The sequence below is a fragment of the Methylosarcina fibrata AML-C10 genome (assembly GCF_000372865.1).
GTDB classification, from domain to species: domain Bacteria; phylum Pseudomonadota; class Gammaproteobacteria; order Methylococcales; family Methylomonadaceae; genus Methylosarcina; species Methylosarcina fibrata.
Map to the genome: position 1 here is coordinate 2632949 of NZ_KB889965.1, position 115343 is coordinate 2748291.

Annotated in this window: 103 protein-coding genes (2 of these 103 running past the window's edge); 40 read left to right on the forward strand and 63 right to left on the reverse strand. The window is 54.9% G+C overall.

The window, feature by feature from the left end; genetic code table 11:
- A protein-coding gene (gene ribA, locus A3OW_RS0112415) for a GTP cyclohydrolase II (RefSeq protein WP_020563762.1) crosses the window boundary here: on the forward strand, positions 1 to 532 show its 3' portion. Its footprint begins 83 nt before the window's first position; only the last 532 of its 615 coding nucleotides appear in the window; the start codon falls outside the window, past its left edge; it ends in the stop codon at positions 530 to 532.
- A gap of 54 nt (positions 533 to 586) precedes the next feature.
- Here the strand turns inward: ribA and A3OW_RS0112420 are convergent, their stop codons facing one another.
- Positions 587 to 1429, reverse strand: a complete 843-nt coding sequence (locus A3OW_RS0112420) for an endonuclease/exonuclease/phosphatase family protein (RefSeq protein ID WP_020563763.1) — start codon at positions 1427 to 1429, stop codon at positions 587 to 589.
- 124 nt (positions 1430 to 1553) lie between these two features.
- Entirely contained in the window at positions 1554 to 2732 is a 1179-nt protein-coding gene (locus tag A3OW_RS0112425; RefSeq protein ID WP_020563764.1) for a M20 aminoacylase family protein, read from the reverse strand.
- A gap of 256 nt (positions 2733 to 2988) precedes the next feature.
- Here A3OW_RS0112425 and A3OW_RS0112430 point away from each other — a divergent pair, with 256 nt between their 5' ends.
- Positions 2989 to 3348 (forward strand): SirB2 family protein, encoded by a 360-nt coding sequence (locus tag A3OW_RS0112430; protein ID WP_020563765.1) that lies wholly within the window; start codon positions 2989 to 2991, stop codon positions 3346 to 3348.
- Between the two features lie 14 nt (positions 3349 to 3362).
- Here the strand turns inward: A3OW_RS0112430 and A3OW_RS0112435 are convergent, their stop codons facing one another.
- Together A3OW_RS0112435 and A3OW_RS0112440 are read right to left on the reverse strand one after the other, a co-directional pair.
- Positions 3363 to 4250: a nucleoside phosphorylase-I family protein gene (locus A3OW_RS0112435; RefSeq protein WP_020563766.1), complete on the reverse strand. Its 888-nt coding sequence runs from the start codon at positions 4248 to 4250 to the stop codon at positions 3363 to 3365.
- Complete coding sequence (locus tag A3OW_RS0112440; RefSeq protein ID WP_232422379.1) at positions 4243 to 4794, reverse strand: alpha-ketoglutarate-dependent dioxygenase AlkB family protein; 552 nt, start codon at positions 4792 to 4794, stop codon at positions 4243 to 4245. The genes A3OW_RS0112435 and A3OW_RS0112440 overlap by 8 nt, the downstream gene beginning before the upstream one ends.
- Positions 4795 to 5070: 276 nt before the next feature.
- Between A3OW_RS0112440 and A3OW_RS0112450 the strand changes: the two genes are divergently transcribed.
- Positions 5071 to 5574 carry a hypothetical protein gene (locus tag A3OW_RS0112450; RefSeq protein WP_020563769.1) on the forward strand — a complete coding sequence of 168 codons (504 nt, stop codon included), beginning with the start codon at positions 5071 to 5073 and terminating at the stop codon, positions 5572 to 5574.
- Positions 5575 to 5653: 79 nt separating this feature from the next.
- Here A3OW_RS0112450 and putA read toward each other — a convergent pair whose 3' ends face one another.
- The 8 genes from putA to A3OW_RS26000 form a co-directional block, all read right to left on the reverse strand.
- Positions 5654 to 8767, reverse strand: coding sequence for a bifunctional proline dehydrogenase/L-glutamate gamma-semialdehyde dehydrogenase PutA (gene putA / locus A3OW_RS0112455; RefSeq protein ID WP_020563770.1), 3114 nt, complete (start codon positions 8765 to 8767; stop codon positions 5654 to 5656).
- Positions 8768 to 8906: 139 nt separating this feature from the next.
- Positions 8907 to 9677, reverse strand: coding sequence for a DUF3313 family protein (locus tag A3OW_RS0112465; RefSeq protein WP_020563772.1), 771 nt, complete (start codon positions 9675 to 9677; stop codon positions 8907 to 8909).
- A gap of 31 nt (positions 9678 to 9708) precedes the next feature.
- Entirely contained in the window at positions 9709 to 12138 is a 2430-nt protein-coding gene (locus A3OW_RS0112470; protein WP_051091855.1) for an arylsulfatase, read from the reverse strand.
- Positions 12139 to 12307: 169 nt separating this feature from the next.
- Positions 12308 to 13354, reverse strand: a complete 1047-nt coding sequence (locus tag A3OW_RS26470) for a SphA family protein (RefSeq protein ID WP_157385886.1) — start codon at positions 13352 to 13354, stop codon at positions 12308 to 12310.
- 122 nt (positions 13355 to 13476) lie between these two features.
- Positions 13477 to 14202 carry a DUF3313 domain-containing protein gene (locus A3OW_RS0112485; protein WP_020563776.1) on the reverse strand — a complete coding sequence of 242 codons (726 nt, stop codon included), beginning with the start codon at positions 14200 to 14202 and terminating at the stop codon, positions 13477 to 13479.
- Positions 14199 to 14621: a putative quinol monooxygenase gene (locus A3OW_RS0112490; RefSeq protein ID WP_020563777.1), complete on the reverse strand. Its 423-nt coding sequence runs from the start codon at positions 14619 to 14621 to the stop codon at positions 14199 to 14201. The genes A3OW_RS0112485 and A3OW_RS0112490 overlap by 4 nt, the downstream gene beginning before the upstream one ends.
- A gap of 159 nt (positions 14622 to 14780) precedes the next feature.
- Entirely contained in the window at positions 14781 to 16748 is a 1968-nt protein-coding gene (locus tag A3OW_RS26475) for a sigma-54-dependent Fis family transcriptional regulator (protein ID WP_020563778.1), read from the reverse strand.
- 294 nt (positions 16749 to 17042) lie between these two features.
- Complete coding sequence (locus A3OW_RS26000; RefSeq protein ID WP_020563779.1) at positions 17043 to 17969, reverse strand: ABC transporter transmembrane domain-containing protein; 927 nt, start codon at positions 17967 to 17969, stop codon at positions 17043 to 17045.
- Positions 17970 to 18415: 446 nt separating this feature from the next.
- Here A3OW_RS26000 and A3OW_RS27160 point away from each other — a divergent pair.
- From A3OW_RS27160 to A3OW_RS26480, 6 genes are all read left to right on the forward strand, one after another.
- Positions 18416 to 19529, forward strand: a protein-coding gene (locus A3OW_RS27160) for an IS630 family transposase (RefSeq protein WP_085984322.1) whose coding sequence is annotated in 2 segments (ribosomal slippage) — positions 18416 to 18843 and positions 18842 to 19529 — 1116 coding nt in all. Because the reading frame shifts where the segments join, the coding sequence is not laid out codon by codon here.
- 377 nt (positions 19530 to 19906) lie between these two features.
- The gene (locus A3OW_RS0112515) at positions 19907 to 20209 is read left to right on the forward strand and encodes a hypothetical protein (protein ID WP_020563780.1); all 303 of its coding nucleotides are present in this window, start codon (positions 19907 to 19909) and stop codon (positions 20207 to 20209) included.
- Between the two features lie 284 nt (positions 20210 to 20493).
- Positions 20494 to 20736, forward strand: coding sequence for a DUF2442 domain-containing protein (locus A3OW_RS0112520; RefSeq protein ID WP_020563781.1), 243 nt, complete (start codon positions 20494 to 20496; stop codon positions 20734 to 20736).
- A gap of 68 nt (positions 20737 to 20804) precedes the next feature.
- Positions 20805 to 21113, forward strand: a complete 309-nt coding sequence (locus tag A3OW_RS0112525; protein WP_026223552.1) for a hypothetical protein — start codon at positions 20805 to 20807, stop codon at positions 21111 to 21113.
- Between the two features lie 262 nt (positions 21114 to 21375).
- Positions 21376 to 23304: an ATP-dependent DNA helicase gene (locus tag A3OW_RS0112530; protein ID WP_020563783.1), complete on the forward strand. Its 1929-nt coding sequence runs from the start codon at positions 21376 to 21378 to the stop codon at positions 23302 to 23304.
- Positions 23305 to 23767: 463 nt separating this feature from the next.
- The gene (locus A3OW_RS26480) at positions 23768 to 25411 is read left to right on the forward strand and encodes a fibronectin type III domain-containing protein (RefSeq protein ID WP_020563785.1); all 1644 of its coding nucleotides are present in this window, start codon (positions 23768 to 23770) and stop codon (positions 25409 to 25411) included.
- Positions 25412 to 25610: 199 nt separating this feature from the next.
- Here A3OW_RS26480 and A3OW_RS0112550 read toward each other — a convergent pair whose 3' ends face one another.
- From A3OW_RS0112550 to rpsB, 9 genes are all read right to left on the reverse strand, one after another.
- Positions 25611 to 26336, reverse strand: coding sequence for a DsbC family protein (locus A3OW_RS0112550; RefSeq protein WP_033411733.1), 726 nt, complete (start codon positions 26334 to 26336; stop codon positions 25611 to 25613).
- 400 nt (positions 26337 to 26736) lie between these two features.
- Positions 26737 to 28110 carry an RIP metalloprotease RseP gene (gene rseP / locus A3OW_RS0112555; protein ID WP_033412533.1) on the reverse strand — a complete coding sequence of 458 codons (1374 nt, stop codon included), beginning with the start codon at positions 28108 to 28110 and terminating at the stop codon, positions 26737 to 26739.
- An 8-nt stretch (positions 28111 to 28118) separates the two neighbouring features.
- Positions 28119 to 29303, reverse strand: coding sequence for a 1-deoxy-D-xylulose-5-phosphate reductoisomerase (ispC, locus tag A3OW_RS0112560; protein ID WP_020563789.1), 1185 nt, complete (start codon positions 29301 to 29303; stop codon positions 28119 to 28121).
- Complete coding sequence (locus A3OW_RS0112565) at positions 29300 to 30196, reverse strand: phosphatidate cytidylyltransferase (protein ID WP_020563790.1); 897 nt, start codon at positions 30194 to 30196, stop codon at positions 29300 to 29302. Before A3OW_RS0112565 ends, ispC begins: the two co-directional genes overlap by 4 nt.
- 18 nt (positions 30197 to 30214) lie before the next feature.
- Positions 30215 to 30988 (reverse strand): isoprenyl transferase, encoded by a 774-nt coding sequence (locus A3OW_RS0112570; protein ID WP_020563791.1) that lies wholly within the window; start codon positions 30986 to 30988, stop codon positions 30215 to 30217.
- 9 nt (positions 30989 to 30997) lie between these two features.
- Positions 30998 to 31555 carry a ribosome recycling factor gene (gene frr, locus A3OW_RS0112575; RefSeq protein WP_020563792.1) on the reverse strand — a complete coding sequence of 186 codons (558 nt, stop codon included), beginning with the start codon at positions 31553 to 31555 and terminating at the stop codon, positions 30998 to 31000.
- Positions 31545 to 32279: a UMP kinase gene (gene pyrH / locus A3OW_RS0112580; RefSeq protein WP_026223555.1), complete on the reverse strand. Its 735-nt coding sequence runs from the start codon at positions 32277 to 32279 to the stop codon at positions 31545 to 31547. The genes frr and pyrH overlap by 11 nt, the downstream gene beginning before the upstream one ends.
- A gap of 92 nt (positions 32280 to 32371) precedes the next feature.
- Entirely contained in the window at positions 32372 to 33253 is an 882-nt protein-coding gene (gene tsf / locus A3OW_RS0112585; protein ID WP_026223556.1) for a translation elongation factor Ts, read from the reverse strand.
- Positions 33254 to 33387: 134 nt separating this feature from the next.
- Positions 33388 to 34131, reverse strand: coding sequence for a 30S ribosomal protein S2 (rpsB, locus tag A3OW_RS0112590; protein ID WP_026223557.1), 744 nt, complete (start codon positions 34129 to 34131; stop codon positions 33388 to 33390).
- Between the two features lie 292 nt (positions 34132 to 34423).
- On the opposite strand from rpsB, the gene map reads away from it, so the two are divergent.
- Positions 34424 to 35197 carry a type I methionyl aminopeptidase gene (gene map / locus A3OW_RS0112595; RefSeq protein WP_020563796.1) on the forward strand — a complete coding sequence of 258 codons (774 nt, stop codon included), beginning with the start codon at positions 34424 to 34426 and terminating at the stop codon, positions 35195 to 35197.
- Entirely contained in the window at positions 35194 to 37830 is a 2637-nt protein-coding gene (gene glnD, locus A3OW_RS0112600; RefSeq protein WP_020563797.1) for a [protein-PII] uridylyltransferase, read from the forward strand. Before map ends, glnD begins: the two co-directional genes overlap by 4 nt.
- Before the next feature lie 369 nt (positions 37831 to 38199).
- Here the strand turns inward: glnD and A3OW_RS0112605 are convergent, their stop codons facing one another.
- From A3OW_RS0112605 to A3OW_RS0112625, 5 genes are all read right to left on the reverse strand, one after another.
- Positions 38200 to 38613 carry a hypothetical protein gene (locus A3OW_RS0112605; protein WP_020563798.1) on the reverse strand — a complete coding sequence of 138 codons (414 nt, stop codon included), beginning with the start codon at positions 38611 to 38613 and terminating at the stop codon, positions 38200 to 38202.
- 142 nt (positions 38614 to 38755) lie between these two features.
- Entirely contained in the window at positions 38756 to 39259 is a 504-nt protein-coding gene (locus A3OW_RS0112610) for a CinA family protein (protein WP_020563799.1), read from the reverse strand.
- A gap of 71 nt (positions 39260 to 39330) precedes the next feature.
- The gene (lpxA, locus tag A3OW_RS0112615) at positions 39331 to 40104 is read right to left on the reverse strand and encodes an acyl-ACP--UDP-N-acetylglucosamine O-acyltransferase (RefSeq protein WP_020563800.1); all 774 of its coding nucleotides are present in this window, start codon (positions 40102 to 40104) and stop codon (positions 39331 to 39333) included.
- Between the two features lie 5 nt (positions 40105 to 40109).
- Positions 40110 to 40994 (reverse strand): site-specific tyrosine recombinase XerD, encoded by an 885-nt coding sequence (xerD, locus tag A3OW_RS0112620; RefSeq protein WP_020563801.1) that lies wholly within the window; start codon positions 40992 to 40994, stop codon positions 40110 to 40112.
- Positions 40991 to 41488: a methylated-DNA--[protein]-cysteine S-methyltransferase gene (locus tag A3OW_RS0112625; RefSeq protein ID WP_020563802.1), complete on the reverse strand. Its 498-nt coding sequence runs from the start codon at positions 41486 to 41488 to the stop codon at positions 40991 to 40993. The genes xerD and A3OW_RS0112625 overlap by 4 nt, the downstream gene beginning before the upstream one ends.
- 561 nt (positions 41489 to 42049) lie before the next feature.
- On the opposite strand from A3OW_RS0112625, the gene A3OW_RS0112630 reads away from it, so the two are divergent.
- The gene (locus tag A3OW_RS0112630; RefSeq protein ID WP_157385888.1) at positions 42050 to 44608 is read left to right on the forward strand and encodes a hypothetical protein; all 2559 of its coding nucleotides are present in this window, start codon (positions 42050 to 42052) and stop codon (positions 44606 to 44608) included.
- Positions 44609 to 44877: 269 nt separating this feature from the next.
- A complete protein-coding gene (locus A3OW_RS0112635; protein ID WP_020563804.1) occupies positions 44878 to 46752 on the forward strand; it encodes a GMC family oxidoreductase in 1875 nt (624 codons plus the stop codon).
- A 111-nt stretch (positions 46753 to 46863) separates the two neighbouring features.
- Here A3OW_RS0112635 and icd read toward each other — a convergent pair whose 3' ends face one another.
- From icd to A3OW_RS0112655, 4 genes are all read right to left on the reverse strand, one after another.
- Entirely contained in the window at positions 46864 to 48162 is a 1299-nt protein-coding gene (gene icd / locus A3OW_RS0112640) for an NADP-dependent isocitrate dehydrogenase (RefSeq protein WP_020563805.1), read from the reverse strand.
- Positions 48163 to 48434: 272 nt separating this feature from the next.
- Positions 48435 to 48713 carry an acylphosphatase gene (locus A3OW_RS0112645; RefSeq protein WP_020563806.1) on the reverse strand — a complete coding sequence of 93 codons (279 nt, stop codon included), beginning with the start codon at positions 48711 to 48713 and terminating at the stop codon, positions 48435 to 48437.
- Positions 48698 to 50911, reverse strand: coding sequence for a bifunctional 23S rRNA (guanine(2069)-N(7))-methyltransferase RlmK/23S rRNA (guanine(2445)-N(2))-methyltransferase RlmL (rlmKL, locus tag A3OW_RS0112650; RefSeq protein WP_020563807.1), 2214 nt, complete (start codon positions 50909 to 50911; stop codon positions 48698 to 48700). Before rlmKL ends, A3OW_RS0112645 begins: the two co-directional genes overlap by 16 nt.
- A gap of 254 nt (positions 50912 to 51165) precedes the next feature.
- Positions 51166 to 51645 (reverse strand): FKBP-type peptidyl-prolyl cis-trans isomerase, encoded by a 480-nt coding sequence (locus A3OW_RS0112655; protein ID WP_020563808.1) that lies wholly within the window; start codon positions 51643 to 51645, stop codon positions 51166 to 51168.
- An 82-nt stretch (positions 51646 to 51727) separates the two neighbouring features.
- Here A3OW_RS0112655 and A3OW_RS0112660 point away from each other — a divergent pair, with 82 nt between their 5' ends.
- A complete protein-coding gene (locus A3OW_RS0112660; RefSeq protein ID WP_157385889.1) occupies positions 51728 to 51976 on the forward strand; it encodes a hypothetical protein in 249 nt (82 codons plus the stop codon).
- 132 nt (positions 51977 to 52108) lie between these two features.
- Positions 52109 to 52741 carry a PilZ domain-containing protein gene (locus tag A3OW_RS0112665; RefSeq protein WP_020563810.1) on the forward strand — a complete coding sequence of 211 codons (633 nt, stop codon included), beginning with the start codon at positions 52109 to 52111 and terminating at the stop codon, positions 52739 to 52741.
- Positions 52742 to 52840: 99 nt separating this feature from the next.
- On the opposite strand, the gene dnaE is transcribed toward A3OW_RS0112665, so the two are convergent.
- From dnaE to lgt, 4 genes are all read right to left on the reverse strand, one after another.
- Entirely contained in the window at positions 52841 to 56323 is a 3483-nt protein-coding gene (dnaE, locus tag A3OW_RS0112670; protein WP_020563811.1) for a DNA polymerase III subunit alpha, read from the reverse strand.
- A 52-nt stretch (positions 56324 to 56375) separates the two neighbouring features.
- Positions 56376 to 57002: an inorganic pyrophosphatase gene (locus tag A3OW_RS0112675; protein WP_020563812.1), complete on the reverse strand. Its 627-nt coding sequence runs from the start codon at positions 57000 to 57002 to the stop codon at positions 56376 to 56378.
- Positions 57003 to 57126: 124 nt separating this feature from the next.
- Positions 57127 to 57960, reverse strand: a complete 834-nt coding sequence (gene thyA / locus A3OW_RS0112680) for a thymidylate synthase (protein WP_020563813.1) — start codon at positions 57958 to 57960, stop codon at positions 57127 to 57129.
- The gene (lgt, locus tag A3OW_RS0112685) at positions 57957 to 58739 is read right to left on the reverse strand and encodes a prolipoprotein diacylglyceryl transferase (RefSeq protein WP_026223562.1); all 783 of its coding nucleotides are present in this window, start codon (positions 58737 to 58739) and stop codon (positions 57957 to 57959) included. The genes thyA and lgt overlap by 4 nt, the downstream gene beginning before the upstream one ends.
- A 179-nt stretch (positions 58740 to 58918) precedes the next feature.
- Here lgt and A3OW_RS0112690 point away from each other — a divergent pair, with 179 nt between their 5' ends.
- Both A3OW_RS0112690 and A3OW_RS0112695 read left to right on the forward strand, forming a co-directional pair.
- Positions 58919 to 60637, forward strand: a complete 1719-nt coding sequence (locus A3OW_RS0112690; protein ID WP_020563815.1) for an ABC transporter ATP-binding protein/permease — start codon at positions 58919 to 58921, stop codon at positions 60635 to 60637.
- 24 nt (positions 60638 to 60661) lie between these two features.
- A complete protein-coding gene (locus A3OW_RS0112695) occupies positions 60662 to 61783 on the forward strand; it encodes a glycoside hydrolase family 5 protein (protein ID WP_020563816.1) in 1122 nt (373 codons plus the stop codon).
- Between the two features lie 127 nt (positions 61784 to 61910).
- On the opposite strand, the gene A3OW_RS28865 is transcribed toward A3OW_RS0112695, so the two are convergent.
- A complete protein-coding gene (locus A3OW_RS28865; protein WP_020563817.1) occupies positions 61911 to 62033 on the reverse strand; it encodes a hypothetical protein in 123 nt (40 codons plus the stop codon).
- A 42-nt stretch (positions 62034 to 62075) separates the two neighbouring features.
- Here A3OW_RS28865 and A3OW_RS0112705 point away from each other — a divergent pair, with 42 nt between their 5' ends.
- The 3 genes from A3OW_RS0112705 to A3OW_RS0112715 are packed head-to-tail and all read left to right on the forward strand — an operon-like array spanning position 62076 to position 64034.
- Entirely contained in the window at positions 62076 to 62687 is a 612-nt protein-coding gene (locus A3OW_RS0112705) for a LemA family protein (protein WP_020563818.1), read from the forward strand.
- A 16-nt stretch (positions 62688 to 62703) separates the two neighbouring features.
- On the forward strand, positions 62704 to 63534 hold the full coding sequence (locus A3OW_RS0112710) for a TPM domain-containing protein (protein WP_020563819.1): 831 nt from the start codon (positions 62704 to 62706) through the stop codon (positions 63532 to 63534).
- On the forward strand, positions 63528 to 64034 hold the full coding sequence (locus tag A3OW_RS0112715; RefSeq protein WP_020563820.1) for a TPM domain-containing protein: 507 nt from the start codon (positions 63528 to 63530) through the stop codon (positions 64032 to 64034). Before A3OW_RS0112710 ends, A3OW_RS0112715 begins: the two co-directional genes overlap by 7 nt.
- 134 nt (positions 64035 to 64168) lie before the next feature.
- On the opposite strand, the gene A3OW_RS0112720 is transcribed toward A3OW_RS0112715, so the two are convergent.
- Positions 64169 to 65008: an HDOD domain-containing protein gene (locus A3OW_RS0112720; protein WP_020563821.1), complete on the reverse strand. Its 840-nt coding sequence runs from the start codon at positions 65006 to 65008 to the stop codon at positions 64169 to 64171.
- Positions 65009 to 65648: 640 nt separating this feature from the next.
- Here A3OW_RS0112720 and A3OW_RS24930 point away from each other — a divergent pair.
- A complete protein-coding gene (locus A3OW_RS24930; protein WP_033411734.1) occupies positions 65649 to 66650 on the forward strand; it encodes a L,D-transpeptidase family protein in 1002 nt (333 codons plus the stop codon).
- A 25-nt stretch (positions 66651 to 66675) separates the two neighbouring features.
- Here the strand turns inward: A3OW_RS24930 and sufT are convergent, their stop codons facing one another.
- The 5 genes from sufT to A3OW_RS0112750 form a co-directional block, all read right to left on the reverse strand.
- Complete coding sequence (sufT, locus tag A3OW_RS0112730) at positions 66676 to 67224, reverse strand: putative Fe-S cluster assembly protein SufT (RefSeq protein WP_026223563.1); 549 nt, start codon at positions 67222 to 67224, stop codon at positions 66676 to 66678.
- Between the two features lie 10 nt (positions 67225 to 67234).
- Entirely contained in the window at positions 67235 to 67963 is a 729-nt protein-coding gene (locus tag A3OW_RS0112735; RefSeq protein ID WP_020563824.1) for an SDR family NAD(P)-dependent oxidoreductase, read from the reverse strand.
- Positions 67954 to 68634, reverse strand: a complete 681-nt coding sequence (locus tag A3OW_RS0112740) for an HAD family hydrolase (protein ID WP_020563825.1) — start codon at positions 68632 to 68634, stop codon at positions 67954 to 67956. Before A3OW_RS0112740 ends, A3OW_RS0112735 begins: the two co-directional genes overlap by 10 nt.
- An 8-nt stretch (positions 68635 to 68642) precedes the next feature.
- Entirely contained in the window at positions 68643 to 69350 is a 708-nt protein-coding gene (ubiG, locus tag A3OW_RS0112745) for a bifunctional 2-polyprenyl-6-hydroxyphenol methylase/3-demethylubiquinol 3-O-methyltransferase UbiG (RefSeq protein ID WP_020563826.1), read from the reverse strand.
- A 104-nt stretch (positions 69351 to 69454) separates the two neighbouring features.
- Positions 69455 to 70771, reverse strand: coding sequence for a TRZ/ATZ family hydrolase (locus A3OW_RS0112750; protein WP_020563827.1), 1317 nt, complete (start codon positions 70769 to 70771; stop codon positions 69455 to 69457).
- A 60-nt stretch (positions 70772 to 70831) separates the two neighbouring features.
- Here A3OW_RS0112750 and mtnA point away from each other — a divergent pair, with 60 nt between their 5' ends.
- The 5 genes from mtnA (at position 70832) to rpiA (ending at position 75177) form a co-directional block, all read left to right on the forward strand.
- Positions 70832 to 71866, forward strand: coding sequence for an S-methyl-5-thioribose-1-phosphate isomerase (gene mtnA, locus A3OW_RS0112755; RefSeq protein ID WP_026223564.1), 1035 nt, complete (start codon positions 70832 to 70834; stop codon positions 71864 to 71866).
- 92 nt (positions 71867 to 71958) lie between these two features.
- Positions 71959 to 72681, forward strand: a complete 723-nt coding sequence (gene cysZ, locus A3OW_RS0112760) for a sulfate transporter CysZ (protein WP_020563829.1) — start codon at positions 71959 to 71961, stop codon at positions 72679 to 72681.
- A gap of 67 nt (positions 72682 to 72748) precedes the next feature.
- Positions 72749 to 73807 carry a UDP-glucose 4-epimerase GalE gene (gene galE, locus A3OW_RS0112765; RefSeq protein ID WP_020563830.1) on the forward strand — a complete coding sequence of 353 codons (1059 nt, stop codon included), beginning with the start codon at positions 72749 to 72751 and terminating at the stop codon, positions 73805 to 73807.
- Between the two features lie 121 nt (positions 73808 to 73928).
- On the forward strand, positions 73929 to 74387 hold the full coding sequence (locus A3OW_RS0112770; RefSeq protein WP_020563831.1) for an EVE domain-containing protein: 459 nt from the start codon (positions 73929 to 73931) through the stop codon (positions 74385 to 74387).
- A gap of 136 nt (positions 74388 to 74523) precedes the next feature.
- Positions 74524 to 75177, forward strand: coding sequence for a ribose-5-phosphate isomerase RpiA (gene rpiA, locus A3OW_RS0112775; protein ID WP_020563832.1), 654 nt, complete (start codon positions 74524 to 74526; stop codon positions 75175 to 75177).
- Positions 75178 to 75406: 229 nt separating this feature from the next.
- Here rpiA and A3OW_RS0112780 read toward each other — a convergent pair whose 3' ends face one another.
- The 3 genes from A3OW_RS0112780 to apbC all read right to left on the reverse strand — a co-directional run bounded on the left by A3OW_RS0112780 (position 75407) and on the right by apbC (position 78670).
- Positions 75407 to 76054 carry a hypothetical protein gene (locus A3OW_RS0112780; protein WP_020563833.1) on the reverse strand — a complete coding sequence of 216 codons (648 nt, stop codon included), beginning with the start codon at positions 76052 to 76054 and terminating at the stop codon, positions 75407 to 75409.
- Between the two features lie 499 nt (positions 76055 to 76553).
- The gene (locus A3OW_RS26485) at positions 76554 to 77468 is read right to left on the reverse strand and encodes a toll/interleukin-1 receptor domain-containing protein (protein WP_020563834.1); all 915 of its coding nucleotides are present in this window, start codon (positions 77466 to 77468) and stop codon (positions 76554 to 76556) included.
- Positions 77469 to 77578: 110 nt separating this feature from the next.
- Positions 77579 to 78670 carry an iron-sulfur cluster carrier protein ApbC gene (apbC, locus tag A3OW_RS0112790; RefSeq protein ID WP_020563835.1) on the reverse strand — a complete coding sequence of 364 codons (1092 nt, stop codon included), beginning with the start codon at positions 78668 to 78670 and terminating at the stop codon, positions 77579 to 77581.
- Between the two features lie 255 nt (positions 78671 to 78925).
- Here apbC and metG point away from each other — a divergent pair, with 255 nt between their 5' ends.
- From metG to A3OW_RS0112810, 3 genes are all read left to right on the forward strand, one after another.
- Entirely contained in the window at positions 78926 to 80947 is a 2022-nt protein-coding gene (metG, locus tag A3OW_RS0112795) for a methionine--tRNA ligase (RefSeq protein WP_020563836.1), read from the forward strand.
- Between the two features lie 242 nt (positions 80948 to 81189).
- Complete coding sequence (locus A3OW_RS0112805) at positions 81190 to 81630, forward strand: antitoxin Xre/MbcA/ParS toxin-binding domain-containing protein (RefSeq protein ID WP_198291317.1); 441 nt, start codon at positions 81190 to 81192, stop codon at positions 81628 to 81630.
- Positions 81630 to 82088 (forward strand): RES family NAD+ phosphorylase, encoded by a 459-nt coding sequence (locus A3OW_RS0112810; RefSeq protein WP_020563839.1) that lies wholly within the window; start codon positions 81630 to 81632, stop codon positions 82086 to 82088. Before A3OW_RS0112805 ends, A3OW_RS0112810 begins: the two co-directional genes overlap by 1 nt.
- Positions 82089 to 82136: 48 nt before the next feature.
- On the opposite strand, the gene A3OW_RS0112815 is transcribed toward A3OW_RS0112810, so the two are convergent.
- On the reverse strand, positions 82137 to 82931 hold the full coding sequence (locus A3OW_RS0112815; protein WP_020563840.1) for an inositol monophosphatase family protein: 795 nt from the start codon (positions 82929 to 82931) through the stop codon (positions 82137 to 82139).
- Positions 82932 to 83019: 88 nt separating this feature from the next.
- Here A3OW_RS0112815 and A3OW_RS0112820 point away from each other — a divergent pair, with 88 nt between their 5' ends.
- Complete coding sequence (locus tag A3OW_RS0112820; protein ID WP_020563841.1) at positions 83020 to 83745, forward strand: RNA methyltransferase; 726 nt, start codon at positions 83020 to 83022, stop codon at positions 83743 to 83745.
- Positions 83746 to 83822: 77 nt separating this feature from the next.
- Positions 83823 to 84602 (forward strand): serine O-acetyltransferase, encoded by a 780-nt coding sequence (gene cysE, locus A3OW_RS0112825; RefSeq protein WP_020563842.1) that lies wholly within the window; start codon positions 83823 to 83825, stop codon positions 84600 to 84602.
- Positions 84603 to 84922: 320 nt separating this feature from the next.
- Here the strand turns inward: cysE and A3OW_RS0112830 are convergent, their stop codons facing one another.
- The 3 genes from A3OW_RS0112830 to A3OW_RS0112840 form a co-directional block, all read right to left on the reverse strand.
- The gene (locus A3OW_RS0112830) at positions 84923 to 85726 is read right to left on the reverse strand and encodes a hypothetical protein (RefSeq protein WP_026223565.1); all 804 of its coding nucleotides are present in this window, start codon (positions 85724 to 85726) and stop codon (positions 84923 to 84925) included.
- A 301-nt stretch (positions 85727 to 86027) separates the two neighbouring features.
- Positions 86028 to 88193 carry a zeta toxin family protein gene (locus A3OW_RS0112835; protein ID WP_020563843.1) on the reverse strand — a complete coding sequence of 722 codons (2166 nt, stop codon included), beginning with the start codon at positions 88191 to 88193 and terminating at the stop codon, positions 86028 to 86030.
- A 107-nt stretch (positions 88194 to 88300) separates the two neighbouring features.
- The gene (locus tag A3OW_RS0112840; protein WP_026223566.1) at positions 88301 to 88531 is read right to left on the reverse strand and encodes a sulfurtransferase TusA family protein; all 231 of its coding nucleotides are present in this window, start codon (positions 88529 to 88531) and stop codon (positions 88301 to 88303) included.
- Positions 88532 to 88612: 81 nt separating this feature from the next.
- Between A3OW_RS0112840 and cysG the strand changes: the two genes are divergently transcribed.
- Both cysG and A3OW_RS0112850 read left to right on the forward strand, forming a co-directional pair.
- Positions 88613 to 90013, forward strand: a complete 1401-nt coding sequence (cysG, locus tag A3OW_RS0112845; RefSeq protein WP_020563845.1) for a siroheme synthase CysG — start codon at positions 88613 to 88615, stop codon at positions 90011 to 90013.
- 315 nt (positions 90014 to 90328) lie between these two features.
- The gene (locus A3OW_RS0112850) at positions 90329 to 90667 is read left to right on the forward strand and encodes a cytochrome c (protein ID WP_026223567.1); all 339 of its coding nucleotides are present in this window, start codon (positions 90329 to 90331) and stop codon (positions 90665 to 90667) included.
- A 173-nt stretch (positions 90668 to 90840) separates the two neighbouring features.
- On the opposite strand, the gene A3OW_RS0112855 is transcribed toward A3OW_RS0112850, so the two are convergent.
- The 9 genes from A3OW_RS0112855 to nudE all read right to left on the reverse strand — a co-directional run bounded on the left by A3OW_RS0112855 (position 90841) and on the right by nudE (position 100053).
- Positions 90841 to 91440: a hypothetical protein gene (locus A3OW_RS0112855; RefSeq protein WP_026223568.1), complete on the reverse strand. Its 600-nt coding sequence runs from the start codon at positions 91438 to 91440 to the stop codon at positions 90841 to 90843.
- A 423-nt stretch (positions 91441 to 91863) separates the two neighbouring features.
- On the reverse strand, positions 91864 to 93078 hold the full coding sequence (locus A3OW_RS0112860) for an argininosuccinate synthase (RefSeq protein ID WP_020563848.1): 1215 nt from the start codon (positions 93076 to 93078) through the stop codon (positions 91864 to 91866).
- 400 nt (positions 93079 to 93478) lie between these two features.
- On the reverse strand, positions 93479 to 94612 hold the full coding sequence (locus A3OW_RS24940) for a hypothetical protein (RefSeq protein ID WP_020563850.1): 1134 nt from the start codon (positions 94610 to 94612) through the stop codon (positions 93479 to 93481).
- A 436-nt stretch (positions 94613 to 95048) separates the two neighbouring features.
- The gene (gene rsmA / locus A3OW_RS0112875) at positions 95049 to 95855 is read right to left on the reverse strand and encodes a 16S rRNA (adenine(1518)-N(6)/adenine(1519)-N(6))-dimethyltransferase RsmA (RefSeq protein ID WP_033411735.1); all 807 of its coding nucleotides are present in this window, start codon (positions 95853 to 95855) and stop codon (positions 95049 to 95051) included.
- 1 nt (position 95856) lies between these two features.
- Positions 95857 to 96855, reverse strand: coding sequence for a 4-hydroxythreonine-4-phosphate dehydrogenase PdxA (gene pdxA / locus A3OW_RS0112880; RefSeq protein ID WP_026223569.1), 999 nt, complete (start codon positions 96853 to 96855; stop codon positions 95857 to 95859).
- Between the two features lie 187 nt (positions 96856 to 97042).
- Positions 97043 to 97396 carry a ribosome silencing factor gene (gene rsfS, locus A3OW_RS0112885; protein ID WP_020563853.1) on the reverse strand — a complete coding sequence of 118 codons (354 nt, stop codon included), beginning with the start codon at positions 97394 to 97396 and terminating at the stop codon, positions 97043 to 97045.
- A 28-nt stretch (positions 97397 to 97424) separates the two neighbouring features.
- Positions 97425 to 98045: a nicotinate-nucleotide adenylyltransferase gene (gene nadD / locus A3OW_RS0112890; protein WP_020563854.1), complete on the reverse strand. Its 621-nt coding sequence runs from the start codon at positions 98043 to 98045 to the stop codon at positions 97425 to 97427.
- A complete protein-coding gene (locus tag A3OW_RS0112895; RefSeq protein WP_198291376.1) occupies positions 98046 to 99284 on the reverse strand; it encodes a glutamate-5-semialdehyde dehydrogenase in 1239 nt (412 codons plus the stop codon).
- Between the two features lie 211 nt (positions 99285 to 99495).
- Positions 99496 to 100053, reverse strand: coding sequence for an ADP compounds hydrolase NudE (gene nudE / locus A3OW_RS0112905; RefSeq protein ID WP_020563857.1), 558 nt, complete (start codon positions 100051 to 100053; stop codon positions 99496 to 99498).
- Positions 100054 to 100191: 138 nt separating this feature from the next.
- On the opposite strand from nudE, the gene yrfG reads away from it, so the two are divergent.
- Entirely contained in the window at positions 100192 to 100848 is a 657-nt protein-coding gene (gene yrfG / locus A3OW_RS0112910) for a GMP/IMP nucleotidase (RefSeq protein WP_026223570.1), read from the forward strand.
- On the opposite strand, the gene A3OW_RS0112915 is transcribed toward yrfG, so the two are convergent.
- Positions 100811 to 102160: a DEAD/DEAH box helicase gene (locus tag A3OW_RS0112915; RefSeq protein ID WP_020563859.1), complete on the reverse strand. Its 1350-nt coding sequence runs from the start codon at positions 102158 to 102160 to the stop codon at positions 100811 to 100813. The two genes, yrfG and A3OW_RS0112915, sit on opposite strands and share 38 nt — an antisense overlap.
- 115 nt (positions 102161 to 102275) lie before the next feature.
- Between A3OW_RS0112915 and trxA the strand changes: the two genes are divergently transcribed.
- The 3 genes from trxA to A3OW_RS0112930 all read left to right on the forward strand — a co-directional run bounded on the left by trxA (position 102276) and on the right by A3OW_RS0112930 (position 104937).
- Complete coding sequence (trxA, locus tag A3OW_RS0112920) at positions 102276 to 102602, forward strand: thioredoxin TrxA (protein WP_026223571.1); 327 nt, start codon at positions 102276 to 102278, stop codon at positions 102600 to 102602.
- Between the two features lie 188 nt (positions 102603 to 102790).
- Positions 102791 to 104047, forward strand: a complete 1257-nt coding sequence (gene rho, locus A3OW_RS0112925; protein ID WP_026223572.1) for a transcription termination factor Rho — start codon at positions 102791 to 102793, stop codon at positions 104045 to 104047.
- A gap of 62 nt (positions 104048 to 104109) precedes the next feature.
- The gene (locus tag A3OW_RS0112930) at positions 104110 to 104937 is read left to right on the forward strand and encodes an undecaprenyl-diphosphate phosphatase (protein ID WP_020563862.1); all 828 of its coding nucleotides are present in this window, start codon (positions 104110 to 104112) and stop codon (positions 104935 to 104937) included.
- 35 nt (positions 104938 to 104972) lie between these two features.
- On the opposite strand, the gene amrS is transcribed toward A3OW_RS0112930, so the two are convergent.
- Positions 104973 to 106058 carry an AmmeMemoRadiSam system radical SAM enzyme gene (gene amrS, locus A3OW_RS0112935; RefSeq protein WP_020563863.1) on the reverse strand — a complete coding sequence of 362 codons (1086 nt, stop codon included), beginning with the start codon at positions 106056 to 106058 and terminating at the stop codon, positions 104973 to 104975.
- A 129-nt stretch (positions 106059 to 106187) separates the two neighbouring features.
- Here amrS and amrB point away from each other — a divergent pair, with 129 nt between their 5' ends.
- The 3 genes from amrB (at position 106188) to A3OW_RS0112950 (ending at position 109361) form a co-directional block, all read left to right on the forward strand.
- The gene (gene amrB / locus A3OW_RS0112940; protein ID WP_020563864.1) at positions 106188 to 106967 is read left to right on the forward strand and encodes an AmmeMemoRadiSam system protein B; all 780 of its coding nucleotides are present in this window, start codon (positions 106188 to 106190) and stop codon (positions 106965 to 106967) included.
- Positions 106945 to 107517, forward strand: a complete 573-nt coding sequence (amrA, locus tag A3OW_RS0112945) for an AmmeMemoRadiSam system protein A (RefSeq protein WP_020563865.1) — start codon at positions 106945 to 106947, stop codon at positions 107515 to 107517. Before amrB ends, amrA begins: the two co-directional genes overlap by 23 nt.
- A gap of 299 nt (positions 107518 to 107816) precedes the next feature.
- Entirely contained in the window at positions 107817 to 109361 is a 1545-nt protein-coding gene (locus A3OW_RS0112950; RefSeq protein ID WP_020563866.1) for an alkaline phosphatase PhoX, read from the forward strand.
- Positions 109362 to 109496: 135 nt separating this feature from the next.
- On the opposite strand, the gene A3OW_RS0112955 is transcribed toward A3OW_RS0112950, so the two are convergent.
- From A3OW_RS0112955 to A3OW_RS0112975, 4 genes are all read right to left on the reverse strand, one after another.
- Positions 109497 to 111020, reverse strand: coding sequence for a choice-of-anchor I domain-containing protein (locus A3OW_RS0112955; protein ID WP_020563867.1), 1524 nt, complete (start codon positions 111018 to 111020; stop codon positions 109497 to 109499).
- Positions 111021 to 111168: 148 nt separating this feature from the next.
- The gene (locus A3OW_RS0112960; RefSeq protein ID WP_020563868.1) at positions 111169 to 112641 is read right to left on the reverse strand and encodes an OprO/OprP family phosphate-selective porin; all 1473 of its coding nucleotides are present in this window, start codon (positions 112639 to 112641) and stop codon (positions 111169 to 111171) included.
- Between the two features lie 240 nt (positions 112642 to 112881).
- A complete protein-coding gene (locus tag A3OW_RS0112970; protein WP_020563870.1) occupies positions 112882 to 114204 on the reverse strand; it encodes a lipopolysaccharide biosynthesis protein in 1323 nt (440 codons plus the stop codon).
- 139 nt (positions 114205 to 114343) lie between these two features.
- Positions 114344 to 115343 carry the 3' portion of a coiled-coil domain-containing protein gene (locus tag A3OW_RS0112975; RefSeq protein ID WP_020563871.1) on the reverse strand. It continues 233 nt past the right edge of the window, so 1000 of the gene's 1233 nt are visible here — the last part of the coding sequence; its start codon lies beyond the right edge, outside the window — the gene reads right to left on this strand; the stop codon is at positions 114344 to 114346.

The window sequence follows — 115343 nt, forward strand, 5'->3', positions numbered from 1 at the left end:
CAGCAACAATCTGGATAAAAAAGAACACGTTGCGCTGGTTATGGGTCAGGTGGAAGGACGCGATCGGGTGCCTGTGCGCATCCATTCGGAATGCTTTACCGGCGACGTGCTGGGCTCCAGACGCTGCGATTGCGGCGAACAACTGGACATGGCGATGCAAATGATCAAGGATTCGGGATTCGGCGTGCTGATTTATCTTCGCCAGGAAGGCCGCGGCATCGGTTTGCTCAAAAAACTGCAGGCCTACAATCTTCAGGATGCCGGCATGGACACGGTCGACGCCAACATTCACCTCGGACATCTTGCCGACGAACGGGAATACGACATCGCCGCGCTGATTCTGGAAAACCTGAAAGTCAAATCGGTCAGACTGATCACCAACAATCCCAAAAAAATCGATGGATTGAAAAAGCTCGGCGTCGACGTCGTGGACCGGATTCCGATTGTTGCCGCCGCTCATAACGACAACCTGGATTACCTGAAAACCAAAGCCAAAAAAATGGCGCACATGCTGTTCGAGCGGAAAAAATAAGCGGCCGAGAGATTAAAGACTTGACAGGTCGCGGTGGGCGGGAGCCCGACCGGTTTAATAAAGCCGGTATCTCGCCAGATAGCCGAAATGATCGGAGACGGTAGGATAAAAACAGTCGTTAAAGACGACGTCCATGGATTGAATCCTCATCGGGTGGCCGTTGCGCTTGAAAATGTAATCGATCCGGCTGGGTGGGTAATTTCTCCAGCCGTCGATTTGACCACGATAACTGGGTTCGTAAAAGCGGTGCGGGTGCAGTTCGTGGAATTGATCCACGTATTCGCCGTGGCCCACGACGTGATGATAGGCCTGCTCGCCGGCCGGCGCATTGAAATCGCCGGCGATGATGTCGCCCCGGACGCCGAACTGCAAGCGCGAGTGGATCAAGCGTTTCAAATTCTCGAATTCTTCGTAAAAACCGTGATGCGCCCAGCTCAGATGCACGTTCGCGACATGCAGCAAACCGAACCTTGGCACGTCGATGCAGGAAACGGTGACGTTCCTGGACATGTAATTGTCTTTCCGGTGATCATGAGACACATAGGCCGAATAATTGTGCCGCATCGGATACCGGCTGAGGATCGCCGTGCCTTCCCGCCAGCGGTAAAAACCGACATGGCTCCAGTCCTGATGGACATGATACCAAAGCCCCCAATGGCGTAACTGCCGGCAAATCCGGAAAGCCATGTTCGACGGCGATTCGCCGTAAGGCAGAGTGACCGGATCGTGCAGGTATTCGCCGACTTCCTGGAAACACACGACGTCGATTTTCAAATGCGCGATCGCTTCGGCGATGATCTGCACTTCGCGCTCGTGCCGATGCATTGTCTCAAAGGGGCAATGACAAGGATGCTGTTGATAGGTGTGTAAATTCAGCGTGAGCAGAGACAGTTCCATAGACTCTGTAAGGAAAGCTTTTTCGGCCCGGATCAAGTTATCGACAGGATGTAGAATAATCCGGCAATATGAAAACTTTATGAAAAAAGAGCATTCGTTGCCGTCGAATCCGGGCTAAAGCCTCTCAAGCCTTACCCAGCACCAGTTCCACCAGCTTGACCCAATAGGCGACGCCCACCGGCAGAATGTCGTCGTTGAAATCGTAGTGAGGGTTATGCAGCAAACAGTTGTTATTCGAGGCGCCGTTGCCGATCCAGAGATAGCAGCCGGGTTTTTCCTGCAACATGAACGCAAAATCCTCCGATCCCATGCAGGGCGCAGGAGCGCGGTTGACGCCCTCGGCTCCGGCCACGGCCAAGGCGGCTTTCAACGCCAGCTCCGTTTCCGCTTCGCTGTTGAAAGTCACGGGATAACCCGGATTTTCCGGATTGAAAACGATTTCCGAGGTGACGCCCAGGCCTTCGCCGATCCCTTTGATCAGAACGCGCAGCTTCTCGCTAATCGCCTCTTGCACCGAGCTTTTGAAACAACGGAAAGTGCCCCGGATTACCGCCTCGTCGGGAATCGCATTCCAGGTGTTGCCGGCATGGATCTGGGTCACGCTGACCACCGCCGAATCGACCGGATCGACCGTACGGCTGACGATGGTTTGCAAGGCATTGACCATTTGCGCCGCAGCGACGATGACGTCATTGCCCAGATGAGGCATCGCAGCATGGGTCGCGCAGCCTTGCACGCGGATTTCAAAACAGTCGAACGCCGCCATCATGGGTCCCGGTCTGACCGCAAACTGCCCTGCCGGGACGTCCGGAAAATTGTGCAAGCCGAACACGCAGTCTGTGGGAAATAACTCGAACAGGCCGTCCTCGATCATCTGCCGGGCGCCGGCGCGGCCTTCTTCGGCGGGCTGAAAAATGAAATGGACGGTGCCGTTAAAGTTGCGGTGATCGGCGAGGTATTTCGCGGCGCCCAACAGCATGGCCGAATGCCCGTCATGGCCGCAGGCGTGCATCTTGCCGGCATGGCGGGATTTATAAGGGAGATCGTTCCGCTCTTCGATGAACAGCGCATCCATATCGGCGCGCAAAACGATCTTTTTACCGCCCTCCCCCACTTTCAAACTGGCGACCACGCCGGTTTTACCCAGCCCTCGATGAGGTTCCAGCCCGAACCCGGCCAGTTTATCGGCAATGAATTGAGCGGTGCCGGTCTCCTCGAAAGCGGTTTCCGGAAACCGGTGCAAATGCCTGCGCCATTGCCGCATGTCCTCATGCAGCCGGAGTATTTCAGTGCTTATTTTCATATTTCGAACCTGGTTAATAAAATCGTCATGCTATCGCCCGAAGCCGGTGGGATCCAATAATTCTAATTTATTCGAAAACGTTCGACCGGCAGCGACTCCTCCGGGGTTCAATTTCTCTCGCATCGGAAGCCTTTGGACGGAATCGGAAACTTGCCCTGACTGCCTCATGGGCGATTCTCTTCGCTCCAAGCTTCGGCAATGGCATTATAATGATGATCCTCAACGCTGCCCGGCTCCATTTCATCCAAGATTCCACATGCTCAAAATTCTTCACCTTAGCTTCGTATTGCTGGCCGTGTCCGGTTTTATCGTCCGAGTGATCCTGAGCGAAACCCATCCCCATCTCCTTAAACTCAAAACGGCCAGAATCGCGCCTCATATCATCGATACGCTGTTACTGATCAGCGGCCTCGTCCTGGTGTTTCACGGCCACTGGTTGTCGAGGCCCTACGGTTGGCTCATCGCCAAACTGATCGGCTTGTTCGGCTATATCGGCTTCGGCGCGATTACCATGCGCCGGCAAGGTCCGATGAAATGGCTGGCTTTTGCCGGCGCTCTCGGTTGTCTGGCGTATATTGGCCGCGTCGCCGTCACCAAACAGATCGGCCTCTTTTAATTTTTGCCTTTGCGTTACAAGCGGAATTCCAGATTGTCGATCCGTTGGCGCAGGCGTTGCAGCACGTCTTTTCCTTTCGTCAAGCCGCTCCAGTCGATATCGAGAGCCTGGCCGCCGGTCAGGCAAGCCCATCGCTGCAACTGTTTTCTAAGCTGGATCCGCTCATTCGCAGTAAAATGGTAGCGGCTCGTCAATTCGGCCATTAGCCGGGACTCGGGGAAAGTAATCGACGCGGCCAATCGGAGCAACTTTGCCGATACCGTTTCAATTGCGCCGAGATGAGCGGCGATCAGAGCGGAAACGGCTTGCGGCGTGATCCGGTCGGAGGGATGCGAGCGATTGTCGGAAATAATCTTCAGGCATTGCACCAGTTCGGCTGAAGTAAACCGTATCGCCGTCTCGTAAAATGCGGCCGCTTCCATGTCGCAAAGATCCGCATGATCGTAGGCCAGTTGGGGTTTCGGCGCCGTTCGAATCGAGCCGGTAGCGCACGGCGGCGAAAACGCCAGAGGCGGATAAAAACATCGGCCGCTGCCGGCATCGAGAATCTTGTCGATCAAAAACAGGCTGCCCACGGCATGATGTTGATGCCCGGCGATGCCGACGTTGATCAGGACGGGATTTTCAGCCCCTCCGTATAAAGCTTGCGAATAGGCGACTCCGGCCGCCATCGCGCAAGGTCCGAGTCCCGTCACCGTCAGACAGACGGGCGGGCGCACATGGACGTCGAACGGCTTGACCGCCGTTTCTTTCCGAAGCTTGAAATGTTCGGTCAGAGGCTTGGCTTCACAAGGCAGCGCCGCGTAGATAAAAAGCCGGTAACAGTCGTCGTGCCTGGTTTCAGGCAAAGATGGAAAGGATTCGGCAAGGGCGGGCAAGCGTCCGTTCTTGAAACTACGCAACGATTATTTTCCGGAAAGTCAGGTTGATTCTGGGGCCGGTCGCTTGCGCGGTTTTCGGCAGCGAATGCAGCCAATGATGCTGCAACACGCCCGCCATCAACAGCAAGTCGCCGTGACCGAGACGGATCGCCAGCATTTCCTTGCGTTTCTGATGCCGCAGTTTGAACAGGCGCTCTTCGCCGAGGCTCAAGGAAGCAATCACCGGATTTTGCCCCAGTTCCTTTTCATTGTCCGCATGAAAGCCCATCGAGTCTTTGCCGTCGCGATACAAATTGGCGAGAACGCTATTGAAACGCCATGAGACCGCGCTTTCTATTTCCTGCTTGATCGCCAGAAGATCTTCCGTCCACGGATTCGGCCGGTGATCGACGCCCGAGTAACGGTAATGCGCGTCCGGATCGCCGTACCAGCATGTCAGCCTGGGCACTTTGCAGCATTTCCCGAAAATCCATAGGGTTTCTTCCTGCCACGGCAAAGTCGTTTTCAGCCTTTCGAACCACCGGTCGGACTCGGGCGGCCGGTAAAACTGTTTGATTAAGTACAACTCGCCATCGAAGGGAGCCAGATTATTCTGAGAATTCGGCAGAAGCACGACAAAACCGGGGATTGAACCGAGACAGGCCTATTGTACCGCAAGAACAGACATTCGGGCGATGGCGGACACCCCCTTTCCGACCGATCTTCTTGTTACTCTGCCAAGCCAATTTAAACCAATTTCATTTTAAAGTGTCTCATATTGAAATTTTCAAGCCTGCTTTCAAGACCATCGAAATCATTTTTTTGCCGCTCATTCAGCAGGCTTTCCGAAAAGGAGCACATCATGAAAAGAATTTATTTTTTGGTTCCCGACATTGAGACCACCCGTAAAATTGTCGACGAACTTCGTAAGGAAGGCATGGAAGACCGCCATATTCACATACTCGCCCAAAGAGACACGCCGATGGAAGATATTCCGGAAGCCGGAGTATCGATAAAAACCGATTTTCTTCCGGCGCTCGAACGAGGGGCTGCGCTGGGCGGCACGTCCGGATTACTGGCGGGCATGGTGGCTTTGCGGTTTGCCGGGTTTGCTCTGGGCGGCGGCCCGCTTTTAGGCGTAATCATGGCCGGGGCAACGATCGGCTCCCTGATGGGCGGATTGATCGGCATGAATGCCGGCAATACCCGGCTGAAAAAATTCGAAGATGCGATCGAACAGGGTGAAATCCTGATACTCCTGGATGTTGCCAAAGAAAAGATCGAATCGGTCAAGAAATCGATCATCAAGCATCATCCGGAAGTGACCTTTGAAGGGATTGAACCTCTGTTGCCTCCTTCCTATTGACGAAGCGCCTTCCGGGTTTCTTGAGCCTGCCGGTCAAAACCGGCTCGAACAAAAACAGAGGCGCAAACCGCCGATTAAATCAGCGCAAATCCTGAGCAAGCAGACCGGCATTACCGCCGACAGCCGCGGTATTGGTCGCCACGGTTTGCTCGACGGCGAAGCGCCGAAGATAATCGGGGCCGCCGGCCTTGGGTCCCGTGCCGGACAATCCCATGCCACCGAACGGCTGGACGCCGACGACGGCGCCGATCATGTTCCGGTTGACGTAAATATTGCCGACTCTGACTCCCTGTCTGATCGCCCGGACAGTGGCCTCGATCCGGCTGTGAATGCCCAGCGTCAGGCCGTAACCGGTCTCGTTAATCGCGGCAATGACCCGGTCCAGTTCCGGGCCCCGATAGCGGATCACGTGCAGGATCGGCCCGAAAACTTCATGGGTCAACTGCGACAACGAGGCTATTTCAATTAAGGTAGGCGGAAAAAAACTGCCGTAGCTTAACGCCTCCGTCAACGGCAATTGATACAGCATCCTCGCCTGCTCCCGCATTTTCTCCACATGCTCCGCCAGGGGCTTCAGGGCGGCACGGTCTATCACCGGACCGACGTCGGTCGCATACCGGCCGGGATCGCCGAGCGCAAGCTCCTGCATCGCGCCGATCAGCATGCCGATTATTTTATCGGCAATGTCCTGCTGCACGAACAGAACCCGCAAGGCGGAACAGCGCTGACCGGCGCTGTTGAATGTCGAGGCGACGACGTCCTGCACCAATTGCTCCGGCAAGGCCGAGCTGTCGGCGATCATTACATTCTGGCCGCCGGTTTCCGCGATCAAAGGAATCAACATCGGATGCTGCTGCGCCAGCCGCCGATGGATCCATTGCGCGGTATCCGTCGAACCGGTAAAGGCGATGCCGGCCACTCGTGGGTCGGCCACCAGCAGATCGCCGCTCAGGCGGCCTTCGGCCGGTACAAACTGTAAAACCGGTTCGGGGATGCCGGCCTGGTGCAGCAGCCTGACGCAGAGCATCGCGGTCAATACGGTCTGGCTGGCCGGCTTGGCGATCACCGTATTGCCGGCGGCCAATGCCGCGGTCATCTGGCCGATGAAAATGGCGATGGGAAAGTTCCACGGGCTGATGCAAACAAAAACGCCTCTGCCGTAGTAATAAAGCCGGTTTTCCTCCCCGGTCGGTCCCGGCAATAGCATGGGTTCGGCGAAGAGCTCCTCGGCGGATTGCGCATAATAGCGGCAATAATCGACCGCCTCCCGGACTTCCGCCAGAGCGTCGCGAAGGGTGCGTCCGCCTTCGCGGCAGCATAACGAAACCAGCTCCGACCGATGCTGCTCCAGAAGATCGCCGGCCCTGCGCAAACAGCCGGCGCGGGTTGCGGCGGAAGAAAGCCGCCAGTCGTTGAAAGCATGAGATGCTTTCTCCAACGCCCGTTCGACATCGGCCGGCTCGGCCATGCCTACGCTGCCGACGGTCAGGCGGTTATCGCAGGGATTGACGACCGGCCGTCCTGCTCCGGCTTGCAGCGGCTTCCTTCCGCTCGGCATCGCGGTCCATTGTGTCCCGGCCAGGGCATCGAGCTCTTGTTGCAACTGTCGCAACTGAAACGGATCGGCCAGATTGACCCCATGGGAATTCGGCCGCCGCTCTCCGTACAAATCCTTCGGCAGGACGATTTGCGGCGTCTTCGGCAGGCTTTTGACCGTTTCGACCGGATCACGGACCAATTCGGCCACGCTCCATTCGGGATGGTCGATCTGATTGATGAACGACGTGTTCGCGCCGTTTTCCAGCAAGCGCCGAACCAGATAAGGCAACAACTCCCGGTAATCGCCGACCGGCGCGTAAACGCGGCAGGGAATCTTCCGCTCGCTTACGGCCATGACTTCGCGGTAAAGACGCTCGCCCATGCCGTGCAGCCGCTGAAACTCGTAGCCCGGATGATGCTTGCCGGCTTGCAGGATCGCCGCCACGGTATGCGCATTGTGGGTCGCGAACTGGGGATAAAACTCCGAGGTTTTCGACAACAAGTAATGCGCGCACGCCAGATAGGAAACGTCGGTCATCGATTTATGAGTAAAAACGGGATAGCCTGCCAGGCCGTTTTCCTGAGCCCGCTTGATTTCGCTGTCCCAATAGGCGCCTTTGACCAGCCGCACCGGCACCCGGCATCGGTGCGATGCGGCCAGAGCGGCCAGCCAGCGGAGAACCGGCAAGGCTCTTTTTTGATAGGCCTGAACCGCCAGACCCAGCCCCGGCCAACCTTTTAGATCGGGGTGGGAAAAAACGGCGGCAAAAACGTCGAGCGACATGTCCAGCCGCTCCGATTCCTCCGCGTCGACGGTCATCGGTATTCCGGCGGCTCGGGCTTCCCTGGCCAGCGCCCGCAATTTTTCGGATAGTTCCCCGACAGCCCGTCGGTGCTGCAACGGCTCGTAGCGCGGGCACAACGCCGATAATTTAATCGAAATTCCCGGATTCAGTTGAGGATCGGCCAAGTTCTCCCGTTCCGCCAGCGTTCTTACGGCATGACGATAGGCCTGATAATAACGCTCGGCATCGGCCGCGGTGACCGCCGCTTCGCCCAGCATATCGAAGGAAAAACGCTCCTCCGGAAACTCTTCGCTGATCTGTAAAGCTTCGGGCATCGCATCCGCAAAGACAAACTGCTGCGCCAGATAGCGCATGGCCTGCTTGACCGCGGTACGGATCAACGGGGCGCCCAGGCGCGACAACGCTTCTTCGAAAACCGGCAGCCAGTGCTCCTTCGACAACAGGCGATGTTCGAATTCGCTGGTGAACGACAGGGCCTTATTGGTGAAATGCACCAGCAACGAATCGCTCTGCAGCAGGTGCCTGTTCCAGTCGGCGCCGGTCAGTTTTTCCTGCAGAAACAAATCCTGGGTCCGGCTGTCCGGAATACGCAGTAGGGCTTCGGCGATGCCCATCAAAACCACGCCTTCCCGGGAGTTGAGCTGATATTCGTGCAGAAACGCTTCGATGGCGGTGTTCCGGTGGCTTTTCGCCCGGACCGCCGTCACCAGCGTTCCGGCCAGCTCGCCGGCCCCGAGCGGATCGTAAGTCCCGATGTTCCGCAATAATTCATTGACGATGACTTTTTCGTCGGTTAAGTAAGACCGGTTGATTGCGGCCCGTAAATCGGCAACGGCAAGTTGATTCATAGTTGACAAAAATCCTCTGAATGACGACCCTTCTCACGATGGAGTGTCGGGCTGAAGCCAAGTTCCTTATTATAAGGATTTCAGCCGCCATAAAACTTGCCGTCAGAAAGATTTTTATATAAACATCCGGACAGCTCGGCTAGAAAGGTTTCAGCGTGAATGGCACGGGATCGTTCACCGCTTCGCCCGGATCGCGGTTGGCGATCTGCACGAACTGTTCCGCCCACCGGTCCAGGATGCCCTTGGCGGGCCCATACCAGGTAAGGCGGGTCAGATCGAGCGGACCGGCATCCGCCATGTCGCGGTCGGCAAAGGTGGCAATGATTTCTCGGGTTTGCAGATCGCGCAAACGGCCTTCGAAAGCGGCCCGGCGTTGATTGATCATCCCCGCGGCGGTGCCGGTTCCGGGAGGACCGGCCCAACTCAATGCATGCAGAACCGGCTGCGACGGGTCGATTTCGATCAGCGCCAATTCCAGACGCACGGCCGGCCCCACCGGTTGCCCGGAGACCTCGACGACCTGAAAGCGATGATGCGGGTCTTCCTTGAAATTTTTAATCACCTGGCCTCGAAAGTATTGCGCCAGCTCTGCAATATCTTCCTTGACGTCGCTGAGGACGTTCACCGAGCTCATCTTGTGCAGCCAATCCATTTCCATCATATAGTGCGTATCAACCGGCGCGACTACCAGCGCCCGGTAAGCGCTCAGACTGGAGCCGGGCTTGATCCAGACTTTTTGAAACGGCAGATCCGAATGCTTGCTCTGGCGTTCGGGATGTTCGATAAAACCGGCATCGGGCGCCGGATCGACCGCCATCGATTTGAATTCGTCCGAGCCCGACTGAACGGCGGAGCAAGACGCCAATAAGGCGCTTACAAGGCAGAAAGGCAGTATTCGGTAAGTTTTCATGGTTTTTTCCTCTTGTTAAATGTTTTCTCGCTTATTTCTTCAAGCTGGCATCTTTTAAAGCCTGCCGGGGAGGAGCCACGCTCTGCGACGGCTTGGTTTCAATCGTTATCTTGACGATTTTTCCGGTAAACGTGTTGTCATCCTGCTGGTAGTCCTCGGTCACCGGCGTATCCCGATCCATGCCGACGTCGGCGCCCTCGTCGGCCGAAAAGATGAACGGCGTTGTGCGCGGGACAGGCGCTTGTGCGACCTTTTGTCCGTTGACCGAAAGCGTCGCGAATCCGCCTTTTCCAAGACCGCCTCCTTCATAAGCGAAGTCGAGCGCAATCGTCGCCCTGCCCGCCGGGAGAGACTGCGCCGAAGCGATAGTGGTACGTTCCCTGCCGACCAGGTTGTACGCATAGGCGGGCTTGCCGTTCTTCATATACAAGGACCAGCCACCGAAACGGCCGCCTTGCGCCAGAATGGCCCCGTTCGCGCCGCCTTCCGGTATTTCGAGCTCGGCGGTAACGGTCATCGAACGGTTTTTGACGTCGATGAAAGCATTTTCCATCATGCCGGTCATGCCTTCGTACAGCGTCAATGAAGTGCGTCCGGCCATCAGGTCGGGCCGCCCGGCCACCGACGGCACGAGGCGCTCGATGCTGCGGTCGTCCAGAGGCAGCACGTTGTATTTGACCGCTTCCTTCAGGAACAGCGCCTGCAAGGACTTCAGCCTGGCCGGCTGCCCGGCCGCCAGATCGGTGGCCAGGCTGAAGTCGCTGCGGGTATCGAACAGCTCCCATTTGTCCTGTTCCAGCGGAGCACGCGGCTGCCGCTCCCACGGCCCGCGGTGCACGGTGCGTGCCAGCCAGCCGTCCTGATAGATGGCCCGGTTGCCGGCAATTTCGAAGTACTGCGTACGATGCCGGCTTGGGGCTTTGGCGTCGTTCAGCGTATAAGCAAGACTGACGCCCTCGAACGGATGCTGAACGATGCCGTTGACGCTTTTCGGCGCCGGCAGGCCGGCCAGTTCGAGCACCGTCGGCGCGATGTCGACGACGTGGTGCCACTGCGTACGCAGTTCGCCTTTGGTTCGGATGCCTTGGGGCCAATGCACCACCATGCCGTTTTGGGTGCCGCCGTAATCGGCCGCCATCTGTTTAGTCCAGGCAAACGGCGCATTGCCCGCGACCGCCCAACCGGCGGCGAAATGCGGATAAGATTCCGGTCCGCCCCATTTGTCGATCAGCGGCAACTGCTCGGCAACCGTCGCCGGCATGCCGTTGAAAAAAAACATTTCGTTGAATATGCCGGTCATGCCGCCTTCGGCGCTGGCGCCGTTGTCGCCGGCGATATAGACGAACACGGTATTGTCCATCGCGCCGATGGCTTCGAGCGTCTGCGCCAAACGTCCGATTTCGTGGTCGGCATATTCGGCATAACCGGCGAACACTTCCATCTGCCGGGCATACAGCCGTTTTTCTTCCGCACCCAGATTGGCCCAGTCCTTGATCGCCGCCGGTTTCGGAGCCAACCGGGTCCCCGGCGGCACGACGCCGAGGCGGATTTGCCGGGCCAGCGTCTCTTCGCGGTATCGGTCCCAACCGCTGTCGAACTTGCCTTTGTACTTGTCGGCCCATGCCTTCGGCACGTGGTGCGGCGCATGCGTCGCTCCCGGCGCGAAATAAACGAAGAACGGCTTGTCCGGCGTCAGCGAATGTTGAGCGCGCACCCAGGCTATGGCCCGGTCGGTCATGTCGGTCATAAAATTGTAATTGGGATCGTGCGGCAATTCGACCCGCGCGGTGCCGTCGAAAATATACGGCGACCATTGGTTGGTCTCGCCGCCCAGAAAGCCGTAAAACTTTTCGAAACCGGAACCGGTCGGCCAAAGATCGAACGGTCCGGAAACGCTGGTTTCCCATAACGGCGTCAGATGCCACTTGCCGAACGCGGCGGTGTTGTAGCCGTTGAGGCGCAGCATCTCGGCGAGCGGCGCCACGCTGTTCGGCCGAACGCCGGTATTGCCGGGAAATGCCGTGGCGACGTCCTGGACTGCGCCGGTATTGTTGCTGTGATGGTTGCGTCCGGTGAGCAGAGCCGCCCGGGTCGGCGAACACAACGCGGTGACGTGCATGTTGTTGTAGCGCAAACCGCCGGCCGCCAGCCGATCCAGCGTCGGCATCGTAATGCCGCCGCCGAAAGTACTCGGCTGCCCGAAGCCCATGTCGTCAATGAGCACGAGCACGACGTTGGGCGCGCCTTGCGGGGCTTTGACCTCGAAACGTGCCGGCGCCCTGGCTTTGCGCACGTCGATTTCCTTGATGGCAACCTGCTTTGGTTCGGGAATGGGCAAGACCGTACGGTCTAATGTGTGCAACGGCTTCGAGGCTTTGAGCGTCCGCGCCTCCGAAACCGTCCCTTCTAAAACGCTCAACGCGGCTAACGCAAGCGTGAAAATACTTAAGCTGAGTTTCATCAGTTTATTTCCTGTTCCTGGGTTTTTAACCATGATCGTTTCAATTTGAGATCGGCTTGCGCTGGAATCCTGATCATGAAACCGGACAATGCCGCAATGAAGGATGTTTTTGGCCATATACCGGATTCATAATCATCTTCTCTAAATTAAAACCATGGAATTCATGGCGCTAGAATTTGACGGCCGCGGTAAATCCCGCATAATCGCCCTGAAATCGGGATTTGGCATCGAATTCGGTAAAATAATGGAAGGTGAACTGCGCTTCGGCCTTTGGAATAGCCAATCCGATTTGCCCGCCTACCGCATGCACCTGATTGGGCGAATTCAAAAACGACGGCTGATCGGTGCCGTGATTATCCTGCACCTGCCATTGGCTATACCCGGCCGGGCCGACCTCCAGCAGCAGATGTTCGGTAACGGGTAAAAACTGGCTGAGCCCCCAATTCAAGGTGAAATGACCGCCCTGAGTAAAATTCTTGCCTTGCGTTTCATGATTGATTTCGTAAGTTCCGGCCAACATCAATGCCGTCCCTTTGTTGTCGAAAGGGTAATAGGCGCCCGCCAGTTGGAATTGATGACCCCAGAATCCCAGGCCGGTATTCGCGACATCGTCCGTGCTGTATTTACCGCTGGGTGCGTAGAAACCATAATTGGCGGAAAGGTCGTAATGTTTTCCGTGCCAACCCAGCATGACAGGCTGGACAAAAATATCGGAGATTTCGAAAGCGCTGTCGCTTACCGAAAGTTGTTTCTTCAGCGATACCGCCTGATCGGCGAGACGGATATCGGTCAACGCGTCGAGAGCGGCGCCGACGGTGGTATTGGCGAAAGGCAGAGAGATCAGCATCGCATAGTCGGCGCCGAGAAATTTATAGCCGGTATTCCAGACGAAGGTAGGGGCGATGAGGTACATGTCGACGTTAGTGTCGAGATTGGCAGTAATTCGGGCTCCCGCCGGCACGCCCGGCCCCAGGCTTGTGCCGGCTTGAAACGTTGCCGTATCGATCGTATTGCCGTGATTGTCCTTCAACTTGGAAGTCGAGTAGTTGCCCAGGTAAAGTGCGGCATAGACGCCTTCCTTTTCAGGCACTAAAAAATCCCGGATATTCATCATGCCGGGTAAAAAATGGCTCACTCCCGCAACGCCGGCGATGGACCAAGTGAGCATAGCCGAGGCTAAAACCACTCGGCAAAGATCGGATTTTCTAAAGTTCATGTCGGTCCGGCTTTTGTTTCGTCTGATTATCTGAAGAAGCTGCGGGAGCCGGCTAAAAAGCCCGCATCCGCCGGAAACTTCGTTCTTGTTTATTGCCATTCCAGAATTCTAAGGATTGGACATCACGGAGTTGCCGTGCCCGACGTCCAGGACGATAAACGCTCCGCAAGCATCTCACACCACTTGTCGATTGCGTTTTCCGCATCGCCCCACTGCCACTGGAAGCCGGTGGTAAAGTTTCCGCCGCCGATCCGATTGTCGGCCGCCGCCGTCAGCAATTCCCCCGATACCGAATCGGTAATTTTTGCCTCACCCTGCGCCCCGCCGACGAAAGGAAAAGTACCGGTAGCCAGATATTTCAAATTGCTGAGCATGTGAGCCTGGGGCGATATCATCGAGATACTGCGCAATACCGGCGTGGCCGTTTCGGCGTCGGTCATCGCCACGGTAATTTTCATTACGCCCGGACCCGGCTGCTCTACGATGGGGAACTTCTTCCCGAGTTGCTCTTTAAGCTGTTGGGAAAAATAATTCACCAGGGATTGCTGATCGGCTGCGGAAACCGACGTGGAATTCCCGCCCCAGAAAGTCACCGGATCGATCAATATCTTGTTGTACCGGGTCCACTGCGCGGACGGATTGAAATAACGCAGACTCGCCTGATCCTTTTCCCCTGGTGTGAGTTTGCCGCATTCGTCGGCAAGCAATCCGCAATGCAGGGACGTCTGATCGATAGACGCCTTTTGCGTCGTGGTACACGCCGTCAACAGCAGAACGCTCAGGCTCGCCACTGCAACGGAAGCCCGATTTGTAGCGCGCCGCTCGGCAACGATTACATGATCTGTCATGGTTTGTTCTCCTCATTCGTATAATTGAAGTCATTGTCTGAAAAAATCATGCCGACAGAAGGCCGTCGACCCGGCGCCAATCGCTGTTCGGCCGCCCGGTGGGCCCTTACCTGCGCAGCTAATTCCAGTCCATAGGTTTGCTCGATAATCCGAAACTCGCACGCGGGCGCTTTACTCGCACATTCCATCAAGGCAATCAATTGGCTGAAATGCCGCGACCGGATCATTTGCCGCAATTCGGCTTCCGACTTCCACGTCTCGACATAGCAAAGGCAACCCGGATCGGAAGCCGCCACGAACAGTTCGACGGAAATGCAGCCATGCTCTGCACGCGCCCATTTCGCGAGGGATTGGAAAGCCGCGAGCACAGTGCGTTTTTGACGCCTTGGCAAGTGGATGAGCAAATGCAGTTCGATCATGCCCGAATCTTGTGCAGATGGCATGCCAGCCGCGACCGCGGCCGGAATTTTCAGACCCGTATCTTATAAATCAATGAGTTCCAGTCGAAAAACAGCAGAGAATGGAAGTGAAGCCGCGCCATGGCCACGAAATATCGTGGATAACCCGTTATGACGGACTCACTTCGAAGTAGGACGGCGGATGCCCAGCTTGGCCATCCGGCTTTCGAGAGTGCTGGGCTTAAGGCCGAGAAGCTCCGCAGCGCCGGCCGGGCCGCGAATCCGCCAGCCGGTGGCGTCGAGAATACGGAGAATGTGGTTACGCTCGACGTCCGTCAGCAAAGCCAGGCCTGACTCAGAAGACGGCGGCGAAGCAGACAAAGCGGACGGCAGTTCGATCCTGAGAGAAGGACTTTGCGAAAGGATCACCGCGCGTTCGATCACGTTGCGCAGTTCCCGGATATTGCCCGGCCAGCCATAGTCGAGCAGGGCTTTAAGGCTGGCTTTGGCAATGCTGTCGATGGGTTTGCCCATCGTTTCGGCGAACTCCTGGACGAAGGATTCGACCAGTCGCGGCAGATCCTCCCGCCGTTCCCGAAGCGGAGGCAGATGAATCGGAAACACGTTCAGGCGGTAGAAGAGATCTTCGCGGAATCGCCCGTTGGCGACTTCCTGGCGCAGGTCCCGATTGGTAGCGGCAATCACCCGCACGTCCACTTTGATCGGACGGGGATTGCCCAAGCGCTCGATTTCTTTTTCCTGCAACGCCCTCAGCAGCTTGGCCTGAGCCTCCATCGGCAACTCGCCGATTTCGTCGAGAAACAGCGTCGAACCGTTCGCCAGCTCGAAGCGGCCGAGTTGCCTGGCAAGAGCGCCGGTATAAGCGCCCTTCTCGCGGCCAAAGAGTTCGCTTTCGATCAAGGCTGCCGGAATGGCGGCGCAGTTGACCCGAATCATGGTTCTGTCGCGCCGGGAACTCAATTCGTGGATGGCGGTGGCCAGTAATTCCTTGCCGGTCCCGGTTTCCCCGGTGATCAGCACGGAGGCCGGGGTCGGCGCGACCTGTTCGACCTGGCGCAAAGTGCGCTGCATGACTTCGCTGCGGCTCACGATGCTGCTCAAGCCTTGGTGCCCTTCGATCTCGCGCCGCAAATAAACGTTTTCCTGCTGAAGCCGATCCTTCAGCATGCGGATTTCCTCCATTGCCTGACGAAGGTTATCCTCCGCCTGCTTGCGATCGGTAATATCCACCGCCGCGCCCATCATTCGCTCCGGACGGCCTGCATTATCGAACTGGCAATGCCCGGCTGCGTAGAGCCAGCGAATCCGGCCGTCAAGATGCAGTACCCGGTACTCTTCCTGGTATTCCCCGCCTTCCTGCAGCGTCTTTCGAATCGCTTCCTCAATCCGCATACGATCTTCCGGAAGGAGAATATCGAGAAACCGCCGCAATCTCAGCGTCTCGGCGTCCGGGATTCCGTAGATGGCCCGCGCCCGGCCGGTGGACCAGATGACGTCGTTTCGAATATCCCAAACCCACAACCCGACGTTCGACGCTTCGGCAGCCAGCCGCATCTGCGCTTCGCTTTCCTTCAGCGCCTGGTCGGCGCGTTTGCGCGCCAGGACGTTGGCGAACACATCCGCGATAAGCCGCAATCCACGGACCACCGCGTCCGGCCAGTCGCGGGCCCGGATCGACGAGAAAGCCAGTCCGCCCCGGACACGTCCGCTCACCAACAGCGGAAAAACCAGGTCGGCCCGAGAACCGTAGCGAAGAAAGTTGTCGCGATCCGTCTGCGCTAAATCGTCCACATTACGTACTATCAGCGTTTCTCCGGCCCGAAGGCTTGCCATGACCAAAGGGACGTCGCTCATGACCGATTGCACCATATTCGGAGGGATGCCGGCTTTGTTGTAGCAATGGGTGGCATAACCATCCCGGCCATCCGGAGTGAGTTCGCCCAGCGTCGCCCGGTCCAGGTCCAGAGTCTCGGCGATGCGCCGCAGACTTTCGCTGATGACGTCGTCAACGTCTTCTATCGGCAAATTAATGAACTGCGCGGAAAGTTCGGCCAATAACGATTGAAACCGCAACAGGTTTTCCAATTCGATCAACAGATTCTTATTATTGTTATCGTCGCGGGTCATGCACAATCGGGAAGATGCAGTCAGGCCGGGTTGCCGGAGATTGTAACAGACCCGATATTTCGGGGAAATGGATAAGGCTCATCCCATACTATAAATCACAACCATGAAACGGTGCTGTCCTTATCGAAGGTCGAATTGAAAAGTCGATGAACTCCTCCACCTGCGCCGCTCGAGACCTCGTAGAAACGCAGCAGCAACAGAAAGAGAGTGGCCTTCCCAGCGCCGGAAGGCCCGACCAGCGCAACGCTCTCCCGGTAAAATGTCGAGCGTAATGTCGTCGAGTGCGTCCGTTTGCTATCGGGAAGAATAGCGGAAACCGACCTGTTCGAACCGTATCGCCGCATTTCCTGGATGCGGCAGCGGTTCGGGCGTACCGGTTTCGACGATCGAGGGCTGAGCCCGGAGCAGTTCCGACAAACGTCCGGTCGACCCTGCCGCCCGTACGCAGGTGCGCCGAACGTCCATCCCGAAACCGATCTCCGCGCGGCCGGCGAAGCGTTCGGTTTCCCGCCGTTCCTGCGTGTAGGCCTGAACCGTCGTTACCGCGTTTAAAATCTCGCCGGCCAGCGCCGAGGCATCGGCCATTTTGTCCTGCGATTCGCGCGAAAGTTTTTTCACGTGCCGGCCGATGACGAAAATGGGCAGCATCAGTAAGGCCATCAGGCCCAGACTCAGGGAAAACAGATAATAACTGGTCAACGCCAGCATGATCATGCCGCCGATCAATTGGAGCAGGCTGCGCAGGCCCATCGAAACGGAGCTGCCGATGACAGTCTGGACCAATGTGGTGTCGCCGCTCAGGCGGGACAATACTTCTCCGGTTTGCAAGGTCTCGAAAAATTCCGGGGACTGTATGAGCATTCGCGCATACACGGCGCTGCGTAAATCCGCCGTCACCCGCTCGCCTATCCAGCTCACGGTGTAATAACGCGCCGCCACGATCAGCGCCCACAGGCTTGCCAAACCGAACAATACTGCGAAACGCGCGTTCAAATTCAGCGAATCCCACAGGCCGCCTTGGCCGTTTTGCCGTTGCCCGAAACCCAGATCGATCAGATCGCGGAACGCCAACGGAACCACCAGGATCGTCGCCGAGCCGAGGCACAACAAAACAAAAGCCAGAACGATCCGCAGCCGGTAAGGGCGCATGAAAGGCCAGAGGTCCTTCAGAAAGGACAAGCGCCGAGAGGAATCGGATTGAATCGGTTTCGAGTTGGACATCCGCAGTCGTGTTTGTCGAATGGCGTGGGAAGTTTCCGATAGAGCGGGCTGAGCGCCATCCTTGTTTGGAATTAAGCCGCTTCAGGAGCTCTCACTACAAAAATCAGCTCTGACTTATCTTGCATGGATAGGACAAATTCGACCTAGAAGCGGCGTTTAATAGGAATCTTTCACGTCAGTCTAACAGCCGTAAGCAGTTAATGTTAAGATAAAAAGAAACTGAATCTCTTCCAATATGGGATGATATACAGAAACTATTTAATATCTTGTTAGTCATTTCGCTACTTTAATCGCATATAGACTGATGCCTGTTTTAATTTAATTGAAAAAAAATGGAGTAAAAATGCCAATAACGACTACTAGTCAGTCAATTTAAATCAAAAGGATATATTGGGCTTGTAAGTCACTCTATAGTGGCATTGATGGTTACTGATTGAGGTCAAGCAATGCCAGCTCTTAAATACAAAGTCAATCTGACTGAAGACGAAAAGCGTGGCTTGGAAGCCATGATCAACAAAGGAAAAGCCGCGGCACGCCATCTGACACGCGCGCGAATTTTATTAAAAGCGGCAGCGGGTATTCAGGATAAAGACATTATCCAAGCTTTGGGTGTCTCGGAATCAATGGTGTTGACGACGCGCCAACGGTGTGTGGAAGAAGGCCCGGAAGCCGCCCTGAAAGAACGCCCCCGTCCAGGACGTGCCCCAAAACTGACGGAGAAGCAGGCCGCCCATATTATCGCCTTGGCTTGTAGTGAGGCGCCGACAGGGCATGATCACTGGACCTTGCGGTTGTTGGCGGACAAAGTGGTGGAATTAGCGTATGCCGACCGTTGCAGCTATGAAACCATCCGTCAGCTTTTAAAAAAACACTCTCAAACCCTGGCAGAAGCAAGAGTGGTGCATTCCCGAGGTGAGTGCTGAATTTGTCGCGGCGATGGAAGACGTGCTGGACCTTTATGAAGAACCCTACGATCCGTTGCGCCCGGTTGTGTGTTTCGACGAAAGTCCGAAGCAACTCATTGCGGAAGTCCGCCAACCTCTCCCGCCTGAGCCCGGTCAACCGGCCCGCTATGACACCGGCTATGAACGGAAAGGCGTCTGCGATTTGATGATGATCTGCGAACCTAAACGCGGTTTTCGGCAGGTGGACATCACCGCGCGGCGGACCAAAATCGAATTCGCGCACAGCATGAAGCATATCGCTGAACTTTATCCGGACGCGGCGGTGATCCGGGTGGTGCTGGACAATCTGAATACCCATAAAATGGCGTCTTTGTATGAAGCCTTTCCAGCAGAGCAAGCCCGTGAATTGGCGCGACGGCTGGAGTTCCACTACACGCCCAAGCATGGCAGTTGGCTAAACATCGCTGAGATCGAACTGGCCGTCTTGTCGAACATGTGTTTATCACAGCGGATACCGGACACAGAGAGCCTCCGGCGTGAGGTCGAAGCCAATATCCTACCGCGCAACACCAAGGCGACGCCCGTCAATTGGCGATTTACGACGCAACAGGCACGACGTAAACTGGCTCGCCTGTATCCTTGTGTTTCTTCGTGACTGACTACTACATGCGGTTCACCTGATCGAGCTACAGAATTTGCATACTGTGGAACGGTCGATGAAGGGATCACTCTTATATTTAGATCAGGAGATGTGAGTATCGGAGCTTCCTTTCTATCAGCAATTCGAAATGAATATCAAGGTCGTCGAGTTGCTGGAGGTTTTAACATGAACAATCCTCCGGCCGATGGATTCGGAGCATGGGTTCAAACCAATTCGCGAACACTAAATGATGGCCAGGTTCTCACCCCGCGCCATGCCTCGTTCATTGCAGCTATATTGCGTGATGCAGGTTGGTTGAATTGTCAGCTTGATGGTCTAAGTGTTATGCTCAACTTCATACCTGGTTAACCAATAAACTCTGAGGCAAGCTAATGTTCAATACAAAAATTATATCTATCATTTTTTTTATTTGGCTGACCATAATCATAAACGAAGTAAATGCGTCAGAAGCAACAAATGGTGTTAGTAAGGATGAATTTAAAAGAACTGTTGGTATGACCAAACAAGAAGTCAAAAATAAATTTGGGCCACCAGATAATACGGCAGATGGGGTTATAGGTAAGATGTGGGTTTATTTTGATCTATATGATCCTGAAACTGAAAAATCTAATCATTACAACGATTGCTCGTTATTTTTTGGTCCTAACGACACTGTCGATCATGTCACTTGTTAACTCAACCCGTAACCCGTGTGGCGGAACGCACTAGCGGTTCCGCCGTATGATGAGCTACAAACTTTGCCTAACGAATAAGGTTAGATTGTGTGAGCGAAGTCGCGTAGGTTGGGTTAACAGCTTTACCGTTAACCCAACATATCGATGCTTCAAATGTTGGGTTACAAAAAGCGTAACCCAACCTACGCGACTGAATTACATCAGGAAGATATGCATGATTGGGATTTGGTTATGAAAGGCGAGGAACCTTTCAAAATCAACCCTTTACAATAAGAGGAGGAGTTATGTACCCATCAGTAATAACTGTTATTCCCCGGGATGATTACTTGCTTGATATAAGCTTTAGTAACGGCGAAAGCGGCGTATTGGATATGAAGCCTTATTTGGATTTTGGAGTTTTTAACAGAATTAAAGATTACCGCTCTTTTGAAAAGGTTTCAGTTGCCTTTGATACGATTGAATGGGAGTCTGGAGTCGACCTGGATCCTGAGTTTGTTTATGACAAATGTAAGAAGGCATTGGCCTAACCCAACGCTCCAGCGGACTCCGTTAACGCCCAGCCTCTGAGCTTAGCGTTTGGGAAAAAATTGCATTTATGGCGACCGTTGAACCAAGAATCTACAGAATCGTGCTGCATATGGATGATTCAAAACCGTGGAGCATGCAGCAGTTATGCAAAGATCTATCTGTTACGGCTGAACAACAAGAGCCCATTCAGGAAGACGAATGGGGCACAAGAGGAGTACTTGAACTATGGTTCCAGGAAATTGAAGGTAGCAATATAACCATCCATATTCAGAAGAAACATTCGTCTCACAAAAAGAAATATCTTAAGGAACTAGAAGAATTTTTCTCCGATTTGGACAATATCGATTACCTAAAGGACTACGAAGAGATCGGTTAGGCAAGTTAAAAATTTAAACGCATTGCTGAATCAATCGGATCGAGCCTGATTTTTACATGATCGATGATCGACCGAAGAACAGCTCATTTAAATAACCGTTTCATTGCCGCCGGAAACCGCACCGTCAATTCCGTTTGCCTCAAGCCCAACCCCGGCTTTTACTTTAAAATAGCCTTCCGACTTGAAACGAACCTGAAGTGTTGCGTACACTAGCCCTTTTTGGATTCCTATCCGCTTTTCTTCAGGCGGAATCTTTTCTCAATTGACAGAACTAGAATCATTTTTCGGCAGCGACGGCCCTCTCGCCCAAGTCATTCCGGGGTATCAGCCCCGCGAATCCCAACTGGAAATGGCCAGGGCCATTATCGAGGCCATCCGGACCGAGCGGAATTTAATCGCAGAAGCGGGCACCGGCACGGGCAAGACCTTTGCCTATCTGGCTCCGGCCATACTCTCGGGCAAAAAAGTCATTATTTCGACCGGCACCAAGAATCTGCAGGACCAGCTTTTTTTAAAGGATTTGCCGGTGATCCGGAAAGCGATCAAAGTGCCGTTTATTGCCGCCTTGCTGAAAGGCCGCAGCAATTATTTATGCACGCTGCGCCTTCATAATTCGTTGAATTCGGCTTTCGGCTTCAGCAAGGAAGAGGCGGATGCGCTGGCAAAAATCGCCTCCTGGGCGAAGCGCACCCACACCGGCGACATTGCCGAAATGTCCGAAGTCGCGGAAGCCGATCCGGTCTGGCATCAGGCCACCTCGACCCTGGACAACTGCCTCGGGCAGGATTGCCCCGACTATGCCGGCTGTTTTCTGGTCAAGGCGCGCAAGAAAGCGCAGGAAGCCGAGATTCTGGTCGTCAACCATCATCTTTTGTGCGCCGACTGGTCCATCCGGGACAGCGGCTTCGGCGAGCTGCTTCCCGATGCCGAGGTCGTCATCATCGACGAAGCCCATCAATTGTCCGACACCGCTTCGAACTTCCTCGGAGATACCGTCGGCAGCCGGCAACTCGGCGATCTGGCCAAGGACGCCCTGATCGAATATTTCAAGGACGCCACCGATATGCCGGCCCTTCGCACCGCCTGTGAAGACCTGGAACACGAAGTCAAAGACTTGCGTCTGGCGTTCGGTATCGAGCTGAAACGGGGCGATTGGCGGGACATCGAAAACAATCCGAAAATTAACGCCGGTCTGGCCGCCGTCAAGGATCAACTGCAGCGGCTGAGCGATCAACTGGAACTGGCTTCGGTAAAATCCAAGGGACTGGAGCTGTGCCATAAACGGTCCGAGGATCTGCTGCAGCAGCTTAAAACGATCACCGAAGACTCGGGCGGCAAATGGATAAGGTGGTATGAAACGCACCGGAAAACCGTCACCTTGAGCCGGACGCCGCTGGATATCGCGGCCGAGTTTCAAAGCTTCATGCGCCAGCATCCGGCGATCTGGATTTTTACCTCGGCCACGCTGAGCGTAGCTCATCGATTCGACCATTTCGCCCGCAACCTGGGTTTGAGCGACATTGACAGCGCCAGTTGGGAAAGTCCTTTCGATTACGCCCGAATGTCCTTGTTCTACCATCCCAAAGGCCTGCCCCAGCCCGAGCATCCCGATTTCATACCGCGCATCGTCGACTTCGTCGTGCCGGTTTTACAGGCCAGCCGGGGCCGGGCGTTTTTTCTTTTTACCAGCCACCGGGCTCTGAAGCAGGCGGCGGAAATACTGGACGGTAAAATCGATTATCCGCTGCTGATCCAGGGCAGCCGCCCGAAAGCCCAGTTGATCGAGCGTTTCAAGAAAGCCGGCAATGCCGTCTTATTGGGGACATCGAGTTTTTGGGAGGGCGTCGACGTTCGCGGCGACGCCTTGTCTTGCGTCATCATCGACAAACTGCCTTTCTCCTCGCCGGGCGATCCGGTGTTGAAAGCCCGGCTGGACGCGATGAGCCGACAAGGGCGCAATCCGTTTTTCGAACATCAATTGCCGTCCGCCGTGATTGCGCTGCGTCAAGGCATCGGCCGGCTGATCCGGGACGTGACCGACCGCGGCGTATTGATGGTTTGCGATCCCAGACTGTTGAAAAGGTCTTACGGCCAGATGTTTCTCGACAGCGTGCCCGCGATGAGACGCACCCGCGATATCGAAGAAGTGCGTGCCTTCTTCCTGCAAGAAAAGAAAGAATTAAGGACCTGAATCAATTTCGTCTTGCAACAAACATCATCCCGAAAAACTCCGACATTTTCCTTTGACGAAAAGAATTCCTTTTTCATTTGGACAGAGTCCAGCCCAGTCTAATCCGTTTCTGAACAGGCAACTCAATCCGATCAGTTGATTCCGTTCATCGTCCGATCAAGCGTTCCCGAGCATAGAAGAAGCATTTATTCAGAGCCTCCTTCAGAGCAATGAAAAACGCCTGAAACCTAGAGTCGATGGAAACCGGCTTTGCAAATTTGAGAAATCGCCAGCAATCTACGTTTCTCCACGATTGCCAACTTCTTAAAAATGAAGATCCGTTCGCAGAATTGACCGGGCCCTCTCATCATAATTACTCCCAACGGCCAATCTGAACGCCGCCGGCGCTCAGACGCCTTCAAGGCCTGGACCGGAGCGCCGGGCCGCTTGAATTTCCAAAGCATTTAAATACCGGGAGTCCGTTATGAAGTTTTCTTGCCCTCGCGCGTTAAGCCGTCCTCATGCCCTCGAACACCGTCGCACGGCCTCGGCGGGCCTGCTGTGCCTGGGATTGGTGCTGAGCGCCGCCCAGATCGAGTCCGCTCACGCCGCCTGGCGGCCGAGCCGGGACACCTCCGCCCCCAGCGTTCCCGGCGGCGTTTCCGCCACCGCCGCCTCGACCTCGGCGATCAACCTGGCCTGGACCGCGGCCACCGACAACGTCGGCGTCAAAGGCTACAAGATTTACCGCGGCGGCAGTCAGATCGCCACCGTCACCGGCACCTCGTTCTCGAACACCGGCCTGACCTCCGGCAAGAGCTACAGCTATACCGTGGCCGCTTACGATGCCGCCGGCAATAGCTCGAAGCAGTCGTCCTCCGTCTCGGCCACAACCTCCTCGGCCGACACCACGGCCCCGACCGTTCCGGGAGGGCTCGCCGCGACCGCGGTCTCGTCCTCGTCCATCAGCCTGAGCTGGAACGCCTCGACCGATGCGGTCGGCGTCCAAGGCTATACGGTGTATCGCAACGGCGTCGAGCTCGCCTCGGTGGCCGGCACCACCTTCAGCGACAGCGGCCTGAGCCCGAACACCACTTACCAATACACGGTCTCGGCTTACGATGCCGCCGGCAACCGCTCGGCGCAGTCGGCCTCGTCCAGCGCCACCACCGACAGCTCCGGCGGCGGCAGCGGTGGTGGCGGTGGCGGCAGCGCCGGCGGGGTGCCGGCCGGCATCTATTCGATCGATACCGTAGTCGACAAGCCCTTCGTCGACGGCGTGCTGATCCGTGTGTACTGGAGCCAGGTCGAAAAAACCGAAGGCAAGTACGATTTCAGCAAGGTAGCCTCGGTGATCAAGCAGGCGCAGGCTCTGGGTCAGGGTGTTTCGATCGCCAACATGGTGGTGGCCGAGCCCAGTTGGCTTCTGAACAAGACCGAAACGTTCAGCGATCCCCAATTCGGCGTGATCACCGCGCCCTGGGACACCACGATGCTGGACGCGCTGGAAAAATACATCACCGCTTTCAGTAATTATCAGGTGGACGGCATCGCAATCAAGGATCACCCCACCGTCCGGCAGGTGGATGCGGCCATCGGCGGCATCCAGTCGATCCGGATGATGCAGCCGCCTTCCGGCTACACCGCGCAAAAACTGGAAGACGGGGTGCTCCGCTCGGTCCGCGCCTGGGTTAATGCTTTCCCCAACAAGCACATCTATGCCGGCCTGTTCGGTGTCAACGACGGCGCCAAGAATCCTTCGACGGTGGAAGCCATCCGCGACGACTTGATGGCCGAGTTCGACGGCGTCAGCAAGCCGAAGCTTAATTTCTTCCAGGAAGTGCTGACCGGCATGGCGCCGACGCTAAATTCGCCGCTGGCGACAATAGTCAGCGACGTCAAGAACGAAACCAGCATCATGTACCAGGCCTGCGGCGAATGGAAGAACCAGAGCGCCTGGTCCTGGTGCTACTGGGCCAACAACGACAGTCCGGACGCCGGCTTCAGTTTCGCCTACAACAACTTCAATACCACCTATTTCGAGATTTATCAGACAGACCTTATGAACGACGCTTACGCCAGCCAGTTCCAGAAATGGCACGACACGCTGAAACCTTATCTGCCTTAAGTCTCATCCATCATCCCAGCAATAGCGCGCTCTTTCGGGAGCGCGCTTTTCCTTTTTCCTTCATCTCCGTCTTCCTCTCCATAGCAAACAGTGTGGGTAGGATTAGATCCTTCTTCGAAGGGCTCAATTCAAATTGATGTCGAACAGAAAGAGAAAGATCGTCCGGAGTCTCTCCCTTCCTGCTCATCGATGTTGCTTATTAAGGATTCGAGCTTTTCTCGCTTTCCAGCGCTTCCGCCAGTTGTTTCGCAGGCAAATAGCCGGGATAGGCATTACCGCTTTCGGTAATGATCATCGGCGTTCCTTTTACGTCAAAATCCGCGCCCAACTGCATGTGTTCATCAACAGGATTGTCACAGGTCTTTGCAGGAGGCGTCTTGCCTTTTTTCGCTTCGGTCAGAGCCGCGTTGCGGTCTTTCGCGCACCAGACCGAAACAGCCTTATCGTAGGATTCGGATCCTTTTCCCGCTCTCGGAAAAAACAGATATTGAACGGTAATTCCTTGAGCAAGATACTGATCGATTTCCGAATGCAGTTTCCGGCAATAACCGCAATCGATGTCGGTAAAAACCCAGACCTTGTGGCGAGCGATTTTCGGCTTGAACACGATCATGTTGTCCTGTCCGATTTTTTCAAGTTCCGACTTGCGCACTTCGCTCAACTTCTCTTCGGTTAAATCGGTGCGGGCTTCGACGTCGACCAATCGCCCCTGAAGCAAATACTTGCCGTCATCGGATACATATAAAATATTGGCTCCGACTCTCACTTCAAACAACCCTTTGACTACGGAAGGTTTGATCGAATCGATTTTGATGGTCGGCATCGATTTCGACAAGGACTGTCTGACGGCATTCTCATCCGCTTTAACGGAGAACAAAGCCGATGCCATTAGACTGAATGCGGCAATATTGATTAATCTATTCATTGTTAACTCGTGTTGATTTTAATTAATTTCGATCATCGGTACGATTTCGATTGTGTAGAGAGGACAATGCCGGCTCAGCATTCACCCATGCCGATATTCTTCTGCAATAGGGATAAAACAGTAACGATGCATGGGAAAAAACGAAGGCCAAATCGCCGCCACCTTAACACCTATCAGTTTTTCCAATCCGTCGTTCCGGCATGGACTGCCGGAACCCAGAGGTCAGGGATGACAAGGTTTCAGCACTTCCCTGTGGACTGGATACCGGCATTCCCTGCCGGTATGACGAATTAATTGAGCAAAATGATAAGTGTTGAGTCGCTGCCACTAATAACCCAACCAACGGCTGTGTTTTAGGGTAGGTTCCTCGATATCCCTCATGGCCTTCGATCTGATTCTCTTAATGAAACAGTCTTTGAATATCCAGGACCATCACCAGGGCCATCAACGATATGAGTATAGCCATGCCGATTTGCTGAAACAACAATTGCATGTTTTCGGAAACGGGGCTGCCCTTGAGAGCTTCGATGCCGTAAAACAATAAATGACCGCCGTCCAATACCGGAATCGGCAATAAATTCAATATCCCCAGACTGACGCTGACCAAGGCGATGAATTTGATGAAGTGCACCAGCCCGATACTGGCCGATTGCCCGGCGTATTGGGCGATACTGATGGGACCGCTCAAGTTTTTTACCGAAGCCTGACCCACTACCATTTTAGCCATCATGACCAAAGTCGAGTAGGAATACGAGTAGGTTTTTTTAATGGCGGCGGGAATGGCGGCCAGCGGCGGCAACGAGTATTCGGCCCGCAAGTAGTTCTTCACGTCCTCCGGAATCAGTACGGCGGCGCCTATTTTACCTTCGGCCTTGGCCTCTTTTCCCTGAGCGTTTTCATCGGACGGGACGCTTTTCGGAGTAATCGATATCGGCAGGCGCGAGCCTTCCCGCTCGACGATCAAATGGATTTCCACTCCGGGATGACTTTTTACCATATTGACCCATTGCATCCACTCCTCGATCGCCACGCCATCGGCGCTGATGATGCGATCGCCTTTCTTTAAACCGGCAACCAGGGCGGCGCTTTCCGGAAGAATATCGCCGATCACCGGCTTCAATTTCGGCATCCAGGGTTTAAATCCCAGACGTTTGTAGAAAACCTCCGGATCCTGAGCTTCATCCTCGGCTATTTTTACTATCTTTTGATATTGTTGGCCGTCGAAGTTTTTTACCTGGACTTCGATCTCGCGGTCTCCCGACATCGCCTCCTCGACCAGTACGTTCAAGGCTTCCGACCAGGTTGGCGTCGATTTCGAATCAATCGAAACAATTTCGTCGCCTTCGGCGAATCCTGACTCTTGAGCTATCGTGCCCGGCTCGATAACACCGAGTATCGGCTTGATTCCGGTTTCGCCAATCACCAGCACGGCCCAGAACAAGGCTACGGCAAGCCCCAGATTAAACAAAGGTCCGGCAGCGACTATCGCGGTTCTGGCCCATAACGACTGCCGGTTGAAGGCAAAAGGAAGATCTTCCCTTTTTACTTCGCCTTCTCGTTCATCGACCATTTTGACATAGCCACCCAGAGGGATGGCGGAAACTACGTACTCGGTGGATTCTGGGGATTTTTGATAAGACCACAAAACTTTGCCGAAGCCGATGGAAAACCGCAAGACTTTTACACCGGCTCGGCGGGCGACCCAAAAATGTCCAAATTCATGAAAAGAAACCAGAATCCCTATGGTAAGAATGAAATAGAAAAGTGTACTCATCCAGCCCTTCAATTAGAAAGCTCAGCAATTATCTCTTTAGACAAGATTCTGGCATTTTTATCCACGTCTAGAATAATTTCCAGGCTTTCAGCTTTTTTGACTTCCGTCGAATCCATACAGCGTTCGATCACGACCGGAATATCGGTGAAACGGATCCGCTCATTTAAAAAGGCGTCGACCGCGATTTCATTGGCGGCATTCAATACGGTCGGCAATGTGCCGCCTGCCGCGATCGCCTTATAAGCCAGGCGGAGACAAGGAAAGCGCTCAAGATTCGGTTCCTCGAAATCCATCTGCCGCACATTGAAGATATTGAGCGGTTCCGCTCCCGAATCGAAGCGTTCGGGCCATGCCAGGGCATGAGCGATGGGTATGCGCATGTCCGGATTGCCCATTTGCGCCAATACCGTACCGTCGACGTAGTCCACCATCGAATGAATGACGCTTTGCGGGTGGATAACGACCTGTATCTGTTCCGGCTTCATGTTAAACAGGATACAGGCCTCGATCATTTCCAGGCCCTTGTTCATCATGGTCGCCGAATCCACGGAGATTTTTTTGCCCATGTCCCAGTTCGGATGGGCGACCGCCTGGGCCGGCGTCACATGAGTCATGTCGGCAATCGGCATGCGCCGGAAAGGTCCGCCCGACGCCGTTAACAGTATCCGCCGGGCCTGCTCTGCGGTATCGCCGGCAATATAGCCTCCGGGCATGCATTGAAAGATGGCATTGTGCTCGCTGTCTATCGGCAACAGTTGCGCACCGGATTGTTTGACCGCCTGCATGAAGATATCGCCGGACATGACCAGGGCTTCCTTGTTGGCCAGCAATACGGTTTTTCCGGCCTTGGCCGCGGCCAGACTCGGCAGCAAACCGGCCGCTCCGACGATCGCGGCCATCACCGAATCCACCTGATCGAGAATGGACACTTGCTCAAGCGCTGCATGACCCGACAGGACGGTGATATCGGAGACCGGCGAATTGCTTATTTTCTCTCTGAAAGAAAGCGCCTTGCCTTCATCCACGACCACGGCAAATTCCGGCCGGTGCTGAAGACACTGTTCGAACAAGAGGTCGATGTTATTGTTGGCCGTCAATGCGACCACTTTATAGAGATGGGGGTGGCGTGCCACCACATCCAGCGTGCTGACGCCGATCGAGCCGGTGGCTCCCAGTATGCAGATACCTTTCATGACACCAACCCGTAAATCAAGTAGACACCGCCGTAAAAAATGGGTATTGCGGCAATCAGGCTGTCGATGCGATCGAGAATTCCGCCATGGCCCGGAAGAATCGAGCCGCTGTCTTTCACTCCGCGCCGTCTCTTTACGAGACTGAAAAACAGGTCTCCATAAATGGAAATCAGCACGGTTATCACGGACAAAAAGACAAAATCAGCCGCAATGATGAACGCCGAATTGTAGACCTTGAAAATCAGGTCCAATGCAATTCCGCAAAGAACCGCTGCAATTAATGCCCCGTACACGCCTTCCACCGTTTTACCGGGGCTTATTTCCGGCGCCAGTTGGGTTTTTCCCCATTTCTTGCCGGTAAAATAAGCCGCGATATCAGCTGCCCAAATCAGCACCAGCAAATACATGGCCAGTTCCGTTCCATACAGCGCTCTTAAGCGCGACAAAAACATCCAGGCCGCCAGCAGGACAAACCAGCCGATCAGCGCCTGGTAACATAATTTCATGTCCAGCCTCAGCAGGGAAGACGGCAGCTTCCGGATCAGCACCATGGCCAGTATCCAGAACAGGATCGGTGGAATGACCAGCCATTCCAACACACCGGAATAGTATCTGACGTCCGGCAACCCCAGATTCAATTTCTCAAATCCGAAAAACAGCAGTTGCAAAAATTGCGTCCAGAAATGTATCCCCAGCATCGGCACGATCAAAGCCAGAAAAAATAGACTCCGCTGGAGAGCAGAGTCCATCCCTATCAGTTTTGTCCATTCCCAGGCGCCCAGCAAGGCGATCAGGGCCAGAACCAGAGAAAAGTAGTCTGCGGGCAACAAAAAAACCGCCAGACCAATCAGCGCGGCCAGTACGATGGCCGTTATAACTCGTTGTAATAGCATTTTTATAATTATTTATTATTAAAAATTAAATTTAACCGATCTGCTGAGCACCTGTTCCCCCGTATGTCCGAATCGTCTTTGCCTGCCCTTGAAGCTTTTAATCGCGTCTTCGAGCGACTCCCGGTCAAAGTCGGGCCAGAGCGTATCGGTAAAATACATTTCGGTATAGGCTAATTGCCATAACAGGAAATTGCTGACGCGCTGTTCGCCACCGGTCCGAATGAACAAATCGGGCTCGGGCAAACCTGCGGTGGATAAGTACCGATTGATCAACTGCTCGTTAATGTCCTCTTTGCTTAACTCTCCAGCCAGTATTTTTTCGGTTATTTTCCGGAACGCCTGGCACAAATCCCATTGTCCGCCGTAGTTAACGGCTATGATCAAGGTTAAGGCGGTATTATTCCTGGTTAAGGCTTCCCCTTCGGCCATCATGTTCTGCAAGGATTCGGAGAAAGCGCTTCTGTCTCCGATAAAGCGCAAGCGGATATTATTGTTTTTCAGCTTTTCGATTTCACGCTGCAACGTTCCCATGAACAAGTTCATCAATAACGACACTTCTTCTTGAGGGCGCCGCCAGTTTTCGCTGCTGAAAGCGAATAAGGTGAGCACTTCTATGTCCTGCTGCGCGCAATACTCGACAATCTCCCTGACCGCTTTGACGCCCGACTGATGGCCCATGGCCCTGGGCATAAATCTTTTCTGCGCCCAACGGCCATTGCCATCCATGATAATGGCAATATGGCGCGGATTGTTATGTTCTGATTCCAAACCGGTTTGTCCTTCGTCTGACATTCATCGCCTCTAGAGAGACAGCAGATCGGCCTCTTTCGCTTCCAGTAACTTTTCCACTTCCTTGATGTACTGGTCGGTCAATTTTTGTATTTTTTCCTCGGCGGCGCGCGCCTCGTCTTCGGAAATCAATTTTTCTTTCAACGCGTCCTTGATTTCATTGTTGGCGTCCCGCCGTATGTTTCTGATGGCCACGCGGCCGTTTTCGGCTTCATGCTTGACGACCTTGACCAGATCCCGGCGGCGCTGTTCGGTCAAAGGCGGCAGCGGAATTCGGATCACCATGCCGTTGGTCGCAGGATTCAAGCCCAGATCGGACTTCAAAATCGCTTTTTCAATGACCTGCACCATGTTTTTTTCCCACGGCGTGATGGTCAGGGTACGGGCGTCTTCAACCGCAATGTTGGCAACCTGCGATAATGACGATTCCGTACCGTAATAGGAAACGCTGATTTGGTCCAGGAGACTGGGATGCGCCCTGCCTGTTCTGATTTTTGAAAACTCATGTTTTAACGCCTCGATGCTTTTGCCCATCCGGGTGGAGGCATCCTGGTGTATATCACTGATCATTGCGTGTTCCTCGTTCAATTAGAGAGCCGATTTCCTCTCCCATCATCAGCTTCATTATCGCGCCTTTTTCGAAGACGTTCATTACCCGCATCGGAATATTGTTGTCCCTGCATAAAACCAGGGCGGTCGTATCCATGACGTTCAACCGTTGGTCAAGCGCTTCATCGTAGGTTAATCGGGGATAAAACTTGGCATCTTTCACTTTTTCGGGATCGGCCGAATAAACGCCTTTGACCTTAGTGGCCTTGATCATCAATTCGGCATTGATTTCTATCGCCCGGAGGCTGGCAGCCGAATCGGTGGTAAAAAAAGGATTGCCGGTGCCGGCCGCGAAAATGACCACTCGGCCTTTTTCCAAATGCCTGACCGCCCGCCTGCGGATATAGTCCTCACAGACCTGATTGATTTTCAGGGCGGACATGACTCTGGCCTGCTGTCCGAGATGCTCCAGCGCGTCCTGCATGGCCAGGGCATTGATTACCGTAGCCAACATGCCCATTTGATCGCTGGTAACCCGGTCCAGTCCTTCGGAGGCCTTATCGGCTCCTCTCAAGATATTACCGCCGCCGATAACCAAACCCACCTGAATCCCTTGATCGGATAAATCTTTAATTTCAGAAGCCAGACGCTTGATAATATCGGCATCGATGCTGCCGCCCGCCTCGCTCATCAATGCTTCACCGCTTAACTTAAGTAAAATTCTCTGGCAAATCATCTTAGTCATCGTATTGTCGGGTTACACATTTTAAAGACCGGGATCGCCTTTCACCCGCTAATGGGCTTCAAGGCAAACCCGGTCCATATCTTGCCCGGGTATTAGACGGCCCTTACCTGAGCCATAACCTCTTCGGCAAAATTTTCTTCTTTCTTTTCGATTCCTTCACCGACTTCCAGTCGAGCAAAGCGAACCACACGATTGCCCTTTGACGCGACCAGTTTGCCGACGGAAATTTTATCGTCCTTGATAAAAAGTTGCCCAAGCAACGTGACTTCGGCAAAAAATTTGCTTATCCGGCCGGCCACCATTTTTTCGATGATCTCCGCCGGCTTGCCGCTCTCGGCCGCCTGAGCCTTGAAAATTTCCTTTTCCTTTTCAATCGTTTCCTGAGGCACTTGCTCTTCGGAAACACACAGAGGCCTGCTTGCCGCGATGTGCATGGCGATGTCCTTGCCCAGCTCTTTATCGGCCTTTTCCAGCTCCACCAGCACGCCGATCTTGCTGCCGTGCAGATAACAAGCGGTACCGCCGTTTGCCGTGTGGAATTTCTCAAAACGCCGGACCGTGATATTCTCGCCCAGTTTCGCTATCAAACCGCGCCGTGTTTCGTCCACGCTCACGCCGTCGGCCAACGGCATCGCCAACAGTTGTTCTTCCGAATGAATGTCGGAAACCAGTAACGCTTCCGCCACGCTATTGACGAAATTGACGAAATCAGGCGATTTGGCAACGAAATCGGTTTCACAGTTGATGTCGACAATGGTCCCCGTTTTTTCGTCGGCGCTGATTTTGACTCCGATCATGCCTTCCGCCGCGATGCGTCCTGATTTTTTATCGGCCTTGGCCAAACCGGATTTGCGCATATTTTCGATGGCCAGCTCCATATCGCCATTGGCTTCGACCAATGCCTTCTTGCACTCCATCATGCCGGAACCCGTCCTTTCACGCAGTTCCTTCACCATACCCGCAGTAATATTCATTCTATCTTTGTCCTCAAACATTCGTCACTATAAAAACGCCCCCATACGGAGGCGTTAGTTGGCCTGATTAAATTTTGTTTTCTCTGGAAAACAATTGACTCCGCATACAACCCATGCACGCGCGAATCAGGGATTTATTGATTAGCCGCCGATTCTTCAACAAAATCATCGGCTTTTGCCGACATGCCCAAAACGGCCGTTTTGGCTTCCGTTACGGCGACGGAAGCGCATTCACAATAGAGTTTAACCGCCCGGATGGAATCGTCGTTTCCGGGAATAACATAATCGACTCCTTCCGGCGAATTGTTCGAATCGACCACGCCGACGACCGGAATGCCGAGTTTTTTGGCTTCGCTGATCGCATTCTTTTCATAGCCGACGTCCAGAACGAAGATCACATCCGGAATACCTTTCATGTCTTTTATTCCGCCCAGGCTGCGCTCCAGCTTCTGCAGCTCGCGCTCCATGCCCAGCGCTTCCTTTTTGCCGAACCGCTGATACAGGGTTCCGTCGGCTTTCATCGCTTCCAGCTCTTTCAGACGGTTGATCGATTTTTTGATGGTTTTGAAATTGGTCAGCATACCGCCCAGCCAACGATGATTGACATAAGGCATGCCGCAGCGGGTGGCTTCTTCCGCAACCACTTTGCGCGCCGCTTTTTTTGTACCGACGAACAGGATCGTGCCTTTGTTCGCCGCCATCTGCCCCAGGTAATTCATAGCATCGTTAAACAGCGGGAGCGTTTTTTCAAGATCGATAATATGAATCTTGTTGCGGGCGCCGAACAGATAAGACGCCATTTTGGGATTCCAGTAACGCGTTTGATGACCGAAATGGACACCCGCTTCTAACATTTGACGCATGGAAACTGCAGCCATTAAATTTTCTCCTTACAATTGAAATTCGGAACGCTGTTCCGAGTTGGGTTGCGCCTCCGCCTATCCCGCCTGGTAACCGGCAAACACAAGATTGCAAGGCACCCTACCAGACGTGACGATAAACGTGAGTATTAATTACAAAAAGTTAAACGTATCTTTATACCATATTTCGATTTTTCCAACAAGCCGATATCTGATAAAATAGCTTAAGGCACAATGCGGGAATTTTATCGTTCAAGATTCGTTCTTGCATATCGCACCCAAAAATCAACATCCACCTTAATCCTTGCGCATGAGCATCATCATCAAAACCGACAGTGAAATCGAAAAAATGCGTGTCGCCGGAAAACTGGCAGCCGAAGTTTTAGAAATGATCGAGCCTTACGTCGTGCCCGGCATTACCACCAACGAGCTCGATCAAATCTGCCACGATTTCATCGTCGACGTCCAGCAGGCCGTTCCCGCGCCGCTCAATTACCGCGGCTTCCCCAAGTCGATCTGCACGTCGGTCAATCATCAGGTATGCCATGGCATTCCCAGCGATAAAAAGCTGAAATCCGGCGATATCGTCAATATCGATATTACCGTCATAAAGGATCAATACCACGGCGACACGAGCAAAATGTTCTGCGTCGGCGACGTCAGTCCTCACGCCAAACGTCTGATCAAAGTCACTCAGGAATCGATGTACCGTGGCATCGAGCAAGTCAGGCCCGGCGCCACGCTGGGCGATATCGGCCATGCCATACAGAAACACGCCGAATCCAACCGCTATTCCGTGGTCAGAGAATTTTGCGGGCACGGCATCGGCAAACGCTTTCATGAAGATCCACAAGTTCTGCACTATGGCAAAGCCGGCACGGGCGAAGTCTTGACAGCCGGCATGATCATCACCATAGAGCCCATGATCAATCTTGGCAAACGTCACATCAAAGTCTTGTCCGACGGCTGGACCGCCGTCACCAAAGACCACAGCCTTTCCGCCCAATGGGAGCATACCGTTCTCGTCACTCCCGACGGCTATGAAATTCTCACTTTACGTCAAGAAGAGATCAAGTCACATTGAACGCAATCATTAAACCCTCGCTTTTTCTCGAGCAGGACCGGCTGCAATCGTTTAAACAATTGCTTAAACAAAAAGATGCGGAACTCAGGCAAAAATTCGACCCGCAAAGCTCGGTTTCGGATCTTTTACGGGAAAAATCCGATTTCATCGACGACATCTTAAGCAGTTGCTGGCAATATTTTCTGAAGGACCATGCGCCCCGGCTCGGTTTGATTGCCGTCGGGGGATACGGCAGAAGAGAGCTGTTTCCTTATTCCGATGTCGACATTCTGGTTCTGCTCGATTCCGACGACACCAGCAACTACCAGGAAGCGTTGGCTCACTTTTTTACCTTTCTCTGGGATATCGGCCTCAAACCGGGTCAGAGCGTACGTACCATAGAAGAAACCATCCAGGCCGCCGAAGGCGATCAGACGATCATGACCAGCCTGATGGAAATCCGTTTGATCGACGGCAGCGAGTTTCTCTTCGAAACGCTCAAATCACGCATAACCCCGGATAAAATCTGGCCTTCGGACCAGTTTTTCGCGGCCAAGATGCAGGAGCAGCGGCAGCGTTATGCAAAATATCACGATACCGCCTACAACCTCGAACCCAACATCAAGGAAGGTCCCGGCGGGTTACGCGACCGCCAGGTAATCGCCTGGGTTTTCAAACGGCATTACAATTCCTCGACGCTGAAGGAATTGATCAAATACGGTTTTCTGCCGGAGTCGGAGTATGCGGAACTGGTCGCCGCCGTCGAGGTTCTCTGGCGCATTCGCTACGCCCTGCACCTTCTGACCAACCGGTGCGAGGACCGGCTTATTTTCGATTATCAGCGCGAACTGGCCGCGCAGTTCGGTTTCGGTACGGAAAACCAGCAATACAATCAGGACGTCGAGAGATTCATGCAGTTTTATTTTAAAACGGTATTAGGACTCGAGCGCCTGAACGAAATGCTGCTACAGTTGTTCAACGAGCGCTTCATCGCCGGCGAAAGCTCGCCCAAGCCCGTACCGATCAACGACAACTTCGTCTCGATCAACGGCTACCTGGAAGCGACGGACGAATCCGTTTTCGAACGGCATCCGCTGGCTTTGCTGGAAGTCTTTTTGATTCTTCAGCAAAATTCCGGCCTTAAAGGCATCAGAGCCACGACCATCCGCCTGATCAGGAAAAATCTGCACCGGATCGACGACGAGTTTCGGAAAAATAAATCCGCCAATCTGCTGTTTATCGAAATTTTCCGTCAGCCGAGGGGGCTTACCACTCAATTAAGGCGCATGAACCGGTACGGCATTTTAGGAGCTTATCTTCCCTGCTTCGCCAATATCGTGGCGCGCATGCAGTATGACCTCTTCCACATTTATACGGTGGACGAGCACACTCTGTTCGTAATCCGCAACTTGCGGCGATTTGCTCTGGAAATCCACAGAAACGAGCTGCCGTTCTGCAACGATATTTTTTTATTGATTCCCAAACCCGAAATACTCTATCTTTCCGCGTTATTTCACGACATCGCCAAGGGCCGAAACGGAGATCATTCCACCATCGGTGCAGAGATCGCCAGGGATTTCTGTAGTCAGCACGACTTTTCTTCGCATGACACCAAACTGCTCGCCTGGCTGGTGCGCCATCATCTGATCATGTCGATGACGGCACAGCGCAAAGACATCAGCGATCCGGACGTCATTCACGATTTTGCCCGAAAAGTCGGCAGCACCGAATATCTCAATTATCTTTACCTGCTGACCGTCGCCGACATCCGCGCCACCAACCCCGAGCTGTGGAATTCCTGGAAGGATGCCTTACTGAAAGAGCTTTACTCAGCCACTCATACCGCCTTGCGGCACGGCTTGCCCAACCCGGTCGGACTGGAGGAACGGATCCAGGAAACCAGGAAAGAAGCCAAAGACGAGCTGATCAAGCTGGGTCTGCCCGAGCCGGTGATCGAGCAAGCGTGGCAACATGCCAGCGAGGATTATTTCTTAAGATATTCGGCCGATGAAATTGCCTGGCATACCATCGCCATCGCGTCCTCCACCGAAAAAGACCTGCCGTTGGTATTGCTGCGTCCGCAGACTCTGCGCGGCAGCGCGGAAGTCTTTGTGTACACGCAAAACAAAGGTCCCATTTTTTCGATAAGCACCGCCACGCTCGACCAACTCGGCTTGACCATCCTCGATGCCCGCATCATGACCACGCTCGACAATTATGCGCTCAACAGTTTTCAAGTCCTTGAACAGTCCGGCGAATCGATTAACGACTTACTGCGCGAAATCCATATCTGTTCCGTATTGCGCAATAATCTGCAGCTCGGAAAGGTAAAAGAACATAAAAACCTGCACAGGGAATCAAGACAGGCCAAGCATTTTCCGATTCCCACCAGCGTCCAGTTTCATGCCGATCCTTTGCACCGGCATACCATCATCGAACTCGTTACCACCGATCATGCCGGCCTCTTGTCCAAAATCGGACGGGCATTCGTCAAGCAAAACATTCATCTGCAGAACGCCAAAATTACCACGATCGGCGGGAGAGCCGAGGATATGTTCTATGTCACCGATCAGCAATTGCGCCCGATCAGCGACAAATCCAGGCAGGAAAAAATCAAGGAAGAGATAATCAGGGTTCTGGAAGATAAAAGATAGAGAAGAGCAAGAAGCGCTCTGCGGCAATTGAAAAAGGCCCTGCTTGCTTCCTTGCAAACAGGAGCCTCAAATTCAGCACCCCTTCCCCGAATGCTGTACCTCACGCATCCCTGCCGTCAATCATTGCTTTCATCCTTTTAAGCAAAGCTTTCCCCCGGCAACTGCTCCAGACCTACGCTCGCTGTCCTGCTCAACCGCTTCACCTACATCCTGTCAAGGCGAAGCTTCCTCTTTGGGGTTGCCGTTTGAAAACCTGTTTCATTGGCAGCCGTCATTTCACCCCGATCAATTCGCGCCCCGCATTCGGATGAAAATTCACTAACCAACGATACTTGTTTTGCCGCGTTTCAAAATTTATAACTTACTCACCTAAGCACAGACGTTGGAAGGCGACGCTTCCGCGCTAAACAACGCGGTATTACTGAGAAATTGAAACAGCCGGTCCTGGCTGTCGTTTTCGAAACCGATATAACGCATGCCGATGACGCATTTTTCTTTGGATAGCCTGCGGGAATAAGAAATGTGACAACGCGCTACCAGAGGCGACAAACGCCCTTCTTCGTCCGGCAGATCCAGAGAAATGGACAGTTCTACCGGTCTTCCATTACGAATAAAGCTTCCTCGCGGCGTAAGAAGATCTCGTTGAGCAAGATTGCAGAGTATGCTGACACCATCCACTGCGGTATCGATGGTCACCACCTTCACCTGTAAACCATCCTCATTGGAAACGGTCGCTGAAAGTTGCTTTGTAATCTTGCCGAAATACTTTTTCTTCACGACCATCCGTCCATACAGTCCATCCATGTACAACTGTAGTGCAAAATAAAAATTTTTCTAGTTCAAATCCGCCATTCAACATCTGAGATGGGCCGGATTTTTTGAAAAATGAATACCCGCGCCAGGAACCCATGATGCAGTCAGAAACTTAAGGCGATTTCGCAGCCGCATCGAACTCATCCAGCAGGCATCGAAGCGCTTTATGCACGGTCTGATAGCGAACTTGTTGGCGGCCGCCTTCGAATCGTTGCTCGATGCAACGGCAGTCGGAGCTTTTCTTCTGCCACGCCAGATACACCAAGCCGACCGGTTTTTCGGGAGTGCCGCCGTCCGGGCCGGCGATGCCCGTCACGGCGAGAGCGATGTCCGCATCGCTATGGCGCAGAGCGCCGGCGGCCATGTTCCTTGCTGTTTCCGCACTGACCGCTCCGAAAGTCTGCAAGGTGCTCTCGTCGACGCCGAGCATCTCGATCTTCGCCGCATTGCTGTAGGTCACGAAGCCACGGTCGAACCATTTCGAGCTGCCGGGAATTCCGGTAATGCATTGACATATCCAGCCGCCGGTGCAGGATTCGGCCAAAGCCAGCTTGTAACCGTGCCCGCATAAGATATTCCCCAACTGCGCCGCCATCGATAACAATTCATCGTGCATGATCTGCCTTCCCCATTCCTGTCGATCGAACACAACCGCCTTACGCCAAATAAGAAGCCGGCCGATTGCCGCTAGGCCGACACGTCGATGAAACCGTGCAGGCCGCGTTTCGACTTGACGGCCAGCCATTCTTTCAACAGCTTGAGCTCTTCGGTTTCTTCGAGCGAATCCAGGCTCTTTTTGTTCTTCAATAAACGAAAGGCCGCCGACAGCACATTGTAACGTTCGCCGGTAATGCCCGCCCGCCGCAAGCCGACCGTATTCAGTTTGTAATGACGCGCCGGCCGGCCGCCGATCAGCATAAAGGGGATCACGTCCATATTCAAACCGGTGGTACCCTGAACAATGGCGTAAGCTCCGATCCGGCAAAACTGATGGACCACGACGCCACCGCCCATAAAAACATGGCTGCCGATCTCTACGTGCCCACCAATAGCCACATTATTGGCGAAGATGGTCTTGTCGCCGATTCGGCAATCGTGGGCCACGTGACTGTTGTTCATGAAATAGCAGCCGGAATCGATCCGGGTTTCGCCGTTTTCCTTGGTGGCCCGGTGAGCGGTAAATCCTTCCCTGAAAACATTGTTGTCTCCGATGACGAGCCAGCTCACCGTCTCCGGTTTGAAACCGACATCCTGGGGCAATCCTCCCAATACGGCATGAGGATGCAAAATATTGCCTTCGCCCATTTTGACGTAAGGCAGGACTACCGCGTGAGCACCTACCTCGCAGCCGGACCCTATAACGACATTATTTTCAATTACGGCAAAAGGCCCTACGGTGACCTGGTCCCCCAATACTGCATTTTCTGCGATATACGCGGTCGGGTGAATGTTCTGCGTCATCTTGACTATCCTCGTGGATGATATTTGGAATGTAAATCTTTTAAACGTTCCCGCGCGATGTGGGTATAGATCTGGGTGGTCGACAAATCGGAATGCCCCAGCAACAATTGCACCACCCGCAAATCGGCACCATGATTCAGCAAATGGGTGGCAAAAGCATGTCTTAAGGTATGCGGCGATAATTCTTTAGTGATCCCGGCCTTCTTGGCATGGCGTTTTATAATATGCCAAAACGCTTGCCGAGTCATGGATTCGGCCCGATTGGTGACGAACAGATAGTCGCAAGGTCTCTCCCCCAGCAACAATTGTCTGGGCTGAGCGATGTACCTTTCCAGCCAGCTCATCGCCACTTCCCCGACCGGCACCAGCCGTTCCTTGCTGCCTTTGCCGAGAATGCGGACTACGCCCTGCCTGAAACTGACCTGCTCGAACTTCAAATTCACCAGTTCGGAGACTCTCAAGCCCGTGGCATACAGCGTCTCCAGCATCGTTTTATCCCTAAAACCGAGGGAATGGCTGATTTCCGGCGCTTCGAGCAGCAATTCGACATCCTTTTCGGAAAGAGAGCCGGGCAAAGGCCTTCCCAAACGGGGCGATTCAATCAAAGCGGTAGGATCGGCGCCGATAGCGTTTTCCCGGATATAGTATCCGTAAAAACGCCTGAGACTGGACAAAATGCGGGCCGTGGAACGGTTGCCGATGCCTTCGTCGAAGCGACTGGCCAGAAATTCCGAAATCCGGCTGCCGTCAACTTCCAGCATCGGCTTTTTTCCCAGCCATTTGGCGAATATTCTCAAATCGCTGCCGTACGCGGAAAGAGTGTTCTCACTCAAGCCTTGTTCGACCCAAAGCGCATCGAGAAACTGTTCAATCAGACTTTCCGCATTCATACTTTGCCGGACGCTTCAAACTGGAGCAATTTGATTTTGATGGCCATAGAATCACCCATCGTTTGACCGGAATAACCGCCCAGGCCATCCCGCGCCACCACCCGATGGCACGGCACGATCAGAGGGTACGGATTATCGCGGCAGGCGTTTCCGACCGCCCGCGCCGCCGAATCAATCTTTTGCGCCAAAGCCGAATAACTGATCGTCGAGCCAAAAGGAATACGGCACAGCTCAGTCCAGACTTTGTTCCGGTAGGCGCTGCCTTGCCTTAATAACTTAACCGGAACAACCGCCTCGGCATCGGCCCAGAATCGATCCAATTCCTTTTGCAACGGATGCTCGTCAAGCTGCGCGTTTTTCTCGTCAGGTTCCCAGTCAATGCCGACAATGACTTCTCCCCGCAACGAAAACGCCAAAGTCGAGATAGGGGTTTTTATCCTGACAACTTGCTCGGGGCCTTCGGCTTTTTCAACCCATTGAATGGCAAACGACATAATTTATAATCCGATCGGAAAACTCAATAACTAAACGACAGATTATAACGCGAGGCCTTTCCTGGAATCTAAACTCTTCAAAAACGCATCGCTCTTCCGAAAACTCATTCCGGACGACATTCGGGAAAAGAGTCAGGCTTGAATTTTCTCTCGGCGCGTGATTATCAGAACTAGGATCCGAATCGCATTCGGCCGTACGAAACTGTACCCGCGCCACTTTACCCTGTTTGATTTTGATTAGTGCGGCCGGTCCTCGCTGAACTCGTAGCCAAATATAAAAAATTAAGTTAAATAAATAATATTTCTTGAATTTTGATCTATTCTTATAGATTGTCCAACCGGGTTTCGGCACTCATGGGTTTTGTTCATTGCTTCCTTGCGGTTTTATCAAAAAGCAACGAAGAACCTGCGGCACGGGTCGTTTCCTGATTTTGCCCATTAGATCTCAGGCTTGAATGAAATTAAGCCGGCGCTTCATTTCGGGAGGTAAACACGACACACATATTAACGAATGATCCACGTCACACCAGCAAATGATTCTAAAACCAAGGGGTGCAAAGAATGAAAATAAAAATATCAGCCATCTCTCTTGCTCTAATGGGAGCAGGATTCATCGGACTCTCCGGTTACAGCAGTAGCAGTTGGGCCCTTTTCAACAAAAATCCCTGCAATTTGGGCAAGGCCGGCAAAGTTCTGGACGAAGCCAAATGCGCCGGAAGAACCGCCGAGAGCATCAAAGGCGCGGATGAAGACTATTTCCGGGACATGGATAACGGCGTTACCAAGGATCCCGCCAAAGTCGCCGCCGCACTGGCGCCGTTCGTTCCCGGCATTACTCCCGAGCAGGCCGTCAGGCACGCGGCCATCGGACGCAACAACTGGATCGTATGGACCGCCGGCAACGACCGCTTCTGGGATCATTTGGGCTATCAAAGCCGCGGCAATCTGGATTTTCTGAAAACGATTTCCAACCATCCCAGCCTCAAATTCAGCCGCAGCAATCGCTGGAACTATCTGGGGCTGGTCAACGAACCCTGTTTCAAAAAACCCACCGAAGCCCGAAAAGACCGCTACGGCCTATGGCTGGACGTCCGCTCTCCGGACTGTCCTGCGGACCCGTTTGAAAATGAAGAAAAATACCCCGGCGTGAAAATCGGCGCCCGCGGCAAAAACATTCCGGTCGGCTCCTATTACGGCTACGCGACCGGTATCGTCGGCGTGCGCCTGTTTCCCAACCCCGATTTCGACGAAAAAGCACAAAAGCGCTGGGATCCGGAACGCTATTACACCGACCCCAGCTATTACAACGATGAAAAACTGGTCCGCCCCTACCGCGTCGGCATGTCCTGTGGTTTCTGCCACGTCGGTCCGAACCCGACCAATCCGCCCGCCGATCCGGAAAATCCGAAATGGGAGAATCTGAACTCCAATCCCGGAGCGCAGTATTTCTGGATCAACCGCATCTTTACCTGGGACGCGGACCCCACCAGCTTTCCGTATCAACTCTTCACCACCTCGCGCCCCGGCGCTCTCGATACCTCCCTCGTATCGAGCGATTACATCAATAATCCACGGACGATGAACGCGGTTTACAGCCTCGCGGCCCGGTTGCAGAATGCGCAAAAGTTCGGCATGGAAAAACTGGGCGGCGGCAGTTTGAACAACAAACAATTGAACGATTACGTTCCCGCCAACTCGCCCTTGACCCAATTCTTCAAGGCGCCCGATACGGTATTCACCCCGCGCGTGTTGAAAGACGGCGCCGATTCGGTCGGCGCGCTCGGCGCATTGAACCGGGTCTTCATCAACATCGGCCTGTTCAGCGAAGAATGGCTGCTCCATTTCAATCCCTTGATCGGCGGCAAGCCCATTACGCCGATCCCGATCAAAACCTCTCGCCAAAACTCGGTCTACTGGCAAGCCAATGAAATGCAAACTCCGGATCTGGCGTTGTTTTTCCTCGCGACCGCTCAGCCCGATCTGCTGAAAAACGCACCCGGCGGCGACAAACACCTGACGACCGAAGCCACCGTGCTGACCCGCGGCAAGGAAGTGTTCGGCGAACGCTGCGCGCGCTGCCATTCCAGCAAATTGCCGGAAAAGGCTTACAGCTTTTTCCCGAACGGCGGCGTCGGCAAGGATTACCTGAAATACTGGGGCAATTACTGGCGCTGGACGCAAACCGACGAGTTTAAAAAGGCAATGGACGAAATCGTCAAAAAAGACGACTTCCTGAAAGACAATTTCCTGTCCACCGATCTTCGGGTGCCGGTCACGCTGCTCGAAACCAACGCTTGCAGCCCGTTGGCGACCAATGCGATCGAAGGCAACATCTGGAACGACTTTTCGTCCCAGTCCTATAAAAATCTGCCGTCGGTCGGAAAATTCACCGTGCACGACCCCTTTACCGGCAAGCCCAGTGAATTCGACATGCCCGGCGGCGGCCGCGGTTTCACCCGTCCTGCTTCGCTGATCAGCCTGTGGTCGACCGCACCGTTCCTGCTCAACAACGCCGTCGGCGAGTTCAACCCGAGCCCCGCCGTCGAGGACCGGATGCAGTCGTTCAACAACTCGATCGAACAAATGCTGTGGCCGGAAAAACGCAAAGGCAATATCCAGTATCAGACCGCCAACGGCAAAATGCTGCCGGGCTGGGTCGACAAAACGTTCGAAACCAGCTATCTGAGAGTGCCGTCCGGCTATCTGCCCAAACTGCTCAATGAACTCATTGACCGGATCGAAGGGGGCAAATTCGCCGGCGAAATGGGTCTGGAACTCGGTCCGATTCCCAAAGGCACGCCGGTCAACCTGTTGACCAACATCGATCTGGACAAGCGGGACGGCATTATCGATCGCGTCAAGCACGACCTTCAGTTGCTGAAGCTGTTCAAACAAATCAAGAAGGACTTGAAGGCGTTACCCAAGAATGCCACCGACGAGCAAGCCGTGCAAGTCTTTAAAAACCTGATCGATCCTTTGATCAAGAACAGCAAATGTCCGGACTACATCGTCAACCGAGGCCATTATTTCGGCACCGATTACTTCGTTGAAGCCGATAAGGAACCGGGTCTGAGCGATGCCGACAAGAAAGCCTTGATCGAATTCCTGAAGACTCTGTAGAAAACGTTCGGGATTGGGGAGAAGATTTATCTCACGGTAGTTTTCTCCCCGACCTCGAAATACCCATTCAAGGTGCCTTTAACCTTCACAATTTTCTCCGCAAGAAAGTTCGTATTGAGCAAATTCAATTGAACTTTCCACCTCTGACGGTCGAATTTTTTTAGGAAAAAAGTTTTGCGTTTCAGGCATCCGTTCCGATAACAAAACGGAAGCGTTCTTTCGACGACCCTTCCGATGACTCACCCGATTCGAGCTTGGAGACAAGAAAAATGACAAATTCTAACAATGCGGAATACGAGTATATTGTAGTAGGCTCAGGGGCCGGCGGCGGTACCGTCGCCGCGCGCCTGGCCGAACGCGGCAAAAAAGTGCTGGTCCTGGAAGCCGGCGGCGACCCGAAGCAACTTCAGGGCGACAATCTCGCCTTCCCCGGCGAAAAACGGCTGCCCGACGATTACGATGTTCCCGTTTTTCATCCGTTTTCGACCGAAAACGAGGCGATGCGCTGGGATTTTTTCGTACGCCATTATGAAACCGAATCGATTCAGGCCCAGGATCCTAAATACACTCCCGCCGAGAAAGGCGTGCTGTACCCGCGCGCCGGCTGCCTCGGCGGCTGCACCGCGCACAACGCGATGATCACGGTCTATCCGCACAACGCCGACTGGGACGAAGTGGCCGACATCACCGGCGACGCATCCTGGAAAGCCGACAACATGCGCAAATATTTCGAATTGATGGAAAATTGCGAACACCGTCCGAAACTTCGCAAGCTGGCGACCTGGCTCGGCATCAATCCGTCGCGCCACGGCTTCAAAGGCTGGTTTCAGACCGAAGCCGCGCTACCGCTCGAAGCGTTGGCAAAGGACAAAAAACTGGTCTTGGCGATCCTCGATTCCGCGGTCAAAGCCGCCGGCAAATTGCCAAGCTTTTTTGACCGGCTTAAATGGCAAATCCAGGGGCTGGCCGATCCGAACGATTGGCGCTTAGTCAAGGATAACGCCATAGGTCTGCATTATCCGCCACTTGCAACCACGAAAGGTAAACGTCACAGCACTCGCGAACGCCTGCTCGAAGTGCAGCAGAAACATCCGGGCAATTTGACGATCGAACTGGATGCCCTGGTCACCCGGGTCATCCTGGACGACAATAACCGCGCCGTCGGCGTCGAATACCTGAAAGGAGCAAAGCTCTACAAGGCGCACGCGAATCCGAGCAACAAACCCGGCGAACTGCGCGAAGCCTATGCCGCGAAGGAAGTGATCCTGTCCGGCGGCGCCTACAATACGCCGCAACTATTGATGCTGTCCGGCATAGGCCCGAAAGAAGAACTGCAAAAGCACGGCATTGCGGTCAAGCATCACCTGCCCGGCATCGGCGCCAACCTGCAGGACCGCTACGAAGTCGGCGTCACAAACAGAATGAACCAGGATTGGGAGGTTTTGAAAGGCGCCAAGTATTCGCCCGGCGACCCCGAGTATAACGACTGGCTAAACGGCAAAGGCGTCTATACGACCAACGGCGCGGTACTGGCGGTGATCAAGCGTTCCGTCGAAGAACGACCGTTGCCCGACCTGTTTTGCTTTGCCCTGCTTGGCAACTTCAGAGGTTATTTCCCGGGTTATTCGAAACTGATCAAAGACAACCTGAACTACCTGACCTGGGCCGTGCTAAAAGCGCACACGGTCAATCGCGCCGGCGAAGTCAGACTGGTCTCCGCCGATCCGCGCGACCGCCCCTATATCAACTTCCGTTATTTCGAAGAAGGCACCGATACTACAGGCCAGGATCTTGATTCGGTCGTCGAAGGCATCAAGTTCGTGCGCAGCATTGCCAAGCCGCTGTTCGACCAAGGCATCCTGGCCGAAGAAGTCGCACCCGGCAAAAGCGTGCAAACCGATGAACAACTGCGCGATTTCGTCCGCTACAACGCCTGGGGGCACCATGCCTCCTGCACCTGTCCGATCGGCGCCGACAACGATCCGATGGCGGTGCTGGACAGCCAGTTCCGGGTCCGCGGCATCCAGGGGCTGCGCGTCGTCGATGCGTCGGTATTTCCGAGAATCCCCGGCTTCTTCATCGTCTCGTCGATCTATATGATCGGCGAAAAAGCGGCCGACGTCATTTTAAACGCCTCCGCTTAAGCGCAATCTGCAAGCTCCGCTCCGTCTGTCGTCCGATCGAGGCATGAGCCGGACGACAGGCGGACAGCGAACCGCACCTGCCGGTCCTCCCGGCAGGCAACCGCCCTCCGGTTACAGATTATCGATCAGTACGTCGGCAAATTCGCTGCATTTCACTTCGGTCGCATTCTCCATCAGCCGGGCAAAATCGTAGGTGACCTTCTTGCCGGCAATGGCCGCATCCATTGCGCGAATCAGGGCATCGGCCGCTTCGGTCCAGCCCATGTAGCGAAGCATCATCTCGCCGGAAAGAATCAACGAACCCGGATTGACTTTGTCCAGATCCGCGTATTTGGGCGCCGTTCCGTGCGTCGCTTCGAAAACGGCGGTGCCGGTCGAATAATTGATGTTGCCTCCGGGGGCGATGCCGATGCCGCCGACCTGCGCGGCCAACGCATCGGAGAGATAATCGCCGTTCAAATTGAGCGTGGCGATCACGTCGAAGTCGTCGGGCCGAGTCAGTACCTGCTGCAGAGTGATGTCGGCAATCCCGTCTTTCATTAAAATGCGGCCCTGCGCCAGCGCTTCCGCCTGCTCCTTGTTGGCCGCGGCTTCGCCCGAAGCGGCTTTGGTTCTTTCCCAGCGGCTCCACGGATAGACCTGTTCCGCGTACTCCCGTTCGGCCAGGGCGTAGGCCCAGTTTCTGAACGCGCCTTCGGTGAATTTCATGATGTTGCCCTTATGGACCAGAGTGACGCTTTTGCGCCGATTGGCCAGGGCAAAATCGATCGCGGCCCGGACCAAACGCTCGGTTCCTTCCCGCGAAACCGGCTTGATGCCGATGCCGGCGGTTTCGGGAAAACGGATTTTGGCGTATTGCGCGGGAAAATGCTCGCGCAGCAATTGCAGGAAGCGCCGATTGTCCTCGCTGCCTTGTTCAAACTCGATACCGGCATAGATGTCTTCGGTGTTTTCCCGGAAAATGACCATGTCGACGGCCTCGGGCCGCTTGACCGGCGATGGCACGCCTTGAAACCATCGAACTGGCCGCAGGCAGACGTACAAGTCGAGTACTTGCCGCAAGGTCACGTTCAGCGAGCGAATGCCGCCGCCCACCGGCGTAGTCAAAGGACCTTTGATCGAAACCAGATAATCCCGGCAGGCATCGACCGTCGCATCCGGCAGCCAGGTATTGAACAGGCGGTTCGACTTTTCTCCGGCATAGATTTCCAGCCAATGGATTTTTCTCCGGCCGGAATAACTGCGGGCGACCGCGGCATCGAGAACCCGCACCGTGGCGCGCCAGATATCGGGCCCGGTGCCGTCGCCTTCAATATAAGGAATGATGGGATTGTCCGGCACGTTCAATTGGCCGTTCTGCATGGTGATGGCGCTGCCGTCAGGCGGCGGGACAAGGGTAAAACCGTTCATGACAACTCCAGGATGAAAATTGAACAAGCGGTCTCGGCGGCTCGATGGGGCATGGAGCGGCCGAAAAATCTCCAAAAGACTGCCGCATCATAACAAATGACGGTGGCGTTGTCTTCAGCCTAACTCGAACAATGTAATGAAAAGGCCAAGCAACTCGGGCCACTCCGGTAAGAAACCGGGCTCCGGCTGAACTGCGGAAGGAAAGACCAGCCGGGTTTTTAAAACCTGACAGGTCTGCTACGGCACAGGCCGTACACGCAAACCGAAAGGCTCTAGTCCCTGAGGATTTCGAAAGACGTCAACGGTTCTCCGGGTTCGAGCTCTACGACGTCGATACGGTCGACTCGTGCCGTAACCGGGCCCTTGCGGCACCAATGGATGAACTTCTCGATCACCAGATTTTCAGCTTCGGCAATGATTTCCACCCGTCCGTCCGGAAGGTTTCTGACACTGCCGTTCACGGCGAAATGTTTCGCCTTGTTTTGGGTAAAAAGCCGGAAATAAACCCCTTGCACCCGGCCTGAAACCTGTATTTTTACTTTACGCAACATGCCTGTATCCTCCAGCAATAATGTATTTTCGGATTGCGAGAAAAATCTTCGGGAATGGTCGAAGCCGTGATATCTTCGATTTTGAGGCCGGCCAATGCTTCGTGATCGAGTTTAAACCGCCGGAAATTGGTGGAAAAATACAAGATCCCTCCCGGCGCCAACAGGGCGGCCGCGTGCCGGATTAACGGAACGTGATCGCGTTGGACGTCGAATATCTCTTCCATTTTCTTGGAATTGGAAAAGGTCGGAGGGTCGAGAAAAATCAGGTCGTATTGCCTTTTCAGCGGACGGCCGGCTTCCTGCGTCAGCCATTCCGGACAATTGGCCTGGATGAATTCGTGATCGCCGTGAAGATCGTTCAAGGCCAGGTTTTTTTTAGCCCATTGAAGATAGGTATTGGACATGTCCACCGTCGTGGTTGCCAGAGCGCCGCCCTTCGCCGCATGAACCGTGGCGCTGCCGGTATAGGCGAACAGGTTTAAAAAGCGTTTGCCTTGCGCCTGTTGCTGAATCAGGGCCCGAATCGGGCGATGATCGAGAAACAGCCCGGTATCCAGGTAGTCCTGGAAATTGACCCACAATTTGCAGCCGCCTTCCTCGACCACATGAAACAGTCCCGAATCGCCCTGCTTTTCATACTGCTCGGTGTTTTTTTGTTTACGCCGTATTTTCAGGAAAACATGATCCGGAGGCAGATCGAGCACCCTCGGAATTTCGGCCAGCACGCCGGCCAGACGTTGATCGGCCTTGCTTTGATCGATGCTTTTCGGAGGCTCGTACTCCTGCACGTTGACCCAGACGTCTTCGCCGCGGTAAATGTCGACGGCGACGGCGTATTCCGGCAAATCCGCATCGTAAGCGCGGTAGCAACTGACCTGATTCTGCCGGGCCCATTTCGACAGTCTTTTCAGGTTCTTTTCGAGCCGGTTGGCGAACATTTCGGCGCGGGCACTGCCGTGGCCGGAAGCGCTCGAGCCGCCTTCCTTCGCCTGCTCGATCCGTTCATCCCGGCTTTTGGCCTTGGGAATAAAAAATGCGCTTTCCTCGATGTCCATCCGCAACAGCTTGCATTCCAGAGCGCCGTTGAACAGGGTTAGCGGTTTTTTCGAACGGATTCCCAAACGAAAACCCAGCTCGGGGTCGGTAATGATGATGCCGGCCTTCCAGCCTGTAAACCGCTGTTTCAAGGTTTCGCCGAATGTTTTATAGAGCGCCGGAATTTCCTTGTCATCGCCCAGGCGCTCTCCGTACGGCGGATTGCAGATGAGAAGGCCGGGATTCCAGCCGGCCGCCGGCGCCGCTTCTTCGATGTCGCGCCGTTCGACATGGATTTTGTTGTTCAGACCGGCCCGGTCGATGTGCCTTAATGCGGCATTGAGCGCTTGCCGACTCCGGTCGAAGCCGACGATGACGGGCAGTTTTTCCAGTCCGGCTGTTTTGCGCAGTTCCGCTTCATGCCGTAGGCTCTGCCAACAGTCGGCGGCGTGTTTCTTCCAGCCGAAAAATCCGAAATAATCGCGTAACAGTCCGGGCGCATAATCGGCGGCCATCATGGCGCCTTCGACGAGCAGGGTTCCGGAACCGCACATCGGATCGATCAGGGTGCCCCTCCTTTCGGCAATGGCGGGCCAGCCGCTTTTCAACAGCATTGCCGCCGCCAGGTTTTCCTTGATCGGCGCTGTGACGTTCATCTCCCGATAGCCTCGGCGATGCAGGCTTTCACCCGACAAATCGAGACTCAATTGCGCCTCCTCGCCCTGCAAATAGACATTGATGCGGATGCTCGGCCGTTCGGTGTCAATGCCGGGGCGTTTGTGAAATTTGGCCCGCATTTGATCGACGACCGCATCCTTGACCCGCAAAGCGCCGAAATGCGTGTTATTGATAGCCGGCGCGTCTTTGGCGCTGAACGAAACGGCAAAGCTGTCCTCCGGTCTCATGTGTTCAAACCAGTTGATCTTTTTTACGCCGTAATAGAGATCGTCCTGAGTTTTTACCTCAAACGAACTTAGCACCAGAAAAACCCGATTGGCGATCCTGGACCACAAACAAACGCGGTAAGCCGTTTCCAGATCTCCGTCGAAAGCAACGCCGGCCAGGGTCGGCTTGAGTTTTTCTATGCCGAGAGACTGGAGCTCTTCGGCAAGAATGGTTTCCATACCTTTGGGCGTGGTGGCAAAAAGAGGATAAGAAGGCATAAGGAAAGGCTAAAAGGCGTCGGATGGATTGAAATGATCGGCTACGCCCGCAGTATAGGAAAATTTATCGATGTCCGGTAGTCCGGGCAGCGCTGTTTGCTTGTCATTGTCGGGCAGCGAAGCCCGCCCTCTATCCGCACAAAAGAAACAAGACAACGACGGCGGAACCGCTATTCCGCCACTGAAAACGAAAACAGACTGCGGGCTTCCGGATCACGGGGACATGAGCGGAGCCCGCATTTTATTACGGTAATTTAATTAATCTTGATTAATTCAACATCGAAAATCAATGTTTCATTAGGACCGATCGGCCCGGCGCCGTGAGCGCCATAGGCCAGTTCGGATGGAATGAAAAAACGAAATTGGTCACCTTCCTTCATCAACTGAACGCCTTCGGTCCAGCCTTTGATGACCTGATTCAACGGAAAGGTGGCGGGTACGCCGCGGCCGTAGGAACTGTCAAATTCCTTGCCGTCGATCGTAGTGCCTTTGTAATGTACGGTCACGTTGTCGGTTGCCGTAGGAGACGTCTTGCCGTTTCCTTTCTTGATGACTTCGTATTGTAAGCCGCTGGCGGTAGTGATGACGTTTGCTTTTTGGGCATTTTGCGCCAGAAAGGCTTTGCCCTGAGCTTTGCTTTCTTCCGGCGTAGTCGCGTTCGCCAGCGACCAGATGGTTAATCCAATTAGAACTGCGGAGACAAATGAACTGATTTGGATATGAATTTTTCTCACGGTTTCTCCTCGCGTCGATTTTAAAATTAGGGTGTATCAAAAAATCCTGTTTTATCCGGCCTACATTATGACATGTAATAAATTGGAAATTAAAGCCTTGATTCCGGATAACGCCCTATTAAAGACCGATTTCTGCCGTTTGAATTGTGCGAAAAAACTGAAAAAAATCAGCCGCCGCAGCCAATGGACAGCCTTTCACAAAATAGAAGACGAGCGGGGTCATCAAAGAAGTCGTCTTTGCCTTTCTCTTTGTTATTTTCCTCGAGCCTGCGCCAATCTCCGCTTTGCCGATGAAACCGGAGAGCGGTTACTCACCGCAGAAAATTTATGAAACAGTCAATTTCTTGCTGGTCACTTAATTCCATAGCCATAACCTGAATTCGCCAGCTATAATTTTTACAATTAAAAAGTATTATATCCGCCAGTAATAACCGATAAGAAAACGAAAGGCGAGGAGAGTCGGATGAACTCAAAAATACAGCGATCGCATCGTAAAAACCTGGAATTGCACGGTTTGATTTATTTCGGCGGACAGGAACAAAACATCATCGTCAAAAATCTGTCGATCACCGGATTACTGGCCGAATTACGGAATAATCCGGAGAGCCCTGCAACAACGATCGATGCCATATTCGACGTCCTGAAAGGCTCCACTTTAGTGGACCTGTTCCTTCCCGAAATGAACCTGACGGGAGAAGCCGAAATCATCCGGGTGGACATGCTAAAAGACAGCCTTCTGATTGCCATGGAATTCAAGACGCTGTCCTTTGAAAACGATCATTCTCTTTATTCGAGAAAAGAATACAGAAAAAGAATGCAGGGCTCGGGAAGGATTTTACTGAACGGACAATACCACGAATTCAATATGGTCAACGTGTCGTTTCTCGGTTTGATGATTCAATTGAACAAAAGAATAGACGTCGAAGAAAATACGATCACGGTATTCAGTTTCAAACCGCTCGAATTGAGCGGCGACGTCCGGATCATCTGGCTTGAGCATCTGCCGAACGACGAAACGCTGATGGGTTTACAGTTTCTCGACATCGAAAGTACCGTCATCAAGGGCCTACCCCGCTTTACCAGGCAAACGCTTTAGCTTTATCCGGCAGTCCGCCGAGACCCGCCCCGCATTTCGTGCCCGGCCGCTTGATTGCCTTTCTCGATCAGGCATTTTCCAAGCGCTGTTCCGGTGGTTTTACCGGTATTTAACATCCACCGCTTGCGTTCCAAGCAGGCGCTTTAACCGCAGAATCAGTTCATCGGTGGCTCGAACGCGCCACTCGTCGCCCAGCCGTACCAGCGCCTGAGCCTGTGCCGATCGGTAATCGATCAGAATGGGGCAGCCGCCGCCTTTGAACGGAATCAGTTCGGGAGTCAACTTGCGGACGATGGAATCGCCGTTGTCGGCGGCGTTCCAGGTCAATTGCAGACCTCTCGCGAAGGCGTCCCGGGCCTCTTCGATACTGTAAAGCTTCTCCGCGGTGAGCCGCAGGGATCCGGTAAAATCGTCCACCGTCAGCGAACCTTCGCTCACCAAAAGCGTATCGCGCGACAGCAAATTCCGGTATTTTTCGTAGACGTCGCTATAGACCGCCAGTTCGAGCCGGCCCGACCGGTCGTCGATGACGGCAAAGCCCATGGTTTTGCCGCTCTTGCTTTGCCGCGTGCGGATATCGATGACCAGCCCGGCCACGCGCGCTTCCATCTTTCCTTTCGAACGCTCCACCTCGCCCTGAAGCGCGGCGATCTTGCCGTGAGTAAACTGTTTGATTTCCTGCTCGTACTGATCGATCGGATGCCCGGTCAAAAACAGGCCGAGCGTCAATTTTTCCGCGGCCAGACGTTCATTGTCCGACCAGGGCGCCACGGCATTGGCATAAGCTTTCTCGTCCGCCTCGCCGGCGCTGGATACCGCCAGCCCGAACAAATCGTTTTGCCCGGTTTGCACCACCTTTTCATGCTGTTCGGCCACTTTTAACGCGGTCGCCAGCTCGGCCAGATGGGCGGCCCGGTTGGCATCGAATTGATCAAAGGCTCCGGCCCGGCACAGCGCTTCCAGCACCCTTCGGTTGACCTTGCGCAGATCGACCCGCTTGCACAGGTCGTACAGGCCGGAAAAAGGGCCGTTTTTTTCCCGTTCCTCGAGCATGTCCTCGATCGCGGCCTGGCCCACGCCCTTGATCGCGCCGAGGCCGTAAACGATGCGGTGGTTCCGGTCGACGGTGAACCGGTAGTCGGACACGTTGACGTCGGGCGGACAGATCGCCAGCTTCATCTGCCGGCATTCTTCGATCAACACCACGACCTTGTCGGTATTGTCCATGTCCGAGGACAAGACGGCGGCCATGAACGCGGCGGGATAATGCGCCTTCAGCCAGGCGGTCTGATAAGCGACCAGCGCGTAGGCGGCCGAGTGCGATTTATTGAAACCGTAGCCGGCGAATTTTTCCATCAGATCGAAAATATAAGTGGCAATGCCTTCGTCGATCCCGTTGGCGACCGCGCCTTGCGTGAAGATCTCCCGCTGCTTGGCCATTTCTTCCGGCTTTTTCTTGCCCATCGCGCGCCGGAGCATGTCGGCTCCGCCGAGCGTATACTGCGCCATTTCCCGGGCGATCTGCATCACCTGCTCCTGATAGAGAATAACGCCGTTGGTCGGTTTCAGAATAGGGATCAGCAGCGGATGGGCGTATTCGGCCTTGGCGCCGTGCTTGACGTTGATGTAGTCGTCGACCATGCCCGATTCCAAAGGTCCCGGACGAAACAGCGCCACCAGCGCGATGATGTCGTCGAAGCAGTCAGGCTTGAGTTTTTTGATCAACTCTTTCATGCCGCGCGATTCCAGCTGAAAAACCGCCGTCGTCTGGGCGTTTTTCAACAGTTCGTAAGAGGCGGGGTCGTCCCGCGGAATCGTGCTGATATCGATCGGCGGTTTGCCTTCTTCCCGGTTTTTTTGATTGATCGTCTGCAGCGCCCAGTCGATGATCGTCAACGTGCGCAGACCCAGAAAGTCGAACTTGACCAGGCCGACGGCCTCGACATCGTCCTTGTCGAACTGGGTCACCAGATTGCCCCCGCCCTGCTCGCAATACAGCGGCGTAAAGTCGGTCAATTTGGTCGGAGAAATAACGACTCCGCCGGCGTGCTTGCCCGCGTTCCGGGCCATACCTTCGAGCGAACGGGCCATGTCGATCAGGCTTTTGACTTCCTCTTCGGTATCGTAGAGCTGCTTCAGCTCGGGGCTGTCCTTGAGCGCCTTTTCCAGGGTCATGCCGATCTCGAACGGAATCAGCTTGGCCAGCCGGTCAACGAAGCCGTAGGAAAAGCCCAGTACCCGGCCGACATCCCGGATGACCGCCTTGGCCGCCATCGAGCCGTAGGTGATGATCTGAGCGACATGATCGCGGCCGTAATGCTCGGCCACATAATCGATCACCTCGTCGCGCCGATCCATGCAGAAATCGACGTCGAAGTCCGGCATCGATATCCGCTCCGGATTCAAAAAGCGCTCGAACAACAGGTCGAATTCGATCGGATCGAGGTCGGTGATTTTAAGCGCGTACGCCACCAGAGACCCCGCGCCCGAGCCGCGTCCGGGGCCGACCGGGATCTGATGGTTCTTGGCCCACTGAATGAAGTCGGCAACGATCATGAAATAGCCGGGAAAACCCATCTGGGTAATCACTTGCAATTCGGTCTCCAGGCGCTCGTCATAAACGCGCCGGTTCTCCTCGTCGCTGCTTTTGCCGCAAGGCGGATGATGCTGCAGGCGCTCTTCCAGCCCTTTTCTGGAAGCCTCGGCCATGACCTCGCCCAAGGTCATTCCGGCAGGCACCGGATAGTCCGGCAGAAAATTCTTGCCGAGGGTCAGCTCCAGATTGCAGCGCGCGGCAATCTCGACCGAGTTTTCCAGAGCCTCCGGAATATCGGCGAACAACGCCGCCATTTCCTCGCTGCTGCGCAGATACTGCTGATCGGTATAATCCTTCGGCCGGCGGGTGTCGTCCAGCACCCGGCCCTGATTGATGCAGACCCGGACCTCGTGCGCGGCAAAATCGTCCTGCTTGAGAAAGCGCACGTCGTTGGTGGCGACGACCGGCAGATCCGCGGCCAGAGCCAGATCGAGCGCGGCGGCGATGTAATGCTCTTCTCCGGGCTTGCCGACCCGCTGCAGCTCCAGATAGAAACTATCCGGGAACAGCGCGCGCCATTGCTCGGCCAGACGCATCGCGGCGTCCTTGTTCTCGGCCAAAAGAGCTCTGCCGATGTCGCCGTGCATCGCGCCCGACAAGGCAATCAAGCCGTCGCGATTGGCAACCAGCCAGTCGTGTTTGAGCATCGGCACGCCCTGATGCTGGCCTTCCTGGTAGGCTTTCGAGATCAATTCGGTCAGCGTGACATAACCTCGTCGGTTTTTGGCCAGCAAGGTCAGACGAGTGGGATTGGCGGGCTCCTCCGGATTGAAAATCAATACGTCCGAGCCGGCGATCGGCTTGATGCCTTGCGCCATCGCCGCGCGGTAAAATTTGACCAGAGCAAACAGATTGACGTGATCGGTGATCGCCGCCGCAGGCATCGCCAGTTCGGCCAGCCGTTTCATCAGCGGCTTGATTTTAACGATGCCGTCGACCAGCGAAAATTCGGTATGGAGCCTCAGATGAACGAATTTCGGCTGCATAAGCTTTACGAACTGCTGAAAGGAGGAAAAGAACGGCCGCTCTTCGGCACCATCATAAATCCGACAAGCCGTTAAAAAGGCTCATGTAATCCTGCATCGAACGGATGATGACCTCATGCGCTTCGGCCCGCCCATACACATCGGTTATTTCGCAGGTGGGTTTCTCGCCAGGCAGATTTTTATAGGTCAAAAAATAGTGCATCAGCCGATTGATGTAGGAAGTCGGACAGTCCGACACGTCGGTCCATTGCCGGTAAAACTCGTCCCCTTTCATTACCGCAATAATCTTGTCGTCGGCTTCGCCGTTGTCGAGCAGCCGGAAGCCGCCCACCGGAATCGCCTGCAGGATGATGTCGCCGTGGGTGACGCTGCGTTCGCTCAGAACACAGATGTCCAGGGGGTCGCCGTCGCCCTTGATGTCCCTTTTGCCGGATTTCAACGCGGCGAATTCGGCCACCTTGCTGCCGCAGCAGGTTCTCGGAATGAACCCGTACAAGGTCGGCACCATGTTGGAAAACTTTTGCGGGCGGTCGATTTTTAAAAAACCGCTCTGTTTGTCGATTTCGTATTTGACGGTATCGGTCGGCACGATTTCGATAAAGGCGGTGACAATGGACGGCGTATTGTCGCCCGCGCTGATGCCGTGCCAGGGATGGGCTCTATAATGATAATTGTTCATAATTTATAAAAGTCGCTTCAATCTTAAGGAAATCGGCAAGACCGGAGACGGCTCGGTGCGCGTCGGCACTTTCAGCCTGCATTGCCCATAAGGCGCGGGCTCTCCGGAAATGAAATCCCCGGAACTACACCGAGATGGGGGCCTTGATCGGATCGTGCGCCCGATAGTTTATGAATTCGAAATCTTCGTACCGGTAATCGAACAGCGAATCCGGTTTGCGTTTCAGCCTCAATACCGGCAATGCATGCGGTGCGCGGGTCAGTTGCAACCTGGCCTGGTCCAGATGATTCAAATACAAATGCACGTCGCCCCCCGTCCAGATAAAGTCCCCCACGTCCAGGCCGGCCTGCTGCGCGGCCATGTGGGTCAATAAGGCATAGCTGGCGATGTTGAACGGCACGCCCAGAAACGTGTCGCAACTGCGCTGGTAAAGCTGGCAGGACAACCTGCCGTCCGCCACGTAGAACTGAAACAGGGCGTGGCAGGGCGCCAGGGCCATCTTGCCCCGATCCACGTTGGCCTTGGGGCTCAGTTTTTCGTCCGGCAGATCGGCAACGTTCCAGGCCGATACGATCATTCGCCGGCTGTTCGGCGTGGTTTTGAGCTGTTCGACCACCTGCTGCAACTGGTCGATCGCACGTCCGTCGGGAGCCGGCCAGGACCGCCATTGACGGCCGTAGATCGGCCCCAGTTCGCCGAAGCCGTCGGCCCATTCGTCCCAGATGCTGACTCCATGCCGATGCAGATAGGCCAGATTGGTGTCGCCCTGCAAAAACCACAACAACTCATGGATAACCGATTTTACATGAATCTTTTTGGTGGTGACCAGAGGAAAACCTTCCGCCAGCGGAAACCGCATCTGGTGGCCGAAGATCGACAAAGTGCCGCTCCCGGTCCGGTCGCCTTTGAGAGTTCCTTCCGTCAGAACTTTTTCCAGGAGTTGCAAGTACTGTTTCATGCCGCTTTTTTATGCGCAAAATAAAACATCAAGGCTCCGATCACGATCATCGGCAGGGACAGGATCTGCCCCATGGTCACCCATTGCAACGCCAGATAACCGATTTGCGCATCGGGCATTCGGAAAAATTCGACAAAAAACCGGAAACAGCCGTAAAAAAACAAACCCATTCCGGTCGGCGCCATCGCCGGCCTCGGCCTGGCGGTATAAGTCCAGAGTATCGCAAACAGCACCACGCCTTCTAAAAAGGCTTCGTAAAGCTGCGAAGGATGGCGAGGCAAGGGACCGCCGTTTGGAAACACCATGGCCCAGGGCACGTCGGTCGTTCGCCCCCACAGTTCGGAATTGATGAAGTTGCCGATGCGGCCTGCGCCCAAGCCGATCGGCGCCAACGGCGCAATGAGGTCGGTCAGTTGCAGCATGGTGCAGTTCTGCTTTTTGCTGAAGAGCCACATGGCCACGAATACGCCCAGCATGCCGCCATGAAAAGACATGCCGCCCTGCCATATTTTGAAAAGTACGAGAGGATCGCGCAGAAATTCGGCAAAATTGTAAAACACGATATAACCGATCCTTCCTCCCAGAATAACGCCCAAAGCGCCGTAAGTCACCAAGTCTTCGATGGCTTCCGGTTTTATCGGAGACCAGGGCTGCCTGGCCCGATACTGCCCTAAAATCCAGACCGCGGCAAAACCCAGCAAATACATCAAACCGTACCAGTGGACTTTAAGTGGCCCGATGCTGATCGCAATGGGATCGATTTGCGGATAAGTTAGCATGTTTAAATGTTCTTCCTGATGATGAGATTCCGGTTCATTATACAATGATATAACTACCGGAATATTGCTAATATTCGATTTGGTATTAATATCTACTTCTTACGGTACTGGTGCTGAAGAAATGACAACGCGCCCCTTTCGTCCGGTCCTCATTATGATTTTTACATGGAGATTAGCCCATGCGCGGCTCTAGTCAATTTTTTTTGCTTTTTCTCAAGCTAGCCGGCCCTTTCTGGAATTCGGAAGAGAAGGCGGTTATCCGAAGCCGCACCTATACGCTGATCGGCCTCACGCTAATCCAGATCGTCCTTGCCGTCGTCATCAATAAATGGAGCGCCAATCTGTTCAATGCGCTGGAGCAGCACTCCCTGTCCGGCTTCTTCCAGCAGATCGGCCTGCTGATTTTGATCTTCGGCGCCAGCATGGGCGTGACGGCCACCCACCTGCTGATCAAGCGGCGTCTGCAAATCAGTTGGCGCGCCTGGCTGACCGGCCGCGTGGTCGGACGCTGGATGCAAAACGGACGGCATTATCAAGTCACGCACATTCAGGGCGATCACTCCAATCCGGACGGGCGCATCGCCGAAGACGTCCGGATCGCCGTGGACGACGCCATCGGCATGGGCCATTCGTTACTGTACAGTTCGTTGATGCTGGTCAGCTTCACGACGATTTTATGGAATCTGTCGGGCACCGTGATACTGAATCTGGGCTTTATCCAGATACCCGTATATGGCCATCTGGTCTGGATTGCCCTGATTTATGCCGCCGTCGCCTCGTATTTGGGCTGGCGGATCGGACGGCCGTTGATGACGACGACGAACGTCCGGCAGACCATGGAAGCGAATTTCCGCTTCGGCCTGGTCAGCGCCCGCGAGAATTCTCAGGCCATCGCGCTGATTCGCGGCGAGGCCAACGAACAGACGCGGCTGCATAGACTATTCCAGGAAGTCACGGAAGCCTATGACCGGCAAACCGAAGCATGGAAACAGATCATGTTGTTCACTTCCGGTTATTCGGTGTTGTCGATGGCGTTTCCGATTCTGGTTTCGTCCCCCCGGTACATCTTCGGCACCATCACGCTCGGCGTCCTGATGCAGTCGGCGCAAGCCTTTCAGCATATGGCATCGGCTTTGTCCTGGCCGGTCGACAATATGGCCGGAATCGCCCAGTGGCGCGCCTCGGTCGAGCGCGTGCTGGGACTGACCGAGGCCCTGGACGCGCTGGAAGAAAAAATTTCACATCCCGACCCGCACCGGATTCAGGTTGAAAAATCGGATCGTTCCGCCCTCGCCTTTCGCGATCTATGCATTTCCAAACTGAACGGCGAGATGATCCTGTGCAACATCAATGCTGAAATCGGGCCGGGCGAACGGGTACTGATCGCAGGACACGCTCCGACCGGCGCGAAGCTGTTCAAAGCGATCGCGGGCCTCTGGCCCTGGGGCAGCGGGCGCATCGAATTGCCCGACGATGAGCCGATGTTTTTCATGCCGCCTCGGCCCTATCTGCCCGCCGGCACGCTGCGCGAAGCCATCTGCTATCCCGACGGCGGCGACCGCTTCGCCCAGGAAACTGTGGTGAAAGCACTCCGGCAGGCGGGCGTGGACGATCTGATCGAACTACTCGACGAAACCGACAACTGGGAAAAATCGCTGACGCGCGAGCAGCAGCAGCGCCTGGGATTGGCGCGATTGCTATTGAACCGGCCCAAATGGGTTCTGCTGCAGGAAGCTTTCGATTCGCTCGATCCGGAAGGAGAAACCGCGATGCTGCGGCTGATTTGCCAGGAAATCCCCGAAACCACGCTTCTGTCCATTACCAACCAACCCACGGCCGAAGCCTTTCATGAACGAAAAATCACTTTGCCGACGCCTGAAAACCATGCCGACAAGTAACTTACAAACGACAGGAACAACAAGATGAGCTCCATTTTCGACAACAAATTCGGCAAAAAACTCAGAGGCGTCAATCTCGGCGGCTGGCTGGTCCTGGAAAAATGGATGACGCCCAGCCTGTTCGAAGGCCTTCAGGCAAAGGATGAAACGTCCTGGTGCGTCGAGCTCGGCGACCGGGCGGATCCCATTTTGAAACGGCACTGGGATTCCTTCATTACCCGGGACGATTTTGCCTGGCTGGCCGGCGTCGGCATCAATGCGGTGCGCATCCCGGTCGGACACTGGCTGTTCGGGCCGGATTATCCTTACCACAGCGCTTACGGCGCCCTAAGCCATCCGTACGTCGACGGCGGCGTCCATATTCTGGACCGGGCTTTCGACTGGGCGGAGGAGTTCGGGCAGCACGTCGTCCTGGATCTCCATGCCGCGCCCGGCTGCCAAAACGGGTTCGACAACGGCGGCATCCAGGACGTCTGCGAGTGGCATACGCGCGAGGAATATCTCCAGCATTCCCTGAATGTCCTGGAACGGCTGGCCGAACGCTACCGAAGCCGCCCTTCGCTGCATGCCATCGAAGTGCTGAACGAGCCTCGCTGGGACATCGACACCTCTTTATTGAAACGCTACACGATCGACGGCTACCGGCGCATCCGCAAACATTGCCGCGCGGACGACGTCGCCGTCGTTTTTCACGACGGCTTCCGCTCGTTCCGGGAATATTTGGGCTTTCTGCAGGAGCCTGAATACCGCAACGCCGTATTCGACATTCACCGCTACCAATGCTTCGAGATGGCCGACATCGACGCCGATATTTACCGCCATATCGAGAAATCGGCGATCGACTGGAAAAACGAAGCCGACGCCATCATTACCGAACTGGGCCTTTGGACGTACGTCGGCGAATGGAGCCTGGGCCTCAACCCGAAAGTCGTTTCCCTCTGGCTGGAAGGCACGTTCAACTATGCGCTGGATCATATGGACGCGTTTCAAACCGATGTCGCTTACCGCGCTTACGCGTCCGCTCAGTTGGCGACTTTCGAAAAATATCTGGGCTGGTTTTTCTGGAGCTATAAAACCGAGTCGGCGCCGGAATGGTGCTTTCGCGACTGCGTGAACAGAGGCTGGCTGCCGGCTCGGTTCCAGTAGTCAACAATCCTCGTTGCCAACGGACAAAGCAGCCCTGTCGTAGCGGCCGCGGCGCGCCTTAATGACATATCTAACGACGATAACAAGCGGAAAATCGAATAAATGTTTGTTTCTCCGCCCGGCTGTATTACGATACAGCCATGCCGGATTCCCCGATGCGGCGTTTGGACCGTAGCTTCTCTTCGTCCCCGAGCCCGGCAAAGTAGGAGCCTTGATCCTGCCCGGCCGCGACGCCATCGCAGGAAGCCATCGAAGCATTCTTAGAAAATCAAAAAAAACGACGAGATCGACTATGTATCACATTCTGATTATTCCATTCCTGGCGGCCCTCTTGTCCGGATGCGGATACAACACGCTGCAATCGACCGACGAGAACATCAAGGCCTCCTGGAGCGAAGTGCTGAACCAGTACCAGCGCCGGGCCGATCTGGTGCCGAATCTGGTCAATGTGGTCAAGGGCTATGCGGCCCATGAAAAGGACGTATTGACGCAAGTGACCGAGGCCCGCGCCCGGGTCGGCTCCCTGCAGGCAACGCCCGAACTGGTCGACGATGAGGAAGCCTTTCACAAATTCATCGCCGCGCAGGGACAAATGACCGGCGCGATTTCCCGCCTGCTGGCAGTGGCTGAAAATTACCCGCAACTGAAGGCCGATAGCCTGTTCCGGGATTTGCAGGCGCAACTCGAAGGCACCGAAAACCGTATTACGGTCGCCCGCAATCGCTACATCGATGCCGTCAAGGAATACAACGTCACCGTGCGCTCCTTCCCCACCAATCTGACGGCGATGCTGTTCGGCTTCAAGACCAAGCCCAGTTTTACCGTCGAGGATGAAAAAGCGATCGCCACGCCGCCTAAAGTCGATTTCGGCGCTCCGGCCCCTACGGCCTCTCCCGGACAATAAAACCCGTCAGATCCCGATGATCCGTTTCGCCCGCGCGCTGCTAGGGGTTGTTCTACTGGCTTGTGTTGCGCCGGTCTGGCCTCAGATCGCCGTCCCCGATTTGTCCCGCCGCGTTACCGACCTTACCGCCACCCTGTCGCCGACGCAAATGGAGGCGCTGGAACGAAAGCTGGCGGCGTTCGAGGCCGAAAAGGGAAGCCAGATCGCCGTATTACTGGTTCCCACCACGCTCTCCGAAGACCTCGCTCAATTCGGCATCCGGGTCGCCGAAGCCTGGAAAATCGGCCGGCAAAACGTCGACGACGGGGTGATCCTGATCGTCGCCAAAAACGACCGGAAACTGCGGCTCGAAGTCGGTTACGGACTGGAAGGCGTCATTCCCGACGCCGTCGCCAAACGCATCATCGAGGAAACGATCACGCCTTATTTCAAGCGCGGCGATTTCGCCGGAGGCATCGACGCCGGCGTGAATCAGTTGATGCAATTGATCCGCGGAGAAGCCTTGCCTCCGCCGGAACCGCAACCGGACTATGCGGAGAACGAAAATTCGTTCATGTTCATTCTGGTGGCGGGTTTGTTCACAGGATTCATTTTATCGGCACTGATGGGGCGTTTTATGGGCGGCTTGCTGGCCGGGCTCGGCAGCGGCGCGGTCGCGGCCGTCTTTCTGGGCGTCGGCTTCGCCATCGTGCTGGGGCTGATGGTTTTCATATTGATTCTCGGCGGCTTCACGCACCGTGGAGGCGGCGGCTGGTCCAGCGGCGGCTACAGAAGTTCCGGCGGCGGCAGTTCCTGGGGCGGGGGCGGCGGCGGTTTCGGCGGCGGAGGCGCCTCGGGCTCATGGTAAATTTAAAGCGCTGGCTGGTTCACCTCTTTACGCCGCCCTGGCGATGGCGCCTGACGTTTCCGGGCGAGCTGCTGAGCGAGATTGAAAAAACGGTCAAACAGTCCGAGCGCCGCCACCGCGGCGAGATTCGCTTCGCTATTGAAAATACCCTGGCGCCGGTCAGGATCTGGCGGGGCGTGTCCGCCCGCGAGCGCGCGCTGGAAGTGTTTTCCGATTTACAGGTCTGGGATACCGAAGAAAACAGCGGCGTCTTAATCTATCTGCTGTTGGCGGATCACGAAGTCCATATCGTTGCCGACCGAGGCATCGCCAGACGAGTGGCTCAAGCCGAATGGAATTCGATAGCGGAAGCCATGCAGACCGCCTTCCGCAACGGCGATTTCCGGCAGGGTTCGCTGACGGGCATCGAACAAATAAACCGATTGCTGGCCGGCCACTTTCCCGCCGGAGAAGAAAATCCGAACGAGCTGTCCGACCGGCCGGTCATTATCCGGTCATGAATTCATCCCGGTCCGAAGATCGGCGTCATTCGGAGTGTCGAGCTGGGCATTCGGCGCAATTCAATAATCGTCAGTCAATTTCAGGTAAGAACTGAAATTGTATTGGACGCCGTCTCCGGTCAAAGCGCGCGGTCCTACATCAACAGCCTTTCGGCTTCGTCGCTGACTTCGGAAACAGCTTCTATCTCCAGGATCTCGATTTCGGCGTCCAGCCCGAGCTTGGCGAAGGCCGGCACCAGGCCCAGGTCAGGCTTGGCCGAAGGATTGTCGGACACCAGGGTCTCCAGGTAGGCGACCTGAACCACGTCCACGTAATCGGCCTCCGGAGCCGGGTCGCGCTGAAAGTCCAGGTATTCCCAGGTCGCCCGGCAGAGCGATTCGGGCAGATTCCAGGATTTCATGATGAGCTTGCCGATAGCAGGATGCAGGCGCTCTAGATGCTGTGACAGCGTCGCCCCGTCCTTACCGAGTTCGGGGAGTTTCTCGGCAAGAGTGAGGATGGGGAGCTTGCCGATCTGATGGATCAGCCCCGCCAGCATGGCCTGGTCGGGATCGAGATGGCGGCAGCGGCTGGCCAGGGCCCGGCTTACTGAGGCCACATGGACGCTGTGCCGCCATACGCTTTGAAACTGCTGGTCCAGGGCCGGCGAACTCGGCTTGAACAATTGCTTCATGACCAGGCTGTTCACCAAGGTGCGGACTTTGTTATGGCCCATGCGGGTGATGGCGGTCTGGAGGCTGTCGATTTTCGCCTGGGCGCGGAACAGTGGGCTGTTGGCCACTTGCAAGAGGCGCACCGACAGCCCCGGATCGGTGGAGATCAGCTTGGCGATTTCGGCATCGGTCGCCCGGTTGCTGCTAACCATCTGTTGGACGTTGAGGGCCACCTGGGGCAAAGTCGGCAGCTTCAGCTTATTGCTTTGCACCGCCGTCTCGACGTATTCGAGGAAGTCTTCTTCGTTTCTTAAATCCATGTAGGTTCTGTCTTTTCAAATTGAAAGGAGATACGGCCTCGCTGTAAAGCCGCCAATAGCAAGTATAGGACAAAACCGACAACTCCGCCCTCGCCCCGTCCGGCCCGAACACATGGAAATTCGGCGCAATCGGAACCTCTGCCGCTTGGGCTGGTCTAGAAAAAGGGTACAGGTGCGGATCTCCCGGTCGGTGTAACAGCTCTTCTGGAAGCCGTCGCCGCCCGGCGCCTCGGTCAGGAAATTCAACGACCTTTCCTGACTTCTTCGGGGCAAGCTCTACTACGATCTGACCTGTATCGCAAGACTTGGAGCTTATCCATAAATAAGCGAGCAGCCCGGATGAAACGCGGTGAAATCCGGGAACATCGAAGCCCCGGTTGTTCCGGATTCCGCAAAGCTATTCAGGCTGCTTGCCCGCAGGCCAGCTCTGGCGATAGGCGGAAAACACTCTGTCCGAATCGGAAATGAAATTCGGTCGGCCGGGCGTGCTCTAACTTCAACTGTTTTCTTATTTTCTAGTATATCATTTTAATATATACTGATAAAGCAAGTATGATTTGATCCACTCGGCTCGAATGACTGACGTCTCGTTGCGTCTCTTCTCTGTTTGCCGGCGCCCAGACTGACTTCCGATCTTTCCATGAAAATTTTTATACGTCTTTCATTTTTATTATTCGCCTCATTCGCCGTCCCAAACGAAGCCGGAGCCACAACGTATGACCTACCGGTGAACGGCGGCGACAGCGTCATTACCGAGTTCGAAGACAACGTTCCGTTAACGCGGGCCGAACAGGATGAAACCCTGCTGGACGTGGCCAGGCGATTTCTGTTGGGGCAGACCGAAATCGTCAGATTGAATCCCGAAGTGGACCGCTGGCACGTCAAAAAAGGAGAAATCATCCGCCTGGCCAACCGGAGGATTCTGCCGGACACGCCTCACGAAGGCATTACACTGAACATCTCCGAATACAGGATGTATTACTACCCTCCGGCTCAACCCGGCCAGCCCGCGCAAGTCGTCTCCTACGCTCACGGAATCGGCCGGCAGGACTGGAAGACGCCCTTGGGCAAAACCCGGATCACCGGAAAAATAAAAGATCCTTCCTGGCATCCGCCCGAATCGATCCGGCGCGAACACGCCGCCAACGGCGACCCGTTACCGCCCGTCGTGCCGCCCGGCCCTCACAATCCGCTCGGCGCTTACCGGTTGGATCTCGGTATTCCCGGCGGCTATCTGATTCACGGCACCGACATCGACAAGATCTATGGGATCGGCATGCAGATTACGCACGGCTGCGTGCGCATGTATCCTGAAGACATCGAGGCGCTGTACCGTTCGGTTCCGGTCGGCACGCCGGTTTATATCGTGAAGCAGCCGATCAAGGTCGGCTGGCTCGACCATGTCCTCTACATCGAAGCGCATCCGGATCTCGACGGCGAAACGACGACTTGGGACCAGCGTTACAGCAGCGCATTGAATCTGATTCAAAAGGCCAACGGCGGCATCGTGCCCGAGTTCGACAAACAGGCCTTAACGCAGGCGCTTACGCAACTGAACGGAAATCCCGTCGCTCTCTACCGCCGCGCGTTACAGCAGCAAACCGCCGCAGCGGTCGCGGGCAGCGCAGATTCGGGCTCTTAACGGACGTCGCGGAGCATTTCCCCGATCAAAGCAGCCCCAACTGCAACTGGGCCACTTCCGACATCATGTCGCGGGACCAGGGCGGATCGAGCACGACCTCGACGTTGACGTGGGCCACGCCCGGCAGCGCGCGGATGCATTTTTCGACATCGCTCTGAATGACCGGCCCCATGCCGCAGCCCGGCGCAGTCAAGGTCATCCGGACGTGAACGTCGTTGAGCCCTTCCGCCGCCGGCGTGACTTCGCAGGAATACACCAGGCCCAGATCGACGATATTGACCGGAATCTCGGGATCGTAAACGGTTTTCATCACTTCCCAGCAGTTTTGTTCGACGGCTTCGGAAGTGGTTTCGGATACCAGGGCATCCGATGGGTGAGGCTCCATCCCCAGGGCGTCGGCATCGGCTCCCGCGATCCGGACCATGTAGCCCTGCTCGGTCACCACCGTATAATTGTTGCCCAGAGCCTGGTACAAAGTCACCGTCTCGCCTTTTTTCAGGATTCCGACCATCCCGTCCGGTATGGTGATCATGTTGACGTCCCGGGTTAATGTATAGCTTTCTCGTTCTGCCATGGTCATTCGATCATAAATGAAAGGTTCGGGCATCCACAATCTGTCCGGTGACGCCAAGGCTTTGCGGACCGAACAAATACAAATAAACGGGCGCCAGGGAATCCATCGACGGCAGCCTGGTTTTATCTTCCGCCGGATACGCCCTTTTTCTCAGCGGAGAATCGACCGGCCCCGGCACTAGAATATTGACCCGGATTTTGCCCGATGATTCCCATTCTTCGGCCAGTATCCTGGCCATGCCTTCCAGCGCGATCTTCGAGACTCCGTACGCCCCGAAATACGCAGGCGCGTTCCGGGCCGAAGAATCGGAAGTGACCACGATCGAGGCGTGATCGCTCTTTTGCAGCACCGGCAGCAAGACTCGGTTCAACAAAAACGGCCCGTTCAGATTGACGTTCAGGGTGTGCCCCCAATCCTTGGTGCCGGTCAGGGCCAAGGGCGCAAAGGACGAGAATTCGACCGCCGAATGCAGAATGCCCTGCAGCGAGCCGTATTTGGCTTCGATCCGGTCGGCCAGCTCCTGATAATCGTTTTCGCTGGCCCCGGCCAGGTCGAAAGGATACAGGATGGGCTCGGGCGCCCTCTCCGCGACGATGGCGTCGTAAACGGCTTCGAGCCCGGCCATCCGTTTGTCGAGCAAAATGACATGAGCGCCGCTGCGGGCCAGCGTCAGCGCGGCAACGCCGCCCAGGCCGCCGCCTGCGCCGGTAATCAGGAACACTTGGTTTGTTAAGGGCATTGGTTGGCCTCTATCCATTGAAAAATGTGCCGTGGGGATGCGATCAGGGCGTCGGCGCCCCAGGTTTCCGGACGGTCGTCCGGATTCAGATAGCCGTAAAGGGCCGCCAGAGTTTTCATCCGGGCATTTTTGCCCGCCGCGATGTCGTGCACGGCATCGCCGATATAGACGCACTCCTCGGGCTTGACTCCGGCCTTGGCGCAGGCGGCCCACATCGGCTCGGGATACGGTTTCGGCTTCGCCGCGGTGTCGCCGCTGATGATGCAGGCGGCCCGGCCGGTAAGATTCAGGGCATCGGTCAACGGCTTGGTAAAACGGGCCAGTTTATTGGTGACGATGCCCCATTTCAAACCCAGGGCTTCGATCGCTTCCAGCGTTTCCGGCATGCCGGCGAAGAAGGCGCTCTGTTTCGCGATGTTGCGCTGATAGCAGTCGTGCAGAAAATCCAGAATCCTCGTCTGTGTTTTTTCGTCGAGCGGCGCCGTGAGGCTGCCGGCGATCATTGCTTTTGCGCCGTGCGAGATATAAGGTTTGATCTTTTCCGGCGCGGCGGCAGGCAAGCCGTAATGAACCAAGGCTTCGTTCAGGCAGGCGATCAGATCGGGAGCCGTATCCACCAGAGTGCCGTCCAGATCGAACAAGACGCAGGATAATTTAGCAGGGTTCGGCATCGGTCCGCCTAGTCCGGCCGTTTATAGGCGGCAAGATAGTTCACGCCAATGTCTTTGCCCAGGCTGAAGCGTTTGCTGACGGGATTGTATTCGATGCCGGCCATGCCCTTGAGTTCCAGTCCGGACTCACGGGCCGACCGGCTCAACTCCGAAGGCTTGATGAACGTCTTATAGTCGTGCGTGCCTTTCGGCAGCATTCTGAGCACATGCTCGGCGGCGACGATCGCCAGCAGATAGGCTTTCGGATTGCGATTCAAGGTTGAGAAAAACACCGTGCCGCCGGGCTTGACCAGCGTCGCGCAGGACTTGATGATGGAGCCCGGATCGGGAACATGCTCCAGCATCTCCATGCAGGTGACAAGATCGAAACCGGCCGGCTGCTGCTCCGCCAGTTCTTCGGCGCTGATTTTTTGATAATGCGCGTTGACGCCGGCTTCAAGCCCATGCAGTTCGGCCATGTCGATCAGATCCTGGCTCAGGTCGATGCCCATCGCGTCCGCGCCCAGTTTCGCCAGGCCTTCGGTCAAAATGCCGCCGCCGCAGCCGACGTCCAGAACGCGCTTGCCGGCCAATTCGGCGTATTCCTGAATGAAGCCGATGCGGAGCGGATTGATGTCGTGCAGGGTTTTGAACTCCCCGGAAGGATCCCACCAGCGTTCCGCCATTGAGCCGAATTTGTGGATTTCGTGCGGATGCACGTTTTCTGTTGCTGCCATTGGAGTTAACCGTTAAAAATGGATTTATAGTTTACTATAACACTAGGTTATTCGTCATAGGTTGTTCTTGAAACAAGAATCCGTGAAGTTGTCGACTCATCCAGTCAAGGCCGAACCGATAGCCGCCGCTGCCAATCGCCCACCTTGGCCGTTAAATCGGCGTTGTTGATCGTGGTCGGATAGCGTCGGTTCAAGAGGCGCCTGCCGGCCACCCAGACATCGCTGACCTGCTCTCGGCTGGCCGCATAAACGATCTGCGACAAAGGGCAATAAACCGGCTGCGTCTCCAGATGGGACAAGTCGACGGCGATGACGTCGGCGGCCTTGCCGACGGTCAGGGAGCCGATCTCGTGATCCAGACCCAGCGCCCTGGCGCCGTTGATCGTCGCCATTTTCAACGCAGTCATGGCCGGCACGGCGCGGGCGTCTCCGGCAACGGCTTTCGCCAGCAGCGCGGCGGTGCGCATTTCTCCGAACATGTCGAGGTCGTTGTTGCTGGCGGCCCCGTCCGTGCCCAGCGCGACATTGATTCCGGCCGCCAGACAGCGCGCCACCGGGCAAAATCCGCTGGCGAGCTTCAGGTTCGATTCGGGACAATGGACGACGTGCGCTCCGGCCTCGGCAAACAGGCGGATCTCATCCTCGTTCAACTGCGTCATATGGACCGCCATCAGGGACGGATTGACCAGCCCCAGCGAATGCAGCCTCGCCAGCGGCCTTTGCCCGGTTTTCGCCTGTTCCTGTTCGATCTCAAGCCGGGTTTCATGCACATGCATGTGGACCGGCAAATCGAGCTCGTCGGCGAACATCCTGATTTTTTTCAGGGGCTCGTCCGCAACCGTATAAGGGGCGTGCGGAGCGAAAGCGGCGGTGATCAACGGTTCATGGCGAAACTGGTCGTGCAGGGCCAGGCCTTTTTCGATGTATTCGGCGCTGTTCTTCGCCCATACCGACGGAAAATCGACGACGATCAAGCCGATATTGGCGCGGATGCCGTGATGGACCGCCTGCGCTGCCGTGACTTCCGGAAAGAAGTACATGTCGTTGAAGCAGGTCGTTCCCCCCCGAATCATTTCGGCAATCGCCAGATCGGTCCCGTCCCTGACGAAGGACTCGCTCATCCATTTTTGCTCGATCGGCCAGATATGATGCTGCAGCCAGTCCATCAGTTGCAAATCGTCGGCGATGCCCCGCAACAGGGTCATCGCGGCGTGAGTATGGCAATTGATCAAGCCCGGAAGCAGCGCGTGGCTGTCCAGATGTTCGGTCGCGGCCGCCCGGTAGCGCTGTCTGGCCGCGTCGGAGGGCAAACAATCGACGATGCGTCCGTTCTTGATCGCCAGGGAGTAGTATTCATAGGTTACGGATTCCGGCTCAACGGGTATAATCCATCTGGCATGGATGAGCGTATCGACTTGCATGGACAGGTTCCTAAACAGTATTCGGGAATTATAACTTTTTAACTTGTTATTTAGTAAAAAATGACTGAACAAAACCGACCAAACGTACAGGCCCTGATCTGGACAGGGGATTCCTTAAAGGTATTGGATCAACGTCAATTGCCCGACGTCAGCGTTTACGACGAATACCGAGACGCGGAAGGCGTCGCGGAAGCCATCGCCACGATGCGGGTGCGCGGAGCGCCGGCCATCGGCATTGCCGCGGCTTACGGCGTGGTATTGTCCTGTCTGCGGCATTTCGATGAAAACCCGGCGGACTGGCGCGCCCGGGTTGAGGCCGATAGCGAGCGCCTGGCCAAATCCCGGCCGACGGCGGTCAATCTGTTTTGGGCGCTGGCGCAGATGAAGGCCGTCCTGGACCAGCCTTCCGATAATCCCTTGCCGGCCTTGCGCGCACGGGCGGAAAAAATTCATGCCGACGACATCGCCGACAACCGAAGAATGGGTGAATTGGGCGCCGATCTGTTGCAAGGGGCGGCCGGCGTGCTGACCCACTGCAATACCGGCGCGCTGGCGACCGGCGGCTACGGCACCGCGCTCGGCGTCATCCGCAGCGCTTATCGAAGAAATCCTTTGGCCGTCTACGCCGGCGAAACCCGACCCTGGCTGCAGGGCGCCCGGCTGACGATCTGGGAATTGTCTCAGGACGGCATTCCGGCGACGCTGATTGCCGACTCGGCGGCCGCCTGGCTGATGAAATCCGGCGCCGTCAACTGGGTCGTGGTCGGTGCGGACCGTATCGCCGCCAACGGCGATACGGCCAACAAGATCGGCACTTATGCGCTGGCCGTGCTGGCCCGGCAGCACGGTGTCAAGGTCATGGTAGCGGCGCCGACTTCGACCCTCGATCCGGGCATCGAGTCCGGCAACGATATCGAGATCGAACAGCGCAATCCGAACGAACTCTTGCCCGCCTGTTATACGGAAAACTCTTTAATAACCGCGTGGAATCCGGTGTTCGACGTAACGCCGGCCGCCCTGATTTCGGCCATCGTCACCGAGCGCGGCGTGATCCTGAACCCATCCGAACACGGCGTGAGATCATTGCTCCAATAAAGCTCCGTCACGAGTAAAGTAACGGATATACTCCGAATTGGGTGTATATCCTTCGCTCCCGGCAAAGCATCCTGGTAGAGGCCAATTTCATTATGTTTGCAAAAAGTAAAAGCAATAACCCGCTGTCGGCCATAGGCTATTTTTTCCAGGGCCTGAAACTATTGACCCGGCCCGAACTTCGCCCGTTTCTGACGTATCCGGTGTTGATCAACCTGGTGCTGTACGGCGGCGCCATCACGATCGGTTATCACTATATCAACCAGTTCATGGCTCATTTTATTCCGGACTGGCTGCAATGGCTCAACTGGATCTTATGGCCGCTGATTTTTATCTGTTTCCTGATCGTCGTTTTCTTTTCCTTCACGGTACTGGCCAATCTCATTGCCGCGCCGTTCTATGGAAAACTGGCGGCAAAAACCCGGGAGCTGCTGCTCGCCCGGCCGCAAGATACGGTAGCCGAGCCGCCTTTGGCCAGGATCGTAGCCGCCGAATTCAGGCGGGCCGGCTACCTTTCGGCCCGGGCATTGCCGCTGCTCGTGCTGTTCGTCGTTCCCGGCCTCAACATCCTTGCTCCGTTTCTCTGGGCCTTGTTCGGAGCCTGGGCCATGGCCCTGGAATTCATGGCCTACCCTCTCGAAAACGAAGGCGTCCTGTTTTCGGAGCAGAGACAACTGGCCAAAGACATGCGGTTAGGAACGCTCAGCTTCGGCGGCATCGTCATGATGGGATTGACCCTGCCTCTGCTCAATCTGGTCGTCGCTCCGGCCGCCGTTATTGGAGCTACACTGTATGTGAACGACATAAAACAGGAATAAAACGGTATCGGCAGCCGATATTCCCAATAACAGCGACATATTGATAGAAACGAAGAGGTCATCACCCATGAGCAACAACAAGGTTATCCTGGTCACCGGCGGCGCGGGCTACATAGGCAGCCACGCCTGTGTGGAATTGCTGCAGACTGATTACGACGTGGTCGTCATCGACAACCTTTCCAACAGCAAAACCGAATCCATCGATCGAATCGAACGGATAACCGGCAAAAAGGTCGCGTTTTACCCGGCCGATGTCCGCGACAAGACGGCGTTGACCAAGATATTCGACCGGCATCCCGTAGAAGCCGTGATCCATTTTGCCGGGCTGAAAGCCGTCGGCGAATCCTGCCGGCTGCCTTTGCACTATTACCAGAACAACATTTACGGCTCGCTGGTGCTGACGGAAGCCATGGCGGAAGCGAACGTCAAAAAGCTGGTTTTCAGTTCTTCGGCGACGGTTTACGGCGAGCCCGGCACCATCGAATACACCGAAGACCTGCCGGTATACGGCGCCACCAGCCCTTACGGGAAATCCAAAGGCATGATCGAAGACATCCTGAGGGACCTGTCGGCGGCCGATCGGATCCAGCGTCCGTCGAGTCCCTGGAAAATCGCCTTGCTGCGCTATTTCAACCCCATCGGCGCCCATGAAAGCGGCCTGATCGGAGAAGATCCCAACGGCATCCCCAACAATCTGATGCCTTATGTCGCCCAGGTTGCAATCGGCAAGCTGGAACAGCTCTCGGTGTTCGGCAACGATTATCCGACCCATGACGGAACCGGCGTCCGGGATTACATCCACGTGGTCGACCTGGTCAAGGGCCATATCAAGGCTCTGGAAGCGCTGGACGGCAGCCGCTTTCAGCAGGGCAACTGTCTCCCCTACAACCTGGGGTCCGGTCAGGGTTACAGCGTCCTGGACGTCATTCACACCTTCGAAAAAGTGACCGGAAAAAAAATCAATTTCAAATTCGCACCCCGCCGGGAAGGCGACATTGCCGCCTTCTATGCCAACCCTTCCCTGGCCTGGAAGGAACTCGGCTGGAAAACGGAAAAAAGCCTGGAAGAAATGATCGCCGATACCTGGCGCTGGCAAAGCATGAACCCCAACGGTTATTCCGTGTAAGAAATCCCGGACGGCCCGTATTGAGAATTCGGCATTTTCGAGCCGAACGTCAGGACAAGGCGGCCAACGACCGGAAAACCTCACCACCGGATTCATCAACGCTAAACTGGAGACCTGCCCGATGAATTACTGGCTAATGAAATCGGAGCCCGATGCATTCAGCATTACCGACCTCTATAACAGACCCGGCCAAACCGAGCATTGGGACGGCGTGCGCAATTACCAGGCCCGCAACATGATGCGGGACGAGATGAAGCTGGGCGATCAAGTGTTTTTTTACCATTCCAATTGCGAAGAGCCCGGCGTGGTCGGCATCATGGAAGTCGCCCGCGAAGGCTATCCCGACTTTACCGCCTTCGATCCCGAAAACAAACATTTCGATCCGAAAAGCGACCCGGCCAGTCCGCGCTGGATCATGGTGGACGTCAAGTACGTCCGGATCTTGTCCCGCACGATCACCCTCCGGGAACTCAAGGAGAAACCGGAGCTGTCGGATCTTGCCCTGGTCAAGCGCGGCAACCGCCTGTCGATCATGCCGGTTACGAAGAACCAGTGGGATTTCATCCTTTCGCTCGAATGAGCCGGACAGTCGCAGGCTCTCTTGGCCGCCTTTTCCGGATTTCCGGAAATAATTTAAAATTCGGCTGAACAATCCGGGCATCTGCGGTATTATCTGCCCTATTTATTAACCATTAAAACTATTAGGGGAGAGCTCCATGACGCAAGACGAATTGAAAAAGAAAGTTGCCGAGGCCGCTTTGAAATACATCAAAGACGTGCCTGTCATCGGCGTAGGCACCGGTTCCACCACCAATTTCTTTATCGAAATGCTGGCCGATTATAAAGCGGACATCGAAGGCGCCGTTTCAAGTTCGGTCGGCACCACCGAGCGGCTGAAAAAAGTCGGCATTCCCGTGCTCGACCTGAACGACGTCGGCACTCTTGAGGTTTATATCGACGGCGCCGACGAAATCAGTCCGCACAAACATCTGGTCAAGGGCGGCGGCGGCGCGTTGACCCGGGAAAAAATCATTGCCGCGGCCAGCAAAAAGTTTGTCTGTATCGCCGACGGCTCCAAATGCGTCGAACGGCTGGGCGCCTTTCCCCTGCCCATCGAAGTGATTCCGATGGCCAGAAGCTACGTGGCGAGAGAGATGGTCAAACTCGGCGGTCAGCCGGTATGGCGCGAAAACTTCGTCACCGACAACCACAATCATATTCTGGACGTCCGCAACCTGGACATCCTGGATCCGATCAAGATGGAACAAACGGTCAACAACATCACCGGAGTCGTCGCGGTCGGTCTGTTCGCCATGCGTCCCGCCGACATCGTGCTGGTCAGCAAAGGCGAAGAAATCATCACGCTGTGATAAGAACTTTCCGGAGATCCGTCGATTGCCCGGGAATTCCTTGCATTGAAATGCCTGCGTTCGAAGTCCGAAACCTCGGGGAAACAGACCTGTTGCGGGTCGTTTCCTTGAGCGCAGATCATCAGAGAAATTCAATACTCCCAAAAAAAGCCGCGCCAGAGGGCGCGGCTTTTTTGAATTAACCTGTCTTCACAGTCCGTATCCTAAGATAACGGAAGAAATCCTTTCATCAAGGGCAAAGCGGAGCCGCACCACCCGCCGCACAGGTCGTGGCGCCGGCAGGCACGCTTTCGGTCTTGACAAATTTCAGTTTCAGACCGGTCGAACGCGCCGTACCGCCGATTCCGGAAGCACTATCCCAGGAATAAATCATGCCCGCGTTGCTGGTTGCCTTGATGCTTTTCACCGCGCCGCTTTTGAAGCTGGGAGTCAAAATCAAAGTGCCCTCAAAGCCGGTATAGGCATAGCCGGTCGGAAAACCGGCCAATATCCGGCCCAATTGTGGGAAATAGACATAAGTCCAGTCCGAGCCCAGGCTGCCGTCGCTCAGTTCATACAGGCTGTCGGCAAACTCTCCCTGCTCCCATTGACCATTACCGTTAAGGCAGAACGACTGCAGGTCGTAAGAGTAGGAATCGGCGCCGTTCCATTTCAGACGAATAAAGCAATTATCCTTGCCGGTGTCGATAGGATAGCTTTTGACCACCCCCCATTTGGAAGGATCTGACGGAAAGTTTAACGCTTTCGGTATGGTGGTCTTGATACGGGCATTCAACCATACTCCGTCCAAATGGCCGTCATTGACCGCATAAGCCGATGTGCTCAGGGCGGCAGAACCGGCAAGCAACAGGACGGATAACAATCTCTCTTTCTTCATAATTAGCACACTCCTAAATATTAAATGCAAATAAATTTCTGGTTATACCGCTCAAGCATTGGCTACCTGATTATTGACAGCATCAGGGTCAGCAAAAATCCGGGCTGACTCCCGGAAAGCGTTTTGGAAATCGAAAAAATCAAAAAGAAATTTTAATGCCAGAAATCGCTCGACTTGCCTAATTCAGTATAGACAAGATTTAAAAAAAAGGATCTAACGTCCATTCACTGTACTGCCCCGAGGGAGAACTTGTTCATCATTCTATGCAATTAGAAATCGGCCAGGTGTGACCTTCATCGCAGAAACCAAGATCCATATCTGAAGAAACCTCTGGCCGATTTACCCGGAATCAAACGAGGCTCTAACAAGCTATGTAATACGCCATTTTTTCGGCAAGAGGCCCCCAGATATTTTTGCGAATGCAATTCCGAGGTTGAAGCGACAGCGGGGTAAAAACATGGTAAGAACACTCTAAACCCTGCTCGACGATAAGTGAAAACTATCTTTCCGAAGCCGATGTTTCCAAAATCCGAGCCTTATCCCGGCTCAATTCCACGGAGAGCGTCCGGTCGGAAAGGACCTCGGTTAATGTGCCGCGCAAGCGGTCTCCTTTCCAGCTCATCTCCAAATCGCCCCGATATTGGAATTGCTGGCTGTAAACCGGATCGAGATTGAATTCCAGGCGGCGCCCGTTGATGACACCGGTCCCTTTTTCATAGGACGTCTGCATGGCGGGATCGATCCTTTCGACCGAAAAACGATGGCCGTCTTGCCGGATAAGCAGGTAATCTCCTCCTTCAAAATACCAGTTTCCGTTCAGATCGGGCGTGGCAAAAAACAGTTGCGCGGCCCAGGCCAGGGCAACCGCTGCGGAGGTAATTCCGGCAGCCCACAAAATGCGCGCCGGCTTTTTACCGGCTAACGCAGGCTTTCCGAGGAATTTTCGGTAGCGGCCGAAGCCGGTCTCGGTGAGAGTCTGCAATAATCGCCCGACGTCATGGTCCCACCGGCTGTCGGTAAGCTCGATTGCCTGACGGTTGGCCAGCGCCGACAAAGAGCCGGGCAGTTCGGCGGCGGCAGGCATGGCCGCGCCGCCGACCAGAACCGGAATGACGACGATCCCCAATCGCAGAGCGGATTCGACTTCAATCCGCACATGATCGCCGGGATCGTCGAGCCGCCGCTTTCCCTGGCCATCTTCGGCATCCAGCCAATGCTTGCCGATGATAACCAGGAAAACCTTGGCTTTCTTCAAATACCGTTCGATGACCCGGACAAAATCGTCCCCCGGCTTGATGTCCTCGACGTCGCGAAAAATTTTTCTGGACCCCAACAAAGGTTCCAGAGAATCCGCCAACCGGCCGGCATAGCCGGCACTATCGGATCGCCGGTAGGATATGAAAATAGTCGACATCGCGCCTCCTCCTCGAAATAAAGCCCGTGACTCGGCCCGAACGGAGGGTGCGCCTCAATCGTGCCGTTTCTACCGAATAATAGACGATTTACGGCCGAAGGCAGCCGGCGTCAGGTATTCTGAACCACAATGTTCGGGAAGCGCGCGCTGAAATCCCGGGCTTTCAGGGCCAGCCTGGCCGCGGTTTTACGGGCGATCTCCTTGTAAATCTTCGCAGCGGTTCCCTCGGGATCGGCTACTACGGTCGGCCTGCCCGAATCGGCGAACTGACGGATCTTGATGTCGAGCGGCAGGGCGCCCAGAAAGTCGACGTGATTGGTTTCGGCCATCAGAGCGCCGCCGCCTTCGCCGAAAATGGCCTCGGCATGACCGCACTGGCTGCAAATATGCATGCTCATGTTTTCGACGATGCCCAGCACCGGCACGTTGACCTTCTGGAACATGCCGAGCCCCCGCTGAGCGTCGATCAGAGCAATGTCCTGCGGCGTCGTCACGATGATCGCGCCACTGACCGGAATCTGCTGCGCCAGGGTCAGTTGAATATCGCCGGTGCCGGGAGGCAAATCGACGATCAGATAATCCACATCCGTCCAGGCCGTCTCCTTCAGCAACTGTTGCAGTGCATTGGTCGCCATCGGCCCGCGCCAGATCATCGGCTGGCCGGCATCGATCAGATAGCCGATCGACATCGTCTGCACTCCGTAAGATATCTTGGGCTGCATTGTTTTGTTGTCGGCGCTGACCGGAAAGCCGGACACGCCCAGCATGGTCGGGATGCTGGGACCGTAAATGTCGGCGTCGAGCACGCCCACATTGGCGCCTTCGGCCGCCAGAGCCAGCGCGAGATTGACGGTCGTAGTCGATTTGCCGACGCCGCCCTTGCCCGAAGCCACGGCAATGATGTTCCTGACGTTGGGCAGCGGCTTCAGGCCCTGCTGCACCGCGTGTGAAATGATTTTGACCGAGGCTTCGACATAAACATCGCCCACGCCCGGCAGAGTTTTAAGACGCCGCTCCACTTCTTGGGTCAATACCGGCAAATAACTTTTGGCCGGATAACCAAGCTCGAGTTTGACGGTAAGCCGACCTTCCTCAATGAGGATCGCTTTGACCGATTTTGCGGAAACCAGATCGAGCTCGTGGTTGGGGTCGACGACTGTTTTTAACAGATCTTCAACATCTGATTTTTCGATGTTTGCCATGTTTTCTATTCCAGTGCTATTGAAGGGACGAGTAAACCACAGAAAGATAACCTATCGATTTACTCGGAATTGGCAACATTCTACAACAATTTGCCCTGTCCGGCAGGACTATAGCAACGGAAAGAATCAAAATCAAAGTCTTGCCGGACACGCGCCGTTCGCCGCGGCCCGGCTTCCGTAGATTCGGTAGCCGGGCCTGATTTATGCCATAATAGCGGACTTATTTATCTTCGTATTCGCCTGTTATCAAACACCATGTCCGATAGAAAAATTTTAGTCACAAGCGCTCTGCCCTACGCCAACGGCCCCATTCACCTGGGCCATCTGGTCGAATACATTCAAACCGACATTTGGGTGAGATTCCAGAAACAGTGCGGCCGGTCATGTTATTACGTCTGCGCCGACGATACGCATGGCACGCCGATCATGCTGCGGGCCGACAAGGAGGGCATTTCGCCCGAAGCACTGATCGCGCGGGTCGGCAAGGAGCATCTGGCCGATTTCACCGAATTCGGCGTCGCTTTCGACAATTACCACAGCACCCACTCCGAAGAAAACCGGACTTTTTCGGCATTGATTTATCAGCGGCTGAAGGAGGCCGGCCACATCAGCTCGCGCACGATCACGCAGGCCTTCGATCCGGTCAAAAACATGTTCCTGCCGGACCGATTCATCAAGGGCGAGTGCCCGAAATGCGGCGCACAGGATCAATACGGCGACAACTGCGAAGTCTGCGGCGCAACCTATGCGCCGACCGAACTGAAAAACGCGGTGTCGGCCATCTCCGGCGCGAAGCCGATCGAAAAGGAATCGGTCCATTATTTCTTCAATCTGGGCGATTTCGAAGGAATGCTCGGCGACTGGACTAACGACGGCGACCACCTGCAGCCGGAAGTCCGCAACAAGATGGCCGAATGGCTCGAAGGCGGCCTGCAGCAATGGGACATTTCGCGCGACGCGCCCTATTTCGGCTTCGAGATCCCGGATGCGCCGGGCAAATATTTCTATGTCTGGCTCGATGCGCCGATCGGCTACATGGCCAGCTTCAAAAACCTGTGCGACAACCGGGGCCTCAATTTCGACGAATTCTGGGCGAAGGACAGCGATGCCGAACTGTATCATTTCATCGGCAAGGACATCATCTATTTCCATGCACTGTTCTGGCCGGCGATGCTGCACGGCGCCGATTTCCGGACCCCGAGCGCGATCTTCGCGCACGGCTTTCTGACCGTGAACGGCGAAAAGATGTCCAAATCACGCGGCACCTTCATCACCGCGCGCACCTATCTGGACCATCTGAACCCGGAATACCTGCGCTATTATTTCGCCGCGAAACTCGGCGCCGGCGTCGACGACATCGATCTCAATTTCGACGACTTCACTCAGCGCGTGAATGCCGACCTGGTCGGCAAGGTCGTCAACATCGCCAGCCGCTGCGCCGGCTTCATCGCCAAGCGCTTCGACGGCAGGCTGGCGCCCCACTGCGCCGAACCCGGGCTGTGGCAGGACTTTATCGACGCGAACGAATCGATCGCCCGCCATTACGAAACGCGCGAATTCGGCAAGGCGATGCGCGACATCATGGCGCTCGCCGACAAGGCCAATCAATACATCGACGAGAAAAAGCCCTGGCTGATCGCCAAGGAAGAAGGCAAGGACTCGGAGTTGCACAACGTTTGCTCGATGGGCGTCAACCTGTTCCGCCTGCTCGCCGCTTATCTGCGTCCGGTGCTGCCGAAACTTGCCGCCGACGCCGAGGATTTTCTGAACATCGGCCCGCAGCCCTGGCCGAATCTGGCGGGCCCCCTGCTGGATCATCCGATCAACCCTTTCAAGCCGTTGATGACGCGGGTCGAGCCCGACAAAATCACGGCGATCGTCGAAGCTTCGAAGGAAAATCTCGAAAAAACGCCGGTGCAGCCGAAAGCAAAGACCTGCGAATCGATTGCCGCGACGATCGATTACGACGACTTCGCGAAAATCGATCTGCGCATCGCCAAAATTCTGAAGGCCCGGCATGTCGATGGCTCGGACAAGCTGCTGCAATTGACCGTCGATATCGGCGACGAAACGCGCAACATTTTCGCCGGCATCAAAACCGCCTACGCACCGGAAGACCTCGAAGGCAGGCTGACCGTCGTGGTCGTCAATCTGGCCCCGCGAAAAATGCGTTTCGGCGTCTCCGAAGGCATGGTCCTGGCGGCCGGTCCCGGCGGCAAGGATTTGTGGGTGTTAAGCCCGGATGCAGGCGCGCAGCCGGGCATGCGGGTCAAGTAACTCGGCCGGCGTATCCGAGACAGTCCTCGGGTACGTCAACCGCTCCGACTCGCCTCGGTAGAAGGGCACGCACGGCACACCCTTCTCGAAGCATGAATTGACGCCGATTTCGAAAAAGCTGACGATGCCTCCTGCCTGGCTTCTTTGAAGAAGCCTTTGCTTACCCTGGTGCGGCAAGTGCCAAGGCATTCCTCTTGACAAAAAGTATCATTTGATCCATAAATACCGAAAAAATGATACCCGTGAGTCCTGACATGCTGCTCGTTTCTCCCGAAAACATCGCTTCCGTGCTGGAACTGGAAGTCGTTCCCCATTCCTTCGCCGAACTCGACCGGATGATCGCCGAAGGGCTGCCCAAGAAAGCGCTCAAGGCGAGCATCGAGCGGATCGGTTTGACTCTGGAAGAAAAAAAGCGCCTTTTGTACCGGATCGTGCCCGAAGCCACCTACAAACGCCGCCGCAACAAACTGACCGCTGAAGAATCGGGACGGGCCGAACGCCTCGCCAGGGTTTATGCGACCGCGCAATATGTATGGGATTCCGACGAGGATGCGAGAACGTTTCTGCATAGGCCTCATCCGATGTTGAGCGGCCAAACGCCGCTCGATGTGTCGATGACCGAACTCGGAGCCCGCCGGGTCGAAGAACTGCTCTGGAAACTGTTTTACGGCATCGCCGCCTGATGCGGATTTTCCGTATCGCCGACAGCCGCCATCCGGTTTGGGACGGCGCCGGCGCGGCCCTGACCGGCGGCCGTTGGAACAGCCCAGGCCAACCGGTCATTTACGGTTCTTTGAGCTATTCCTGCGCCCTGCTCGAAATTCTGGCTCATGCCAATACCGGGCGGATTCCGAAGACGCACGGCTACGTGATCGCGGAAGTGCCGGACGGCATCCCGATCGAAACGTACGACGCCGACTCGCTGCCCCCGGGCTGGGATCTTGAAAACAGTGCATCGGCCAGAGCTTTCGGCGACCTGTGGCTGCAGGAAGCAAGGACGGCAATCCTGGTGGTTCCGTCGGTGGTCGCCCGGCTGGACGCCAACGCGCTGGTCAATCCCAATCATCCGGATGCGAGACGGCTGTCCGTTTCTTCGATCGAAACGATTGTATGGGATGCTCGGCTTTTCGAAAAAAGATAAACTTGTCCGACTCGCTCTGGCGGCAGCCGCAGACAAAACGCTCTTTATTTACCGCAAACTCTGCGTCACATGCGGCTCGATCAACTGATACATGATCTGGTGCATTTTCGGATTGCCGGCGATCAGATTGCCGGATTCGATGTATTTGTCGTTGAAGGAAAAATCGGTGACCACGCCGCCGGCTTCCTTGATTAACAGCACGCCGGCCGCCATATCCCATTCCATCAGGCCGATTTCCCAGAAGCCGTCCAGACGGCCGGCGGCGACATAGGCCAGATCGAGAGCCGCGGAACCCGCACGGCGGATGCCGGCCGAATCGGTCGTGATCGCTTTGAACATGCCCACGTAGGCGTCCAGATGAGCAGCCGTCTTGAACGGAAAACCGGTGCCGATCAACGCGCCTTTCATGCCGCTTTGCCGGGTAACCCGGATCCGGCGATTGTTGAGCATCGCGCCGCCGCCGCGCCTGGCGGTAAAGAGTTCGTCGCGGAGAGGATCGTAGATGACGCCCACTTCGAGCCTGCCTTTGACTTTCAACGCGATCGAGACCGCATACTGCGGAAAACCGTGCAGAAAATTGGTCGTTCCGTCCAGAGGATCGATAATCCAGACAAACTCGTTGCCTTTGTGAGCGCCGCTTTCTTCGGCGAGGATGGCGTGATCAGGATAGGCGGCACGAATAATATTGATGATTTCCCGTTCCGACTTACGGTCGACTTCGCTGGCAAAATCGTTCTTGCCTTTCTGGTCGACTTGCAGGTGGCCGATGTTGTCGGTCGAGCGAAGAATCAGGTCGCCCGCGCTTCTTGCGGCGCGAACGGCAATATTGAGCATCGGTTGCATAGACTGAATTGGTAATGAGCATAGAAAACATCATAGGATACCAAATCTTTTGTTAAACTTGGCTGTTTTTTCAACGAGGGAAACGACATTGTTGTCCGACGTCAAAATCGTTCTGGTCGGAACGACCCATCCCGGCAATATCGGCGCCGTCGCCAGGGCTATGAAGAACATGAATATGAGCCAGCTCTGCCTGGTGGCTCCGAAGATTTTTCCGAGCGCCGACGCCACGGCCAGAGCTTCGGGAGCGGATGATGTTCTTGCCGGCGCCATGGTTTGCCAAACATTGCAGGAAGCGATTGCCGATTGCCGGATCGTATTCGGCGCCAGCGCCCGTTCCCGGACGATCAGTTGGCCGGAAATGACGCCGAAAGAGTGCGCCGAGGAAATTTTCGTTCGCCGACCTGGACACCGGGCGGCCATTGTGTTCGGCCGGGAACATTCGGGCCTGACCAATGAAGAACTCGACTTGTGCCGGTATCTGGTGCACATTCCCTGCAATCCCAAATTCAGTTCGCTGAATCTCGCGGCGGCGGTGCAGGTCGTCTGCTACGAGCTGTTTGTCGCCGCCGGCATCGACGACCGCAATGCAATCGGCGATAAAGGAGAGCATCCCCTGGCGACTTCGGCGCAAATGGAATCTTTCTACGCGCATCTTTATCAAACGTTGATCGATACCGGCTATCTCCAGGTCGAGCAGTCGAAGTCGACCATGCGCCGGCTGCGCCGCATTTACAACCGTGCCCAACTGGACACGAAAGAAGTAGACATGCTGCGGGGTATTTTGAGAATGACTCAAGGTGAACATCGAAACTGAGGTTGAAGCGGCCCAGCCCTCGGCACGCCGCCTTCCCGGAGCTTTTCCACGCTTACCCCGCCGATCAAGGATAATAAATGATTAGTTTAATAGACCGAATAAAAGAAGACATTGCCTGTGTATTCGAGCGCGATCCGGCCGCCCAGTCGGTACTGGAAGTCATTACCGCTTATCCCGGCTTTCATGCCGTCTTGATCCATCGGTTCAGCCATTTCCTGTGGCAAAAAGGATTCCGATGGCTGGCCCGGATGACCTCCCATATCGGCCGCTGGCTCACCGGCATCGAAATCCATCCCGGCGCCCGGATCGGCCGGCGCTTCTTTATCGATCACGGCATGGGCGTCGTCATCGGCGAAACCGCGGTCATCGGCGACGACTGCACCCTGTATCACGGGGTTACCCTGGGCGGGACCTCCTGGAAAAAAGGCAAGCGCCATCCGACGCTGCAGGACGGCGTGGTGATCGGCGCGGGCGCCAAAGTGTTGGGACCTATCGAAATCGGCCAGGGAGCGCGCGTCGGTTCCAATTCCGTGGTCTTGAAACCGGTTCCTCCCGGCGCCACGGTAGTGGGCATTCCGGGACATCTGATCGACCCCAGCGTCAAAAAAGGCAATGCCGAAAGGGAAGCAATGGCCTACCGAATGGGCTTCGACCCTTACGGCGCCAAGGCCGACATGCCGGACCCCGTCGCCAACGCGATCAATCGAATGCTCGATCACATACACGCCATGGACGTGCAATTGGAAAACATGAAAAAATCGCTGAATGCGGCCGGCATCGAGTACGCCGAGCCGCCCATACCCAAACTCGACGGCTGTGAAATCGAAGACAGCTATGAAGAAAAAAGTGAAATTTAGCGAATCGTCAAGCGCCGCCTGAAAGAAACGCCAAAACGCGATGCCGGCGTCGACGACTGGCCGAAACCGCCCGTTCCGTCAGGGTGTATTCCCGCCGTTCGCTGCGTTCTCGCCGAAACGTTGATTTCGAACCGAACCAAGAAGACTTCATTCCGAAGTCTTTGCCCGATAGCGCCCGGGCAACCTTGACCGGTGTGGACCGGAAAGACCTGCCAGGTTTTTGAAACCTGGCAGGTCTTTTATCGCACAGCGCCCGGCCGTTTGCGACGCCTTCGGCAGGCTCGAATCCGTACGCTCGAATCGAAAAGGCTCTAGTTTCCTTACCCTTTGTCGCTCAGCAAAGGCGCGAAAGGCTTGAAAGTTTCATTATGGTGTTGATTGCAGACGGTGAACTGATATTTTTGTTTGTTGATCGTCCGCTGAAGATGCCCCAGATTGGTGGTATGCTTGCACTGCGTGCCTTTGACGGTACTGGCCTGGCATTGCTTGCCGTCGTCCAGATGAATGACGCTGCTGGCCGGCTTGGCCGGAGCCGCTTCGGCGGAAGATTCGCTGACCGGCTCGGACGAAGGGGCTGTTTCCGGGGCAGTCGCCTTCTCATAAGCAACTTTGGCTTTCTCAGGCTGGGCCGCCGCGGTTTTTGCTGCCGGCTGTGCCGTTTTTTTAGGCTCCGCCGCGGCTTCTTTGACGGCTTCGGTTTCATGGGTGCCGGCTCTGCTTTTGCCGGCCAGATATCTGCCGACGCCGGTTACGGGTTCGGGTTCCGGCGCGGGAGCCGGCGCCTCCTTCACAACTGGCTTGGCCGCCCTGCCCTGGCCTGCAAGATATCTTGCCACACCGGTCAAAGGCTCTTGCGGAGCGGCTTCGGAAGCGGCGGCCGGCGCGCCTCCTGCTGCCAGAAGAGCCTGTCTGGCCAGATATTTTTCTACTCCGGTGGCGGTAGGCGGAACAGATGCAGCTTCTTTTGCTTGTGCAGCCAGCTCCTGTTGAGCTATGTATTTTGCAACCCTTGAAAGACCGGCGGGTTCCGGCTCTTCTTCGCGGTAGATATTTTCATGAGCAATCGGGCCGGCCAACTTGCTGCTGGCGAAGCTGATAAACTGTTCAAACAAATTTTTTGCCATATTGTGTACCTTTGGTTTTACTTGATAGAAATCGATTGGACAATCATATTCCAAACCCAATCCCTGGTAAAGGGATAGAAGGTCCCTTATACCCTAAAATCACCAGGATTTATTCTTTAATTTTTGCTGCATCGATCATTCGCTTTCAACCAATCATCGGCTTGATTTTTTCTAGGCGGAATCGCCGGTCGAGTCAGGCAGCAGCATAATCCGGCACGACAAAGCCGAAAGCACGGGGTCGCGCTAACGCCCGGCAATGGTTCCCTGCCTTGTCCAGCTTTCGCACGAACGCCATGACCGGTTACGGAGCCCCCTGCAAGCGGGTCATCCAGGGCTCCTGCGAGTGCGGATCGACGTGAAACGCCAGTGCTTCGGGTTTGTGCAGCAAGCCTTCCGGCCCCGAAGCGTTGGGATTCAACTGTCTTTTTTCGATAAAATCAACCAGACGCCGGGTATGGTAAACGGCCAATACTCGGTTGCCGTTAGGTAGCGGATAAATCTGAAAAGCGGCATTGCCTTCGGAGAAGGCGGGATTTCTTTCAAGCAGGGCGGCCAGCCGGCCGGGCTCGCTGCCGGCCAGAATTTTCAACAAGGAATTCTCGTCGCGGCCGATCAAATCACGGTAATGGCCGACAAGCGTACCGTTCAATTGATGCTGCTGCAGGATCGAGACGGCCTCGTCCGGGACATTGAAACTTTCCGCCACCAGATAATGCCGTCCTTTTTCACCGTCGTTCGCAAACAGTGAAATTTTATCGAGCGCCCGGTCTTCCAGCGCATTGAGAAACGACTCGGGCGAGCGCATGTGTTTGTAGACCGTAATGACCCAGGGCAAGGCGCGTCCCGTTTCCTGGAACCGGCTCTTCACGCTGTCGATGACTCCCGACCGGAACAATTCTTCCTCTCGGCCTTCCGGCTTGACGATAAAGGCATCGACCGCCGCGATTTGCGTATGGAATCCGGCTTCCTTGAATTGCCTGACCAAGCCGGCATAGCGGGGCGCGTAAGGAATGCTGGTGCCGTCGTAAAGCAGATTGATGCCCATGACTCTCGCCTGTTCGGCCACCATGTCGCGCAACCGGTTGGCGAAGGGCTCGACGTAGACGTAATCGTCGCTGTGGTGGCTGGCTGCGGTCAGCACCCGGTACAGATCGCTCACTTTACGGAATTCATCCAGCGAAGCCACCACGAAATTGTCGCCGCATTGCGCCCTGGCGATTTCCTCGACCGCGGTTTTGCCCGCGCCCGCTCCGCCCATACACATGAACAGCTTGGGCCTGGGATCGGGGGTTTTGCCTTGGAAAATCGCTTCCTTGGCCGTTTCCAGCAACTTGATGATCTGACTCAGCCGGTCGTAAGCGATTTCAACGGTACGCTCGAGCCGTTGGTCGCCGTCCGAGGCGGCCAGCAGCTTGCGCTTGAGCGCCTCGTTACCGGCCAGTTGATAGAGCGGCGCCTCGCGTCCTTCGCACTGCTTGAGCAATTCGAGCAGTTCGGTATGGCTGGGCGAACGCAAGCCGGTCAGCATGTTGATGTCCAGGCAAAAAAGAGGCGCCGCTCCGTTTTCGCCGATGCGGATGCCGTCGATTTCCTTCTTTTCCGGCAGGCGCAGCGTTTCCGTGCCCGGCAGATAGCCGATCACATTTTCCGAAACGCTGAGCGGATAATCGGCCAGGAGCGTGCCCGCCCGGAACAGTTCTTCCTTGATGCTGTCCAGCGGCACCAGTCCGCCGTTGACCGAAACCAGGCATTCGACGCCCGTTTCCGTTCGATGGGACAAAAAGGGAATGCCCGCTATGAATTTCTTGTTCTCCGGCCATTTGCCGTAGGCGTTGGGCCGGTTTTGCAGATTCTTGGTGCGCACGGGATCCAGCGCATGCTGAAAGGCCAGCGTAATCTGCTCCCGTCCGCTGCGGGCATCGTGCAGCGCGGCGGTATCGTCGGCCGTCAGCCGCCTGAAATCGATGCCCTGTTCGTAGACGCTTTTGAATGCCGGTAATTTGCCGAGGACGGTCATGAAGAAATCCAGGGTCAACCGGTTGCCGTAAGAAAAAGGCCGGATACTGCGCATTTTCAAATAAAAATCGGCCAGCCGTTCGGCAATGTTGTCGTTGTGGATGACGAAGCCGTTGTTGTCGAAAATGGCGGTGTCCCGGTTGTTGTCGCCGTCCAGCACCAGGCGCCCCACGGTCTTGCGGAATTCCTGGCGCTTCGCGGGATCGGGCATGGCGCCGGGACGGTGATCGACGGTCGGCTGGTCCATCCAGTCGTGGAATATTTCGCGATGAATGAATGAAAACAATCCGGTGAGATAGGTGACCCGCTTGGTCTGATCGTGCGAGACCGTCGCCTCCGCCTCCTGACGCAGCGCCGACAAGACCACACAGCCGCGCGCAATGGCCAGTACCGTACGCAATTTCTTGAGCTGCCGGTATCCTGCAATGGTTGAACGGGAGTCTTTGTTCATTCTAAGCCGCCTTGTTCTATGGCACTGGCTCGACCTGCTGCCGGAAAAAAATCGGTTCAGTCATGGGGACGTCTCAAGACTTGCTCATTGCCGGGAAGAGCATAACGCTATTTTTTCCGGATATAAAAAACCTGAATATCGGATTTTCTGACAAATTCGATAATCTGATGGCCGGCCTGATCGGCATAAACGCCCACGTCCAGATGCGCGGCAGGATCCGTGGCAATCACTTTGACTATATCGCCGCTGGCCATGCCTACCAGGGCTTTTTTCAGGCGCAATAAGGGTAACGGACAATTTAACCCGGTGGCATCCACTTCTACGTCAAATTCAATCATCGCTCGATTATAGATTTTAATACGGACTACGGAGACCATATAATACCATTCCCTAATATATCCGAAAACGATAGGTACGGAATGGATTATTTTCCCGTTTTTTTAAAGCTCAATGGTCAAGACTGCCTTGTCGTCGGCGCCGGCGATGTCGCTGCAAGAAAAATCGAATTGCTAAGCCGGGCCGGAGCGAAAATTACCGTGATTGCCGATCGGATCAGCCCCACGGTTCAGTCCATGCAGGACTCGCACCGCCTGAAACTTTTGCAAAAACCGTTTTCGCCCGAGGACGTTCGGGGGTTCAGACTGGTCGTCTCCGCGACCAATAATCCCCGAACCAATGAATGGGTCGCCGAAACCGCCGCCGAGCACAACATTCCGGTGAATGTGGTCGACAATCCGGACCTGTGCAGTTTTATTTTCCCGGCCATTATCGACCGCTCGCCGATCATTGCCGCAATCACTTCGGGCGGAGCCGCGCCTGTGCTGGCGCGATTGCTGCGCGCCAAAATGGAAACCCTCATTACGCCGAGCTACGGCCGCCTCGCCCAGTTGGCCGAAAAATACCGCAACGAAGTCAAACGCCGTATCGGTCAGGCCGCGCAGCGGCGTATTTTCTGGGAAACGGTATTTCAAGGCCCCATCGCCGAACTGGTGTTCTCCGGCAAGGAACAGGAAGCCGAGCAATTGTTACAGAGTCGGCTGAACTCTTCCGGCACGGTCGCAGGCCAGGGTGAAGTCTATCTCATCGGCGCCGGCCCGGGCGCCCCGGATCTGCTGACCTTCAGGGCCTTGCGGCTGATGCAGCAGGCCGACGTCGTGGTCTACGACCGCCTGGTCTCCCCCGAGATACTCGATCTGGTGCGGCGCGACTCGGAAAAGATCTATGTGGGCAAGCAGCGTCAACATCATGCCCTGCCGCAGGAATCGATCAATCATTTATTGGCCGAACTTGCCAAGGCCGGCAAACGGGTAGCCCGGCTGAAAGGCGGCGATCCTTTCATTTTCGGCCGCGGCGGGGAAGAGATCGAAACCCTGATGCAGCAAGGCATCCATTTTCAGGTCGTTCCGGGAATTACCGCCGCCTCCGGCTGCGCCACCTACGCGGGCATTCCGCTCACCCACCGGGATCATGCGCAGTCCTGCACCTTCGTCACCGGCCATCTCAAAGACGGTTCGATCAATCTAAACTGGACTCAACTGGCCGCGCCCAACCAGACCGTAGTGATCTATATGGGCCTGGTCGGACTGCAAACCATTTGCGAGTCCCTGATCGCCCACGGCAGCCCCAAGGATTTGCCGATTGCCCTGATTCAGCAAGGCACCACCCAAAACCAGCGCGTTCTTACCGGCACTCTGGAAACACTGCCCGCAGCGGTGGCCGACGAGCCAATCAAGCCGCCCACTTTGATCATCATCGGCACCGTGGTCAGCCTTCACAGCAAACTGGAATGGTTCCATGGCGGAAAACAGGCAACAAAGTAGAGAACCCGGTCGGGATTGCGCAACCGCCAGCCATCCCGAAAAGGCATTCGGACGCCCCCGCTTAAAAGTTCTCGTCCCCCTTAATTAATACGGCCAGTAGGGTCTTTGCTCAAGCTGAAACCGGCCGGTAAAATTCAGTGACCGTTCATGGAAGTTGTTGATAATGAAAAAGACCATCAAGAATTTGGGCGGTCATCGTTAAAAAACAATTGAATTTTACCTTTAAATTCCCTATTCTTTCGCAGTTTAGAATTTTTCCGGGCTGTAATTTCTTGGGGAATTACGGTTCTTTTTTATTCACCTAGAGAGGTCAGCATGAAAAAAACATTAGGTACAGTAGTTGGAATTGCTTTAATTGCTTTGAGTGGACAGGCATTTTCCAGCGAAGCCAATGAAATCGGTAAAAAAATCTATGAGCGTGCTTTCGGACGGGGCTGCGGTACCTGTCACGACATCGCATCGAATCCTCAATTGTCCGCGTTAATCAAAGCAGGCACGCTGGACAGAGCCAAATTTGAACAAGTACTCAGAGATGGCAAAGGCGGCATGCCGAAGGCGCTCGATGAAATCATGAAACAGCCCGCCGTCAAAAAAGCAGGCCTGACCGAAGAATTGGCAATTGACGACTTGTACGAATATTTGAAAAACAAATAAAATCCGACAAGCGTAAAAAAAGCCGCCCATGCTCGGCATGAGGCGGCTTTTTTTACGCCCGGTTTCTGGAAATCGGCGTCGGACGAAACAAAACCCGAGCGTTTTTCGATTGCCTGAAGAGAACGGATCCGTCCGTCCCTCGACAATCGGCAAATACGGGCGAACCGAAAACTCTAGCGCTTGTTCAAATAATGGGTGATCGCTTTTACATAGGGCAACCGGTTGGAATTTTTCAACCAGATGCCTGCGACGGCAGCCAGCATCAGACCGCAAGAAGCCAGACTGACATAGATCAATTGCTTCAGTTGCGAAATTTCCTGAAGCACCTGCTCATTGGCAATCCTTTCCTTATCGTTTTTCTCGACGGGCGGAGAATAGGAACGCAGCACTTTTATGTCGTTTTTCAAGTCCTGAATCGTGCCCAGGGAATTGGCGGTCGTTCCCATACGGACGCTCTCTTCCAGCATGCGCAATTTGCTTTCGATCGAGCCGCTGACCAGGCCAATCATCTGCGCTTTCAAGGCATTGACGTCGGCGGACAGCACCGGATTCATTTCCCTGAGATAAGCGTTATCGGAAACGGGTTTATTACGAAGCACGAGGTCGTGATCGGGAACCAACAAAAACCCCAGAACGAGCACGAGAAACATCAACGAAAGAACAATCGCCAACAAGATTCGGTTAACCTTGATCAAGCCATAATTCGAGGGCATGGTTTGCAGCATTCCTCGAGCTTCGACTAAATGTGCCTGTTTTTCTCGTATGTCGCTCATTCTTTCACCTTCTCAAATCCGGAAGGGCTCGCGCCTCGTTTCAGCAAACGGCCAGGCCTGTCGGGTAAGCGCCTATGGCAAGAAACCCTTCTGTGAGCTTCCGGTTTCAATCTTTCGCCACTTGCGCCGAACAGGCTGGCCGGACACCGAAGCCGATGGCTTTCACTTTCCGGCCATACATAATAATTATTATTTTTAGTATTCACCGGAGATTAAAGGCGGCCTTCTTCTCAAGACAGCATTCATATCCTCCGGCCACGCGATTTCACTAACGCTTTTATATCAGTTACTTATAGAAATCCACAGAAAGTCAAGCATCCCTGCGGCGCGTCCACGAGAGGCCGCTTTCACCCCGGGCAAACGCCACCGATCTATTCGATTATACCTTTTATCGGCGTTTTTCCGTATTTTATTTTTGCGTTTTTACCGTAACCGCTTGGCCGCCGCGATTCTCATGCGCAAGGCATTGAGCTTGATGAAGCCTTCGGCATCCTTCTGATTGTAGGCGCCGCCGTCCTCTTCGAAAGTCGCGATGCTCTCGTCAAAAAGACTGTCGCTGTCGGACTTGCGGCCGACGACCATCACGTTGCCTTTGTAAAGTTTCAGGCGGACCTTGCCGTTGACGTTTTCCTGAGAAGCGTCGATCATCTGCTGCAACATCTTTCTTTCGGGACTCCACCAGTAGCCGTTATAGATCAACGAGGCATAGCGCGGCATCAGCTCGTCCTTCAAGTGCGCCACTTCCCGGTCGAGGGTCAGCGATTCGATCGCCCGGTGCGCCTTCAGCATGACGGTGCCCGCCGGGGTTTCGTAACAGCCTCGCGACTTCATGCCGACATAGCGGTTTTCGACGATGTCGAGCCGGCCGATGCCGTTGCTGCCGGCAATTTTATTCAATTTTGCCAGCACTTCGGCCGGGCTGTGAGGCACGTCGTCGATCGTGACAATATCGCCCCGGCGGTAGGTCAGTTCGATATAAGTGGCTTTGTCGGGCGCTGCCTCGGGAGAAACCGTCCAGCGCCACATGTCTTCTTCGGGCTCGGCCCAGGGATCTTCAAGAACACGACCTTCGTAGGAAATATGCAGCAGATTCGCGTCCATCGAATAAGGCGAGGCCTTTCCTTTTTTCATCTCGACCGGAATGCCGTGCTTTTCGGCATAATCCAGCAGCGTTTGGCGGGAAGTCAAATGCCATTCGCGCCACGGCGCGATAATGCGGATATCGGGACGCAGAGCATAAGCGCCCAGTTCGAACCGCACCTGGTCGTTGCCTTTGCCGGTGGCACCGTGAGAAATGGCCGCGGCTCCGGTCTCATTGGCAATCTCGATCAGCCGCTTGGCAATCAGAGGGCGAGCGATCGAAGTGCCCAACAGATATTCGCCCTCATAAATGGTATTGGCGCGAAACATGGGAAAGACAAAATCGCGCGCGAATTCCTCGCGCAGATCGTCAATATAAATTTCCTTGATGCCCAATGCCTGTGCTTTTGCCCGCGCCGGCTCCACTTCTTCGCCCTGCCCCAAATCGGCCGTAAAAGTGACCACTTCGCAGGAATAAACGTCCTGCAGCCATTTCAGAATTACGGAAGTGTCCAGACCTCCTGAATAAGCCAGCACTACTTTATTGATTTCCGACATATCAACTCATTACCTTGGATTAAATCTTGAATTATACCGGAATACAGGCGAAGGCAGAAAGAGATGGCAACAACAACAGACCGAAGGAAACTTGAAAATCAGGCCGGAAGAGAGTGCTTTTCCAGACATTAGAATGTCCGCCGCCGTCCTTGTTTCTTGGGCGGCAGCCGTTTCGGGAAAAGCCAACCAACCGCGACGCTCTCCCATTGAGGTGGAAAGTCGTTCGACGAGTCAATGATTGAGGAAGGCCGGACCGGCTCATGCGCCGGAAGCAAAACAACCGCCGTGCTCCGGTTGCGCAAAAAGAAGATTGTTTAGAAAGAGAATGAATGCCAGCGAGCTTTCTGCTTTCAGGAATTCCCCGGCCGAGCCGGGGAACTGCATGTTTTAACTGATCGCTTCAAATCGTCATTCTTTTCATATACTTGGCGATCTCCCGATCGAGCTGGACGTTTTTCCAGTTGTCAAAATGTCGCCTCAACATGGAATCGGTGGGACAAGGCGGCAAGGCCGATTCCAGACGACAGCGCAAGGTGGTCAGATAATGCCTTCTCAGCATCGAATCCTGAGGCAAGCATTCACAAGCGGAGAGCTCCCGAACCGCTGCCGCTTTCTGCTCGATTTGAATTGCTGCCGCCGCCGGTTCAACTTGCTGTACAGGCACCGGTTCCCTGGCCGATGCGGACGACTGCAGAACGGCCATCCACGAGTCGTAATGCCGACGCAGCATTGAATCGGTCGGGCGAGCCGGCCATTCGGACGGCATCTCGTGGGTTACTTCGACGGACTGTTTCAGCATCCGGATATGGGCGAGATAGTGGCGCCGAAGCATTGAATCTTCGGGGATCCGTTCCTTGTAAGGAACTTTTTCCTGAACTTCGGCCACCACGGGCGCCGATTCAGCGGCTCGAGTTTCAATGATCGGGGCTGCCGGTTCGGGCATTGCGGTTACCTTCGGCTCGGGCTCGGAAACGGTCTGGGCCCGAGCAACGGTCTTTTCCACCGGCGTAGGTTTCCGTTGGGTTTCCACCAGCTCGGCTCCCGCCAATTGCGGAGCCGTTGCCGCCGGCGTTCTCTCGGGCGCTGCCGACGGGACCGGACGACTTTCGATTTCCTTCAGAAGCTGCGCCATTTCTTTATTTTTCCGTTTACTGGCAAGCCAAACGACAAACGGCATCACAATGCCTAGGACGGCGGTCAGCCCGGAAACAATGGCCGAACCGATAAATCCCTCTTGAACCAGATAATAAGTCCAGCCTGCAAACACGGCCAATACGACCAGCCCGAAAATAAACTCCAGAGTAAGGCTGAACAAGGACACCACACGGTATTTTTTCTTTCTGGCGGAGGCTCCACGGCTCGGCGTCTTCGCCCCGGGCGATGCCGAAGAATCCGAAAGCGCCTGTATCTTTTGCTCGTGGCTCCTTATTGCCCGTCGTAAATCCAGAATTTCCAAAACCGTGACCAGTGCGACGATTAAAACACCGGCGAACGTCGCCTGAATTTCCAATGGAATCGTAGCGAGTGCTTCCATAATCCCCCCCGTTAACTTAGTGAAAATGCAATTTAATTTAATTTAATTTAATGGTTTATTATCGAAATCATGCCGATATAAACAGCTTTCTTTAGGCGAATTCTTTTTTCAACTGTGAACGATTTCGAAATCTATCAGAATCCATACGGATTTTCCAACTAATTATTGCGAGAACAATGGGATCCAGGAAAAATTAATTTTTTGCGGCAGGTACCGGAGATAAAAATCGTCCAACTCCGGGGGCAACGTGCAAACGAAAAAGAGTTAAACGGCGTTGCCGACGGCTAAATCGCGGGCAAAAAAAATGCAACCGATGGTTGCATTAGAGAAGGATATAAAACTCTGACTTGCCAAGGAGGAAGTTTGCATCTCAAGAGTTGAATAAATTATAGCTATATTAACAACTAATAAAATGTGACATATTGTCGCATACCAGTCAGAGCCTGTTTGTCAACTGTTTTGATTCGGCGTCGTACCAATTGCTTATTTTGGCGTAGTCGGCCAGGGAGAGATTTTCCGCTCTATCGCCGGGATCGATGGTCAAACCGGCCCATTGATCCTCGGGAATCAGTTTCTTCAGCGAGTTCCGGATCGTTTTGCGCCGCTGCGAAAAAGCGTGGGTAACCACTTCGTTAAACTTCGCCATGTTGTTCACCCGAACCGGCGGAGTCGCATGCGGCGTCAGCTTCACCACGGCCGACGTCACCTTGGGCACGGGATCGAAACTTTCCGGCGGCACGTCGAACAACCATTCGGCGGCACAATAATACTGCATCATAATGCCGAGCCTGCCGTATTGTTTACTGCCGGGAGCGGCACAGAGGCGTTCGACCACCTCTTTTTGCAACATAAAATGCATGTCCTCGATGCATCCGGCCGTTTCCAGCAGGTGGAACATCAGCGGAGTCGATATGTTATAGGGCAGATTGCCGATGATGCGCAGCTTTTCCCCATCCCCGGCAAGCGCCTTGAAATCGAATTTCAACGCATCGACGCTGTGCACCGTCAGGTTCGGATGGCCATGGAATTGGGCCTTGAGCAAGGCGACCAGATCCCGGTCCAGCTCGACGAGATCGAGACGGACGCCTGTTTTCAGCAAAGGTTCGGTCAGAGCGCCCTGCCCCGGCCCAATCTCGACCCAATGCTCGCCCGGCCGTGCCTGAACTGAAGACAGGATCTGCCTAATAACGGAAGCATCGTGAAGAAAATTTTGCCCAAAGCGTTTGCGGGGAATGTGCATCATTCTATCGGATCGGTTTCGAGGCCATCGCCAGAGCGGTATCGAGAGCCAGTTGCAGACTGCCGCCGTCGGCCTTGCCGGTGGCGGCCAGATCCAGCGCCGTGCCGTGATCGACCGACGTGCGGATGATGGGCAGACCCAGCGTAATATTGACGGCGCGGCCGAAGCCCATATGCTTCAATACCGGCAATCCTTGATCGTGATACATAGCCAATACGGCATCGGCGGAGTCAAGATATTTGGGAGTAAACAAGGTATCGGCGGGCAGCGGGCCGATCAGATTCAACCCCTGCTCGCGAAAACCGGCAAGCACCGGCTCGACGACGTCGATTTCTTCGCGGCCGAGATGGCCGTTTTCGCCGGCATGAGGATTCAGGCCGCAGACCAGAATTCTGGGATTTTCGAGCTTGAATCGTGTGCAGAGGTCATGCGCAAGCACCCGAATGACCTGTCTCAACCGGGTATGGGTTATGGCCCTACTGACTTCGGCAAGCGGCAAATGGGTGGTGGCCAGAGCCACCCTGAGCCCCGAGGTCGCCAGCATCATCACCGGCCACCCGCCGGTGAGATCGGCAATATATTCCGTATGACCGGAAAAGGAGAAGCCAGCGTCGTTTATAACTCCTTTGTGGACCGGCCCCGTGACCATGGCGTCGAACAGACCATCCATGCAGCCTTTCGCTGCTTTGGTAATGGTTTTCAGAACATAACGGCTGTTCGCCGGATTCAACACGCCGGCTTGCACCGGCTCCGCCAGCCCCACGGACCAAACGGTCAATACACCGGCCTCTTGAGCCGAGGCCGGCAAAGCCCCGTTGAATTCCTTGATCCGGATATTGAGTCCCATCGCTTCGGCACGCTGGCGCAAGAATTCCGCATTGGCGATCAGGACCAGTTCGCACGGCCAATTCCTCAGAGCCAGTTGAAGGCAGAGATCGGGGCCGATGCCGGCGGGTTCGCCGGGAGTGACTGCGATGCGAAGCATAGTTGAAGGAGCGGACATGAGAGTCGGGAAAAATTGCCAGGAATGAAAAAAGCCAGGGCATCGGAGTGAGCCGGCCGCGAACCCGCTGGGCGCAGACTTAATCGATGCCCGCCAAGAAAGATGCCCAGATAAAACAGAAAGCCGGCCCCGCCTTAAACTACAGCCGGAATCGCATCCTGCGCCTGAACCGAATCGTATCGGCCGGTCAGCCGGCAGCCTGTTCGCTTTCTTTGGGCCGTTCCACCGACCACAATTTTTCAAGCTGATAAAACTCGCGGGCCTGAGCCGTCATAGCATGCACGATGACGTCGCCGAGATCGACGAGCACCCAGTCCGAGCCGAGATCGCCTTCCACGCCCAGAGGCTTAACGCCGTTCTCTTCGACTTTTTCCACCACGTAATCGCATAAGGTTTTCAAATGCCGGTCGGAAGTCCCGGTCACCAGGACCATGTAATCGGTAAAACTGGTCTTGCCGCGAACATCCAGGACCGTAATGTATTGTCCTTTCCGTTCGTCCAAAACCTGCCGGACAATGTTCAATAACTGTTCTGCTTGCATTCAAATTTCCAACGGTAAAATAAATTCATCATTTTTCATAAAGCCCCTGGCTACGAATATAGTCTAGGACAGCATCCGGCAATAAAAAATCGGGATTCCGCTTTTCGGCAATCGCTTGCCTGATCCGGGTGGCCGAAACATCGAGCAAAGTAATCGGCTGGAAAAACAGTTTTCCCGCCGGCGCCTGCCTCAGTTGCTCTTTCTCTTCGGCCAACCTGAGTTTAAAAAACTCGTTCAGCGGCTGCGGCGCAAAGCCCGGGCGAGTCAGAACCGCAAGATGGGCATACTCGAACAGATGCTGCCATCGGTGCCAGGAGGTTAAACCGTTAAAGGCATCGCAGCCGATAAAGAGCAGCAGGGGCCGGCCCGGGAATTCGTTACGCAACGAACGCAGCGTATCCACCATATACGACGGTCCTGCCCGGTCCAGTTCCCGGGTATCGACCACCCACCCCGGCCGGTTGTTTATCCCGAGCTTGAGCATTTGCAAACGCTGAAACGGCGCCGCCACCGGCTGAGGGCGATGAGGCGGCACCGAACACGGAATCAATCGGACTTCGGACAGCCCGAAAAGTTCCTTGGCCTCAAGCGCCGAACGTAAATGACCGTAATGTACCGGATCGAAAGTGCCGCCGAAAATACCGATCATTTACTGCCGGACGTGACCGTCGCCCAGGACGACGTACTTCAGCGAGGTCAATCCTGTCAAACCGACCGGCCCCCGCGCATGCAGCTTGTCGGTGCTGATGCCGATTTCGGCGCCCAGACCGTACTCGAAACCGTCGGCGAAACGCGTCGAGGCATTGACCATTACCGAACTCGAATCCACTTCCCTGAGAAAGCGGCGCGCCAGCGTGTAATTTTCCGTCACAATGGCGTCGGTATGGGCCGAACCGTATTGATTGATGTGCGCGATGGCTTCGTCGATGCCGGCAACGACCCGGATCGAGAGGATCGGCGCCAGATATTCGGTATGCCAGTCCTCTTCCGTGGCTCTTTGACAACCGGGAATCAACGAACAGGTTTTCAGGCAACCTCGAAGCTCCACCCCTTTGCCTGCGTAAATTTCGGCCAGCCGCGGCAAAATCCTGCTCGCGATCCCTTCGGCGACCAGCAGGGTTTCCATCGCATTGCAAACGCCATAGCGATGGGTTTTGGCATTGTCGGCGATGCGGACGGCCTTGTCGCAATCGGCCGAGTCGTCGATATAGACATGACAGACGCCGTCCAGATGCTTGATGACCGGAATCGTCGCCTCCCCGGCAATGCGCTCGATCAGGCTTTTACCGCCGCGCGGTACGATGACGTCGACATACTCATTCATGGTAATCAGCTCGCCGACCGCGGCTCGGTCCGCCGTCGCCACAATCTGCACGGCGTCGACCGGCAATCCGGCCGCTTCCAGTCCTTGCGCGATGCAGGCGGCAATCGCCCGGTTGGAATGGATGGCTTCGGAGCCGCCTCGTAAAATGCAGGCATTGCCGGATTTCAGGCACAAGGCCGCGGCATCGACGGTAACGTTGGGGCGCGACTCGTATATGATGCCGATGACGCCCAGAGGCACGCGCATCCGGCCGACTTGAATACCGCTGGGCCGGTAGTTCAAATCAGTGATCTCTCCGACCGGATCGGGCAAGGCGGCCACCTGATGCAAGCCTTCGACCATCGCCTTCAGGCTTTTCGGGGTCAACTCCAGCCGGTCCAGCAGCGCGGCGTCCAATCCACGGCTTCTGCCGGCGTCCATGTCCTTGCGATTCTCCGCAATCAGTCTCTCCTCGCTGCCGGCAATGGCTTCGGCAATGGCCAGCAAAGCCCGGTTTTTTTTACCCGTATCGGTCCGGCTGATTTCTCTTCCGGCCGCTCGGGCGCTTTCCCCCAGGCTGCGCATGTAAGTCTTGATATCCACTGATCTCACCAGATTAGGTTAAACCTTTAATTATATCGGTTAATCCGTGCGTTTAACAGACCGCGCTCCTTCGCCTTTCCGGCCGCCCTGTACGCAGCCGGAAAGAGAAGCCAGTAAACGCAAAATATGGAAGAACACGAGGCCGATGGTCCGGAAACATTCCTGCCTGCCGAACAAGCTGCTCAGGGAAAAGCTATCCCAACAGCGCCTTGAAATATTCCAGAGTCATGAACAAAGCGGCAATCGAGCGTGCCTCGGTGCATTCGCCGGTCGCGATCAGTTCGTTGATCCGGCTTATTTTCCAGGGAACGACTTCGAGTTCTTCCGGCTCGTCGCCAGGCAGTTTTTCGGCGTACAGGTCTTCGGCGACGATGATCTCGGTCATGTGCTCGAGATAGGAAGGAGCGATCGAGAAGGAACTGAGATGGTGCAGTTTGCGGGCGCCGAAGCCGATTTCCTCCTTCAGCTCGCGGTTGGCGGCTTCGAGGAACGACTCGCCGGGGTCGGTTTTGCCTTTCGGCAAGCCCAGTTCGTAGCGGTGCACGCCGGCGGAATATTCGCGGATCAGCAACACGGTTTCCGGGTCCATCATCGGCACGACCAGCACGGCTCCGCCGCCGGCATTGCCCCGGATCAGCCGTTCGTAATTCCGCTGCTCGCCGTTGCTGAACTCAATGACGAGCGATTCGATATGAAATAGCCGGCTCTTGGCAACGGTGGTTTTGTTGAGAATGATCGGTTTTTCAGCCACGGTGTTATGATAACACTAAAACTTCAATAAATGCCGGTAACGCTTGCGTCTCACCGCCCTGCGGGCTTGAGCCACTCCCCGCTCGGACATGCCGGGCGGGGAAGCTTTAATCTATAAAGGTTACTATAACGCACAATGATCATCGATTGGAATAAAATTGACACCGTTTTACTGGACATGGACGGCACTTTGCTGGACTTGAATTTCGACAATCATTTCTGGAAAGAGTTTGTACCGCTGAAATATGCGGAACGGCACGGTCTTTCTCTCGGCGCCGCCAAGGAACAACTGGAACCCCGCTTCAAAAGCATGGAAGGAAAGTTGGAATGGTACTGCCTTGACTACTGGAGCCGGGCGCTGGCTCTGGATATCGCCGGCCTGAAAGCGGAGATTTCGGGACTGATCGCGGTTCTGCCGCACGTCGTCGAGTTTCTTGAAAAGATCAGGCGATCGCCGAAACAGGTGCTGCTGGTCACCAATGCGTACCGGCACAGTTTGGGCCTGAAGATGGAAAAAACCTGTCTGCAGCCGTTTTTCGACGGAATTTTCAGCTCCCACGACTTCGGCCTGCCGAAGGAACATCCGGGATTCTGGCCTTTGCTGCAAGAAAAACACCCTTTCGACAAACACGGTGCGCTGCTGATCGACGACAGCCTGGCGGTGCTTCATGCCGCCCGGCAATTCGGCATTCGGCATCTGGTTTCGGTCAGCCGATCGGACACGCGGCTACCCAAAAAGGTAATTATCGATTATCCGGCTATTGAGGACTTCCGAGAACTGATGACGGGGCTCTAGGCTTGCGGTTTCTACCCGGCTTCGAACGCTTGCGCTGAAACTCGCCGCGGGGCTTTTCGGGCTTTCTCTCGGGGACGACCGCCTCGGCCAACAGCTCCCTGGCCACCGGCTTGACCGGTATTTTTTCCCCGATGTATTCTTCTATGTCGGGCATCGAATAGGCGTATTCCTCGCAGATAAAGCTGATCGCTTCGCCGCTCGCGCCAAAGCGCGCGGTGCGCCCGATCCGGTGCACGTAATCCTCCACGTCCTGCGGCAGATCGTAATTGATCACGTGGGAAACGTCGGGAATGTGCAGCCCGCGGGCCGCGACGTCGGTTGCAATCAGCAGGGTAATGTTGTTTTCCTGAAAATCGTTGAGAATCCGCTGACGTTTTTCCTGCGGCACGTCGCCGCTTAAAGCGGCCGTTTTATAACCGTTGACGTTGAGGACGTCGTCCAGTTGTTCCGCGCATTTTTTGGTGTTGACAAAAATAATGCTGCGCTGGGGCTGATATTGATTCAATATGCCGAGCAACAACGGTATTTTCTGCTCGTTGGACGGGCAAAAGGCGCTTTGCCGGATGGCTTTGGAAGTCACCGCCTCGGCCTCGATGCGAATCAGCACCGGATTGTTCATGTGTTCATAGGCCAGTTCCGTAACCTTATAGGACAAGGTCGCCGAAAACAGCATGTTCAGCCGCGTTTCCGGCGGCGGCATGCGCCGAAACAGATAACGGATGTCCTTGATGAAGCCCAAATCGAACATGCGATCGGCTTCATCGAGAACGCTGACCTGGATGTGATCCAGGGTAAAGGCGTTCTGCCGGTAAAAATCGATGATGCGCCCCGGCGTGCCGATGATGACGTCGACGTTCGATTTGATTCGATCCAGTTGTTTTTGATAGTCGGTGCCGCCGTAAATCAAAGCGAACCTGAGATTAAGAGGCTTGCTGAGCTGCAAGGCGTCCTTATGGATCTGAATGGCAAGCTCACGGGTCGGCGCCAGAATGATCGCCCGCGGGTTTCTGTTCCTGCCGCTTCCGGCAGGAGGCTTGGGCTTTTTCACATCGGCTTCGGAAGCTTCCTCTTCCTCGCCGGCGCCTTCGACGTCATTGACCAGGCGCTGAAAAGTGGCCAGCAGAAACGTAGCGGTCTTGCCGGTGCCGGTCTGCGCCTGGCCGGCAATGTCCTTGTCGCGCAACAGCAAGGGCAATGCTCTATCCTGAATCGGAGTACAGTACTTGAATCCGGCCTGAGTCAAACCGGTCAGGATTGAATCGGACAATTCCAGATTGCTGAAACGGGTTTCGGTTAAATGTGTCGTATTCATAGTCTCTATAGCATAACGTAAAAATCAAATTGGCAGTACCCGATTAACTAGAAATTGATTGACTACGTGCTTCATCCCTCCTATAGTTTTAATTTTAATTTGTTGGAGAAATAGTGTGAGCGACTCAGTCCTTCATGTGAGTGATAGCGAATTTAACGAAAAAGTTATTAAAGCTAGCGGTCCTGTTCTGGTTGATTACTGGGCTGAATGGTGCGGTCCTTGCAAAATGATTGCCCCGGTTCTGGATGAAATAGCTAAAGATTATGCGGGCAAATTGACCGTCGTTAAATTGAACATTGACGAGAATCCCAAAACCCCCCAGCATTATGGCGTACGCGGAATTCCCACGCTGATGCTGTTCAAGGACGGCGAAGTGGAAGCGACCAAAGTTGGCGCTTTAACCAAATCCCAACTCGCTTCATTTCTTGACAGCAATATTTAAATAGATGCCCCTCACTCGACCCGTCATAATTATTAGACGGGTTCGAGAATTTAAGCTATACTTAATGAAGGCGCCAGGTCCGGTGTCTTCCAGCATATCGTCCGATACACTGCACCCCTTAAATCTGAATCCTGTTCGGGTAATTACGGATCAACTCCGTACCTACTCTCCTGCGAATTGTCTTTTTTATGAATCTAACCGAGTTAAAACTAAAACAAATCAGTGAAGTTATAGAAATAGCCGAGTCCCTGGGACTTGAAAACGTTGCCCGCTCACGAAAGCAGGATTTGATTTTCGCTATTTTGAAAAAGCAGGCAAAAGCCGGGGATGACATCTACGGTGACGGCGTTCTGGAAATTTTGCAAGACGGTTTTGGTTTTTTGCGTACTCCGGGCTGTTCTTATCTGGCAGGACCCGACGATATTTATGTATCGCCCAGCCAGATCAGACGGTTTTCATTGAAGACCGGCGACACCATCAGCGGCAAGATCCGGCCGCCGAAGGATAATGAGCGCTATTTCGCCATGCTCAAGGTGGAGCAGATCAATTTCGAGCCTCCGGAAAACACCAAAAACAAAATTTATTTCTCCAATCTCACCCCGCTGTTTGCCAAGGAGCGTTTTGTGCTCGAACAAGGCAACGGCACCAGCGAAGATTTGACCGGGCGCATCATCGATTTGATCGCTCCCATCGGCAAGGGCCAGCGCGGCTTGATCGTGTCCCCGCCGAAAGCCGGTAAAACCATGATCCTGCAAAGCCTGGCCCAGGCGATTGCCGACAAGAATCCCGAATGTTACCTGATCGTTCTACTGATCGACGAACGTCCGGAAGAAGTGACCGAAATGGAGCGTTGCGTGCGCGGCGAAGTGATCTCCAGCACGTTCGACGAACCGGCGACCCGCCATGTTCAAGTGGCGGAAATGGTCATCGAAAAAGCCCGCCGTCTGGTCGAGCATAAACACGACGTGGTCATTTTGTTAGACTCGATTACCCGTCTGGCCCGGGCCTACAACACCGTCGTGCCTTCTTCCGGCAAAATCCTTACCGGCGGCGTCGACGCCAATGCCCTGGAAAAACCCAAACGCTTTTTCGGCGCGGCGCGAAACATCGAAGAAGGGGGCAGCCTGACCATCATCGCCACCGCGCTGATCGATACCGGTTCGAGAATGGATGAAGTCATCTACGAAGAGTTCAAGGGCACCGGCAACATGGAATTGCATCTCGACCGCAAGATTGCCGAAAAGCGGATTTATCCGGCCATTAACATCAATCGCTCCGGCACCCGCCGGGAAGAATACCTGGTTGATCCCGACACGCTGCAAAAAACCTGGATTCTGCGCAAAATACTGCAACCGATGGATGAAACCGCCGCCTCCGAATTCCTGATCGGCAAGCTGAAAGACTTCAAGACGAACGCCGAATTTTTCGAATCGATGAAGCGTTAATTTTTTCGTAATAATTTTCTTGTATCATTGCCGCCTCATTACCGCTGAATTCCGATCCGTTCATGGCCGATCCCGCCTCCTTGCTTCATGCGATCATCCTCGGCATTGTCGAGGGCTTGACCGAATTTTTACCCGTTTCTTCCACCGGACACCTGATCCTGACAGGACAATTGCTGGGCTTTAACGATGAAAAAGGCAAGGTCTTTGAAATCGCCATTCAGTTTGCGGCGATTCTGGCCGTCGTTTGGGAGTACCGAGTCCGGCTGTGGCAGACTCTGCTGGGCATAACCTCCGACCCGCCGTCGCAGCGGCTGGCGGTTAATCTGACCGTATCCTTTCTGCCCGCCGCGGTGCTGGGCTTTCTCTTTTTGAAACAGATCAAAACCTATTTGTTCAATCCCGTGGTCGTGGCATCGGCGTTCATCGTCGGCGGCCTGCTGATCATTTGGGCCGAGCGCAGGCAGCACGTCATCCGTGCCGAATCGATCGACGACATGACCTGGAGGGATGCCTTGAAGGTGGGCTTCGCCCAGGCCTTGTCGATGATACCCGGCACATCGCGCTCCGGCGCGACCATTATCGGCGGACTGTTTTTCGGACTGTCCCGCCGCGCCGCCACCGAATTCTCCTTTTTCCTGGCCATCCCGACAATGTTCGCGGCCACGTCCTACGATGTTTACAAGCATCGCGACCTGTTCAGCGTCGACGACCTCGACCTGTTCGTCGTCGGCGGCATCGTCTCCTTCTTCAGCGCTTTTCTGGCGGTGCGCGGACTGCTCCGCTTCATCAGCCGCCACGACTTCACCGTGTTTGCCTGGTATCGCATCGCTTTCGGCCTGCTGGTGCTGCTTTCGGCCCGGATGGGCTGGGTGGACTGGGGCAATCAGTAGTTCTCAAAACGCACCCTCGCCCGCCGCGCCGGAATCTAACCCAAAGCCACCGACTGCCGTTTAGCGCCCCAGTGGCCCGGCTTGTCCTCGAACACCCCGGCGCACTTCTCGCCGCAGGAAGGGCACTCTCCGGATGCATCGGTATGCCACTCCAGCAGTTCGTACCAGTCACGGCCGATCAACAATTGCCCGCAACGGTGGCAATAGGTGCTTCCTCCCGTCCTGTCGTGCACGTTGCCGACGTAGGCGTAGCGCACGCCGTTTTTCAAGGCGATCTCTCTGGCCTTCACCAGGGTGGACTTCGGCGTTCTCGGCTTGTCGAGCATTTTCCAGTCGGGGTGAAAGGCGGTAAAATGCATCGGCACGTCCGGTCCCAGGTTTTCCACCACCCACTGCGTCATCTCTTCCAGTTCCTTTTCCGAATCGTTTGCCTCCGGGATCAGCAGGGTCGTCAGTTCCAGCCAGACCGAAGTTTCGTGCTTGATGTATTTCAGGGTGTCCAGGACGGGCTGCAAATGCCCGCCGGTGATCAGATGATAAAAATGCTCCGTGAAGGCTTTTAAATCGATATTGGCCGCGTCCATCCACTGATAAAATTCAGTCCTGGGTTCTTCGCAGACATAACCGGCCGATACCGCCACCGACTTCAGACCGAGACTTCGGCAGGCCTTGGCCGTGTCGATCGCATATTCGTGAAAAACGACCGGATCGTTATAGGTATAGGCGACGCTCCGGCAGCCGTGTTCGCGCGCCGCCTGGGCAATGGCCTCGGGCGACGCCTTGCTCATCAGGGTATCCATTTCCCGTGATTTGCTGATGTCCCAGTTCTGGCAGAATTTGCAGGCCAGGTTGCAGCCGGCGGTGCCGAAAGAGAACACCGAGCTGCCCGGTAAAAAATGATTGAGCGGTTTCTTTTCGATGGGATCGATGGCAAAGCCGCTGGAACGGCCGTAACTGGTCATGACGATTTCGTTATTGAGGTTCTGCCTGACGAAGCAGAGCCCCCGCTGGCCTTCGTGCAATTTACAGAAGCGCGGACATACGTCGCATTGAATCCGGCCATCGTTCAGCACGTGCCAGTACTTGGTTTTTACCGTATCGTAAGTTATAAAATCGGTCATAAATTCTCCGGGAACCTATCAAATTTCTCTATCATCTAAAGATCGGCAAGAGTCATATAATTTTTCAATGAGCCTATTGAGTCCCCATGGTCCTAAAGCTTGTTAACGATAACTATAAGGATTATCCCAATGAATAGACAACCCGCAGTAGCTGGAACTTTCTATCCGGACAATCCCCGCGAACTTCACCAAATCCTGGACGAATATTTGAATGATGCCGAAACCTCGAGAAAAGTTCCCAAAGCCATCATTGCGCCTCACGCCGGCTATATTTATTCGGGGCCGGTAGCCGCGACGGCTTATGCCCGGCTGATCAAGGCGCACGACGTGATCAATCGCGTGGTCCTGATCGGCCCGTCGCACCGGGTCGGATTTAGCGGACTGGCGGTGAGTAAAGCGCAAAACTTCATTACGCCCCTCGGCAGCGTTCCGGTCGATCAGGACGCGGTCCGCATCCTGATGCAACTGCCGTTCGTGCAATGCCTCGAACAGGCCCATACCTTCGAGCACAGCCTGGAAGTGCAACTGCCGTTTTTGCAGGAAACGCTGGACAGCTTCAAAATCGTGCCCATCGTCGCCGGCGATGCGACCGCCGAACAGGTGAGCCAGGTTCTGAAAGTATTATGGGGAGGAGAGGAAACGCTGATCGTCATCAGTTCGGATTTAAGCCATTACCACGACTACGCAACCTGCCAGAAACTGGATAAAGCCACCACCGATCTGATCGAGAATCTGCAATACGAAAAACTAGCCCCCGATTTCGCCTGCGGCATGGTTCCCGTCAGTGGCTTATTGAAACTGGCCGGCGAAAAATCCTTGACCGTCAGAAACATCGATCTGCGCAACTCCGGCGATACGGCGGGCGACAAACGGCGGGTGGTGGGCTATGGCGCCTACGTCGTTGACTAAGCTTCAGCGCCAGCAACTTTTGGAACTGGCGAAAAATTCGATCCGCCACGGTTTGCGCACCGGCCGGCCGCCGGCGGTCGATCCGACCGACTTTTCCTCCGAATTGGCCGAACTTCGCGCCACTTTCGTCACTCTCCATAAAAACCGCCAATTGCGGGGCTGCATCGGTCTATTGAAAGCGGCTCGGCCGTTGGCGGTCGACGTCTCCGAGAACGCCTTTGCCGCCGCCTTCAAGGACCCCCGCTTTCCTCCGGTCGAGACAAGCGAGTTCAACGAATTGGACATTCATATTTCCATCCTCACCCCGGCCGAACCCCTACCCTTTGCATCCGAGCAGGATCTGATCGAACATCTGCAGCCGGGCGTCGACGGCCTGATTCTGGAAGAAGGCAATCGCCGCGGCACTTTCCTGCCTTCGGTCTGGCAATCGCTGCCGAAACCTCGGGATTTTCTCCGACAGTTGAAACAAAAAGCCGGCTTGCCGGAAGATTACTGGTCCGATCGGATACGGGTGTTCCGTTACCGCACCGAAGAATTCGGCGAAACCTGAGACTCGGCTTATTGATAGCCTGGAGCGTCTTCATATCACGGGTAGGGGCGAATGAATTCGCCCCTACCCTCAATCCGTACACGCAAACCGAAAAGGCTTTAGATAATACGGAAACAGGCTTCGTCGTTCAGGATGCATTTCTGTCGTTTGCCGACTTCGGATTCCTGTTTATTGTGGATTTCTCAAAGGCTGTTTCAACGTCATGGTCATGCAACCGTCATCAAACGGTAGCCGGCTTTTAATACAAAAATTTTAAAGTGTTCCTCCTGAAGCCATCCACTCAACCAGGAGAACCTTTAATGAAAAAAAACTTACTTTCTTTGGCTATCGGTCTGGCGGCAGCGGGACCTGCGGCGGCCGCCCCTGATTTCGGAGTCAAAGTTCAGGATTATTTACTGGCCCACGCCAGGCAATATTTCGGTTTTCTGAAGCCGTTGCTCGATTCCGAAACCACCGGCGTGCCGAGAGCGCCCGAGCAAACGGCAGCGAGTCTGATCAAGCTGGCGCCCGGTCTGAAAGCCGACATCGTGAGCCGCAAGATAGCCGACAGCTCCGACATGATCGCTTTCTGGCCTAACGACGTCCATCCGACGCATATCGTCAGTTGTGTCGAAGCCGGCAATTCTCAAATCGGGACTTATGACGGCACCGTGCCCAAGCTGGAGCCTTCCGTGCAAACGATCGAACTCGCCACCGGCGAAGTGCGCACGATCCTGAGAGGCATGATCAGTTGCGACGGCATCCGGCGCACGCCCTGGAACACGATTGTCGTGACCGAAGAAACGGATGACGGCGGTCTCTACGAGATCCTGAACCCTCTGACCACGACCGAGCAAACACTCGCGGCTCGGGGCGAAAGCAACACGACCGACAGCTCGGGCAATGCGGTGACCGGACAGATCGAATACCGCGGCGCCGTCGGGAAACTGGCCTGGGAAGGACTCGACCTGACCGCCGGCGGCGTTGTCTATTACGGCGATGAAGAGCGCCCCGGATCGGGCGGCCCCGATGCCGACGGCGGCAGCCTGTTCAAATTTGTGCCCAATGCGCAGTGGGACGGCACCACGCCCGTCGCCAGCTTGAGTCAGTCACCGTTGGTGGCAGGCAACGTTTACGCCTATCAGGCTTCCTGCCAGCCGAGAACCAGCGGCAGTTTTCCGCAATTCGGCCAGGGTTGTGAAATCGGCGAAGGCGCCTGGGTGAAAGTGGATCCGGCCAACTTGCGTACGTCGGCCGGCGCCAACTCCGCAACCGGATTTTACCGCCCCGAAGACGGGCATTTCGATCCATCCTACACCGGCGACGGCGTTCGATTCTGCTGGACCAATACCGGCAACAGCAGCGCTCAAAATCACGGCGAAGTGATGTGCCTGATCGATACGAATCCCGCAGGCACCGGCGAAAAAACGGTCGATGATCCGGAAGTCAACGCCCACGGCCTGACTTATCTGGCCGATAGCGGAGAAGACAAAGGATTTGCCGTGGCCACGGCAAACCGCGCCGTCGAAGGCGACGAAGAGCTCAATCAACCCGACAACCTGGCGTTCCAGCCGGTCACGGGCAATATGTACGTGATTGAAGACAATCCTTTCGGCGACATCTGGGCCTGCCTGCCGGACGGCGCCGACCGCGACCTCAAGTCGGACGGCTGCGTGAGGGTTCTGTCGGTCAGGGACAGCAGCGCCGAACCTACAGGCTTCATTTTTACCGGCGACGGCAAAACCGCTTACGTCCACATCCAGCACAGCGACGATGCCGGCTGTATCGACGGCAGCGACTGCGCCCTATTCGACGATTATCCGACCGACGATCTGATCCGGATCACCGGCTTCAAAATCAAATAAGCTCCGTAAGAAAGAAACAAGCCGGAATTAAAAGGCCGCGTCAGCGGCCTTTTTTTCAACACCCTCAACAATCTCCCGCCGATAGCCCTTCCCTTTTCTGTCCATTCCAGGCTTACTCCCTTACCCAACCAGTTTTTATGATCCATCAAGCGGCGTTTTTACAATCTTGAAGCATTCCACGGTGCCGCTCATTTCATTCGCAGTCAGCAGATAATGTTCATCGCCGATCATATAGTGGGCTATGCCTTCGGGCGATTTGCCTTCTTCTCCGGCCATTTTGCCCAGCGATACGACTTTGGGATGATAAGGATCGGCCAGCGAAATCAATTCCACCGCCCCGGCTCTTTCCATGCCGACCGCGACGAACGGCACGCCGTCCAGATCGAACGACACCAGCATTTCCGGTTCGGAGCCTTTTTTGTTGCTGCGGCGCTCGGGATAAACCTGGTTGGCAAAGGCGACTTCATCGATTTGGCTGCCGGTATCGCCCAGCAAGACGCCCGTTGCCGCATCGAAGACACTGACCGTGCGTCCGCCGCTCATCGGCTGCTCGGGATCGGTCGGATCCGCTTCGGTATCGCCCTCGTCGGCGGTGACGAAATAACGGCCTTTGTCCGTCAGCGCGATGCCGTCGGGCTCCCGAAGCCCCGTCATCGATTGATTGAACTGGATCCAGCCGTCGTAGCGGGCATCGACTTTGTGCTTCGCGATGCCGAGAGCGCAGTAACCGGTCACTCGCTCATGCGCCAGATCAACGTAAGCAACGGCATCGTCTTCCTGAAGCGTAACGTAAGCCTTCTTTCCGTCCGAAGTGATTGCGATATATTCCGGCTCTAATAAACCCAGCGAGTTGGACTTTACCGGTATCATTATTTTCTTTTCGCCGTTCTGTTCCGCTCCGAACACCTCATGGCCTTCGAAGGTACCCAGCAAAATCTTTTTCTTTTCGATTTTACCGTTGCCGTCAAAATCGAGTTTTTTGCTGATCTTGCCGTCGCCGTTCCAGTCGATTTCTCTCTCTAAAAACCGGCCGCCCTGAGTTACGATGAAGCCTTCGTTATTTATATTGTTCGCCAGTTCCAGATTCTTGTGATGGACGATATGGCCGGATCGGTTGAATCGAACAATCGAAATGCTGCCTTCCGGCTTGAAAAATTGCTTGGCATTCGGCTCGAAGAGAAAATCCTCGCCTTCATTGGCGATCACGGCGAGCCGGCCGTCGGCAGAAAAGACTACCGCATCCGGGCCGAACCCGACGATGATGCGGTCGACCAAGGCACCGGTCGACGCCGAGCGGATTTCCAGCCGGCCGGGGTTGACGCCGGCATCGACAGTGGCCGCAAACAGATCTTCCGACGGATGAAACGCCACCGAGGTCAGTTCTTCACCCGGATGCAGCCCCAGGCTGAACCGGGCAATTCGCTGCAAATGTTCGGGGCGGCCAACGTCGATTAGATCGACTTCGCCGGTTTCGTAATTGTTCAGCACCGCCCGCAACGTCGCTTGCTGAACGCTGATGATCTCGGTGCCTTCCCGATAGCCGGAATCGTACAGACTGACGGGTTCGAGAGCCCATTGCCGCTGCGATGTCGAGGGCGTTACCGCACAAGCGGACAACAAGAAGATGGGCAACAGTTTAAGAATATCGAATGATCTCAAAATAGCTCTGAATTTAATTTAATGGTTTATATTATGGTTTCCGAAGCTTTGGTCAGCTTCAACCGTACATGATATATGAATTTGTGCCAATAAAAAAAGCCGCACCGATAAAACGGCACGGCTTTTTATCAATTTTATATTATCTGATTTAGTATGCTAATTGTGCGCGTAGGGTAAATGTATTGTTATTGTCCGGATCGCCGCCTGAAACGGTTGTAACAGCCGGATTTTTAATACTGAACGCTCTAGTGTAATCAGCCATTAACCGGAAATTGCTATTAAAGTACCAGTTTAAAGCAACAGTGATGTTCGATAGCTCGCCCCCTTTGAAAGAACCGTCGTTGAGGTCGACCGCCGAATATCGTGTCGCCAGTTCCCAAGCGCCCCAACCGCCATTTTTCAAACTGAAATTTTTAGTTGGATCTATCTTATAAAATTTGCCGCTTTTGAACTTGCGCGATTCGCCTGTTATTGACCATGCCGCGTCTACATACCATCCGTCAAATTCAAGATTGTCATTGCCTGAATCTTTTCGATCAAGCCAGGTACGCGTATATTCCGCACTTGCTGAAAAAGGTCCGTAGATGCCCCCGGTTTCCAGCCCCAACATTTTAATGTTGTTAATGTTTTTAACAGGGGTTTCTATTAAAAAGAGGTTGGACATATGGTCGGTTTCATATTCATATACCAACCCTTTATCAAGAACTTGGTCATTAGCGTTTGGCGCCCGGTAATTGCCGGCAATACCTGCGTATATCATCTTCCCTTTTTCATCAATCGGGGCATAAGTGGTGCGCCCGGAAACACTCCAGCCTTCATCGGCTTTACCGTTATTTTTATTGGCTGAAATCGTATCTCCGTAAATACCGAGGGCTGCGGTCCATGTGTCCTTGGCTTTACTTTGAAGATTCAGACCGATCGCCCGGTCAACAACCGGGCCATTTAATACGTTCATCAATGACCGTTCGGTAAACATCAAGTCATTGGAACTTTCCAGCAATTCCCTGCTGAAGTTTTGCTTCTGTTGACCGCCGGTAACGTTCATGAAATTCAAACCGGTGTATTCCATAAATAAATCTTTCATGGCAACGCTGTTATCAGCGAAATCCGCTTGGGTCTTAAAATTCCAGTCTTTAAAGAAGACACCTGTAAAATCAATCCGTGCGCGGCGGAATTCCGTGCCGTCATTGGCTTCAACATGATCTGTCGTGCCCGCTTCAACAAAATCATCGTTGTTGCTGTAGTTGGCGTCGGCCTGAATACGCCCGCCCAGTTTAAACTGGAAATCCTTATCCGCAGATTCAACTTGCAAGCCTTTTTTATCCATGGTGACCTTCACTTTTTCGGCTTCGGTCATGTGCTCCTGCAACGCCTTGATTTCGTTGGTCTTCATTTCGAGATCCTGTTTCACAGCGGCCAGCTCTTCGCTTTGCGCCGGCTGCGCTGCGGGCGCCATTTCGTCGACCTGGACGAAGGAGCCCATCTTTACCCGGTTACGGCCGGGCTCGGCGTAAATCTGTTTGGTTTTGACGTCGACATACAAATCGATGGCATAAGCGGACGAAGCAGCGCCGGCGCCCAGAGCCGCGGTCACTGCCAGAGTCAGAGTGGATAATTTCATGTAGTGCTTGCTCACAGTTGGTTAACAAAAAAACTGGAGCAAGAATAGGAAAGTCAGATGACAGCTTTATGACCGCTTTATGACAATTTGATGACAATGCAACAATTCAATCGATTTGTTGTCTTTCGGCAAATTTTTAGCGTTTGTTGCCGATATCCCGCATGAATGGCATTGATTTTTTCGATTTTACCGTTTCCGCAACAGAGACCGATTTCGCCTCCGGCAAAAACCGTGCGGCCGCTACCAGCGCTTGAAATGCAGTTCCGCGATGATCCGCAAGCCGAGGAACAAAAGCGTCACCGACGTCATGTAGGCAAACGCCACGCCGGTCATGCCGAGGCTCGAACCCAACACGAAACTCAGCAGGACCATCGACGAGGTCGCCGCCAGAGTTGAATAGAACACAATCCGCTTGCGGCCCATAAACTGCAAATAATAAGGTATGTCGGCGTATAATGCGCTGATCGCAGCCCCGACCGCGATGATGACCAAAGCCGTATAGCCGGTGGAAAAATGAGCTCCGAATAACCCGAGAATGTTGTCGCCGTACCAATAAATGATAATCAGCAACGACAGGATCAAACCGCCGACGATCAACGCCCGCTCCTGCAGCAACTGCCGGATCGAATCCTTGTCCCGATGTTCCATGAAGGCCGCCATCATCGGCAGATAATACCGATTGGTCGACGTGCCGATCAGCGAGATAAAACTGCCGGTCTGCGCGGCGGCAGCGTAAATGCCGACTTCCCGGCTCGACGGAAACAACAGTACCAGAATGACGACTCCGCTGCTGGTCATGACGGTCATCATCAAACTGTTCATGACCAACGGCAGGGAATTTCTCAACCAGCTCGCGCCGTTGATCAAAGGATCGGCGTGATCGACGGCCAGCGGTTTGAAAAAAGAGCTTAGCCTCAGCATCAGTAAACTGACCATCGTCCAGGCCATGCCGTAACAACTCACCGCAATCAGGGCGGATAAACGGGCCAGGCTGATGGAAATCCCGATGAGAAAAAAAAGATAAAGCGCCGGCAACAATAACCGGTAAATCGTGACGCTGAGCAAATAAGCGCCATGCGCGGCATGAAATTCAACCAGATACAAACCGACGCCGATAACCGGCAAGAAACCCGCATACACGACGATGGCAATATGGTAATTCGCTCCGTGGATGGCCAGTATGGATTCCAGGGAAACACCGAGAGCCACCGTTAAAAAAAGAGCGAAGCCTAAAATCGTGCGCAACGAGAACCGCCAGAATCCCCGATAGCGCCGCCAGTCCTGCCGTTCCCGAAACAGCGGAAAAGCCTGCAGGGCATATTTCTCGAGGCCCAGCGTGGCAAACGTCGACAGCATGGTGACGGTCGAAACGGCGACCGTGTAATCATTGAACTCTCCGATGTTCAAAGCGTGGGCCAGCATGACGTTGGTTCCATACATCAGGACATAATGGGCCAATGCCAGAAAAAACAGCAGAATCGAGTGATGAAAATTAGGACGCAGCTTTAAACGCCGCTTGGGAACTGTAGTTTCTTGCTGTTCGTGGAGCTGAAGTCTGCGCACGCTGAAAATTCAGGCATAAATTAAAAAGGGAAATAACGCTTCGACCGCCTTTCTTGACGAAACAGAAGATCGGCCCCGACGGAATAAGGAGGCCTGTGAGTCTAAGCGAAAATCGGATCGGATTCAGGCAGCCGAACGCCTAGCCGAACGTATCGTCGACGTCCTGCTCCGCTTCCTTGATGGCGCGAGTCAATTCGGCCCGCTGCTTGTCGAGAACCAGCCATTCGATCTGCCGGTGCAGATACTGGTCCTTGTTTTTGGTGACTTCCACGCGCAGTTCCAGTTCCTTGATTTCAGCCAGAAGCTGCATTTCCCGTAACCGGGTTTGATGGGCGATGCGGGCGGCCTCCAGTTGTTCTTCAATTTTCTGTTTCTCCAGCAGTTCCGCTTCCTGGGACTCATAATCCACTTTGAGCTCTCTTTCCTTCATCCTCGCTTCGTGTTCGAGCCTTTTCTCCTGCATCTGCCGCTCCAGTTCCAGCTCGCGCAGTTGCTGCTCTTTCTGAAACTTAAGCTCTGCGGCTTTTTCGATTTCCTGCAGGCGCAGTTGGTGCCTGACTTTCTCGGCATGCAGTTCCACCTCGATCGCGTACTGCTCGATGTTCTGCTTTCCCTGTTCCTTTAGCAAACGCTTGATGTTTTCGCTTTCCAGCACCAGTTTCCGCTTTTTGATCTCATTGACCTGATCGAGCTGCTGCAGGCGTTCTTTTTCCAGTTGTTCTTCCTGCCGGAAGAGTTCGCGGCTCTGTTTTTCGCGGAACTCGAAATTCTTTTTGACGATGTTAAGATAGACCGATTCCTGCATGAAACGGCCGTCGAGTTTCGATTCGTCCGGCAGTTCTTCGAAGGAAGGCTTCAGCGTACAGAGCGTGCGGCACTTGATTTGCTTCAATACCAGCGTTTCGTTGATGATGTTTTCGATCTGCCGTTCGACGTCGGTCAGCCCGGTCTGGATCCAGTAGCCTTCCCGCAGATTCCGGAGTTCCGCGTCGGCCGAAGTCCGGATCAGGCCTTCGTAGCCGGCTTTGATATGGGCGTTGACGTCGGGCAAGGCGTCCGGGTTTCTTTCCACGTACCGGAAAGTCGCCTGAAAATGGACGGTCAACGTGGCGTCGATCGTGCACAATCCGCCGTACAGC

Coding starts and splice junctions, on each gene's coding strand:
- A3OW_RS0112420 (WP_020563763.1), bottom strand. CDS start 1,429: ATGGAACTGTCTCTGCTCACGCTGAATTTACACACCTATCAACAGCAT.
- A3OW_RS0112425 (WP_020563764.1), bottom strand. CDS start 2,732: ATGAAAATAAGCACTGAAATACTCCGGCTGCATGAGGACATGCGGCAA.
- A3OW_RS0112430 (WP_020563765.1), top strand. CDS start 2,989: ATGCTCAAAATTCTTCACCTTAGCTTCGTATTGCTGGCCGTGTCCGGT.
- A3OW_RS0112450 (WP_020563769.1), top strand. CDS start 5,071: ATGAAAAGAATTTATTTTTTGGTTCCCGACATTGAGACCACCCGTAAA.
- putA (WP_020563770.1), bottom strand. CDS start 8,767: ATGAATCAACTTGCCGTTGCCGATTTACGGGCCGCAATCAACCGGTCT.
- A3OW_RS0112465 (WP_020563772.1), bottom strand. CDS start 9,677: ATGAAAACTTACCGAATACTGCCTTTCTGCCTTGTAAGCGCCTTATTG.
- A3OW_RS0112470 (WP_051091855.1), bottom strand. CDS start 12,138: ATGAAACTCAGCTTAAGTATTTTCACGCTTGCGTTAGCCGCGTTGAGC.
- A3OW_RS26470 (WP_157385886.1), bottom strand. CDS start 13,354: ATGAACTTTAGAAAATCCGATCTTTGCCGAGTGGTTTTAGCCTCGGCT.
- A3OW_RS0112485 (WP_020563776.1), bottom strand. CDS start 14,202: ATGACAGATCATGTAATCGTTGCCGAGCGGCGCGCTACAAATCGGGCT.
- A3OW_RS0112490 (WP_020563777.1), bottom strand. CDS start 14,621: ATGATCGAACTGCATTTGCTCATCCACTTGCCAAGGCGTCAAAAACGC.
- A3OW_RS26475 (WP_020563778.1), bottom strand. CDS start 16,748: ATGACCCGCGACGATAACAATAATAAGAATCTGTTGATCGAATTGGAA.
- A3OW_RS26000 (WP_020563779.1), bottom strand. CDS start 17,969: ATGTCCAACTCGAAACCGATTCAATCCGATTCCTCTCGGCGCTTGTCC.
- A3OW_RS0112515 (WP_020563780.1), top strand. CDS start 19,907: ATGTTCAATACAAAAATTATATCTATCATTTTTTTTATTTGGCTGACC.
- A3OW_RS0112520 (WP_020563781.1), top strand. CDS start 20,494: ATGTACCCATCAGTAATAACTGTTATTCCCCGGGATGATTACTTGCTT.
- A3OW_RS0112525 (WP_026223552.1), top strand. CDS start 20,805: ATGGCGACCGTTGAACCAAGAATCTACAGAATCGTGCTGCATATGGAT.
- A3OW_RS26480 (WP_020563785.1), top strand. CDS start 23,768: ATGAAGTTTTCTTGCCCTCGCGCGTTAAGCCGTCCTCATGCCCTCGAA.
- A3OW_RS0112550 (WP_033411733.1), bottom strand. CDS start 26,336: ATGAATAGATTAATCAATATTGCCGCATTCAGTCTAATGGCATCGGCT.
- rseP (WP_033412533.1), bottom strand. CDS start 28,110: ATGAGTACACTTTTCTATTTCATTCTTACCATAGGGATTCTGGTTTCT.
- ispC (WP_020563789.1), bottom strand. CDS start 29,303: ATGAAAGGTATCTGCATACTGGGAGCCACCGGCTCGATCGGCGTCAGC.
- A3OW_RS0112565 (WP_020563790.1), bottom strand. CDS start 30,196: ATGCTATTACAACGAGTTATAACGGCCATCGTACTGGCCGCGCTGATT.
- A3OW_RS0112570 (WP_020563791.1), bottom strand. CDS start 30,988: ATGTCAGACGAAGGACAAACCGGTTTGGAATCAGAACATAACAATCCG.
- frr (WP_020563792.1), bottom strand. CDS start 31,555: ATGATCAGTGATATACACCAGGATGCCTCCACCCGGATGGGCAAAAGC.
- pyrH (WP_026223555.1), bottom strand. CDS start 32,279: ATGACTAAGATGATTTGCCAGAGAATTTTACTTAAGTTAAGCGGTGAA.
- tsf (WP_026223556.1), bottom strand. CDS start 33,253: ATGAATATTACTGCGGGTATGGTGAAGGAACTGCGTGAAAGGACGGGT.
- rpsB (WP_026223557.1), bottom strand. CDS start 34,131: ATGGCTGCAGTTTCCATGCGTCAAATGTTAGAAGCGGGTGTCCATTTC.
- map (WP_020563796.1), top strand. CDS start 34,424: ATGAGCATCATCATCAAAACCGACAGTGAAATCGAAAAAATGCGTGTC.
- A3OW_RS0112605 (WP_020563798.1), bottom strand. CDS start 38,613: ATGGTCGTGAAGAAAAAGTATTTCGGCAAGATTACAAAGCAACTTTCA.
- A3OW_RS0112610 (WP_020563799.1), bottom strand. CDS start 39,259: ATGCACGATGAATTGTTATCGATGGCGGCGCAGTTGGGGAATATCTTA.
- lpxA (WP_020563800.1), bottom strand. CDS start 40,104: ATGACGCAGAACATTCACCCGACCGCGTATATCGCAGAAAATGCAGTA.
- xerD (WP_020563801.1), bottom strand. CDS start 40,994: ATGAATGCGGAAAGTCTGATTGAACAGTTTCTCGATGCGCTTTGGGTC.
- A3OW_RS0112625 (WP_020563802.1), bottom strand. CDS start 41,488: ATGTCGTTTGCCATTCAATGGGTTGAAAAAGCCGAAGGCCCCGAGCAA.
- A3OW_RS0112630 (WP_157385888.1), top strand. CDS start 42,050: ATGAAAATAAAAATATCAGCCATCTCTCTTGCTCTAATGGGAGCAGGA.
- A3OW_RS0112635 (WP_020563804.1), top strand. CDS start 44,878: ATGACAAATTCTAACAATGCGGAATACGAGTATATTGTAGTAGGCTCA.
- icd (WP_020563805.1), bottom strand. CDS start 48,162: ATGAACGGTTTTACCCTTGTCCCGCCGCCTGACGGCAGCGCCATCACC.
- A3OW_RS0112645 (WP_020563806.1), bottom strand. CDS start 48,713: ATGTTGCGTAAAGTAAAAATACAGGTTTCAGGCCGGGTGCAAGGGGTT.
- rlmKL (WP_020563807.1), bottom strand. CDS start 50,911: ATGCCTTCTTATCCTCTTTTTGCCACCACGCCCAAAGGTATGGAAACC.
- A3OW_RS0112665 (WP_020563810.1), top strand. CDS start 52,109: ATGAACTCAAAAATACAGCGATCGCATCGTAAAAACCTGGAATTGCAC.
- dnaE (WP_020563811.1), bottom strand. CDS start 56,323: ATGCAGCCGAAATTCGTTCATCTGAGGCTCCATACCGAATTTTCGCTG.
- A3OW_RS0112675 (WP_020563812.1), bottom strand. CDS start 57,002: ATGAACAATTATCATTATAGAGCCCATCCCTGGCACGGCATCAGCGCG.
- thyA (WP_020563813.1), bottom strand. CDS start 57,960: ATGAAACAGTACTTGCAACTCCTGGAAAAAGTTCTGACGGAAGGAACT.
- lgt (WP_026223562.1), bottom strand. CDS start 58,739: ATGCTAACTTATCCGCAAATCGATCCCATTGCGATCAGCATCGGGCCA.
- A3OW_RS0112690 (WP_020563815.1), top strand. CDS start 58,919: ATGCGCGGCTCTAGTCAATTTTTTTTGCTTTTTCTCAAGCTAGCCGGC.
- A3OW_RS0112695 (WP_020563816.1), top strand. CDS start 60,662: ATGAGCTCCATTTTCGACAACAAATTCGGCAAAAAACTCAGAGGCGTC.
- A3OW_RS28865 (WP_020563817.1), bottom strand. CDS start 62,033: ATGGCTTCCTGCGATGGCGTCGCGGCCGGGCAGGATCAAGGCTCCTAC.
- A3OW_RS0112705 (WP_020563818.1), top strand. CDS start 62,076: ATGTATCACATTCTGATTATTCCATTCCTGGCGGCCCTCTTGTCCGGA.
- A3OW_RS0112710 (WP_020563819.1), top strand. CDS start 62,704: ATGATCCGTTTCGCCCGCGCGCTGCTAGGGGTTGTTCTACTGGCTTGT.
- A3OW_RS0112715 (WP_020563820.1), top strand. CDS start 63,528: ATGGTAAATTTAAAGCGCTGGCTGGTTCACCTCTTTACGCCGCCCTGG.
- A3OW_RS0112720 (WP_020563821.1), bottom strand. CDS start 65,008: ATGGATTTAAGAAACGAAGAAGACTTCCTCGAATACGTCGAGACGGCG.
- A3OW_RS24930 (WP_033411734.1), top strand. CDS start 65,649: ATGAAAATTTTTATACGTCTTTCATTTTTATTATTCGCCTCATTCGCC.
- sufT (WP_026223563.1), bottom strand. CDS start 67,224: ATGGCAGAACGAGAAAGCTATACATTAACCCGGGACGTCAACATGATC.
- A3OW_RS0112735 (WP_020563824.1), bottom strand. CDS start 67,963: ATGCCCTTAACAAACCAAGTGTTCCTGATTACCGGCGCAGGCGGCGGC.
- A3OW_RS0112740 (WP_020563825.1), bottom strand. CDS start 68,634: ATGCCGAACCCTGCTAAATTATCCTGCGTCTTGTTCGATCTGGACGGC.
- ubiG (WP_020563826.1), bottom strand. CDS start 69,350: ATGGCAGCAACAGAAAACGTGCATCCGCACGAAATCCACAAATTCGGC.
- A3OW_RS0112750 (WP_020563827.1), bottom strand. CDS start 70,771: ATGCAAGTCGATACGCTCATCCATGCCAGATGGATTATACCCGTTGAG.
- mtnA (WP_026223564.1), top strand. CDS start 70,832: ATGACTGAACAAAACCGACCAAACGTACAGGCCCTGATCTGGACAGGG.
- cysZ (WP_020563829.1), top strand. CDS start 71,959: ATGTTTGCAAAAAGTAAAAGCAATAACCCGCTGTCGGCCATAGGCTAT.
- galE (WP_020563830.1), top strand. CDS start 72,749: ATGAGCAACAACAAGGTTATCCTGGTCACCGGCGGCGCGGGCTACATA.
- A3OW_RS0112770 (WP_020563831.1), top strand. CDS start 73,929: ATGAATTACTGGCTAATGAAATCGGAGCCCGATGCATTCAGCATTACC.
- rpiA (WP_020563832.1), top strand. CDS start 74,524: ATGACGCAAGACGAATTGAAAAAGAAAGTTGCCGAGGCCGCTTTGAAA.
- A3OW_RS0112780 (WP_020563833.1), bottom strand. CDS start 76,054: ATGAAGAAAGAGAGATTGTTATCCGTCCTGTTGCTTGCCGGTTCTGCC.
- A3OW_RS26485 (WP_020563834.1), bottom strand. CDS start 77,468: ATGTCGACTATTTTCATATCCTACCGGCGATCCGATAGTGCCGGCTAT.
- apbC (WP_020563835.1), bottom strand. CDS start 78,670: ATGGCAAACATCGAAAAATCAGATGTTGAAGATCTGTTAAAAACAGTC.
- metG (WP_020563836.1), top strand. CDS start 78,926: ATGTCCGATAGAAAAATTTTAGTCACAAGCGCTCTGCCCTACGCCAAC.
- A3OW_RS0112810 (WP_020563839.1), top strand. CDS start 81,630: ATGCGGATTTTCCGTATCGCCGACAGCCGCCATCCGGTTTGGGACGGC.
- A3OW_RS0112815 (WP_020563840.1), bottom strand. CDS start 82,931: ATGCAACCGATGCTCAATATTGCCGTTCGCGCCGCAAGAAGCGCGGGC.
- cysE (WP_020563842.1), top strand. CDS start 83,823: ATGATTAGTTTAATAGACCGAATAAAAGAAGACATTGCCTGTGTATTC.
- A3OW_RS0112830 (WP_026223565.1), bottom strand. CDS start 85,726: ATGGCAAAAAATTTGTTTGAACAGTTTATCAGCTTCGCCAGCAGCAAG.
- A3OW_RS0112835 (WP_020563843.1), bottom strand. CDS start 88,193: ATGAACAAAGACTCCCGTTCAACCATTGCAGGATACCGGCAGCTCAAG.
- A3OW_RS0112840 (WP_026223566.1), bottom strand. CDS start 88,531: ATGATTGAATTTGACGTAGAAGTGGATGCCACCGGGTTAAATTGTCCG.
- cysG (WP_020563845.1), top strand. CDS start 88,613: ATGGATTATTTTCCCGTTTTTTTAAAGCTCAATGGTCAAGACTGCCTT.
- A3OW_RS0112850 (WP_026223567.1), top strand. CDS start 90,329: ATGAAAAAAACATTAGGTACAGTAGTTGGAATTGCTTTAATTGCTTTG.
- A3OW_RS0112855 (WP_026223568.1), bottom strand. CDS start 91,440: ATGAGCGACATACGAGAAAAACAGGCACATTTAGTCGAAGCTCGAGGA.
- A3OW_RS0112860 (WP_020563848.1), bottom strand. CDS start 93,078: ATGTCGGAAATCAATAAAGTAGTGCTGGCTTATTCAGGAGGTCTGGAC.
- A3OW_RS24940 (WP_020563850.1), bottom strand. CDS start 94,612: ATGGAAGCACTCGCTACGATTCCATTGGAAATTCAGGCGACGTTCGCC.
- rsmA (WP_033411735.1), bottom strand. CDS start 95,855: ATGATGCACATTCCCCGCAAACGCTTTGGGCAAAATTTTCTTCACGAT.
- pdxA (WP_026223569.1), bottom strand. CDS start 96,855: ATGTCCGCTCCTTCAACTATGCTTCGCATCGCAGTCACTCCCGGCGAA.
- rsfS (WP_020563853.1), bottom strand. CDS start 97,396: ATGCAAGCAGAACAGTTATTGAACATTGTCCGGCAGGTTTTGGACGAA.
- nadD (WP_020563854.1), bottom strand. CDS start 98,045: ATGATCGGTATTTTCGGCGGCACTTTCGATCCGGTACATTACGGTCAT.
- A3OW_RS0112895 (WP_198291376.1), bottom strand. CDS start 99,284: ATGCGCAGCCTGGGGGAAAGCGCCCGAGCGGCCGGAAGAGAAATCAGC.
- A3OW_RS0112915 (WP_020563859.1), bottom strand. CDS start 102,160: ATGAATACGACACATTTAACCGAAACCCGTTTCAGCAATCTGGAATTG.
- rho (WP_026223572.1), top strand. CDS start 102,791: ATGAATCTAACCGAGTTAAAACTAAAACAAATCAGTGAAGTTATAGAA.
- A3OW_RS0112930 (WP_020563862.1), top strand. CDS start 104,110: ATGGCCGATCCCGCCTCCTTGCTTCATGCGATCATCCTCGGCATTGTC.
- amrS (WP_020563863.1), bottom strand. CDS start 106,058: ATGACCGATTTTATAACTTACGATACGGTAAAAACCAAGTACTGGCAC.
- amrB (WP_020563864.1), top strand. CDS start 106,188: ATGAATAGACAACCCGCAGTAGCTGGAACTTTCTATCCGGACAATCCC.
- amrA (WP_020563865.1), top strand. CDS start 106,945: ATGGCGCCTACGTCGTTGACTAAGCTTCAGCGCCAGCAACTTTTGGAA.
- A3OW_RS0112950 (WP_020563866.1), top strand. CDS start 107,817: ATGAAAAAAAACTTACTTTCTTTGGCTATCGGTCTGGCGGCAGCGGGA.
- A3OW_RS0112960 (WP_020563868.1), bottom strand. CDS start 112,641: ATGAAATTATCCACTCTGACTCTGGCAGTGACCGCGGCTCTGGGCGCC.